General features: G+C 71.9%; 93 protein-coding genes, 2 pseudogenes and 1 riboswitch (2 of these 96 only partly in view). Of the genes and pseudogenes, 48 read left to right on the top strand and 47 right to left on the bottom strand.

Going from position 1 to position 115,343, the window contains the following annotated elements:
- The 6 genes in view from QM779_RS16150 to QM779_RS16125 are tightly spaced (at most 36 nt apart) and all read right to left on the bottom strand, a layout consistent with a single transcriptional unit that may run on beyond the window.
- Nucleotides 1-84: the 5' portion of an SDR family oxidoreductase gene (locus tag QM779_RS16150; protein WP_428537275.1), read on the bottom strand. It extends 609 nt beyond the left edge of the window; only the first 84 of its 693 coding nucleotides appear in the window; it begins with the start codon at nucleotides 82-84; its stop codon lies off the left edge, out of view.
- A gap of 9 nt (nucleotides 85-93) precedes the next feature.
- Nucleotides 94-852: a triose-phosphate isomerase gene (locus QM779_RS16145; protein WP_428537272.1), complete on the bottom strand. Its 759-nt coding sequence runs from the start codon at nucleotides 850-852 to the stop codon at nucleotides 94-96.
- Nucleotides 852-1,310 (bottom strand): ribose-5-phosphate isomerase, encoded by a 459-nt coding sequence (locus QM779_RS16140; protein ID WP_428537269.1) that lies wholly within the window; start codon nucleotides 1,308-1,310, stop codon nucleotides 852-854. The genes QM779_RS16145 and QM779_RS16140 overlap by 1 nt, the downstream gene beginning before the upstream one ends.
- A gap of 28 nt (nucleotides 1,311-1,338) precedes the next feature.
- The gene (gene pdxA / locus QM779_RS16135) at nucleotides 1,339-2,346 is read right to left on the bottom strand and encodes a 4-hydroxythreonine-4-phosphate dehydrogenase PdxA (protein ID WP_428537266.1); all 1,008 of its coding nucleotides are present in this window, start codon (nucleotides 2,344-2,346) and stop codon (nucleotides 1,339-1,341) included.
- A 4-nt stretch (nucleotides 2,347-2,350) separates the two neighbouring features.
- Nucleotides 2,351-3,718, bottom strand: a complete 1,368-nt coding sequence (locus tag QM779_RS16130; RefSeq protein ID WP_428537263.1) for a four-carbon acid sugar kinase family protein — start codon at nucleotides 3,716-3,718, stop codon at nucleotides 2,351-2,353.
- 36 nt (nucleotides 3,719-3,754) lie between these two features.
- Complete coding sequence (locus QM779_RS16125) at nucleotides 3,755-5,125, bottom strand: MFS transporter (RefSeq protein WP_428537260.1); 1,371 nt, start codon at nucleotides 5,123-5,125, stop codon at nucleotides 3,755-3,757.
- A gap of 312 nt (nucleotides 5,126-5,437) precedes the next feature.
- Here QM779_RS16125 and QM779_RS16120 point away from each other — a divergent pair, with 312 nt between their 5' ends.
- The 7 genes from QM779_RS16120 (at nucleotide 5,438) to QM779_RS16090 (ending at nucleotide 12,926) form a co-directional block, all read left to right on the top strand.
- A complete protein-coding gene (locus QM779_RS16120; protein WP_428537257.1) occupies nucleotides 5,438-6,289 on the top strand; it encodes a DeoR/GlpR family DNA-binding transcription regulator in 852 nt (283 codons plus the stop codon).
- Nucleotides 6,290-6,503: 214 nt separating this feature from the next.
- Nucleotides 6,504-7,346 (top strand): DeoR/GlpR family DNA-binding transcription regulator, encoded by an 843-nt coding sequence (locus tag QM779_RS16115; RefSeq protein ID WP_428537254.1) that lies wholly within the window; start codon nucleotides 6,504-6,506, stop codon nucleotides 7,344-7,346.
- 21 nt (nucleotides 7,347-7,367) lie between these two features.
- Nucleotides 7,368-8,399 (top strand): alcohol dehydrogenase catalytic domain-containing protein, encoded by a 1,032-nt coding sequence (locus QM779_RS16110; protein WP_428537251.1) that lies wholly within the window; start codon nucleotides 7,368-7,370, stop codon nucleotides 8,397-8,399.
- A 37-nt stretch (nucleotides 8,400-8,436) separates the two neighbouring features.
- A complete protein-coding gene (locus QM779_RS16105) occupies nucleotides 8,437-9,264 on the top strand; it encodes a class I fructose-bisphosphate aldolase (protein WP_428537248.1) in 828 nt (275 codons plus the stop codon).
- A 27-nt stretch (nucleotides 9,265-9,291) separates the two neighbouring features.
- Nucleotides 9,292-10,791, top strand: coding sequence for a xylulokinase (locus tag QM779_RS16100; protein ID WP_428537245.1), 1,500 nt, complete (start codon nucleotides 9,292-9,294; stop codon nucleotides 10,789-10,791).
- Between the two features lie 7 nt (nucleotides 10,792-10,798).
- The gene (locus QM779_RS16095; RefSeq protein ID WP_428537242.1) at nucleotides 10,799-11,779 is read left to right on the top strand and encodes a 2-hydroxyacid dehydrogenase; all 981 of its coding nucleotides are present in this window, start codon (nucleotides 10,799-10,801) and stop codon (nucleotides 11,777-11,779) included.
- Nucleotides 11,780-11,783: 4 nt separating this feature from the next.
- Complete coding sequence (locus tag QM779_RS16090) at nucleotides 11,784-12,926, top strand: glycerate kinase (protein WP_428537239.1); 1,143 nt, start codon at nucleotides 11,784-11,786, stop codon at nucleotides 12,924-12,926.
- A 438-nt stretch (nucleotides 12,927-13,364) separates the two neighbouring features.
- Here the strand turns inward: QM779_RS16090 and QM779_RS16085 are convergent, their stop codons facing one another.
- The 4 genes from QM779_RS16085 to QM779_RS16070 all read right to left on the bottom strand — a co-directional run bounded on the left by QM779_RS16085 (nucleotide 13,365) and on the right by QM779_RS16070 (nucleotide 18,046).
- Nucleotides 13,365-14,015 carry a nucleoside/nucleotide kinase family protein gene (locus QM779_RS16085; RefSeq protein ID WP_428537237.1) on the bottom strand — a complete coding sequence of 217 codons (651 nt, stop codon included), beginning with the start codon at nucleotides 14,013-14,015 and terminating at the stop codon, nucleotides 13,365-13,367.
- Between the two features lie 53 nt (nucleotides 14,016-14,068).
- Nucleotides 14,069-15,157, bottom strand: a complete 1,089-nt coding sequence (locus tag QM779_RS16080) for an ABC transporter ATP-binding protein (RefSeq protein ID WP_428537234.1) — start codon at nucleotides 15,155-15,157, stop codon at nucleotides 14,069-14,071.
- Nucleotides 15,158-15,254: 97 nt separating this feature from the next.
- Nucleotides 15,255-16,865 carry an ABC transporter permease gene (locus tag QM779_RS16075; protein ID WP_428537231.1) on the bottom strand — a complete coding sequence of 537 codons (1,611 nt, stop codon included), beginning with the start codon at nucleotides 16,863-16,865 and terminating at the stop codon, nucleotides 15,255-15,257.
- A 134-nt stretch (nucleotides 16,866-16,999) separates the two neighbouring features.
- Nucleotides 17,000-18,046 carry a thiamine ABC transporter substrate-binding protein gene (locus QM779_RS16070; RefSeq protein ID WP_428537228.1) on the bottom strand — a complete coding sequence of 349 codons (1,047 nt, stop codon included), beginning with the start codon at nucleotides 18,044-18,046 and terminating at the stop codon, nucleotides 17,000-17,002.
- Nucleotides 18,047-18,087: 41 nt separating this feature from the next.
- Nucleotides 18,088-18,192: riboswitch (TPP riboswitch) on the bottom strand.
- 161 nt (nucleotides 18,193-18,353) lie between these two features.
- On the opposite strand from QM779_RS16070, the gene QM779_RS16065 reads away from it, so the two are divergent.
- A complete protein-coding gene (locus QM779_RS16065) occupies nucleotides 18,354-19,964 on the top strand; it encodes a helicase HerA-like domain-containing protein (protein ID WP_428537225.1) in 1,611 nt (536 codons plus the stop codon).
- 96 nt (nucleotides 19,965-20,060) lie between these two features.
- On the opposite strand, the gene QM779_RS16060 is transcribed toward QM779_RS16065, so the two are convergent.
- Genes QM779_RS16060 through QM779_RS16040 form a run of 5 tightly spaced genes read right to left on the bottom strand, consistent with a single transcriptional unit; the run spans nucleotide 20,061 to nucleotide 32,625 of the window.
- Nucleotides 20,061-21,290 (bottom strand): NAD(P)/FAD-dependent oxidoreductase, encoded by a 1,230-nt coding sequence (locus QM779_RS16060; RefSeq protein WP_428537222.1) that lies wholly within the window; start codon nucleotides 21,288-21,290, stop codon nucleotides 20,061-20,063.
- 44 nt (nucleotides 21,291-21,334) lie between these two features.
- Nucleotides 21,335-24,259, bottom strand: a complete 2,925-nt coding sequence (locus tag QM779_RS16055) for an aminotransferase class III-fold pyridoxal phosphate-dependent enzyme (protein WP_428537219.1) — start codon at nucleotides 24,257-24,259, stop codon at nucleotides 21,335-21,337.
- A 16-nt stretch (nucleotides 24,260-24,275) separates the two neighbouring features.
- Nucleotides 24,276-25,280, bottom strand: coding sequence for a dihydroorotate dehydrogenase-like protein (locus QM779_RS16050; RefSeq protein WP_428537216.1), 1,005 nt, complete (start codon nucleotides 25,278-25,280; stop codon nucleotides 24,276-24,278).
- Nucleotides 25,277-29,182: a pyruvate:ferredoxin (flavodoxin) oxidoreductase gene (nifJ, locus tag QM779_RS16045; protein ID WP_428537213.1), complete on the bottom strand. Its 3,906-nt coding sequence runs from the start codon at nucleotides 29,180-29,182 to the stop codon at nucleotides 25,277-25,279. The genes QM779_RS16050 and nifJ overlap by 4 nt, the downstream gene beginning before the upstream one ends.
- 56 nt (nucleotides 29,183-29,238) lie before the next feature.
- A complete protein-coding gene (locus QM779_RS16040; protein ID WP_428537210.1) occupies nucleotides 29,239-32,625 on the bottom strand; it encodes a hypothetical protein in 3,387 nt (1,128 codons plus the stop codon).
- Nucleotides 32,626-32,889: 264 nt separating this feature from the next.
- Between QM779_RS16040 and QM779_RS16035 the strand changes: the two genes are divergently transcribed.
- Complete coding sequence (locus QM779_RS16035; protein ID WP_428537208.1) at nucleotides 32,890-33,531, top strand: DUF4203 domain-containing protein; 642 nt, start codon at nucleotides 32,890-32,892, stop codon at nucleotides 33,529-33,531.
- Between the two features lie 101 nt (nucleotides 33,532-33,632).
- Nucleotides 33,633-34,025 carry a YbjQ family protein gene (locus QM779_RS16030; RefSeq protein ID WP_428537205.1) on the top strand — a complete coding sequence of 131 codons (393 nt, stop codon included), beginning with the start codon at nucleotides 33,633-33,635 and terminating at the stop codon, nucleotides 34,023-34,025.
- An 83-nt stretch (nucleotides 34,026-34,108) separates the two neighbouring features.
- Here the strand turns inward: QM779_RS16030 and QM779_RS16025 are convergent, their stop codons facing one another.
- The 5 genes and pseudogenes from QM779_RS16025 to QM779_RS16005 all read right to left on the bottom strand — a co-directional run bounded on the left by QM779_RS16025 (nucleotide 34,109) and on the right by QM779_RS16005 (nucleotide 40,283).
- On the bottom strand, nucleotides 34,109-34,591 hold the full coding sequence (locus tag QM779_RS16025) for a TetR/AcrR family transcriptional regulator (protein ID WP_428537202.1): 483 nt from the start codon (nucleotides 34,589-34,591) through the stop codon (nucleotides 34,109-34,111).
- Between the two features lie 111 nt (nucleotides 34,592-34,702).
- Nucleotides 34,703-35,065, bottom strand: a complete 363-nt coding sequence (locus tag QM779_RS16020) for a YhgE/Pip family protein (RefSeq protein ID WP_428538477.1) — start codon at nucleotides 35,063-35,065, stop codon at nucleotides 34,703-34,705.
- Nucleotides 35,066-36,611: 1,546 nt separating this feature from the next.
- A pseudogene (locus QM779_RS16015) lies at nucleotides 36,612-38,060 on the bottom strand (YhgE/Pip family protein); the annotation flags it as partial.
- 94 nt (nucleotides 38,061-38,154) lie between these two features.
- Entirely contained in the window at nucleotides 38,155-38,424 is a 270-nt protein-coding gene (locus QM779_RS16010; RefSeq protein WP_428537199.1) for a hypothetical protein, read from the bottom strand.
- A 380-nt stretch (nucleotides 38,425-38,804) separates the two neighbouring features.
- The gene (locus QM779_RS16005) at nucleotides 38,805-40,283 is read right to left on the bottom strand and encodes a carboxylesterase/lipase family protein (protein ID WP_428537196.1); all 1,479 of its coding nucleotides are present in this window, start codon (nucleotides 40,281-40,283) and stop codon (nucleotides 38,805-38,807) included.
- A 55-nt stretch (nucleotides 40,284-40,338) separates the two neighbouring features.
- On the opposite strand from QM779_RS16005, the gene QM779_RS16000 reads away from it, so the two are divergent.
- The 4 genes from QM779_RS16000 (at nucleotide 40,339) to QM779_RS15985 (ending at nucleotide 51,006) form a co-directional block, all read left to right on the top strand.
- A complete protein-coding gene (locus QM779_RS16000; RefSeq protein ID WP_428537193.1) occupies nucleotides 40,339-41,346 on the top strand; it encodes an MDR family oxidoreductase in 1,008 nt (335 codons plus the stop codon).
- A 545-nt stretch (nucleotides 41,347-41,891) separates the two neighbouring features.
- Nucleotides 41,892-43,148 carry an MFS transporter gene (locus QM779_RS15995; protein ID WP_428537191.1) on the top strand — a complete coding sequence of 419 codons (1,257 nt, stop codon included), beginning with the start codon at nucleotides 41,892-41,894 and terminating at the stop codon, nucleotides 43,146-43,148.
- A 158-nt stretch (nucleotides 43,149-43,306) separates the two neighbouring features.
- Nucleotides 43,307-48,280, top strand: coding sequence for a 2-oxoacid:acceptor oxidoreductase family protein (locus QM779_RS15990; RefSeq protein WP_428537188.1), 4,974 nt, complete (start codon nucleotides 43,307-43,309; stop codon nucleotides 48,278-48,280).
- Nucleotides 48,277-51,006 carry a sulfide/dihydroorotate dehydrogenase-like FAD/NAD-binding protein gene (locus tag QM779_RS15985; protein WP_428537185.1) on the top strand — a complete coding sequence of 910 codons (2,730 nt, stop codon included), beginning with the start codon at nucleotides 48,277-48,279 and terminating at the stop codon, nucleotides 51,004-51,006. The genes QM779_RS15990 and QM779_RS15985 overlap by 4 nt, the downstream gene beginning before the upstream one ends.
- A 470-nt stretch (nucleotides 51,007-51,476) precedes the next feature.
- Here the strand turns inward: QM779_RS15985 and QM779_RS15980 are convergent, their stop codons facing one another.
- The 3 genes from QM779_RS15980 to QM779_RS15970 all read right to left on the bottom strand — a co-directional run bounded on the left by QM779_RS15980 (nucleotide 51,477) and on the right by QM779_RS15970 (nucleotide 57,272).
- Nucleotides 51,477-52,376 carry a DUF5134 domain-containing protein gene (locus QM779_RS15980; protein WP_428537182.1) on the bottom strand — a complete coding sequence of 300 codons (900 nt, stop codon included), beginning with the start codon at nucleotides 52,374-52,376 and terminating at the stop codon, nucleotides 51,477-51,479.
- 646 nt (nucleotides 52,377-53,022) lie between these two features.
- Complete coding sequence (locus tag QM779_RS15975) at nucleotides 53,023-55,275, bottom strand: heavy metal translocating P-type ATPase (protein ID WP_428537180.1); 2,253 nt, start codon at nucleotides 55,273-55,275, stop codon at nucleotides 53,023-53,025.
- Nucleotides 55,272-57,272, bottom strand: coding sequence for a cytochrome c oxidase assembly protein (locus tag QM779_RS15970; RefSeq protein WP_428537177.1), 2,001 nt, complete (start codon nucleotides 57,270-57,272; stop codon nucleotides 55,272-55,274). The genes QM779_RS15975 and QM779_RS15970 overlap by 4 nt, the downstream gene beginning before the upstream one ends.
- Before the next feature lie 439 nt (nucleotides 57,273-57,711).
- On the opposite strand from QM779_RS15970, the gene QM779_RS15965 reads away from it, so the two are divergent.
- Genes QM779_RS15965 through cobA form a run of 5 tightly spaced genes read left to right on the top strand, consistent with a single transcriptional unit; the run spans nucleotide 57,712 to nucleotide 62,142 of the window.
- The gene (locus QM779_RS15965; protein ID WP_428538474.1) at nucleotides 57,712-58,110 is read left to right on the top strand and encodes an ArsR/SmtB family transcription factor; all 399 of its coding nucleotides are present in this window, start codon (nucleotides 57,712-57,714) and stop codon (nucleotides 58,108-58,110) included.
- Nucleotides 58,107-59,027 (top strand): cation diffusion facilitator family transporter, encoded by a 921-nt coding sequence (locus tag QM779_RS15960; protein ID WP_428537174.1) that lies wholly within the window; start codon nucleotides 58,107-58,109, stop codon nucleotides 59,025-59,027. The genes QM779_RS15965 and QM779_RS15960 overlap by 4 nt, the downstream gene beginning before the upstream one ends.
- 53 nt (nucleotides 59,028-59,080) lie before the next feature.
- Nucleotides 59,081-59,467, top strand: coding sequence for an ArsR/SmtB family transcription factor (locus QM779_RS15955; protein ID WP_428537171.1), 387 nt, complete (start codon nucleotides 59,081-59,083; stop codon nucleotides 59,465-59,467).
- Nucleotides 59,464-61,344 carry a heavy metal translocating P-type ATPase gene (locus QM779_RS15950; protein WP_428537168.1) on the top strand — a complete coding sequence of 627 codons (1,881 nt, stop codon included), beginning with the start codon at nucleotides 59,464-59,466 and terminating at the stop codon, nucleotides 61,342-61,344. Before QM779_RS15955 ends, QM779_RS15950 begins: the two co-directional genes overlap by 4 nt.
- Nucleotides 61,345-61,404: 60 nt before the next feature.
- On the top strand, nucleotides 61,405-62,142 hold the full coding sequence (cobA, locus tag QM779_RS15945; RefSeq protein ID WP_428537165.1) for a uroporphyrinogen-III C-methyltransferase: 738 nt from the start codon (nucleotides 61,405-61,407) through the stop codon (nucleotides 62,140-62,142).
- Between the two features lie 6 nt (nucleotides 62,143-62,148).
- On the opposite strand, the gene QM779_RS15940 is transcribed toward cobA, so the two are convergent.
- Together QM779_RS15940 and ddaH are read right to left on the bottom strand one after the other, a co-directional pair.
- Nucleotides 62,149-63,306 (bottom strand): acyl-CoA dehydrogenase family protein, encoded by a 1,158-nt coding sequence (locus QM779_RS15940; protein WP_428537162.1) that lies wholly within the window; start codon nucleotides 63,304-63,306, stop codon nucleotides 62,149-62,151.
- 122 nt (nucleotides 63,307-63,428) lie between these two features.
- Nucleotides 63,429-64,292 (bottom strand): dimethylargininase, encoded by an 864-nt coding sequence (ddaH, locus tag QM779_RS15935; protein ID WP_428537159.1) that lies wholly within the window; start codon nucleotides 64,290-64,292, stop codon nucleotides 63,429-63,431.
- Between the two features lie 104 nt (nucleotides 64,293-64,396).
- On the opposite strand from ddaH, the gene QM779_RS15930 reads away from it, so the two are divergent.
- From QM779_RS15930 to QM779_RS15890, 9 genes and pseudogenes are all read left to right on the top strand, one after another.
- Nucleotides 64,397-64,831, top strand: a complete 435-nt coding sequence (locus QM779_RS15930; RefSeq protein ID WP_428537156.1) for an Lrp/AsnC family transcriptional regulator — start codon at nucleotides 64,397-64,399, stop codon at nucleotides 64,829-64,831.
- 197 nt (nucleotides 64,832-65,028) lie between these two features.
- Nucleotides 65,029-66,033, top strand: a complete 1,005-nt coding sequence (locus QM779_RS15925) for a LacI family DNA-binding transcriptional regulator (RefSeq protein WP_428537153.1) — start codon at nucleotides 65,029-65,031, stop codon at nucleotides 66,031-66,033.
- Nucleotides 66,034-66,142: 109 nt separating this feature from the next.
- Complete coding sequence (locus QM779_RS15920; RefSeq protein WP_428537150.1) at nucleotides 66,143-66,571, top strand: hypothetical protein; 429 nt, start codon at nucleotides 66,143-66,145, stop codon at nucleotides 66,569-66,571.
- An 82-nt stretch (nucleotides 66,572-66,653) separates the two neighbouring features.
- A complete protein-coding gene (locus QM779_RS15915) occupies nucleotides 66,654-67,667 on the top strand; it encodes a zinc-dependent alcohol dehydrogenase family protein (RefSeq protein ID WP_428537147.1) in 1,014 nt (337 codons plus the stop codon).
- 13 nt (nucleotides 67,668-67,680) lie between these two features.
- Nucleotides 67,681-68,571, top strand: coding sequence for a helix-turn-helix transcriptional regulator (locus tag QM779_RS15910; protein ID WP_428537144.1), 891 nt, complete (start codon nucleotides 67,681-67,683; stop codon nucleotides 68,569-68,571).
- Between the two features lie 38 nt (nucleotides 68,572-68,609).
- Nucleotides 68,610-69,029, top strand: a complete 420-nt coding sequence (locus tag QM779_RS15905) for a cupin domain-containing protein (protein ID WP_428537141.1) — start codon at nucleotides 68,610-68,612, stop codon at nucleotides 69,027-69,029.
- A gap of 3 nt (nucleotides 69,030-69,032) precedes the next feature.
- Nucleotides 69,033-70,001: an aldo/keto reductase gene (locus QM779_RS15900; protein WP_428537138.1), complete on the top strand. Its 969-nt coding sequence runs from the start codon at nucleotides 69,033-69,035 to the stop codon at nucleotides 69,999-70,001.
- A gap of 47 nt (nucleotides 70,002-70,048) precedes the next feature.
- Nucleotides 70,049-70,393, top strand: a pseudogene (locus QM779_RS15895) (MFS transporter); the annotation flags it as partial.
- Nucleotides 70,394-70,469: 76 nt separating this feature from the next.
- Nucleotides 70,470-71,648 carry an MFS transporter gene (locus QM779_RS15890; RefSeq protein ID WP_428537135.1) on the top strand — a complete coding sequence of 393 codons (1,179 nt, stop codon included), beginning with the start codon at nucleotides 70,470-70,472 and terminating at the stop codon, nucleotides 71,646-71,648.
- Between the two features lie 16 nt (nucleotides 71,649-71,664).
- Here QM779_RS15890 and QM779_RS15885 read toward each other — a convergent pair whose 3' ends face one another.
- Nucleotides 71,665-72,444 carry a siderophore-interacting protein gene (locus QM779_RS15885; protein WP_428537132.1) on the bottom strand — a complete coding sequence of 260 codons (780 nt, stop codon included), beginning with the start codon at nucleotides 72,442-72,444 and terminating at the stop codon, nucleotides 71,665-71,667.
- Nucleotides 72,445-72,537: 93 nt separating this feature from the next.
- Between QM779_RS15885 and QM779_RS15880 the strand changes: the two genes are divergently transcribed.
- From QM779_RS15880 to QM779_RS15865, 4 genes are all read left to right on the top strand, one after another.
- Nucleotides 72,538-73,647 (top strand): FecCD family ABC transporter permease, encoded by a 1,110-nt coding sequence (locus QM779_RS15880; protein WP_428537129.1) that lies wholly within the window; start codon nucleotides 72,538-72,540, stop codon nucleotides 73,645-73,647.
- Nucleotides 73,648-73,694: 47 nt separating this feature from the next.
- On the top strand, nucleotides 73,695-74,756 hold the full coding sequence (locus QM779_RS15875) for a FecCD family ABC transporter permease (RefSeq protein ID WP_428537126.1): 1,062 nt from the start codon (nucleotides 73,695-73,697) through the stop codon (nucleotides 74,754-74,756).
- Nucleotides 74,753-75,574, top strand: coding sequence for an ABC transporter ATP-binding protein (locus QM779_RS15870; protein ID WP_428537123.1), 822 nt, complete (start codon nucleotides 74,753-74,755; stop codon nucleotides 75,572-75,574). Before QM779_RS15875 ends, QM779_RS15870 begins: the two co-directional genes overlap by 4 nt.
- 179 nt (nucleotides 75,575-75,753) lie before the next feature.
- The gene (locus QM779_RS15865) at nucleotides 75,754-76,776 is read left to right on the top strand and encodes an ABC transporter substrate-binding protein (RefSeq protein WP_428537120.1); all 1,023 of its coding nucleotides are present in this window, start codon (nucleotides 75,754-75,756) and stop codon (nucleotides 76,774-76,776) included.
- A 146-nt stretch (nucleotides 76,777-76,922) separates the two neighbouring features.
- Here the strand turns inward: QM779_RS15865 and QM779_RS15860 are convergent, their stop codons facing one another.
- From QM779_RS15860 to QM779_RS15835, 6 genes are all read right to left on the bottom strand, one after another.
- The gene (locus QM779_RS15860) at nucleotides 76,923-77,543 is read right to left on the bottom strand and encodes a hypothetical protein (protein ID WP_428537117.1); all 621 of its coding nucleotides are present in this window, start codon (nucleotides 77,541-77,543) and stop codon (nucleotides 76,923-76,925) included.
- Between the two features lie 135 nt (nucleotides 77,544-77,678).
- Nucleotides 77,679-80,027, bottom strand: a complete 2,349-nt coding sequence (locus tag QM779_RS15855; RefSeq protein ID WP_428537114.1) for an ATP-binding cassette domain-containing protein — start codon at nucleotides 80,025-80,027, stop codon at nucleotides 77,679-77,681.
- A gap of 127 nt (nucleotides 80,028-80,154) precedes the next feature.
- Nucleotides 80,155-83,163 carry a glycoside hydrolase family 2 TIM barrel-domain containing protein gene (locus QM779_RS15850; protein WP_428537111.1) on the bottom strand — a complete coding sequence of 1,003 codons (3,009 nt, stop codon included), beginning with the start codon at nucleotides 83,161-83,163 and terminating at the stop codon, nucleotides 80,155-80,157.
- Entirely contained in the window at nucleotides 83,160-83,972 is an 813-nt protein-coding gene (locus QM779_RS15845; RefSeq protein WP_428537108.1) for a carbohydrate ABC transporter permease, read from the bottom strand. The genes QM779_RS15850 and QM779_RS15845 overlap by 4 nt, the downstream gene beginning before the upstream one ends.
- Nucleotides 83,965-84,939, bottom strand: coding sequence for a carbohydrate ABC transporter permease (locus QM779_RS15840; RefSeq protein WP_428537105.1), 975 nt, complete (start codon nucleotides 84,937-84,939; stop codon nucleotides 83,965-83,967). The genes QM779_RS15845 and QM779_RS15840 overlap by 8 nt, the downstream gene beginning before the upstream one ends.
- A gap of 90 nt (nucleotides 84,940-85,029) precedes the next feature.
- Nucleotides 85,030-86,349, bottom strand: coding sequence for an ABC transporter substrate-binding protein (locus tag QM779_RS15835; RefSeq protein WP_428537102.1), 1,320 nt, complete (start codon nucleotides 86,347-86,349; stop codon nucleotides 85,030-85,032).
- A gap of 235 nt (nucleotides 86,350-86,584) precedes the next feature.
- On the opposite strand from QM779_RS15835, the gene QM779_RS15830 reads away from it, so the two are divergent.
- The 5 genes from QM779_RS15830 to QM779_RS15810 all read left to right on the top strand — a co-directional run bounded on the left by QM779_RS15830 (nucleotide 86,585) and on the right by QM779_RS15810 (nucleotide 92,209).
- The gene (locus QM779_RS15830) at nucleotides 86,585-87,616 is read left to right on the top strand and encodes a LacI family DNA-binding transcriptional regulator (RefSeq protein ID WP_428537099.1); all 1,032 of its coding nucleotides are present in this window, start codon (nucleotides 86,585-86,587) and stop codon (nucleotides 87,614-87,616) included.
- Nucleotides 87,617-88,265: 649 nt separating this feature from the next.
- Nucleotides 88,266-89,315, top strand: coding sequence for an iron-siderophore ABC transporter substrate-binding protein (locus QM779_RS15825; RefSeq protein WP_428537096.1), 1,050 nt, complete (start codon nucleotides 88,266-88,268; stop codon nucleotides 89,313-89,315).
- Nucleotides 89,316-89,388: 73 nt separating this feature from the next.
- Nucleotides 89,389-90,360, top strand: a complete 972-nt coding sequence (locus QM779_RS15820) for a FecCD family ABC transporter permease (RefSeq protein WP_428537093.1) — start codon at nucleotides 89,389-89,391, stop codon at nucleotides 90,358-90,360.
- Nucleotides 90,357-91,409, top strand: a complete 1,053-nt coding sequence (locus QM779_RS15815) for a FecCD family ABC transporter permease (protein ID WP_428537090.1) — start codon at nucleotides 90,357-90,359, stop codon at nucleotides 91,407-91,409. Before QM779_RS15820 ends, QM779_RS15815 begins: the two co-directional genes overlap by 4 nt.
- Nucleotides 91,406-92,209, top strand: coding sequence for an ABC transporter ATP-binding protein (locus tag QM779_RS15810; RefSeq protein ID WP_428537087.1), 804 nt, complete (start codon nucleotides 91,406-91,408; stop codon nucleotides 92,207-92,209). Before QM779_RS15815 ends, QM779_RS15810 begins: the two co-directional genes overlap by 4 nt.
- A 162-nt stretch (nucleotides 92,210-92,371) precedes the next feature.
- Here the strand turns inward: QM779_RS15810 and QM779_RS15805 are convergent, their stop codons facing one another.
- On the bottom strand, nucleotides 92,372-93,001 hold the full coding sequence (locus tag QM779_RS15805; protein ID WP_428537084.1) for an alpha/beta hydrolase: 630 nt from the start codon (nucleotides 92,999-93,001) through the stop codon (nucleotides 92,372-92,374).
- Nucleotides 92,998-93,930 (bottom strand): VOC family protein, encoded by a 933-nt coding sequence (locus QM779_RS15800; RefSeq protein ID WP_428537081.1) that lies wholly within the window; start codon nucleotides 93,928-93,930, stop codon nucleotides 92,998-93,000. Before QM779_RS15800 ends, QM779_RS15805 begins: the two co-directional genes overlap by 4 nt.
- A 190-nt stretch (nucleotides 93,931-94,120) precedes the next feature.
- Here QM779_RS15800 and QM779_RS15795 point away from each other — a divergent pair, with 190 nt between their 5' ends.
- A complete protein-coding gene (locus tag QM779_RS15795; RefSeq protein ID WP_428537078.1) occupies nucleotides 94,121-95,152 on the top strand; it encodes an aldo/keto reductase in 1,032 nt (343 codons plus the stop codon).
- A 27-nt stretch (nucleotides 95,153-95,179) separates the two neighbouring features.
- Here QM779_RS15795 and QM779_RS15790 read toward each other — a convergent pair whose 3' ends face one another.
- Complete coding sequence (locus QM779_RS15790; protein ID WP_428537075.1) at nucleotides 95,180-97,066, bottom strand: subtype A tannase; 1,887 nt, start codon at nucleotides 97,064-97,066, stop codon at nucleotides 95,180-95,182.
- A gap of 223 nt (nucleotides 97,067-97,289) precedes the next feature.
- On the opposite strand from QM779_RS15790, the gene QM779_RS15785 reads away from it, so the two are divergent.
- On the top strand, nucleotides 97,290-97,463 hold the full coding sequence (locus QM779_RS15785) for a hypothetical protein (RefSeq protein WP_428537072.1): 174 nt from the start codon (nucleotides 97,290-97,292) through the stop codon (nucleotides 97,461-97,463).
- Nucleotides 97,464-97,504: 41 nt separating this feature from the next.
- Nucleotides 97,505-98,359 carry an SDR family oxidoreductase gene (locus QM779_RS15780; RefSeq protein WP_428537069.1) on the top strand — a complete coding sequence of 285 codons (855 nt, stop codon included), beginning with the start codon at nucleotides 97,505-97,507 and terminating at the stop codon, nucleotides 98,357-98,359.
- Nucleotides 98,360-98,429: 70 nt separating this feature from the next.
- Here the strand turns inward: QM779_RS15780 and QM779_RS15775 are convergent, their stop codons facing one another.
- Nucleotides 98,430-99,095 carry a zf-HC2 domain-containing protein gene (locus QM779_RS15775; RefSeq protein WP_428537066.1) on the bottom strand — a complete coding sequence of 222 codons (666 nt, stop codon included), beginning with the start codon at nucleotides 99,093-99,095 and terminating at the stop codon, nucleotides 98,430-98,432.
- The gene (locus tag QM779_RS15770; protein WP_428537063.1) at nucleotides 99,088-99,654 is read right to left on the bottom strand and encodes an RNA polymerase sigma factor; all 567 of its coding nucleotides are present in this window, start codon (nucleotides 99,652-99,654) and stop codon (nucleotides 99,088-99,090) included. The genes QM779_RS15775 and QM779_RS15770 overlap by 8 nt, the downstream gene beginning before the upstream one ends.
- 111 nt (nucleotides 99,655-99,765) lie before the next feature.
- On the opposite strand from QM779_RS15770, the gene QM779_RS15765 reads away from it, so the two are divergent.
- From QM779_RS15765 to QM779_RS15745, 5 genes are all read left to right on the top strand, one after another.
- Entirely contained in the window at nucleotides 99,766-100,302 is a 537-nt protein-coding gene (locus QM779_RS15765; protein WP_428537060.1) for a COG4315 family predicted lipoprotein, read from the top strand.
- Nucleotides 100,303-100,304: 2 nt separating this feature from the next.
- Nucleotides 100,305-100,736 (top strand): DUF2231 domain-containing protein, encoded by a 432-nt coding sequence (locus QM779_RS15760; protein WP_428537057.1) that lies wholly within the window; start codon nucleotides 100,305-100,307, stop codon nucleotides 100,734-100,736.
- Nucleotides 100,737-100,819: 83 nt separating this feature from the next.
- Nucleotides 100,820-101,470 carry a response regulator gene (locus QM779_RS15755; RefSeq protein ID WP_428537054.1) on the top strand — a complete coding sequence of 217 codons (651 nt, stop codon included), beginning with the start codon at nucleotides 100,820-100,822 and terminating at the stop codon, nucleotides 101,468-101,470.
- 56 nt (nucleotides 101,471-101,526) lie between these two features.
- Nucleotides 101,527-102,678, top strand: a complete 1,152-nt coding sequence (locus QM779_RS15750; RefSeq protein ID WP_428537051.1) for a sensor histidine kinase — start codon at nucleotides 101,527-101,529, stop codon at nucleotides 102,676-102,678.
- Entirely contained in the window at nucleotides 102,666-103,706 is a 1,041-nt protein-coding gene (locus QM779_RS15745; protein ID WP_428537048.1) for a hypothetical protein, read from the top strand. The genes QM779_RS15750 and QM779_RS15745 overlap by 13 nt, the downstream gene beginning before the upstream one ends.
- Nucleotides 103,707-103,752: 46 nt before the next feature.
- Here QM779_RS15745 and QM779_RS15740 read toward each other — a convergent pair whose 3' ends face one another.
- The 5 genes from QM779_RS15740 to QM779_RS15720 form a co-directional block, all read right to left on the bottom strand.
- A complete protein-coding gene (locus QM779_RS15740; protein ID WP_428537045.1) occupies nucleotides 103,753-104,058 on the bottom strand; it encodes a hypothetical protein in 306 nt (101 codons plus the stop codon).
- Between the two features lie 99 nt (nucleotides 104,059-104,157).
- Complete coding sequence (locus QM779_RS15735; protein WP_428537040.1) at nucleotides 104,158-105,669, bottom strand: sigma-70 family RNA polymerase sigma factor; 1,512 nt, start codon at nucleotides 105,667-105,669, stop codon at nucleotides 104,158-104,160.
- Nucleotides 105,670-106,219: 550 nt separating this feature from the next.
- Complete coding sequence (locus QM779_RS15730; protein ID WP_428537037.1) at nucleotides 106,220-106,579, bottom strand: DMP19 family protein; 360 nt, start codon at nucleotides 106,577-106,579, stop codon at nucleotides 106,220-106,222.
- 85 nt (nucleotides 106,580-106,664) lie between these two features.
- On the bottom strand, nucleotides 106,665-107,366 hold the full coding sequence (locus QM779_RS15725) for a class E sortase (protein WP_428537034.1): 702 nt from the start codon (nucleotides 107,364-107,366) through the stop codon (nucleotides 106,665-106,667).
- Between the two features lie 60 nt (nucleotides 107,367-107,426).
- Entirely contained in the window at nucleotides 107,427-109,163 is a 1,737-nt protein-coding gene (locus QM779_RS15720) for a hypothetical protein (RefSeq protein WP_428537031.1), read from the bottom strand.
- Between the two features lie 315 nt (nucleotides 109,164-109,478).
- Between QM779_RS15720 and QM779_RS15715 the strand changes: the two genes are divergently transcribed.
- The 3 genes from QM779_RS15715 (at nucleotide 109,479) to QM779_RS15705 (ending at nucleotide 112,049) form a co-directional block, all read left to right on the top strand.
- A complete protein-coding gene (locus QM779_RS15715) occupies nucleotides 109,479-109,646 on the top strand; it encodes a hypothetical protein (RefSeq protein WP_428537028.1) in 168 nt (55 codons plus the stop codon).
- 108 nt (nucleotides 109,647-109,754) lie between these two features.
- Nucleotides 109,755-110,144, top strand: coding sequence for a hypothetical protein (locus QM779_RS15710; RefSeq protein ID WP_428537025.1), 390 nt, complete (start codon nucleotides 109,755-109,757; stop codon nucleotides 110,142-110,144).
- Nucleotides 110,145-110,240: 96 nt separating this feature from the next.
- The gene (locus QM779_RS15705; protein ID WP_428537022.1) at nucleotides 110,241-112,049 is read left to right on the top strand and encodes an oleate hydratase; all 1,809 of its coding nucleotides are present in this window, start codon (nucleotides 110,241-110,243) and stop codon (nucleotides 112,047-112,049) included.
- Nucleotides 112,050-112,073: 24 nt separating this feature from the next.
- On the opposite strand, the gene QM779_RS15700 is transcribed toward QM779_RS15705, so the two are convergent.
- The 5 genes from QM779_RS15700 to QM779_RS15680 form a co-directional block, all read right to left on the bottom strand.
- Nucleotides 112,074-112,925 (bottom strand): aldo/keto reductase, encoded by an 852-nt coding sequence (locus tag QM779_RS15700; protein WP_428537019.1) that lies wholly within the window; start codon nucleotides 112,923-112,925, stop codon nucleotides 112,074-112,076.
- Nucleotides 112,926-112,977: 52 nt separating this feature from the next.
- Complete coding sequence (locus QM779_RS15695) at nucleotides 112,978-113,634, bottom strand: TetR/AcrR family transcriptional regulator (RefSeq protein ID WP_428537016.1); 657 nt, start codon at nucleotides 113,632-113,634, stop codon at nucleotides 112,978-112,980.
- 91 nt (nucleotides 113,635-113,725) lie between these two features.
- Nucleotides 113,726-114,580: an SDR family oxidoreductase gene (locus QM779_RS15690; protein ID WP_428537013.1), complete on the bottom strand. Its 855-nt coding sequence runs from the start codon at nucleotides 114,578-114,580 to the stop codon at nucleotides 113,726-113,728.
- A gap of 129 nt (nucleotides 114,581-114,709) precedes the next feature.
- Nucleotides 114,710-115,279, bottom strand: a complete 570-nt coding sequence (locus QM779_RS15685) for a YbhB/YbcL family Raf kinase inhibitor-like protein (RefSeq protein ID WP_428537010.1) — start codon at nucleotides 115,277-115,279, stop codon at nucleotides 114,710-114,712.
- 13 nt (nucleotides 115,280-115,292) lie between these two features.
- Nucleotides 115,293-115,343, bottom strand: partial view of a MarR family transcriptional regulator gene (locus tag QM779_RS15680; protein ID WP_428537007.1) — the end only. It continues 369 nt past the right edge of the window; 51 of the gene's 420 nt are visible here — the last part of the coding sequence; its start codon lies beyond the right edge, outside the window; its stop codon occupies nucleotides 115,293-115,295.

The raw sequence follows: 115,343 nt of genomic DNA, 5'->3' as shown, positions 1-115,343 counted from the left end.
GAGGTCGTCGCCCCGCGCCGCGAGGAGTTCTGCGACGGCGGCTCCGATGCCGGAGCCCGCGCCGGTGATCAGGTGCGAGGCCATGGCCTCACGCTACCTGCCGGGGACGGGGGCGAGCCCGGCGGCGATTCGGAGGAGCTCGAGGTAGCCCTCGACCTGCCAGGCCGACCGGCCGACGAACAGTCCACCGACACCCGGCACAGCGAGGGTCTCGGCGGCGTTGCGCTGGTTCACCGAGCCGCCGTAGAGCAGCGCGGTGACCTGGTCGCCGTACTCGGCGGCCAGGGCGGCGAACACGTCGGTGAGGTCCTCCGGATGCGCCTCGCGCCCGTGCTCGCCGATCGCCCAGATCGGCTCGTAGGCGATCAGCACCCGACCGGCGTCCCCGACCCCGGCCAGCGCGGCGGCCACCTGCCCGAGCACGTGGTCCACGCTGCCCCCGGCGTCGAACACCGCACCCGGCTCCCCCACGCACAGCAGCGGACGCAACCCGTGCCCCAGCGTGGCCCGCACCTTCCGGTTCACCGTCTCGTCCGTCTCCGCGAAGAACTCACGACGCTCCGAATGGCCGATCTCGACCAGCGCCGCGCCCGCGTCCGCGGCCTGCGCGACCGAGATCTCCCCCGTCCACGCACCGGCGTCCGCCCAGTGCGCGTTCTGGGCACCGAGCAACACCGGCGAACCATCGCCGAGGACGTCGTGGACGGCAGCCAGCGCCGTGGCCGGAGGGATGATGAACGGCTGCACGCCCGCCGGGGCGCCGTCCGCGAGCGCGTCCCGCAGCCGAGACGCGTAGTCCCGGGCGGACGCGAGCGTCCCGTTCATCTTCCAGCTGGTGCCGACCCACAGCATCAGGAAGCCTCGTAGGAGCAGATCGCCTCGACCTTGGACGCCGACGCCGAGGTGGCGTCGAACGTGTAGTCGAAGAACTCCCGCGCCAACCGCCGGGCCAACTCCACCCCGATCACGCGGGCGCCCAGGCACAACACCTGGCCGTTGTTGGACAGCACCAGCCGCTCCACCGAGAAGCTGTCATGCGCCGTACTCGCCCGCACGCCGGCCACCTTGTTCGCCGAGATCGCCATGCCCATCCCGGTCCCGCAGACCAGGATCCCCCGATCCGCCTCCCCCGAAGCGACCTGCCGGGCCACCGCCACCCCGACGTGCGCATACGCCGTGTCGTCGTCCGTGCTGCCCACCCCGAGATCGACCACCCGGTCGATCCGCGGATCGGCGGCCAGGTCAGCCTTGATCCGGTTCTTGTACTCGACGCCGGCGTTGTCCGCGCCGACCGCCACCACGTAACCCATCGTCCTGCTCCTTCTCGTCGGCGCCGGATCAGGCCGGGACGGCCTGGCGGTGCTCGATCGACATCCGCGCGTACTCAGCGGCCACCCGGGTGGACTCGACCATGCTGCCGCCGTTGGCGATTCCCTTGCCTGCGATGTCGAACGCGGTGCCGTGGTCGACGGAACTGCGCATGAACGGCAGGCCGAGGGTGATCGTGACCGCCTTCTCGAAGTCCAGCGTCTTGCAGGCGATGTGGCCCTGGTCGTGGTACAGCGACAGGATGCAGTCGTGGTGCCCGTCGAGGGCGAACGCGAAGATCGAGTCGGCAGGCAGCGGTCCGCGCGCGTTGATGCCGAGCGCCTTGGCGTCCTCGACGGCGGGGATCAGGTGCTCGATCTCCTCGGTGCCGAACATGCCGCCCTCACCGCCGTGGGGGTTGAGCGCGGCCACGGCGATCGACGGATTCTCGAACCCGAGCGCCCGCAGTTCGCGGTCGATGTCCTTCAGGTAGGTGAGGGTGCGCTCGCGGGTGATCAGGTCACAGGCCTCGCGCACCGACACGTGCCGGGTGAGGAAGAACACGCGCAGCTTGTGCACGTTGAACATCGTCAGCCCGTAGGTCGAGTTGGTGAGCGCCTGGAAGATCTCGGTGTGCCCGATGAACGGGACGCCGGCCGCCTTCAGCGCCGCCTTGTTGATCGGGGCCGTGGAGACCGCGTCCACGCGTCCGGCCAGGCCCAGCTCGATGGACTTCTCCAGGTACGAGTACGCGCGCAGCGCGGCGTCCGCCTGCACCTCGCCGTAGACGATCTGCGCGCCGGGAGCGGCGCCGGTGTCCAGCAGGTCGATCGTGCCGAACTCGAACTTCGCCTCCTCGGGTTCGCTGATCTCGTTGACCTGGATGGTCACGCCCTTCAGCTGCGCGGCCTGCTCGAGGTGTTCGCGCGCACCGATCACGAACGGCTTGCAGACGTCGTAGATCATCGGGGTCAGGACCGTCTCGAGGACGATCTCGGGGCCGACACCGGCGGGGTCACCGATCGTGATCGCGGTCACGGGCCTAAGCGTGGGCTGGTTCATGTTCCTTCACCTTTTCGTCGAAGATTCGATTCACACACTGGACGGCGGTGAGCTCCGTGCCCGTCATGCCGCCCTTGCAGACCACGGGGACGCCGGCGTGGGGACCGCCCACGAGCACGCCCTGGTCGGCCTGCGGGATCACGTAGTCGACCAGCTTGATGCCGTCGGCCTCCATGGCCCGGCAGCTGGCCACCATCACGTCGCCGCCGGTGAGGTACATCCCGGTCAGGGACGCCCCCAGTTCATCGGCCACGAGCCGGGCGAGTTCGCCCAGCCTCGCCGGCACGAGCGCGGCGGCGACACCGGGGGCCAGCGCCACCGTCCGCTCGAGCTCGTCGAAGTCGACCAACCGTCCGGTCAGGGACGACTCCAGGCCGAGCAGCAGCACGCGGGTCCCGCCCAGGCCGGCGAGCCTGCCGACCTCGGCGATGATCCGGTCCACCTCGCCGCGGAACACCGGCCCGTCGGCGACCAGGTGCTCGATGCGCACGTCGATCACCGCGGTGCCGGGGACCTCCCGCAGCTTGTTCAGCTGGGTGTGGGTGACGCTCATCGCGCTGCCGGCCACCACCAGGACGGTGCCACGATCGGACGCGGCCGGCTCGGTCCGCGTGCCACGCTCGACCACGGGCGTGGTCTCCACGACGCCGCTGCGGATCGCCATCCGCTCGGTGAACGGACCCGGGTCGACGCAGACGACCGGCCAGCCGAGGCCGACCAGCGCGTCGGCGATCGCGTCGATGTCGTCCAGCGACGTCGCATCGACGAGGATCGCCCGGACGCCGGCCACCCGCTCGGCGGCCAGTGCCGCCCGCAACTGGTCGGGCCCCGCGAGCACCGCGTCCATCGCCACGTGGCCGACGGCACCGGTGAACTGCCCGCCGAGGAGGGTCGGCAGGTGCGACTCGGTGACCGGGGTCCGGACGTCCGAGGCGACGGCCGTCCGGGCCAGCAGCACCGAGTCGATCAGCGAGTAGCCACCGACGACGATCCGCCGGGACTGCGGCATGGCCGGCACCACGATCGCGATGTGGTCCTCACCGAGGGCTTCCAGCATGCCCTCGACCTCGGGGCCGATCCCGCCGCGACAGGTGGTGTCGATCCGCTTGGCGAACAGTTCGGCGCCGCGCTGGCGGAGCTTCTCCGTGGCCTTGCGCACCCGCTTGCGGGCCTTCTTGGCCGGCAGCGACCGGGAGTTGCTGCTCACGATCAGCGCCTCGTGCTCCTCCACCGTCTCGATGAAGGACGGGTCGAAGAGCACTGCGGTGTCGACCCCGACCCTGGCCAGCAGGGCACCCACGGTCGTGGCGCCGGTCAGGTCGTCGGCGACGATTCCCAGCTTCGGCATCTCTTCACCACCTCTCGGTCTGGCGTCCGGTCCGGGTCACTTGGCGGCGAGCGCCGACTCGGCGGCCTTCGGCTTGGCCTCGACCAGGGTGAAGATCACCACGAAGGCGAGCAGCAGCACGACCACGAAGTAGCTGAAGGCGAAGCCGTAGTTGCTGCCCGTCGCGTCCAGCAGTGCACCGACGATCATCGGGGCGAAGAAGCCGCCGAGGTTGCCACCGGAGTTGATCACGCTGATCGCGAAGGGGTAGGTCTTGTTGTTGGTCAGGCCCATCGGGTAGGCGGTGAACATCGGCCAGCCGATGTTCAGGAAGAAGCCGGTCGCCATCAGGCTGGCCACGATCAGCGCCGTGTTCTGCGGGGCGTTGATGACAGTCACCATCATCACCGCGGCGAAGAACGCGGTGATCAGCATGGTGGGCTTGCGACGGCCCTGGAACACCCGGTCGGAGACGAAACCGCCGGTCATCGCGCCGAGCAGGCCGCCGACCGCGGGGGCGGCCGCAATGAAGCCGGTGCTGGTGAAGTCGAAGTGCCGGGCCTGGACGAGGTACAGCGGCACCCAGGTGAGCAGGCCGTAGTTGACGTTGTTCATGAAGAAGTAGGCCAGCGTGTCGCCCCACACGTTCCAGGACCTCAGGACCTGGCCGTTGGTCTCCAGCTTGTCGACGTCCTTGAGCCGGATCAGCTTGTCCAGCCAGCCCATGGGCCGGAACTCGACCTTCTTGGCCTCGACGGTCGTGTCGTAGATGTGGGCGACCTCGGCCGCGTTCACCCGCGGGTGCTGCTCGGGACGGTTGCGGACGATGAAGTACCACACGGCGGCCATCAGGACGCCGGGGATGGCGAACCAGAAGAACACCGTGCGCCAGCCGAAGGCGGAGGCGATCGCGATCGCGATGGCCGGGACGATGATCGGGGCGAACTGGGTGGACGCGATGTACAGGCCGGTCGCGGTGCCCTTCTCCCGCGGCGGGAACCAGGCGTTGACGGTCGAGGTCATGCCGACCGGAACCGGGCCCTCCGCGAGCCCGAGGAACAGGCGCAGCACGAGCAGGCCGACGGCGGCGGCAGTGAAGCCCATCAGGAAGGTCACGATGGAGAACGCGAGGATCGCCAGCGAGACGATCGTCCGGGTGCCCTTCTTGCCGATCAGCAGCCCGGCGGGGATCTGCGAGACCGCATAGCCCAGGAAGAAGAAGCTCGAGATCGCACCGGAGGTGAAGTTGTCGATGTGGAACTCGGCCTTCACGAACGGCAGCACCGCACCGATGTTGGAGCGGTCGGCCATGCAGATGACATAGCCGGCGAAGATCGTGGCCATGACCACCCAGCGGTACCGGGTGGCCTTTTCAGATGCGGCTGTCCCCTTCGACAGCTCCGGGCTCGCGCCCATCGAGAGCGACATGTGGTCTCCAATTCTCGTCGTTTCCTGCGGAGCCGGGGCGGTTCCTCCGTGAAGCTGTCCGGCACCTGAGCGATCTGGCGAGTGCGACATCCTTGCCGTTTGCTCGCTTCAATCACTCTTGACAGAGATTATGATCGAACAGCGCACTATCGCTGTCAAGAGTCTGGGCAAAGTCGCGCAAGATCGCCCTGTTCCACGCCGAAACTTGCCCGAAGCGAGCATTATTGAGCCAGGCGCGCGTCGACGACACCGACGCCACCGCGCCGCGGTCGGAAGGCGCGCCGCGCCGGGGACCCGGGAAGGAGTACGGTCATGCCGATGACCAGCCAGACCACCGACGAGGCGGGCAAGGGCCCCGCGCGCGCGGGCCACGGGAGCAAGGGCCACCGGCGCAGGCAACGCATCCTCGCCATGCTCACCTCCGAGCCGGAGGAGAACCTCTCCGTGACCGGGCTGTCGGAGACGTTCGGAGTGTCGGTGGCCACCATCCGCCGCGACCTCTCCCACCTCCAGGACCAGCGGCTGGTCACGCGCACCTACGGTGGCGCCGCGCTGCAGCACCACCCCAAGGCCGAGCTGACGATGGTCGAGCGGGGCGCCACCCACGTCGAGGCGAAGACGGCCATCGGGCGGGCCGGCGCGGCGCTCGTCGAGGACGGTGACCTGCTGATCCTCGACTCGGGCTCCACGACCGAGCAGCTGGCCATCGCCCTCGGCGACCGTCCGGTGTCGGTGATCACCAACGGGCTGCGCATCGTGCACCAGCTGGTGGCCTGCGAGCGGGTCCGGGTGACCGTCCTCGGCGGATCGTTGCGCGGCTTCAACGAGACCATCTTCGGCGCGGACGCGGAGGAGATGCTCGGCCGGGTCTGCGCGACCATCGCCTTCATCGGCACGGACGCCATCGACCCCGTCCGCGGGATCACGTCCCGCACGTACGAGCAGGCCCGGCTCAAGTCGGCCATGGTGAGGCAGGCCGAGCAGGTCTACTTCGTGGCGGACGCGTCCAAGCTCGGCGAGCACCCGCCGTTCCAGTACTGGTCGAAGCTGCCGGCCGAGTGGGGCCTGATCACCGATGACGGTGCCGACCCCGCCGCCCTGGCCGAACTCCGGCAGGTCGGGGCCACCTCGATCATCGTCGCTCCCACCACGACCGTCGGCTGAGCCGGCGGGTCGCGCTCGCGCGATCGCACCGATCCCCCAGGATGACTGGTTCGCGCATTCCGTGATCCTCTTTGGCTCAATCTGGCCCGAACCCGCCCCTGTTGACAAGCCTGATGCTCGGTGCAATCATCTTGTTCCATCAGATGCGCGAATCGCGCATTTCTGGAGCGAGTGAGGCGGCCCCCCAGCCGCCCGCGACGAGAGGCCCGGCATCATGCAGCACCGCGACGGAGCACCGGCACCGGCCGGTGTCGACCCTGCGGGTGTCACCGGGCCGCGCACGCGCCGGGACATCAAGGGCGACCGCCGGCGTGCCGAGATCATGGAACTGCTGGGCGGCGACGACGCGAGCAACATCACCGTCGGCGACCTCGCGGCGGGCTTCGGTGTCTCCGAGGCCACGATCCGCAGGGACCTCTCGCACCTCGAGGACCGCCGGCTGGTCACCCGCACCTACGGGGGCGCCGCGATCTCCCACCCGCGCGCCGAGCTGAGCATGCCGCAGCGCGAGACCACCCATGCCGCGGCGAAGCGGGCGATCGGCCGGGCCGCCGCGGCGCTGGTCGACGACGGGGACCTGGTCATTCTGGACGCCGGCTCGACCACCGAGCGGGTCGCCGTGGCCCTCGGCAACCGCCCGGTCACCGTCGTGACCAACGGCCTGCGGGTGATCAACCGCCTCGCCCAGCACGACCGCACCAGCGTGCTCGTGCTGGGCGGCGCCCTGCGCGGGTTCAACGAGACCATCTCCGGTCCCGACGCCGAGGCCATGCTCTCCCGCGTGTATGCGCGGTTCGCCTTCATCGGTGGCGACGGCGTGGACCCGCGCCGCGGCGTCGCGTCCCGCACCTACGAGCAGTCCCGGATCAAGTCGCTGATGATGGAGCGGGCCGCCAGGGTCTTCGTGGTCGCCGACGCGTCCAAGCTCGGCGACGAGACCTTCCCCTACTGGTCCGCCCTTCCCGACGAGTGGGGCCTGATCACCGACCACGACGCCGACCGCGCCGCGCTGGCGGCGCTGCGGTCCGCCGGCGCCACCGACATCATCACCACCTGAACCGGAGTTGCCATGCCCCAGATGAAGCAAGCCGTCCTCCTCCAGCCCAACGACCTCCGCGTGGTCGAACGCGACGTCCCCGCACTCGCCGAGGGCGAGGTGCTGGTCAAGGTCACCGCCGCCCTGCTGTGCGGCACCGACCTCCGCATCTACACCGGCCGCAAGACGAAGAACGTGACCCTCCCCTCCGTCCTCGGCCACGAGACCGCCGGCGTCGTCGTCGACGCCAACGGACCGCTGCCGGACGGTGTCGCGCTCGGAAACCAGGTGTGCATCTACCCGCTGGTGCCGTGCGGCGAGTGCGTCGCGTGCCGCAAGGGCCACCCCAACATCTGCCGCAACCGGGTGGCGTTCGGCTACCAGCTGGACGGGGGCCTGTCGCAGTACGTCCGCGTGCCGGCCAACGCACGGCAGAACATCGTCCCGCTGCCGGGCGTGAGCGCCGCCGAGGCCGCGCTCGTCGAGCCGCTGGCCTGCGCGCTGAACGGCCAGAACCTCGCGAAGGTCAAGGGCGCGGACGCGATCCTCGTCGTCGGCTGCGGACCGCTCGGGCTGATGCACATCCGGCTGGCCAAGGCCCAGGGCGTCCCCACCGTGATCGCGGTCGACCCGAACGAGGCCCGCCACGAGATCGCCCGCGCCTCGGGCGCGGACCTCGTGCTCGTCCCCGGCGACGACACGCCCGCGCAGGTCCTCGCCGCCACGGACGGCGGCGTCGACGTGGTCATCCTCGCCATCGGCAGGGTGGAGGCGCTGACCCCCTACCTCGGCATCCTCGCCCCCGGCGCACGGATCTCCGCGTTCGCCGGGTTCAACAGCGGCGACGTCCTGAGCATCGTGGCCAACGACATCCACTACAACGAGTACGAGGTCGTCGGCGCGTCCAGCTGCCGGCTGGAGAACTTCCACGCCGTGGCCGACCTCGTGACCGCAGGCAAGCTGCACGTCGCCGACCTCGTCGGCACCCAGCTGCCCCTCGACCGGGTGCACGACGCGCTCGACCTGGTCGCGTCCGGCAAGGACCTCCGGGTCGGCGTCGACCCCTGGCTCTGAACTCCCCACGACCCATCCGAAACCGAAAGAGAGAACCATGAGCATCTTCGAACTGAACCCCGTCGGCACGACCTCCGCGCTCGGTCGCGAGATCCGGCTGCGCCGGATCATGGGCACCGACGGCCGGCTGATGACCGTGGCGCTCGACCAGGCCGTCCCCCGCGGCGTGGCGCCGCGGCTCGCCGACCTGAAGAGCGTCTTCGACAAGATCGTGGAGGGCGAGCCGGACGCGTTCACCGTGTTCAAGGGCGTCGCCGGCCACCTGCTGGCCGGACGGGCGAAGCAGGTGCCGCTGATCATCAAGGGGTCCACCTTCTGCGTCGACTTCCACCCCACCTACGACGCGACCGTCGGCCAGGTGGCCGACTGCCTGCGGCTCGGCGCGGACGCGATCGCGGTCGGCATCTCGGCCGGCTCGCAGCACCAGGTCGCCATGCTGGAGATGCTCAGCGCGGTCACGCAGGAGGCCCATCAGTGGGGGCTGCCGGTGGTCTGCCACGCCTACCCCAGCGGTGAACTGTGGGGCGACCGCAAGGGCAGCACCGAATCGGTCATGTACGCGGCGCGGGCCGCGGCCGAGTGCGGCACCGACATCGTCAAGACCTGGTACACCGGCTCGGCGGAGGAGTTCCGCAAGGTCGTCGACGCCACCCCGACCATCGTGGTCGCCGCGGGCGGGGCGCCGGCGAACTCCCCGATCGACGTCCTGAACCAGGCCGCAGCCGTGATGGACGCGGGCGGCGCGGGCATGACCGCCGGCCGCAACATCTGGGGTGCCGACGATCCCGCCGGCATGGTCCGCGCGCTGAAGGCCGTCATCCACGACGGCGCCAACCCGGGCGACGCGCTGAAGCTGATCGGCTGATCCGGCCACGACTCCGGGAGCTCAACGATGAGTACCTTCCTCGGCCTCGACCTCGGCACGTCCGCCACCAAGGGGGTCATCCTCGCCGATGACGGCACCGTGGTCGCCCGCGCCCGCGCTCCGCACCCCGACTCGCGTCGGGGGCGGCCGGGCCGGGCCGACCCGGCGGCGTGGGAGCAGTCGATCGTCGCGGTCTGCCTGCAGCTCGCCCCCGAACTCGCACAGGTGGACGGGATCGGCATCGACACCCACTGCCCCACCGTGGTGCCACTCGGGGCGGACCGGCGTCCGGTCAGCCTGGGCGTCACCTGGGACAACCCTGCACTCGGCCCGCTGTTCCAGCGCTGGAGCGAGCGCCGCAGCCCCACCGACATCCGGGCCACCGGCAACCACCCTTCGCAGTCGACCTTCGCGGTGATCGCCCACCACTACCTCCGCGAGACCGAGCCGGACGCGTTCTCCCGGCTGGTCACGCTGGGGTTCGCCGGCACCTGGCTCGGCGCGCTGCTCACCGGGGAGCTCGGCATCGACCCGACGCAGGCGTCCTATTCGGGGGTCTTCGACACGATCGGCGACCAGCCGCGCTGGCTCGAGAGCGCCCTCACCGACCTGTGCATCGACCCGGCCGTTCTGCCGCCGGTGCGCGAACCGCTCGACGTCCTCGGCGCAACGTCCACCACGTTCGCAGAGCTGGCCGGCATCCCGCTCGGCATCCCGGTGCTGGTCGGGTGCGCGGACACGCCTGCGGCGTCCTACGCGCTGGGCACGACGCCAGGGACGAACCCGTTCCTGATCATGGGCACGACCCACGTCGTGAACAGCTGCCTGCCCTCCCCCGACCTGCGCGCCCGTGCGCTGCAGCGGCGCGGGCTCCGTCCGGGCGAGTGGCTCATCAACGGCGTGACCAACGGCGGCGACGCCCTGGCCGCCGCATCCTCGGCGTTCGGGTTCGGCGACCGCGATTCGGCCGTGGCTGAGCTCGTCCGGCTAGCTGCGGGGGTGTCCGGGGAGAGCGCGCTGGGCGCGCCCTTCTTCGTGCCCCACGTGATGCCCGAGCGCGGCCCGTTCTGGTTTGAGGAGCCCTGTTCGGGGCTGACCGGCATGACCCGCTCGACGACCCGCGAGCAGCTCGCCCGCGGAACGCTGGACGGGGTGATCCTCGCCGACCGGATGGTGCTCGAGGCCACGATCCCGCCCGGCGACGAGGTGGTCTACCTCACCGGAGCGTTCGGCGAGGACCCCGTCCTGCCGCAGTTGCTCGCCGACGCGACCGGACGCAGCTTCGACGTCGCCCTCGAGCCGGACCTGCCCGCCATCGGCGCGGCGGCCATGTGCGCCGAGGTCGTCCGCGGCCCGGTCGCGTGCCGCCTCGCCACCAGCCGGGTCGCCCCGCGTCCCGACAACGCCGCACTGGCCGAGCGGCGCTGGGCGGCCTTCCGCGAGCAGTGGTCCGTCCTCACCGGCCGCGACCCGCTGCCCGCCCTCGCCACGACCTCCCCGTCCCCTCTCGTCCCCACAAGGAGCTGAACCCGGAATGCCCCAGCCACACCTCTACGTCGCCCGCACCCTCACCCCTGCCGTGATGGCCGAACTCGACGACCTCGGCCTGCCCGTCGTCGCGGGTGAGGAGGCGCCTCCCGCGCGGGATCGCCTGCTCGCCGGCATCGCGGGCGCCGCGGCAGCCATCGTGACCCTCACCGAGCGGGTGGACGCCGAGCTGCTCGACGCGGCCGGCCCCCAACTGCGGGTTGTCGCCAACGTCGCGGTCGGCTACGACAACATCGACCTCGAGGCCGCCGCTGAGCGCGGCGTGGTGGTGTGCAACACCCCCGGCGTCCTCGACGACGCCACCGCGGACCACACGTTCGCGATGCTCCTGGCCACCACCCGCCGGGTGGTCGAGGCCGACCGGTTCGCCCGCACGGGCCGGCCGTGGATCTGGGGTCCGAACATGCTGGTGGGGCTGGACATCAGCGCCGACGCGACCCTCGGCATCGTGGGCTTCGGACGGATCGGGCGGGCGGTGGCCCGGCGCGCCCACGCCTTCGGCATGCGGGTCATCACCAGCGACCCCGGCCTGAACGTGGGTGACGCCGTCGACGGCGTCACCGTGGTCGGCTTCGAGGAGCTGCTGGCGACGGCCGACGTCGTGTCGCTGCACGTGCCGCTACTCCCGTCCACCCGGCACCTGATCGACGCCTCCGCACTGGCGAGGATGCGGCCCCGCTCCTACCTGGTGAATGCCGCTCGCGGCGGCGTCGTCGACGAGAGCGCGCTGATCGACGCCCTCCGCTCCGGCCACCTCGCCGGCGCTGCGCTGGACACCTTCGAGGGCGAGCCGAGGATCAACCCGGAGTTCGCCGGCCTCGAGAACGTCGTCCTTCAGCCGCACATCGCCAGCGCGGGCGACCGGACCAGGGACGCCATGTGCCGGCTGGCCGTGCGCAACGTGACCAGGGTGCTCGCCGGGGAGCCGGCCGAGACGCCCGTCCGGACGCCCGTGGCCACGGCCTGAAGCCATGGCCCTCACCGTCGTCTGCGCACCCGACTCGTTCAAGGAGTCGATGAGCGCGCGCACCGCCGCGGAGGCTCTGGCCGAGGGCGTCCATCGCGTGGTGCCGGACGCGGAGTGCCGGCTGGTCCCGATGGCCGACGGCGGCGAGGGCACCACCAGGACCGTCGTGGACGCGTTGGGTGGCGAGGTGGTCACCGTCCCCTGCGTGGACGCGCTCGGGAGGCCCGCGACGGCCGAGTACGGCTGGGTGGCTGAGACCGGGCTCGCCGTCATCGAGGTCGCCTCCGCCTGCGGGCTGGCCCAGATCACACCGCCCGACCGGGACGTCCGGGTGGCCACCAGCCGGGGCGTGGGGCAGCTCGTGCGGCAGGCGCTCGACAGGGGAGCGAGACGACTACTGATCGGGCTGGGCGGCTCCGCGACCAACGATGCGGGCACGGGGATGCTGGCCGAACTCGGCGTGAGGTTCCTCGACGCGGACGACGCCGACCTGCCGGCGGGCGGCGCAGCGCTCTCCCGCCTGGCCGGGGTCGACGTCGGCGGGCTCGACCCCCGACTGGCCGACTGCGAGATCGACCTCGCGTGTGACGTGGACAACCCGTTGTGCGGCGCGTCCGGGGCCAGCCACGTGTTCGGCCCGCAGAAGGGCGCGGACCCGGACGACGTGCTCGCGCTGGACGCCGCGCTGACCCGCTGGGCGGATGTCGTGGAACCGGCCCTCGGCCGGACCGTGCGCGACCTGCCGGGAGCGGGGGCCGCCGGCGGTCTCGGCGCGGCGTTCCTCGGCGTCCTCGACGCCAGGCCGGCGCCCGGCGTGGAGCTGGTGGCGGACGTGGTTGGGCTCGCGTCCGCCGTTGTCGGAGCGGACTGGGTGTTGTCGGGCGAGGGCCGCATCGACGCCCAGACCCGGCACGGCAAGACGCCGTGGGGCGTGACGCTGGTGGCCCGGGCCGCCGGTGTGCCGGTGGTGCTGTTCGGCGGCCGGGTGGATCCCTCGGCCGAGGACCTGTTGGACCTGGTTGAGCGACTCGTCGCGATCTCCGTGGACGCTCCCAGCCTCACCGACGCCCTCACCCGCGCACCCGAGTACCTCGCGGACGCCGCCGAGCGCGTGGTGCGCGACCTCCTGGCGGCGCGCCGCAGCTGAGTCGGGCCGACGCGGCTGAACCGGGCCGGCGTTGCTGAACCGGGCCGAGTTCGCACTCCGCGTGCCGGGGTACTCGCCGTTCGCCGCGGTGCTCGTGGCCACCCAGTTCCTGGCCAGTGCTGGGAGGAATCGGCCCCCGGGATCGCTCCTCCGCCGCGCTATCGAGGGTGTCGACGCGATCCGGGGTGGCGAATCCTCCCAGCCGCCTGCCTGCGGAACTGCGCGCCAGTTGCCGCCAGCGCCCCCGAAATGCCTCCGCCAGCCCATCCAGCGCGCAGATCCGCAGGGTGGCGCGGATGTCCCTCACCAGCGCGCGACCAACTCCCGCCGCCACCTCAGCACTGCCCGGCCTGCGATATTGCCCTCCAGGCACCGCTGGCGAGACCAGAGCCCCTCAGCCCTCCCAACCAGCGCGCAGATCCGCAGGGGGCCCGAAGCTCACCAGTGCGGCCAGCGCAGGACCAGGTCCGCCCTTTCGCGATGGCCGGACACCAGCCGGGCGTTCGCCTCGTCGGAGCCGAGGGCGTGGCGGCGCGCGTGCGCGGCCGACTTGCCGAAGCGCTCGTGGCGCGCGATCAGCCGCTCGACGCGCAACTCGTCGCTGGGCGCCTCCAGGAACCAGACCTCGTCGATCGACGCGCGGGCCGCACGCCATGGGGGGTCCGGGTGCAGCAGGTAGTTGCCCTCGGTGACGACCACCGCCGCAGACCGCGGTATCGCGATCGCGCCCGCCACGGGGTCCTCGATCTCCCTGCGGTACTCCGGCGCGTAGACCATCGGCTCCGTGTTCGCCCGGAGCCGCCGCAGCAGCGCGGCGTAGCCGTCCGGGTCGAACGTGTCCGGCGCGCCCCGGCGGCCGGCTCGGTCGTCGACCGCGATCACCGATTTCGCGAGGTGGAACCCGTCCATCGGCACCACCACCGCCGACCCGGACGCGTCCGCGTTGAGCCGGGCGACGAGCTCAGCCGCGAGCGTCGACTTGCCCGCCCCGGGAGCCCCGCACACTCCGACGACCACCCGCGGTCGCCCCGCGGCCAGCGTCCGCACCCGCCCGGCGAGCGCGCCCAGGTCCACGTCCACGGTGTCCACCCGCTCATCCTCCCGGGCTGCCAGAGGCTCGCGCGAGCATGGTTCCGTGAGTCTCACAGTTCCGTCGGGGCGGCGATCGGGACCGCCGCGCACGCCTCCGGGTCGAGCCGGACGCCGAGCGTCGCCGGCGGGTGCGCGTGGGACGCGATCGCCGGGGTCCGGACGTGGGCCTGCTGGCCGGACGGCAGCCGGACGGTGAGTTCGCTCCCGCCGCGCCGTGCCTGCGCCTGCTCCACCGGCACCTCCACTCCGTCGTCGGTGACGACGAGACCCTCCGGGCCGACACCGACGAGCGGCGGGGCGTCCGGCCAGCCCAGGGTGGCCGCCTCGGCGGCGGAGAGGAACGGCCCGTAGCCGAGGAACTCCGCGACCTCACGGGACGCCGGCGCGCGCCACAGCGTGTCCGGGTCGGCCAGCTGCAGGACCGTGCCGCGGGCCAGCACCCCGACCCGGTCGGCGATCGCGAACGCCTCGTCCTGGTCGTGGGTGACGTACAGGGCGGGGACGCCGGTGGCCCGCAGGGTCTCGTCGAGCACGCCCACCAGGTGCTCGCGCAGGCCCCGGTCGAGCGCGGAGAGCGGTTCGTCGAGCAGGAGCAGCCGCGGGTCGGCGGCCAGGGACCGGGCCAGCGCCACCCGCTGGGCCTCGCCGCCCGACAGCGCGGTGACCGGACGCGGCCCGTACCCGGCGAGCCCGACCAACTCCAGCAGCTCGGCCACCCGTCGCTCGCGCTGCGTCCGCGGCGTGCGGGCCAGCGCGTAGCCGACGTTGCCCGCCACCGAAAGGTGCGGGAACAGCTGGCCGTCCTGGAACATGACCACGAAGCCGCGCTTGTGGACGGGCACCCCGGCCAGGTCGTCGCCGTTCCAGCTCACCGTGCCGCCGACCAGCGGCTCGAGGCCGGCGACCGCGCGGAGCAGCGACGACTTGCCCGACCCCGACGGGCCGAGCAGCGCGACCACCTCACCGGGAGCGACCGACAGCGACACGCCATCGACGGCCGTGACCGGCCCGTAGCGCACGACCGCGTCGCGCACCTCGAGCCCGCCCGTCGCGGCATCGAGGCTCTCGGGACCGTTGGTCTCGGCGCCACGTTTGTCACGCCCGCCCGCCGCGCCGCCCATGTCGTGCCCGCCCGTCACTGCTCCCGCACCTCGCGTCCGCCCCTCACCATGGCATGCACCTCGAGCCCGCCCGTCTCGGGATCGCCGGTCCCGGCGCGACTCGTCCCACGCCCGCTCACCACGGGTTCACCTCCTTCGGGCCGACCCATTCCGCCAGTCCCATCGCGAGGGCGGCGAACGCGGCCAGCACCACGGATGCTGCCATGGCCGCACCGAAGTTCTCCGCGCCGGGCCGTCCGATCAGCTGGAAGATCACCACCGGCAGGGTCGGACGGTCGGGCCGCGCGAGGAAGGACGTGGCCCCGAACTCGCCCAGGCTGGTCGCGAACGCGAAGCCGAGCGCCAGCCCGAGCCCGCGCAGCGCGAACGGCGCGTCGATGGTGGCGACGATGCGGCGCGGCGTCGCACCGAGGGTGGCTGCGGCCTCGTGCAGGCGGGGGTCGATCGCCCGGAGCGTGGGCAGCAGCGTCCGCACGACCAGGGGTAACGCCACCAGCGCCTGCGCGATCGGGATCAGCAGCCAGCTCGAGCGCAGGTCCAGCGGCGGCCGGTTCAGCGTGATCAGGAACCCGAAGCCGACCGTCACCGCCGACACGCCCAGCGGCAGCATGAACACCGCGTCCACGGCCCGCATCACCCGCCGGCCGGGGGCGGACGCGGGCCGCCGCGACAGCACGTAGCTCACCAGCAGGCCGAGCACGACCGCGATCGCCGTGGCGACCAGCGCGGTGCCGAGCGAGTTCAGCAGCGACTGCCACACGCTCACTGTCAGCGACCCGGCCGTGCCGGCGAGCGCACGGTAGTTCGCCAGGCCCCACCCGTCCGCGGTGACGAACGAGCGCCACACCAGCGAGCCCATCGGGAGGACCAGCAGGCCCAACACCACGACTCCGGTGAGCGCCGCCGCCGGCGCGTCGGACGCCCGCAGCGGCGCGTCCACCGGGTTGCCCGAGAGGCGCAGCGCCCGCTCCTGCCGGGCGCGCGCGGCCCCCGCGACGATCAGGGACGCGCTCACCACCAGCAACTGGAGGATCGACAGCGCGGCGGCCGCGGGCAGGTCGAGCAGCTGGGTGGTCTGGTACCAGATCTCGGTCTCGATGGTGCCGTAGCTCTCCCCGCCCAGCACGAGCACCACCCCGAACGCGGACGCGCAGAACAGGAACACCAGGGCAGCCCCGGACGCGATCGCGGGCGCCAGCGCAGGCAGGGTGACGGTGGCCAGCACGCGCAGCCGCCCCGCGCCCAGCGAACGGGCGGCCTCCGCCGCGCGGGGGTCGAGACGGCTCCACAGTGCGCCCACCGTCCGGACGACGACCGAGTAGTTGAAGAAGACCAGCGCGGCGACGATCCCGGCCAGCGACTCCTGCAGGCCGAGGAACCCCAGCAGACCGGTCGGAGCGAGCAGCGAGGAGAACGCGACACCGACCACCACGGTCGGCAGCACGAACGGGACGCTCACGACCGCGCGGACGAGCCGGCGTCCGGGGAAGCGGCAGCGGTAGAGCACGTGCGCGCCGGGGACGCCCAGCAGCACGGCCACCAGCGTGCCGAGCACCGCCTGGGTGAAGGTCTGGCCGAGGATCCGCCAGGTGCGCGGCGCGGCGAGGACCTCCTGGACGCCGGCGAGCGTGACCACCCCGTCCACCACGAACCCCCGGGCGACCAGGGCGGCCACCGGCCAGGCGAAGAAGACCGCGAGGAACGCCAGAGGCGGGAGCGCCGCCACCGCCCACACCCACGGGTTCCCGCCGACGCCCCCGCTGCTCAGACCGCGCAGACGCTCCCGAAACTCGTCCCCGCTCCCGAAATTTCGGGAGCTTCTGCGCGTTTCGGGCGCGTCGGTGGCCGGCGCGGACGCGGTCAGCCGATGACCGTCGCCGTCCACGCCTTGATCCATGCCTCGCGGTTCGCGCCGAGGTCGGCGGCGGAGACCTCAATCGGGTGGTCGACGACCGCCGCGTACTTCTTCCAGTCGGCGGGCAGCTCGACCGACGAGTCGACCGGGTCCATGTACATCTGCTCGGGGATCTCGGCCTGAACCTCGGCCGACAGCAGGAAGTCGATGAACTTCCGGGCGCCGACCTCGTTCTGCGCGCCGGCGAGGACGCCCGCGTACTCGACCTGCCGGAAGCAGGTCTGGGTGAGCGCCTGGGTGCCGTGCTCGTAGGCGGGAGAGCTGGAGTACGACACGACCAGCGGGTAGGCGCCCTTGCCCGACGACCCGGAGAACTGGACGGTGTAGGCCTCCGTCCACCCCTTCACGACCTTCACGCCGTTGGCCTTGAGCGCCTTCCAGTAGTCGAGGTAGCCGTCGGCCCCCTTCGCTCCGACCGTGGCGGCGAGGAAGGCCATTCCGGGCGAGGAGGACGCCGGGTTCTCCACGACGAGGAGGTTCGCGTACTCGGGCTTGAGCAGGTCGTCGAGGGTCTGCGGGACGGCGAGGCCCTTGGCCTCGAACCATGCGGTGTCGGCGTTCAGGCAGACGTCGCCGTAGTCGATCGGGGTGAGCGAGTGGGTGTCGTCGGCGGCGTACGCGTCCGCCCCCTCGGGCAGGTCGGCGGACGTGTACGGGCTGAGGATGCCGGCGGAGACGGCGCGTCCGGCGAAGGTGTTGTCGATGCCGAAGACCACGTCTCCGAGCGGCGCGTCCTTGGTGAGGATGAGCTGGTTCACCACCGTGCCGACGTCGCCGGGGGCCACGTAGCTCACGTCGTAGCCGGTCTCGGCCTTGAACGTCGCCAGCGCCTCCTTGGACAGCGCGAACGAGTCGTGGGTGATCACGGTGAGGGTGGTGCTCTCGGTGGGCGCCTCCGGGGTGGCCGGGTCGGACGTGGCCGCGGACGGGCCCGCGCACCCGGCGAGCAGGACGGCGGCCGCTGCGGCGGCCGCCCAGTGACGCATGGACATGATGACTCCTCCAAGTACTCGGAGGGCCCGGGTTCGGCCCCGGGGAGAAAATCCCGACTCCCTACGCCGGTGCGAACCGGATCAGGTTCGAGGGTCTGCGGCTGCCCGCACTCTCAGCGCCCCGCGGCGCTCCCCTGTCGGTCCCCCACGCTACCAGCACCGTCGTCCCGCCGCCGTCCGGCGCGAAACCACAACCGTCCCCACTTACTGACCGCCGCCGTGCGTTGTGCCAGTCTTGGGCCATGAGCACCCCACGAAGTTCTTCTCCTCCGCTACGCTCCCCCGAACAACTCCGAGGGGACCCCGCATGACTGCGCAGTCCGATGCCATCGAGACGATCAAGGCCGGCTACACCTTCGACAACCCGTCCATCGACCTGGGCGTGCTGATGGTGGACGGGGACCCCGACCCGGACGTCCGGATCCGGCTCTCGATGTCGATGCTGAACCGGCACGGCCTGGTCGCCGGCGCGACCGGCACCGGCAAGACGCGGACGCTGCAGCTGCTGGCCGAGCAGATCTCCGCGGCGGGCGTGAGCGTGTTCGCCGCCGACATCAAGGGTGATCTGTCCGGGATCGCGATCCCCGGCACGCCCAGCGACAAGCTCACCGCGCGGACGCAGAAGATCGGCCAGAACTGGGTGCCGGCCGGCTGCCCGACCGAGTTCTACGCGCTGGGCGGTCAGGGCACCGGCGTGCCGCTGCGCGCCACCGTCTCCTCGTTCGGCCCGATCCTGCTGAGCAAGGTGCTGGGGCTGAACGAGACGCAGGAGTCGAGCCTAGGGCTGGTCTTCCACTACGCCGACACCCAAGGCCTCCCGCTGCTCGACCTCGCCGACCTCAAGGAGGTGCTGCAGTACCTCACCTCCGACGACGGCAAGGCCGAGCTGAAGGAGATCGGGGGGCTGAGCGCGGCCACCGCCGGCGTGATCCTGCGCAGCCTGGTCACCCTGCAGACCCAGGGCGCGGACGAGTTCTTCGGCGAGCCCGAGTTCGACACCAAGGACCTGATCCGGCAGGCCGGCGGCAAGGGCGTGATCTCGCTGCTCGAGCTGCCGAACCTGCAGGACCGTCCGGCCATCTTCTCCACCTTCCTGATGTGGGTGCTGGCCGACCTGTTCCACGACCTGCCCGAGATCGGGGACGTGGACGTGCCGAAGCTCGTCTTCTTCTTCGACGAGGCGCACCTGCTGTTCGACGGCGCGTCCAAGGCGTTCCTCGACGCGATCGCGCAGACCGTCCGGCTGATCCGCTCCAAGGGCGTCGGCATCTTCTTCGTCACCCAGTCGCCCACCGACGTCCCCGACAACGTGCTCGCGCAGCTCGGCTCGCGCGTGCAGCACCAGTTGCGTGCGCACACGCCGAACGACGCGAAGGCGCTGAAGGCGACCGTCCAGACCTACCCGACCAGCCAGTACGACCTGGCCGAGACGCTGCAGGGGCTCGGCATCGGTGAGGCGATCGTCACCGTGCTGAACCCCGACGGCGCCCCCACCCCGGTGGCGTGGACGCGGATGCTGGCCCCGCAGGCGTCGATGACGACGATGCCGGCCGAATGGATGACCCAGGGCGTCGCGGCATCCTCGATGCAGGCGAAGTACGGGCAGGCCGTCGACCGCGACTCCGCCTACGAGATGCTCGCCCGCAAGCTCCAGGCCGGGATCGATGCGGCAGCGGCGGAGAAGCAGGCCGCCGAGGACGCGAAGGCACAGGCAGCCGAGGCGAAGGCGCAGGCCGCGCAGGACAAGGCGGAGGCGGCGCAGGCGCGGGCGCAGTCGCGTCCCCGGTCGTCGGGCTCGTCCCGTCCGGCCCCCAAGTCGGGCGTGGAGAAGGTGCTCAGCTCCCCGACCTTCTGGAACCAGGTGATGCGCGTGGGCGGCGACGTCGTCCGCACGATGTGGGGAACCGCGAAGAAGTAGGCGCACTCCGGTCCGAGGGGACGGTTCCCTCGGACCCGGTACGAAAGAACCGTCCCCTCGGACCCGGTACGAAAGAACCGTCCCCTCGTACCGCGGTCAGCCGGCGAGCTCGTCGAGGGTGGCGGACGGGTCGGCGAGAGCCTCCTTCGTGAGCACGGCGCGGCGGCGGATCAGGGCCTGGACGGCGTCCATCGTGTCCCACGTGTTGACGTGCATGCCGGCGAGCAGGCGGACGCCGGAGCCCTCCGGCACCACCCAGAACGCCATGAACTCGTTCGCCCGCGGGTCGCCCCGCACGACGAGTTCCGCGCCCGCGTCCGGGGCGACGTAACCCGCGTACTCGAGGCCGGCGTCGAACTGGTCGGAGAAGAAGAACGGCACCGGGTCGTAGATCACGTCCGCGCCCGCCATCGAGCGGCCGGCGGCCAACCCGCCGTCGAGCGCGTTCGCCCAGTGCTCGACCCGCAGCCGGCGTCCGAACAGCGTGCTGTCCCAGCGGGCCACGTCGCCGGCCGCCCACAGCCCGTCCACGCTCGTGCGCAGCCGGGCGTCGGTGAGGACACCGTCCTCCACCTGCGCACCGGCGGACGCGGCGAGGTCCGTCCGCGGCCGGATCCCGACGCCGACCACGACGACGTCGGCGGGGATCGTCACGTCCCCCTCGGTCACGACACCGTTCACCTGACCGTTCCCCGTGAACGCGACCACGCCCGTCCCCAGCCGCAGCTGGACGCCGTGCGAATCGTGCAGCTGCGCGAACCACGCCCCCAGGGTCGGGCCGACCACACCCTCCAGCGGGGCGGCCTGCGGCTCGATCAGCGTCACGCGGCAGTCGTGCGCGCGGGCGGCGGCCGCCACCTCCAGGCCGATCCAGCCACCACCGACCACCACGACGTCACCGCCCTCCCTGAGCCGCGCCCGCAGGGCCAGCGACTCGTCGAGCGTGCGCAGGTAGTGGATGCCCGGCAGGTCGGCGCCGGGGATGCCCAGCCGGCGCACCTGCGATCCGGTGGCCACCAGCGCGCGGTCCCACGGCAGCAGCCCGCCCCCGCGCAGCGTGGCCGTCCGTCCGACCGGGTCGATGGACGCGACGGGGTCGCCGAGGACGAGCGTGACGCCCTGCTCGGCGTACCAGCCCCGGGGGTGAGGGAACACGGACTCGACGCCGGCCTTCCCCTGCAGCACGTCCTTCGACAGCGGCGGACGCTCGTAGGGCAGGTGCTCCTCCTCCGTGACCAGCCGGATGTCGCCCTCCCGGTCGTGTTCACGGATGCCCTCGACGGCCTTCGCGGCGGCCAGCCCGCCGCCGATGATCAGGTATCGCACGGGACTCCTTTACCCAGCCACCCGCCCATTCTCGCGCGGCGCCGCTACCCCGCCCAGCCCCGGAGGAGGTCGTCCAGCGCGTCGGCGAACCAGTCCACATCGCGCGTGGTCAGCACCATCGGAGGCTTCACCTTCAGCACGTTCTGCCGCTCGGACGTGGCCTGGTCGATGATCCCGCGGTAGCGCAGCGCCTCGCACAGCAGCGCGGTCTCCCGCGCGGCGGGGGCGAGGGTGTCCCGGTCGGTGACCAGCTCGACGCCCTGGTAGAGGCCGCGGCCGTGGACGGCGCCGATCAGCGGGTGCCGCGCGGCGAGGTCGCCCACCCGGTCGCGCAGGTGGGTGCCCACGGCGCGGGCGTGGGCCATCAGGTCCTCGCGTTCCATCACGTCCAGCACCGCGATCCCCGCCGCGCAGGCGGCCGGCGACCCGGCGGTCGTGGAGAAGAACAGGCCCTCCCTGCCGAGCGCGCCGCTGATCTCGCCGCGGGTGATCACCGCCCCGATCGGGAACCCGTTCCCCATCGCCTTCGCGCAGACGATGATGTCCGGGAGCGCCCCCTCCGCCTCGGCCGCCCAGAAGCTGTCGCCGGTACGTCCGAACCCGACCTGGACCTCGTCGGCGATCGCCACCCCTCCGGCGGCGTGGACGCGGTCCACCAGCCCGGCGAGGTAGCCGGCCGGCGGTAACACCCCGCCGGCGTTGCCGAGGATGCTCTCCATCACCACCGCGGCAGGGGGACGGTCGTCGGCGCGCAGGCCCGCGATGAGCGCGTCCACGTCCGCCAGGTAGCCGGACGCCGCGTCCGCGCCGCGGTGCGTCCCGCGGTAGGGGTTGGGGGACGCCGCGATGCTGACCCAGTCCGGGCGGCTTTCCGCGGCGTGCGGGTTGTCGTAGGCGGAGGTGGTGATCGCGTCCGTGGCGGCCGACCAGCCGTGGTAGCCCTCGCGGTGCGTGACCACCTGGCGGCGTCCGGTGGCGACCTTCGCCATCCGCAGCGCGAGGTCCATCGCCTCGGTCCCGCTGTTCACCAGCAGGACGCTGTCGTACGCGCCGCCCCAGGTCGTGGCCAGCAGCCGCTCGGAGTAGTCCGCCAGCAGCCGGTAGAGGAACCGGGAGTTGGTGTTCAGCCGTGCCAGCGCGCGGTCGACGGCCTCGCGCACGGCCGGGTGGGAGTGCCCGACCGCCGCCACGTTGTTGACCAGGTCGAGGTGGACGCGCCCCTGCGCGTCGACCAGGTACGCGCCCCAGCCACGGACGAACTCGGGCGGATCGGCGAAGTAGCGCTCGGTGTTGGCCGGCAGGAAGCGGTCCCTGCGCGCCTGCTCGGCCCTGGCCCCCGCCTCCGGGGCGGCCGCGGGCGGCTCCGCGACGCCGAGGGCGGAGTTCGTGCCCCGCACCAGCGGCGCCCACCCGGGAGCCACGTCAACGGCGCAGAACGCCGGGACCGGGATGTCCCCGGCCACGAGCTGCACCTGCGCGCGGGCCAGACCGGCGACGACGGGGACGACCGCCCACACCTGCCCCGGCTCGACCACAGAGCCAGGGCCGATGCCCTCGGCAGGGACGGCGCCCCGCAGACGCAGGGCGCGGCCGCCCTCGAGCGTCGCGGCCAGCCTGTCCTCCCCGACCTCCTCCACGACCAGCCGGGCGCTGGCCTCGATCGAGAACCCGTGTCGTGCGACCAGCTCGGCGACCAGCGCGTGGGTGGCGAGCCGGGCCGGGTGGTCGGACGGGATGCTGCGGGTGAGCCGGTACTCCCCCTGCGGCACGACCAGCACGCCGTCGCGACCGGCGACCGCAGCGGCGAGCACGCGCTCCTCCGCGTCCGGTTCCGTCCACGCCCCGTCGTCGAGGACGCGCGCGTCCGCGGCGAGGCTCAGCACGGGGAGCTCGGGCTGGCCCGGCACGGCGAGGAGCCGCGCTCCCTCGTTGCCGTCCCGCGCGCGACCGAGTCCGGCGAGGAACAGGTTCGCCATCACGACGCCCGGCAGCCGTGCCGCCGCGTCGAAGCAGGCCTGCTCACCGGCCATCCGGGTTCGCGCGTACTCGTTGCCCGGGTCGACGGCCAGCTGCTGCCAGCCCGACACGACCAGCACCGCGCAGCGCAACTGGACCAGCGGCCACAGCGCGCGTAGTTCATCGTCGGACAGCGTGGCCTCGGCGTCGAAGGCCGCGACCATGTCCGCCAGGACGCCGAGGTCGTCGACGTCGTGGTGGAGCATCGACGACAGCGCCACGGCGAGCTCGCCCACCCGCCAGCTGCGGGCCAGGTCCCCGAAGTCGATCACGCCGGACACCTCGGCGTCCGGCCCCTCGGCCACGACGACGTTGTCGTCGGTGATGTCGCCGTGGATCGGCTGCAGCGGCAGCCCTGCGGCCAGCGCGTCGACCTCCGCCCACGCCCGCTCCGCGAGGCCGGTGACCTCCGCCCTGTGGTCCTCGGGGACGGCGCCGGCCAGCGCGCGCACGACCTCGATCGCGCGCCGCAGGTCCCACTGGGACGCGTGTTCGCCACCCAGCCGCAGCGGGGCGAGCGCCGCGCTGACGCGTCCGGCCAGCCGCGCGAGCGAGCGGGCGACCGGACGCGAGAGGTGGCCGTCGTCGACGAGCTGGCGGCCGGGGACGAAGGTGAGGAGCACCGCGAGGTGCCCGGCCCCGTCCGCGCCCTCGACGTGCGGGACGAGCGCGCGGTCGGCGCCGGGCAGCGGACGCGGGACGGCGATCCCCGCGGCCGCGACGGCGGTCAGGGCGGCGAGCTGGTCGGCGACGCGGACGGCATCGGTGGCGGCGTGGAACACCTTCAGCACCCGGGGGCCGGCCGGGGTGTCGACGGCGTAGTTGCGGTCCTGCTGGCTGCCCAGCTCTCGCACGGATCCGTCAATGCCGTAGTGCGCGCGGAGCAACGCCGCTGCGGCGGCAGCGTCCACCGCGGGACGGCCCGTGCCGTACGTCGCCGCCAGACCGGTCACCGGTGGGTGGCCGGGGTCAGGCGTAGTTGCCGGAGTGCAGGACGGCGGCGTACTGCGCGCGCTCGTACGCGGAGGTGTCAGGGACGGAGGCCGCGCTCATCGACCCGCGCAGCTGGGCGATGCTCTCGTACTCGTGGACGGTCAGCCAGGCCTCCACCTCGGCCAGCATCAGCGTGATCGCCTCCGGACCGCGGCGCAGGATCGCCGACGCCGTGCAGGCCACGTCCGCCCCGACCAGCAGGGCCTTCAGCACCTCCGCGCCGGAATGGACGCCGGACGTGCACGCGAGGCTGGTCTCCGGGAGCTGGCCGCGGAGGATGCCGAGCCAGCGCAGCACGATCCGCTGGTCGTCGGGCTCGGACAGGTCGGCCCTGGCCAGCAGCGCGAGCCGCTCGAGGTCGATGTCGGGCGCGTAGAACCGGTTGAACAGCACCAGCCCGTCGGCGCCGGCGTCCACCGCCTGCGCGCAGAACGTCGACATCGCCGCGTAGTACGGGGACAGCTTCACCGACAGCGGGATGTCGACGGCGATCTTGACCGCCTCGATCGCCGCCAGGTGGGCGAGCTCGAGGTCGGAGGAGGAGACGCCCGGGTCGGTGGACATCGTGTACAGGTTCAGCTCGAGCGCGTCCGCGCCCGCGTCGGCCAGCTCGGCGGCGTAGCGCTGCCACGAGCCGGGACGGGTCGCGTTGAGGCTGGCGATCACCGGGATCCGCAGCTGCTGCTTGGCCTTGCGCAGCAGGCCGACGAAGCGGCCGGCGCCGAGGTCGGGCTGGTCCATGTCGGGCAGCGGCGCACCGCTGAACTCGACGAAGTCGTCCCCGGTGCCGAGCAGGTCGGCGAGCCGGCCCTCCTCGGCGAGCACCTCCTCCTCGAACAGGCTCGGCAGGACGACGGCGGACGCGCCCGCGGCCTCCAGCTCCAGCAGTGCGTCGAGGCGTCCGGTCAGCGGACAGGCCGAGGCGATCACGGGACCGGACAGCGGCAGCCCGAGGTAGGTGGTGGCCAGTTGGGGCCTCATGGTTCCTCCTTGACCGCCGGCAGTGCCCGTTCCACACCGGCCAGTTGCGAGTAATAGTGCCAGCGTTCGTCGGCGTCCGCTTGGGCCAACGCCGCCAATTCCTCTGCGCGGGCGGGATTCGCCCTCGCCAGCATGGCGAACCGGGCCTCGCCGAGCATGAAGTCGCGCACGGGCGTGCTCGGCGGACGGCTGTCCAGGTGCAGCGGGTGGCCGTCCCCGCCGGGACGGAACCGGTACAGCGGCCAGTAGCCGCTGCTGACCGCCTCGGTCTGGTGGCTCATCGACGTGGCCATGTCGATGCCGTGCGCAATGCAGGTCGAGTACGCGATCAGCAGGGACGGCCCCGGCCACGCCTGTGCCTCCAGCATCGCCCGGACGGTCTGCTGGTGGTTCGCCCCGATCGCCAGTTGCGCGACGTACACGTTGCCGTAGGCCTGGGCGAGCATCCCGAGGTCCTTCTTCGGGGTGGACTTGCCCGCGGTCGCGAACTTGGCCGTCGCGCCCCGGGGGCTCGCCTTCGACGCCTGCCCTCCGGTGTTGGAGTACACCTCCGTGTCCAGCACGAGGATGTTCACGTTCCGTCCGGAGCCGAGCACGTGGTCCAGCCCGCCGTAGCCGATGTCGTAGGCCCAGCCGTCGCCGCCGACGATCCAGACGGACTTCTCGACGAGCTCGTCGGCCAGGGACAGCAGCCGGGCGGCCGCCTGCGCCGTGTTCCTCGTGATCCCGGACGCGTCGGCGTCGGCGGCCCTTCGTGACGCTCGCTGCGCTCGCTCCTCAGGGACCGTGGGGACAACGCCCCCTGCGGCTCGCTCCTCAGGGACCGTGAACGAAACGCTCCCTGAGGAGCCGGCTCCCGAGCTTGCGAGGGAGCCGGCGTCACGAAGGGCGTCCGTCACACCCACATCACCAGCGCTTCGTGACGCTCGCTGCGCCCGCTCCTCAGGGACCGGGGACACGTGGGTGGCGAGCGCGCGCTTCAGGTCGGCGACGCGGGCGCGCTGGGCGGCGAGGCCCGCCTCGTCGGACTGGTCGGCGGACAGGATCGCGTCCGCCAGGTCGTGGCCGACCTCGTTGCGCAACTCCTCCAGCAGGCGGACGGCCTCGGTGTGCTGGTGCTCCCACGCGATCCGCATGCCGAGGCCGAACTCCGCGTTGTCCTCGAACAGCGAGTTCGACCAGGCGGGGCCGCGTCCCTCGGGGTTGGTCGTGTACGGGGTGGTCGGCAGGTTGCCGCCGAAGATGGACGAGCAGCCGGTCGCGTTCGCGATGACCATCCGGTCGCCGAACAGCTGGGTGAGCGTCTTGATGTACGGCGTCTCGCCGCACCCCGAGCAGGCCAGCGAGAACTCGAACAGCGGCTGCAGCTGGGCCACGCCCTTCACCTGGTCGAGCCGCACCTGCGTCCGGTCGACCTCCGGCAGGCCGAGGAAGAAGTCGAAGTTCGCCCGCTCGGCCTCGCGATGCTCGCGCGCGGGCAGCATGTCCAGCGACTTGTGCTTGAACTCGCTCTTGTCGCGGGCGGGGCAGATGTCGGAGCAGATCCCGCAGCCCGTGCAGTCGTCCGGCGCGACCTGGACGACCAGCCGCCGGCCGGGGTTCGCCCTGTCCTTGAACTCCTTGTCGCGGAACCCTTCGGGTGCTCCGGTCAGGTCGGCGGGGTCGGCGAGCTTGATCCGGATCGCCGCGTGCGGGCAGACCACCGCGCACTTGCCGCAGTCGATGCACAGGGACGGGTCCCAGACCGGCAACTCCGCCGCGATCCCTCGTTTCTCCCACTTCGACGTCCCGGTCGGCCACGTCCCGTCCACCGGCACCGCACTCACCGGCAGCAAGTCGCCCTGGCCGTGCAGCATCGCGCCGGTGACCCGCTTCACGAAGTCGCCGGCCGCGTCCGGCAGCGCGGGCAGCCGGTGGGTGTGGCTGGACGGACGCAGGCCCGCCGGCAGCGGCCGCAGCGCGGCGATCGCCGCGTCGATGGCGGCGAAGTTCCGCTCGACGACCGTGCGTCCGCGCAGCCCGTAGGTCTTCTCGACCGACGCCTTGATCGCGGCGACGGCCTCGTCGGCCGGCAGCACGCCGGAGAGGTAGAAGAAGCACGGCTGCATGACGGTGTTGATCCGCTTGCCCAGCCCTGCGGCCTTCGCGACCGCCTCGGCGTCGATCACCCAGGTGCGCAGGCGCTTGGCCGCGATCTCGGCCTGCACCTCCACCGGCAGGTGCTCCCAGGTGTCCTCGCCGTAGGGGGAGTTGAGCAGCAGCGTCGCGCCGGGACGCGCCACGTCGACGGTCTTCATCGACGCCAGCAGCCCGAACTGGTGGACGCCGACGAAGTCCGCCGCGCCAACCAGGTAGGTCGACCGGATCGGCGCGTTGCCGAAGCGCAGGTGCGAGACCGTGACCGCCCCCGACTTGCGCGAGTCGTAGACGAAGTAGCCCTGCGCGTACGCGTCCGGGCGGGCACCGATGATCTTCACCGAGTTCTTGGCCGCGCCCACCGTGCCGTCCGAGCCGAGCCCGTAGAAGACCGCCGACACCGCGTCCTCGGGGACGGCGAAGCCGGCGTCGGGGGTGAGCGAGAGGTGCGTGACGTCGTCGACGATGCCGACGGTGAAGCGGGGCTTCGGGGCGTCCTTCGCGAGTTCGTCGAAGACGGCCTTCGCCATCGGCGGCGTGAACTCCTTGGACGACAGCCCGTAGCGGCCACCGATCACACTGACGGCGGCCCTTCGTGACGCAGCCTCGTTCCTCGGCTGCTCCTCAGGGACCGTTGAGTCGACGCTCCCTGAGGAGCGAGCGAAGCGAGCGTCACGAAGGGCGGCGCCGGCCAGGGCGACCAGGACGTCGGCGTGCAGCGGCTCGGCGGGGGCGCCGACCTCCTTCGTGCGATCCAGCACGGCGATCGAGCGGACGCTCGGCGGCAGCGCGGCAAGGAACGCCTCGACCGGGAACGGACGGTACAGCCGGATCGTGACCAGGCCCACCTTCTCGCCGCGCCGGACGAGCTCGTCGACGGTCTCGGCCAGGCAGCCGGCGGCCGAGCCCATCGCCACGACCACCCGCTCGGCGTCGGGCGCACCGTGGTAGTCGACCAGCGAGTAGCGGCGTCCGGTGCGTCCGGCCAGCTCGTCGAACACCTCCGCGACGGCCTCGGGCACCGCGAAGTGGAACGGGTTCGCCGCCTCCGCCGCCTGGAAGAAGGTGTCCGGGTTCTCCGCCACGCCGCGCACCACCGGGGCGTCCGGGGTGAGGCCGCGGGACCGGTGGGCGAGCACGTCCTCCTCCCGCACCAGGGCGCGCAGGTCGGCGTCGGCCAGCAGGTCGATCGTGTTCACCTCGTGGCTGGTCCGGAAGCCGTCGAAGAAGTGCACGAACGGGACGCGGGTGCGCAGCGTGGCCGCGTGGGCGACCAGCGCGAAGTCGTGCGCCTCCTGCACGCTGGACGCGCACAGCATCGCCCATCCCGTGGTGCGCGCGGCCATCACGTCGGAGTGGTCACCGAAGATGCTCAGCGCGTGCGTGGCGACCGTCCGCGCCGCGACGTGGATCACCGCGGGGGTGAGCTCGCCGGCGATCTTGTACATGTTCGGCAGCATCAGCAGCAGGCCCTGGGACGCGGTGAACGTCGCGCCGAGGACGCCCTTCGTCACCGCGCCGTGCAGCGCGCCGGCCGCACCCGCCTCGGACTGCAGCTCGACGACCTCGGGGACCGAGCCCCACAGGTTGGTCCTGCCGGCGGCCGACCACGCGTCCGCCGACTCCCCCATCGCCGAGGACGGCGTGATCGGGTAGATCGCGAGCACCTCGCTCAGCGCGTGCGCGACCCGCGCCGCCGCCTCATTGCCGTCGAGGGTGGCGCGCGCGGGACCGCCCGCCGTGGTGCCCTCCGGGTCGTTCCTCACCGGAGTGCTTCCCAGGGACGGTTGCGCAGACAGACTCACCCGCCCATTCTCGCGTCTCACAAGGGCTGGCGGCCCACCGTCCCGACGATCCCTGCGCGGTAGGCGTCGCTGCTGAACTTGTCGTACTCGGCCTGGGCCGCCGCGATCCGTCGCGGCACGTCGAGGCGCTCGGACGGCTCCTCGTTGCCCGGCGTGGAGATGAACTTCTCCAGCGCCTTCAGGCCGGCGTCGGCGCGGGTGACCGCCGCGGCCTGCTTGGCGTCCAGGCGCGCGGCGTACCAGTCGGACGCGACGATCGACTCCCTGCTGAACAGCGCCCGGAACTCCGGGGTGCCCAGCGTCCAGCCCTCGGCGGAGGCGCCGTGGGCCATGATCTCCAGCAGCGCCTTCAGCGGCGGGATGGCCAGGCTGATCGTGCCGTCGTCGAAGTAGGACTGGGCGACCCGCTGGTGGGTGGCGACGATCACGTCCACCGACTCGGCGAAGATGTCGGCGTCCTGGAGTTCGGGACGCAGCATCTCCGGGGTGAACACCGCGTGCGGGTGCAGGAAGATCCGGCCGAAGTACTTGCGGGCGAACGCCTGCGTCATCCGGTAGCCGAGCCGGCTCGCGAGCACGGTGCGTCCGTCGTGCTCGAAGTCGGGGATCGGCTCGAGCGCGCCCTCGGCGATCAGGTTCGCCGCCCTGCGCTCGGTCGGCGTCATCCGGCTGAACACCTCGGGCACGAGCATCGAGATGTCGTGGTCGACCCGGACCTGCGGGCCGACGAAGCCCGCGCAGGACACCCAGCCGTCGTCGCGGGTGAGCGCGAACGACAGCAGCGCGGCGTTGAGGTCGAGCACGGCGGGCATCGCGTTGAACGGGCCCTTGGTCATCGCGCCCTCGGAGCCCGCGCCCGTGGTGGACGGGGACTTGCCGGTCATCGAGGAGATGAACTCGGCGAACAGCTCCGGCAGCTCCATGTAGTGCAGCGGGTTGTACGAGCACAGCGGCGGGACGGGGCCGTCCGGCGGGTTGTTCCTCCGGCCGGCCGCGACCACGTCCACCGGCAGCGGCAGCGGCGCGTCCGCCGGCAGCTTGCGGACGAGGTGGGACGCCAGGTCCGAGGTGGCCGTGGCGACGGCGTTCGTGCGGTCGGGACGCTTCTGCAGGTAGCGCGGGTTCTTGCTCGGCTTGCCGTCCACGAGCCGCGGGTTCGCAGACGACACGAAGTACGCGGGCGAGGAGCCGGGGTCGGAGTCGGCGAAGTCGCTGATCAGCTTCTGCATCGGCTCGGTGAACTGGCTGAACGCCACCGCGTCGTCCCGCATCGCGACCGCGTCCGCGTGGGTCAGCGGCTCGAAGTTCGACAGGAATGTGTCGGGCTGCGTCAGGTCGCGTTCGGTCTGCTTGTCGTAGCCGCGGTGGATCGCGTCGTCGGGCCGCTGGAACAGCAGGTTCTCGCAGTTCTCGACCAGCTTGTAGGAGCGGTCGGAGTCCTGCCCAACCATGCGTCCGCTGATCACGACCGAGGCGGTGATGTCGTCCTCGGTCTGCACCTTCACGGCGGGGTTGAAGTCGTGCCGCAGGCCGAACAGCCGCCAGGAGCCGTCGGTCTCGAAGCCGACGCGCAGCATGTTCACCATGATCTTCTCGCCGTCCAGGCGCAGCTGCACGCCGCGGCGGCCGTTGATGATGCCGACGGTGAAGTGGCTGCGCCAGTCGGTGCCCCACTCGGGACGGTAGAACCGCTTGACGACGTAGACCAGCTCGGAGATGTGCTGCGGGATGGACTCCAGCCAGGCGTTGTACTCGTCGGTGTACTCCGCTCCGGGGGTGAGCAGCTTGATCACGCTGCCGATGGAGCGGTTGTCGGCGAGCAGCCGCCGCTGGTCGGTGCCGCACAGCGCCGGGTCGGCGAACCGGTCGGAGAAGTCACGGTCGAGGATCGCGGCGACCGCGTCCATGTCGGCGTCGAAGTCCGGGGAGTAGGCGTTGCCGAAGATGAAGGCGTCGGTGATCGCCTTGGAGATCTCCGACTTGCCGCCGCCGGACACGGTGGCCGGCTTGTGGCAGCTGGTCGCGGTCGCCACCGTGCCGCGCAGGCTCCACTGGGTGCGGTCGGCCGCCTGCTGGAGCATCTCCACCTGGTAGCCGTCCGGCGTCAGGTACGACTTGTCCGCGCGCAGCCTGATCGAGCTCTCGCTGCCGTTGGGGTTCGTCCAGGTGACGGCCTGCGTCCGCAGCGAGAAGTGGGCGTCCATCGGGACCAGCACGATGTGGGGCTGCTCGGAGTCGACGGCGTGCCCCTCCGGCTGCAGGTGGAACCGCTCGGGGTCACGCTCGAGCACATCGGCGAGGGTGTAGACCTCGTCGTTGCGCGCGCTGACCGTGTACTCCTGGCCGAGGTTGTAGGACGGGAAGACCAGCGCGCCGCCGGCGTGCTCCTCCTCCGCGTTGCCGAACAGGTTCGCCGAGTAGGAGATCTGGGTCTTGACCTCCTTCTTGCAGTAGCCGAAGTAGTTGTCGGCGATCACGGTCACGATCACGCCGCGCTCGTCCCGCGCACACGCCTTGAACGCCTGCCCGCCGTTGTAGCACTCGTCCTCGGACTCCCAGCACATGCCGTCGCGCTTCTGCCGCGCGGTCGCCTCGCTCACGTGCGGCAGTCCGAGGGACTTCTTCGTCACCTTCGTCAGGTGCGGGGCGAGGATCACCGCGCCGGTGTGGCCCGTCCACGTCTCCGGGGCGAGGGACGCGTCGTTCTCCGGCAGGTACGGGTCGCCCCCGTTGCCGAAGATGCCCTCGACGAAGTCGAGGTTCGCGACCAGGCCACCCGGGACGATGAACCGGGTCTCCATCCGCTTCTCCCGCACCCAGCCCGGCACCTCGGGGGCGACCAGCGGACGCAGCTGCAACGACACGAAGCACGCCGCCGGCTGGGCCTGGTTGGCGGTGTACGGCAGGACGAGGTCGACCTCCGGCGGCTGGAACGCGAGTTCCAGCAGCTTGGCGTAGACGGCCTTCGGGACGGCGAGCTTGTCGTCGGGGATGGGCAGGCCACCCTCGGCGATGTGGAACACTCCGGCCGTGGTGCGCCGGTCGTTCGCGGGGTTGTGCAGGACGCCGTTCGCCAGTCGGTAGCTGCTCAGCAGCGGGGAGGAGAACTCGTCGGCGTCCAGGGGCAGCGAGAGCGCCCTGGCCAGGCCCGGCTCGTCCAGCACGAAGGTGCGGCGCGGCAGGTGCGGGGTGGTGCCGGTGTCGGCGAGGAAGTCGTCCAGCCAGTTCTGGATGCGCTGGTCGGCCGCGCACAGGCGGTCGGAGAGGCGCCGGCTGAGCTCGCGCTGTCGCGCGATGATCGGCGCGACGAGCTTCGCCGTCGCGGAGTCCTGGATGTCCTCGGGCATCGGCAGGCCCAGCTGGGCGAGGCGGAAGTAGATGGCAGCGGGTTCGATGGGAGCCATGCCCCCATTGTCGTTGGCCGTGGGACCGAGCCGGACGGGTCTCGCTGGGGGGACCGCGACGTCGGACGAACGTGCAGCCGCGGCGGCGGCGTCCCCCCGTTCGGCCAACCGTGGCGCCGAGCACGTCGGCGCGCGATCCGCCAGCCCCCCAATGGGGGACACCAAAGGCCCATTCCGTACGATTCCGGGGACGAATGTCGTGGCCGGACGAGAAAGTTCAGCGACCGAGTGTGATTCGGCCGGGCCAGCGGGTACTCTCACCGCATGGTTCTGGCAATGGACCCGGTCTGGGTGGGGGTGGCCGAAATCGTCCTGGGCCTGGTTTTCTGCTTCCTGGGATACCCCGCGGCCAGGGTGGTCCTCGCGCTGTGGGGCGCGCTCGTGGGCTTCGGCGCGGGCCTTGTGCTGCACGCCTCCCTGCTGCAGTCGCTCGGCGACAGCGTGCTCAGCCAGGTGCCCTGGTGGGTGTTCGCGCTGGTGCTGGCGTTGGTCGTCGCGTGGCTGGCTTTCGCCTTCTACGCCGTCGCGGTGCTGATCTCGATGGGAGCGGTCGGCTGGGGGCTCGGCCAGGTAGTTTCATCGGCCCTGCACACTCCCGGCTGGATCGCGTTCTCGATGGGACTGGTGGTGGCGGCAGGCCTGGTCATGGTCGGCTGGGCGCTGAACCTGCCGAAGGTCCTCCTGATCGTCCTCACCGCTCTGGTCGGCGCGGGAACGGTCCTCGACGGCGTGCAGGCAGTCCTCGGCAACCGGCTGGACTGGTTCAACCAGGACCTGTGGCGCACGGACTTCACCGCCCACTTCGCATGGACGATCGGCTTCGTGGTGCTGGCCATCCTGGGAATGGTGGCGCAATTCCGGCAGCGCTCGGACGACAACCTCAGGGACGCCTACAAGCGCGACTGAGCCAATCCGTCCGACACTTGCGGGAAATCGCCGAACAGGCGACCCTGCATTGTTTGCGGCGATTTCATCACGCCCTATTGGGGCACGCCTAGGATTGCCCCATGTTGATCGTCACCAGTAACGACATCCCGGGCTACCGGATCGAGGCCGTGCTCGGCGAGGTCATGGGAATGACCGTGCGCAGCGCCAACATCGGCGCCAACTTCGTGGCCAGCTTCCGTGCCATCGGCGGCGGCGAGGTCGACGAGTACACGCGTCTCGTCTACGAGAGCCGCCAGCAGGTGATGCAGCGGATGTGGCAGGACGCGGTCGCCCGCGGCGCCAACGGCATCGTGGGCATGCGCTTCGACACCGGCTCGATCGGCCAGGCGTTCACCGAGGTCTGCGCCTACGGCACGGCCGTCGTGGTCGAGCCGATCGCCGACGGCCAGCCCGGCGCGACGAAACAGTCCGCCGGCGTCGCCGCCCAGCAGGCCCAGCCCCCGCTGCGCTGAGGTGGCACGTTAGGAACCGTCCCCAACGATCCCCCGGCACGATGGGGACGGTTCCTATCGTGCCGCGCAGTGCGTGTTGCCGCTCAGCGGCTGAGTGCGGCGAGGACGGCGGACGCGACCTCGGCGTGCGTGCGCTCGGGATGGAAGACCAGCCACTCCAGGCCGGCGGTCAGGCTCGCGCCGACCACGGCGGCCGCCCGGAGCGACGCCTCCGCGGGGTCTGCTCCCGAGGCGACCAAGTCGTCGGCCAGCGGGGCGAGGGCGGTGTCCCGCCAGGCCTTGATCGATTCCGCCCACGAGCGCTCCTCACGGAACAGCTCGCTCACCATCACCCGCACGGACGCGGTGTGCTCGGCCACCATCGCCAGGAGGGCCCGCACCACCGAGGCCTGGCGGTCGGCTCCCGTGCGTCCGTCCGACGCCTCGGCGAGGCGGGTGACCAGCTGCTCACGGCTGCGGGCCATGATCGCCTCGACCAGCCCGGCCTTGGAGTCGAAGTTGTAGTAGATCGACCCCTTCGCGATCCCCGCGGACGCGGCGATGTCGTCGATCGACGTGGACGTCACGCCGCGTGCGGCGAACAGCTCCGTGGCCGCGTCCATGATCGCCTCGCGCGTGCCCGTGCGCCGCGCGACGCGTCCGTCGAGCTTCTCCTGCGTGGCCTCCACGTCCGCCTCCTAGATGCTCAGCGCCGGGTGCAGCCGCGACATCGTCCACATCCGCTTGCGGGCGGACGCGATCGAGGTGGCGGCCAGCGACACCACGAAGATAGCCGCCAGCACGGCGACGCTCGTCCAGAACCGGGTCTCGATGCCGCCGGTGATCGCCTCGCGCAACCCGTTCACCGCGTAGGTCATCGGCATGTACGGGCTGATCGCCTGCAGGAACGACGGCGTGGTCTGGATCGGGTAGGTGCCGCCCGCGGACGCCAGCTGCACCATCAGCAGCACGATGATCACCACCTTGCCCACGGCCGAGCCGAGCGTGACCTGGAAGAACTGCTGGAGGGCGAAGAACGCCGCCGCGGTCAGCATCGCCATCGCGAACGTGGCCAGCACGCTGGTCGGGTCGAGGCCGATCGCGAAGTGCATCACCGACGAGCATGATCGTGACCTGGCCGAGCGCGAGCAGCAGCGCGGAGTTCAGCGACCCCCACGCCATCCGGAAGCCGTTCACCGACGTCATCAGCGCCCGCGTCTGCAGCGGACGCAGCAGCAGCCAGGTGATCAGGGCGCCCACCCACAGCGCGAGCGAGATGAAGAACGGCGCGAAACCCTCGCCCCAGGAGGCGGCCTCGTGCACGTGGCTGGACGAGAGGGTCACCGGTGTGGACACCGCCTTCGCCCGGTCGTGCCGCAGGCTGGTGCCGTCGGACGGGATCTGGTCGGCCGCGTCCGCAAGCTTCACTCCGAGCCTCCCCGCCCCGTTCTCGGCCTTGTCGAGGCCGGACGCGAGCGTCGGCGTGTTCGCAGCGATCTCCCCCGACCCGGTACTGAGCTTCGTGGCCCCGCTGTCTGCGGAGGCCAGCCCGTCCGCGAGGGTGCCAGCCCCCGAGCGCAGCGCCTTCGCCCCGCTGACCAGGCCCTGTTCGGGGTCAGCGGCGTCGAAGCCGGCGACCAGCTGGGCGAGGCCGGACTGCAGCGCCGGAATCCCGGTCGTGCTGTCGGACGCGGCCGCGCTCATCGTGGTCAGGCCGGTGGCCAGCGTGTCCGCGCCGGACTGCAGCTGCGCCACCTCGGCCAGCGTGGCGGGGTCGGCGAGCTGGGCAGCGCCGGTCGTCAGGCCGGACGCGCCGGTCGCCAGCTGCTCCTGCGCGGCGTCCAGCTTCGTCAGGCCGACGCCGAGCGAGCCGTCCGAGGCGAGCACGGCGTGCACGCCGGCCCAGCCGGCCTGGACGGCGGAGGCGCCGCTGGCCAGCTCGGTGGCCCCGGAATGGACGGACGCGATCCCGCCCTGCACCTGCGCGGCCCCGGTGGCCAAGTCCTTGGCGCCGCCGTGCGCGGCGCTGGTCGCCTTCCGGGCTGCGCTCAGGTAGGCGGCGGCCGAGGTCGTGTCACCGTCGGCGAGCGCCTCCTGGGCCTTGTCGAGCAGCCCGTCGACACTGTCCAGGCCGTCCGCGAGGTCACCGGCACCCTTGGTGACCGCCGCCGCGCCCTGGCCGAGCGTCGAGCCGGACGCGGTCGCGTCGGCGAGGTCGGAGGCGCCCGAGGCGAGCTTCTTCGTGCCGGTGGCGAGTTGGCCGTCGGGCGCGGTGGCCGCGGAGGCACCGGCGAGCCACTGGTCGGCTCCGGCGGTCCAGTTCGCGGCACCATCGGCGAACTGGGTGGCGCCTTCGGCGTAGCTGGTGGCACCGTTCGCGAGGGTGGTGACGCCGGAGGCGAGCGTGTCGACGCCCGCAGCGAGAGCGGGGGCGCCGGTGGTCGGATCGGCGGCGGTCGCCAGGCCCTGCTGCAGGGCGGAGAGGTGGGCCGCGCCGGCGTTCAACCGCTCGGCACCCTCGGCCGCGGCGGTGACGCCGGCGACGTAGTCACCCAGCTTGCTGTGCAGGGTCTTCGCGCCGGTGCTGAGGTCGTCGGTGCCCGCAGCGAGTTGCGCCGCGCCGTCGGCCAGCTGCTGGGCGCCGACGTTGAGGGTGTCGGCGCCGTCGGCCGCGTCCGCCAGGCCCGTGGCGAGGGTGAACGCACCGTCGGAGGCCTTCGCGAACCCGTCCCTGGCGTCCCCCACCCCGACCAGCAGGGTGTTGACGGCCTGCTTGCTGACCTTCTTCACGACCGCGTCGCGGACCTCCGTCATCGCCGTCCTGCCCAGGGTGGAGGCGAGGAAGGAGTTGCTGTCGTCGTAGCTGACCATGATCCTCGCGGCGGTCGGGTCGTCCTCGCCGAGGGAGAGGATGTCGGAGGTGAAGTCGGCAGGGATCGTCACCGCGAAGTAGTAGGTCCCTGCGTTCACGCCGGCGGCGGCCGCGTCCGCGTCCACCACCCTCCAGCCGACCGAGCCGTCGTCGAGCAGTTCGTCGACCACGTCCTGGCCGTAGTGCTGCAGTGTCCCGTCGTCATCCCTGGCTGCGACGTCGGCGTTCACCAGCGCGACCGGCAGTTCGTCCATCCGCGTGGTCGGGTCCCAGAAGGCCCACACGTACATGGCGCCGTAGAGCAGGGGGATGAGCAGCATCACGGCGATCGCTGCGCGGGTGATCGGCTGGCGGGCGAACCGCTTCAGCTCCGTGCCGTGGGAGGTCCAGGCGAACATGGCTTCTTCTTCTGTGCAGGGTGTGTGGTGGTGGGGTGGGGACGGTTCCGTCCCGGTCAGGCGGGGGAGAGGGACGTGGTGGGCCGGGGTGCCGCTGCTCAGGTGGGCCAGGTCGGCCGCGCTCGATGCGGACGCGATCACGGTCACGCCGGACGCCGCGAGCGCCTGCAGCGACGCCCCCACGCGGCGGCGGCTGTCGGTGTCGCGGAGGGCGTCGATGTCGTCGACCACGACCAGCTCGGGCGCCCCGAGCAGTGCGAGCGCCAGCCGGAACCGCAGGTTGGCCGCCTCATCGAGCTCGTGGACGAGCTGCCGGGCCCGCGGCACCGGGTCGTCGCCGAACACCGGAGCACAGACCCCGGCGACCCGGTCGTCGTCAGGCGTGCGGACGATCCGGAACCACGGCGCCAGCCAGGCCTCCCGCTCCCTGAGGGCGGCGCCGACCGTCACCTCCTCGTCCAGGTCGTCGAGGCCGTGGACGCCGACCGCGGCGGTGCGCCGCTGGACGTACGGCGCCCTGGCGGGCAGGCGGCGGCCGAGGACGGTGAGGTCGGAGCCGCGGCTCGGCTTCAGCCGCCCCACCAGCGTGAGGAGGAGCGACGTGCGGCCCGAGCCGGCGCGTCCGGTGACCAGGGTCAGCGATCCGGGGGCGATGTCGAGGTCGACCGGCCCGTAGATCCGGCCGCGGCGTCCGTCGAGCTGCAGGCCGGACGCGCGGACGGCGGGTGCGTCCGTCGTGGTCGGTGTTGCGGCTGCCGGTTCGGGCCGACTGGTGGTGGCGCTCATGTGTTCTGCCCTCTCGTCAGGAACGAGAGTAGTTGAACTGACCGGTCATTCCAAATATCTAGAGATGATGCGCTCCGAGTCGGGAAGGGTGGGGTCAGGCCGGGTCGTCCGGCTTCTTCGGCTTCGATTCGGAGGACCCGGGACGGATCACCGTGGTCGACGTCGGCTTCGCCTGGTCACGGCGGAGGTCGTAGAAGCCCTTACCGCCGCGGTAGATCGCGACGACGCCCATGGCGAGGATCCCCCAGTCGAGCAGCACGTAGGTGCCCGCCTGGCTCTCGGTCGACAGGAAGTAGATCGCGGCGACGATCGCCACCACTCCGGCGACGAGGTACATCCAGGCCTGGCGTTTCGGATCCTCCACGCCCAGAAGCCTAACCGCTCGGCGAGGAAGCCTCCCGAGACGGGGCCCAGTCGCCGGCGCCCCGGACGCAGCAGGCACCACGCGAACGGGAGATCCCCGAGTCACAGCGAGCTTCCCTCCGCCATCCCGGCGAAAGCCGGGATCCCCGGAAACAGCAGGAACCCACCCGAACCGGAGATCCCGGGTCAAGCCCGGGATGACAGCGAGGGCGGAAACGTCATCCCGGCGAAAGCCGGGATCTGGGGCACAGCAGGGAGCCGGGACGCGGAAATCCCCCGGCCAAACCCGGGACGACAGGGGAACTCACTCCTGTCATCCCGGCGAAAGCCGGGATCTCGGGCACAGCAGGGAGTCGGGACGCGGGCCTCCGCTCGGACGTCTCAGCCGCCGAGCGCGCCGGCGAGGAGCCTCGTCGCGGCGTAGGTGTCGGCCTGGGCGGCGCCGAGGACGCGGGGGTTGTGGCCGTCCCACTCGTCCCAGCCGGGGTCGCCGGACGCGATGAACCGCACCCACGCCGCGTGCATCTCGTCGGCCAGGGCCTGCGGCGGCTGCGGGCCCGCGGACGCAGCCACGCCCTCCGCGTCCAGCAGGTCCCACGCGAACGGCAGGTCGAGGCAGTGGAACGACAGCCCGAGCACCGGCGACGGCCAGCGGAAGTCGTAGACCCAGGTGCCCGCGCCGCGCGCGTCCGCCGAGGCGAGGGTGGGGATCCGGAAGCTCAGGTCGGTGGCCAGTTGGCCGAGCTGGAACGCGGGCGTGGTCAACTCGGGGTGCGCGGCGACGTACCCGGCGGCGACCCCGGCCGACAACCCGCCCTCGGTGAGCGCGCGGACGGGGTCGGCGTCCGCCCACGCCTGGGCGAACTCGCCGGTGACCATCGTGAACTCGTGCGCCACCGTCCCGGCCAGCAGCGCCACCTCCGCGCCCACGCCGGACGCGATCGCCTCGTCGATGCCGGTCGGCAGGACGTCGTCCCCGGTCAACGGCACGAACGGCAGCCCCACCCCGCGGCTGGCGAGCGTGGTCGCGACGTACTCAGCGGGCGTGGCCGGCGGCGGACCGGATGGGGCCATGAAGGCCGCCTGCGCGTCCAGCACCTCGTCCTCGCTGAGGGAGGACCAGCCCGCGCGGGTGGGCGCGACGCCTGTACGCTCGGCGAACGCGCGTCCGATCTCCTCCGCCCGGGCGAGCGGCTGGGAGAGGCCGGCGCCGGAGTGCGCGATCACCCCGCCGAACAGGCCCTGTGCGGCGGGGCAGGCCAGCAGCGCCATCACCGCCGACCCGCCGGCGGACTGGCCGGAGATCGTGACCCGGCCCGGGTCGCCGCCGAACGCGGCGATGTTGTCGCGCACCCACTCCAGTCCGAGCAGCAGGTCGCGGACGCCGCGGTTGGTGGGCGCGTCCGCGATCCAGCCGAAGCCGTCGAAGCCGAGCCGGTAGGACAGCGAGACCGTCACGACGCCGTCCCTGTTGTAGGCCCGGCCGTCGTACCAGGGACTGGACGGTGAGCCGGCGAAGAAGCCGCCACCGTGGATCCAGACGAGCACGGGCAACCCCGCGCCCTCTCCCGGAGCGGGGGTGAACACGTTCACGTTCAGCGTGGCGTCCCCGGGGATAGACGGCTCGGGGATCGTCGTGACCGCGCCGAAGGGGCGACGTTGCGGCGTCGGTCCCGGCTCGGACGCGTCCCGCACCCCGGCCCAGGGCAGGGCGGCGACGGGCGCGGCGAACCGCAGGTCCCCCACCGGCGGTTGCGCGAACGGTACGCCGAGGAAGGCGGCGGACGGGCCTCGCCACACGCCGCGCACCGCGCCGGAGGTGGTCTGGACGACGGGACGATCGGTGACTGCGGTGCTCATGCGCCCACTCTGCCCGACGCGGCCCTGCCGCGGGGCGGTGCGGGAGGATGGGGGCATGGGAAGAGCGATCGTGATCAGGAAGAACGAGTCCGGTGAGGCCGGTGCGCCGGTCAACACCGCCGCGCTGGACGAGGTCGGGCCGCCCCCGGCCACGGACGGTCCCGTGCTGGTCGACGTCGCGTACTCCGGGATCAACTACAAGGACGGGCTCGCGCTGACCGGGCGCCCGGGCGTGGTCCGCAGCACACCGCTGATCGGCGGGATCGACCTGGTCGGCACCGTGCGGGAGAGCGAGGACGGGCGTTGGCGTCCCGGCGACGAGGTGATCCTGAACGGGACCGGGCTCTCCGAGACGCACAACGGGGCGTTCGCCACGCAGGCGCGCGTCTCCGGCGAGCTGCTCGTGAAGCGCCCGGCGTCGATCAGTGCCGCCCGCGCCGCAGCGATCGGGACCGCCGGCTACACCGCGGCGCTGTGCGTCCTGCGCCTGGAACGCGAGCACGTGAACTCGACGGCGGAGCAGCCGATCCTCGTCACGGGAGCGACCGGCGGGGTCGGCTCGATCGCCGTCCTGCTGCTGGCCGCGGCCGGCCACCACGTCGCGGCGCTCACCGGACGTGTGGAGGCGTACGGCGACTACCTGCGCGGCCTCGGCGCCGAGGTGGTCGTCCCGCGCGCGGACCTGCTCGGCGCGGGGCGTCCGCTCCAGTCGCAGCGCTGGTCGGGCGTCGTCGACACCGTCGGCGGCGAGGTGCTCGCCAATGCCATCTCCCAGACCCGATACGGCAGCACCGTCACGGCGTGCGGCCTGGCCGGGTCCGCGTCCCTGCCCGCCAGCGTGGTGCCCTTCATCCTGCGCGCCGTCACGCTGGCCGGGGTCGACTCCGTCGTCGCTCCCCTGGCCGACCGCGAGGCGGCGTGGACGCGGCTGGCCCGCGACCTCGACCTCGACGTCCTCGACGGCCTGACCGAGACCGTCCCGCTCGCCGGTGCGATCGACGCCGCCGCCCGCCTCCTCGCCGGCGAGGCCCACGGCCGCATCGCCGTCGACGTCCGCGCCTGACCCCGTCCGCTCACGCAGCCCCGTTGACGCGATCCTGCCGTTCGCTGCGTCCCACTCGTCCCACCCGTCACGCCACGCGTCCAGAGCGGCAGAATCCCGTCACCCCCTGGACCGGACCGGACGGGGCCGGTCGCTTGCGAGGGTGGCAGACCGTCGCCAGCTCGGCGGCGTCCGTCCCCGACGCCCGCCCTCGATCACGGGACACTACGCAGGCGGGCCGTGACGCGATCCCGCCACGATCGGGCGCAGGCGTCACGGGTGGGACGAAAGGGACGACCAGAGCGGCGAGATCGCGTCAGCGTCGCCCACGCGCTCCCTTGGCAGGCTCACGGCGCGGCGACCCGGCCCCGCTTGCTCCCGAAAGGCGGCCTTGCTCCCGGAATTCGGGGAGCAAGGCCGCCTTTCGGGAGCAAACGCAACGGGTGGGACGCGGGGGACGAGGACGGGGTCGGCAACGGAATCGAGGGACAGGGACGGCGCCGAGAGGAGAGGAGAAGCCCCGCCACGATTTCGGCGGCGCGGGTGCCTCGTGAGAGACTGATCCAATGCGCGCGTACCAGGACATCCTCCGGATTCCGGGTGCGTTGAGGTTCTCCTCTGCGGGTCTTCTGGCCCGTTCCGGCGGCGCGATGATGGGGCTCGGCATCGTCCTGATGGTGTCCTCGCTGTACGGCAGCTACGGGCTGGCCGGCGCGCTCGTCGCGGCGAACTCCGTCGCCTGGGCGCTCGGGACGGCCGTGCTGTCCAACCTCGTCGACCGCTACGGGCAGCGCAGGGTGATGTATCCGGCCACGATCGTCTCCGCGACGATGCTGGCCGTCACCGTCGTGTTCGCCGTCCTCCAGCTCCCGGCGTGGACGCTGGTCGCCCCGGTCGTGATCAGCGGCGCCACCGGCGGCTCGCCGGGCGCCCTCGTCCGCGCGCGCTGGACCAACGTCACCTCCGACCCGCACCAGCTGCACGCCGCGTTCTCGCTGGAGTCCACGCTGGACGAGGTCACCTTCGTCGTCGGACCGGTGCTGGCCACCGCACTGTCCACCGGCATCCACCCCGCCGCAGGCCTGGTCGCCCCGGTCGTGCTGTCCCTGATCGGTGCCCAGCTGTTCTACTCCCAGCGTTCCACCGAGCCGCCGGTCGCGCCGCGTCCGCCCGCCGGCACCGAGCGTCCGGCCGCCCTGCGCCAGTTCATCCTGCTCACCCCCGGCGTCGCCGCCGTGGTCGCCGTGAACCTCCTGATCGGTTGCGTGTTCGGCAGCATCGACGTCAGCGTCGTCGCCGCCGCGACCAGCTGGGACGTCCGGTCGGCCTCCGGCGTCGTGCTGGCCGTGTTCTCGGCCGCGTCCGGTCTCGCCGGCCTGCTCTACGGGACGCGGCACTGGCGCTCCTCCCTCCCGGGACGCTTCGTCGTCGGCGTGCTCGCGCTCTTCGTCGCCACCCTCGGGCTGTTCCTCGCCAACTCGGTGCTGATCCTGGCCGCGGTCGGCGTCCTGGTCGGCGTCACGGTCGCCCCGACCCTGATCAACGGCAACACCCTGATCGGACGCCTTGTGCTGCGCGAGCGGCTCACCGAGGGCCTGGCCTGGATGGGGACGGGGATCGGCATCGGCGCCGCCGTCGGCTCCAGCGTCGCGGGCGGCGTCATCGACGGCTTCGGCCACCACGAGGGCTTCCTCGTCGTGATCGGCTTCTCGACCCTCGCCGCCGTGATCGCCGCCGCGTCCTGGCGCACCCTGAACCGCGCCGAGCGGCTCGTCACGGAGGTCGACGACGCGGACGGCCAGCGCGAGACCGTCTTCGAGTAGCCCCCGTCCTTCGCGCAGCCCGCGTCACCCGATTCGCGGCGTTTCCTTCCCACGACTTGGCTCGTGGGAGCAGAATGCAGACATCCACGCCTGGTGGTAAAGCTGCTCATTGACGAGCGCATCCGTCCGGCGAGGTCACAACTCGAGGAAGAGTCAGCATGACCGCCAATATGTCCCGCTACCCCGGCGTGCCCGACGTCATCAACGGCAACGGAGCCGTCGCCCACGTGATGAAGCACGTCTGCGGGGGTGTCATCGGCTACCCGATCACCCCGTCCACCGAGATCTCGGAGAACTTCGAGGCGGCGCGCGCCGACGGCCAGCTCAACGTCTGGGGCCGGCACCCCTTCTTCGTCGAGACCGAGGGCGAGCACTCCGCGCAGAGCGGCGCGCTCGGCGCGGCGCTGGTCGGCGGCAACTTCATCTCCAACGCGTCCTCCAGCCAGGGCATCCTGTACGGGCTGGAGTCGCACTACGTCACGGTCGGCAAGAAGATCGGCGGCTTCGTCCTGCAGGTCGCCGCCCGGGTGGTCACCCGGCACTCGCTCAACGTGATGGCCGGCCACGACGACGTGTACGCCCTCCTCCCCACCGGCTACACGATCCTTTTCGGCTCCAATCCGCAGGAGGCCGCCGACCTCGCCGCGATCTCGTACCGGGCCTCTTCGCTGTCACTGATCCCCGTCGCGAACGCGATGGACGGGTTCGCCACCAGCCACGTGATGAGCGAGGTGCTCCTCCCCGAGCCCGAGCTGCTCCGCGACTACCTCGGCGACCCGGCCGGACGCATCCCCTGCCCCACCGTCGCCCAGGAACTCCTGTTCGGCGCCAAGGGACGGGTCTTCCAGCTCAACCGCTGGCTCGACCGGCACAGCGACGACTTCTCCGCCCCCGACCTGGCCGCCCTGCGCACCTGGCTCGGCGCCCGCGCGCCGCGGGTCGAGGCCGACAACGACGGCTACCTCGTCGAGGAGACGATCGAGCGCGTCCCCGCACCCCTGCAGGCACAGTGGCGCCGGCAGTGGCTGGGCGCCTGGCCGGCCGGCACACGCCAGCTCGTCCCCGCCCTCGTCGACCCCCACAACCCCGGGCTGACCGGGCCCGTCCAGAACCAGCCCGACTTCCAGGCCGGCTCGGCCGACCACCGCACCCACTTCGCGTCCGCCGTGCCCGCGCTCGTGCGCAGGGCGATGAGCGAGTACACCGAGCTCACCGGACGCGAGTACGCCCCCGTGATGGCCTACGACTGCGCCGACGCCGACCTCGTCATGGTCGGCATGGGTTCGATCACCGACGACGTCCGCGCCGTGCTGCCGTACCTGCGCAGCCAGGGGCTCAAGGTGGGCGTCGTCTCGGTCAAGCTGCTCCAGCCGTTCCCCGAGGCCGAGCTGATCGCCGCCATCGGCGGGGCGAGGGCTGTCACCGTCCTCGAGCGCTCCGACGACACCGCGCTCACCCGCATGGTCACCCAGGCGCTGTTCCACGCCCGCGCCAACGCCGAGGCGGACGCCGCCGCGCCGTACCCGTCCATCCCGGCCCTGGCCCGGATCCCCCGCCTGACCACGGCGATCTTCGGCCTCGGCGGCCACGACCTCCAGCCGCGGCACCTGGTCGCCGCCTTCGAGAACATGGCGAAGGACGCGCCCGCGCCGCTGGTCTACCTGGGCTCGCAGTTCTTCACCGCCCACCCGACGCCCGCCGTCGCCGCCGTCCAGGACCGGCTCCGCGAGGCGTACCCGGAGACCGAGCTGATGGCGCTGGAGACCGTGCCGAACCCGGCGATCCTGCCCGAGGGGACGCTGCGGATCCGCTTCCACTCCGTCGGCGGCTACGGGACGGTGGCGACCGGCAAGCTGCTCACCGACGTGCTGTCCTCGCTGCTGGGGATGCACTCGAAGTCGGCCCCCAAGTACGGCTCGGAGAAGTCCGGCGCGGCGACCAACTACTACATCACGCTGTCGCCGCAGCCCGTCCTCGTCACCAACGCAGAGCTCGAGGACGTCGAGCTGGTCGTCTGCCCCGACCACCAGGTGTTCTCCCACACCAACCCGCTGAAGGGGCTCGTCGCCGGCGGCACCCTGATCATGCAGTCCGACCAGGCCCCGCTCGAGGTGTGGCGTTCGCTGCCCGCGTTCGCGCGCCGGGTGATCCGCGAGCGCGGGATCCGCTTCCTCGTCCTGGACGCGTTCGCCGTCGCCCGCGCGCACGCCCCCAACCCGCAGCTCGAGACCCGGATGATGGGCATCGCGTTCATCGGCGCAATCCTGGGCTCCGTCGGGATCAACGGCTCGCAGGCCGACATCGAGGCCGAGGTGCGCGCCGAGCTCGCCAAGAAGTTCGGACGCCGCGGCGAGACCGTCATCGAGGCGAACCTCGCGGCCGTCCGCGACGGGATGGGCGCGGTCCTCGTCGACCACACCGACCCCGCCTTCGCCGCCGTCGAGGCCGAGACCGTCGGGAAGGGCGCGCGCCCGGCGCTGTCGCTGGCGATGACCCCGTCCGTCGGCGCCGAGCGGACGAGCGGGCTGTTCGACCCTGGCTACTACGAGGAGATCATGGCCCGGCCGTTCCGCGAGGGCACGATCGACGAGGCGCCGGTGCTGCCGGGGACCGGCCTGTTCATGCCGGTCGGCACGGGCGCGGCCAAGAACAAGGGCATCTTCCGCCGCACGGTGCCGGTGTTCGACCCGACCGCGTGCACGGCCTGCATGGAGTGCGCGCTGGCCTGCCCCGACAACGCGATCCCCAACACCGCCCACGAGCTCGGCGACCTGCTGTGCGCTGCCGTCGACGCCGCCGGCATGGCCGAGGGCGAGCGCGCGGTCTGGTACGGCATCGTCCCCGCGTGGGCGGACGGCGTCCGCCACGGTTACCTCGCCGACCCGGCCGCCACGGACCTGGCCGTCGTGGCCCGGTCGGCCGCCGCTGACCTGGCTGACCTGCCGGCCGATCGGCTGGACGGCGTGATCGCCGCCCTGGCCGCCTACCCGGTCGCCAGGACGCGTCCGCTGTTCGACGCGGCCGAGAAGACCGCCGCCGGCAGCGGCGTCCTGTTCTCCGCGGTGGTCGACCCGTGGAAGTGCACGGGCTGCCTGCAGTGCATCGAGGTCTGCGGGCCGGACGCGCTCGCCTCCGCCGAGCAGGACGACAGCCTGCTCGCCATGCTGGAGACCCGCTTCGAGCGGCTCACCAAGCTGCCCGACACCCCGGCCAGGATCACCGTGGACGCGACCGCGCCCGGCGGGGACATCAAGCGCGTGCTGCTGGCCCGCAGCGACTACTACTCGATGACCGGCGGCCACGGCGCCTGCCGGGGCTGCGGCGAGGTGACCGCGATCCACCTGCTGAACTCGCTCAGCCACCGGATCGGCACCGACCGGCGCACCGCGCACCTGCGCGAGCTCGACACCACGCTCGACGCGCTGGCCACCCTGGCCGCGCGGCTCCCCGACGGCGCCCGCAGAGACCGGGTCGCCGCCACGGCTGCGGAGCTGGAGCGCCGGCTCTACCTGTACGAGTCCGGCCCGACCGGCGACGGCCCGTCCTCGACGGTGATGGCGAACTCGACCGGCTGCTCGAGCGTGTACGCGTCGACCGTCCCCTTCTCCCCCTACCTCGACCCGTGGGTCAACGGCCTGTTCCAAGACGCGCAGCCGCTCGCCGTCGGCATCTACGAGGGCCTCGTCTCCGGGCTGGTCGGCGAGGTGCGGGCGCTGCGCACGGCAGCGCTGGAGCTCTCCGGAGAGTATGACGCTGAACTACACGACAGCCAGCTGGCGACGCTGTCCTGGCGCGACTTCACCCCGGAGGAGCGCGCGCTCGTCCCGGTCGTGCTGACGATCAGCGGCGACGGCGCGGCGTTCGACATCGGCTTCGGCGCGATGTCGCGGGTGTTCGCCGGCGGGACGCCGATCAAGTCGCTGGTGCTCGACACCGGCGGCTACTCCAACACCGGCGGGCAGGCGTCGACCGCGTCCTTCGCCGGCCAGGACGCCGACCTCGCCCGGTACGGCAGCGCGCACGGCGGCAAGCAGGAGTCCCGCAAGGAGCTCGGCCTGCTGGCGATGTTCCACCCCGGCGTGTACGTGTGCTCGACCGCCGCGGCGTTCCACGGCCACTTCCTGCGGGCGTCCGCCGACCTGATCGGCTACACCGACGGGGCGGGGCTGATGATCGCCTACGCGCCGTGCGACACCGAGAACGGCATGGCCGAGGACCTCGCCAACGCCCGGTCCCGGCTGGCCGTGGAGAGCCGGATGCACCCGCTGTTCGTCCACGACCCCCGGCGCGGGACGAGCATCGCCGACCGGCTGAGCCTCGACGGCAACCCCGAGCCCGAGGGGCTGTGGGCGCAGACGTCCCTCACCTACCGCGACGACCGCGGCCAGCTACAGGTGCTGACGATGCCGCTGACCCCTGCCGAGTTCGCGATCGGCGAGGTGCGCTTCGCCAAGCAGTTCCGCTGGCTGGCCACGCACGAGGAGGCGGGCGCCGTCCCGATCGCCGAGTACGTCGACCTGCCCGCGCACCAGCGCACCGGCCGCACCCCCTACGTCCTGACCACCGACCGCAAGCGGCACCTGGTGAAGATGGCCTGCTCGCCGAGCATCGTGGCGCTGGTCGAGGACCGCAGGAGCAACTGGCAGCTGCTCCAGTTCCTGGCCGGGCAGGCCGAGGTGGTCCTCGCCGCCCGGCACCGGGTCGAGCTGGGCGAGTGGACGTCCCGCTACGGCGAGGCGATCGACGCCAGGGAGTCCGCGCTCGACGAGATCGCCAAGGCGATGGCCGACCTCGCCACCGCGTCCGGCGCCCCCGCGGGCGGGGCGCTGCGGCTGGGCCTGTTCGGTGCGCCGATGGCCAGCCCGGCCGCGGACGCGCCGCCGGCGGCGACCGCCGTGGCTGACCGTCCGATCTGGCTCGACCCCGAGGACCTGCCGCGCTGCAACGACTGCGCGACCTGCTACCAGGAGCTGCCCGCGCTGTTCGAGAAGGCGACGATCGTCGTGGACGGCGGTCCGCGGACGGTGGGCCGGATGCGTCCGGACGCCCTCGACGGGCTGGAGCTGACCAGCGAGCTGCAGGCCCGGATCACCCGGGTCCGGGCCACGTGCGACGCGGAGATCATCCAGTGAGCGCGCCGTCGTTCGCCAACCAGCTCGGCCTGCTCGAGCGGCGGCTGGTCGCCGACCCGCGCGCGTTCCGCGAGCTGTTCACCGCCGACGGCATGGAGGCCGTCGCCTGGGAGTTCCGGCAGCCGGAGCTCGGGGCGAAGTTCACCCGGCAGCTGTGGGAGGCACTGAGCAGGGACGACGACGCGAGCAAGCTGCTGATGCGGTTCCTGTGGCAGCTGCCGGTCGGCAAGAAGCGGATGTTCATCCGGGCGCTCGACGAGCACCTGTCCGGGCGCTACCCGATGTTCGCGGGGCTGAGCGAGAACTGGCCGGCGGGCAACGCGATCCCGCCGTACATCCGCAAGCCGAGGGAGCGCTCGGAGGACTTCGAGCTGGTCAACAAGGGGTTCCTCGGCTACATGGACCTCGGCTACACCCGGCGCGACGTCGAGCTGTTCGTGTGGCTGGAGGCGCTGCGCGACAAGCAGTGCGCGGAGGCGCCGTGCGAGTTGGGCGTCCTGCTGGCCGGGCACCGGGAGCCGCAGGGCGGCTGCCCCGTCCAGATCCACATCCCGCAGATGTTCGAGCTGATCGGCACCGGGCACTTCCGGGAGGCGCTGGAGATGCTCGAGTCGTGCAACCCGCTGCCGAACGTCACCGGACGGGTGTGCCCGCAGGAGCTGCAGTGCCAGGGCATGTGCATCCACAAGCAGTCGATGACGATCGGCCAGCTGGAGTGGTTCCTGCCCGAGTGGGCGAAGCTGGCCGACCCGGAGGGCAGCGCCTCGCGGTACGGCGGCGTCCGGGACCCGTGGGCTGCGGCGCTGCGTCCGCCGATCGCGGTGGTCGGCTCCGGCCCGTCCGGGCTGATCACGGCGTACCTGCTGGCGGCCGAGGGCTTCCCGGTCACCGTGTTCGAGGCCTTCCACGAACTCGGCGGGGTGCTGCGCTACGGCATCCCCGAGTTCCGGCTACCGAACGAGTTGATCGACGACGTCGCGACGAAGATCCGCGCCCTCGGCGGGCGGTTCGTGACCAACTTCGTCGTCGGGAAGACGGCCACGCTCGAGCAGCTGCGCGACGCCGGGTTCGCCCGGGCGTTCGTGGGCAGCGGCGCCGGCCTGCCCCGGTTCCTGAACGTGCCGGGCGAGCACCTGCTGAACGTGATGAGCGCCAACGAGTTCCTGACCCGGGTCAACCTCATGCAGGCGCACCGGGCCGACCACGAGACGCCGCTGCCGCTGGTGGCGGGCAAGCAGGTGCTGATCATCGGCGGCGGGAACACCGCGATGGACGCCGCGCGCACGGCCCGGCGCCTGGGCGGCGTCGTCACGATCGTCTACCGGCGGACGCGGGCGGAGATGCCGGCGAGGGTCGAGGAACTCGAGCACGCGCTGGAGGAGGGCATCGAGCTGGCCGTCCTGCGGTCCCCGGTCGAGTTCGCGGGCGACGAGCGCGGCTTCGTCACGTCCGCCACGGTCGAGATCATGGGGCTGGGCGAGCCGGACGCGTCCGGGCGCCGGCGTCCGGTGGCGACCGGGCGGACCACCGAGATGCCCGCCGACCTGGTGATCATGGCGCTCGGCAACTCGGCGAACCCAATCATCAAGGACTCCGAGCCGCGGCTGTCGGTCTCGCCGTTCGGCACGATCCAGCAGGTGGCGGAGGGCTCGAAGGAGACCTCGGTGGCCGGCGTCTACACCGGCGGGGACGCCGCCCGCGGCGGGTCGACCGCGATCCGCGCGGCCGGCGACGGGCAGTCCGCGGCCAGGGAGATCCTCGGCACGATCGGCCACCTCGACCCGGCGGAGGTCACGGCCAGGGTGGCCAGGGCGCTGGCGTACACAGAGCTCGCCGGCGAGGTGCCGGCGATCGTCGCCAAGCAGCACCTGAGCGTGGGCATCGAGGAGTTCACCGTCCGTGCGCCGGTGATCGCCCGGACGGCGCGGCCAGGGCAGTTCGTGCGCGTCCTGCCCAGCCCGGACGGGGAGCTGATCCCGCTCACGCTGGCCGACTGGGACGCCAAGGCCGGCACGATCACGCTGGTCGTGCAGAGCATGGGCACCTCGACGATCCAGGTCAACGCGATGCGGGTCGGGCAGGCGCTGGCCGGCGTCGCGGGGCCGCTCGGGCGGGCCAGCGACCTGCACACCTACGACGCCGGCTCGACGGTGGTTTTCACCGCGGGAGGGCTGGGGCTGCCGCCGGTGTACCCGATCATGCGCGAGCACCTGCGGCGGGGGAACCACGTCACGCTGATCTCGGGGTTCCGCAGCGCCGACCTGATGTTCTGGGATGGGCCGGACGAGCGCGTCGGGCGCCTCCAGGCAGAGTTCGGCGACCAGCTGGACGTCATCTATGCCACGAACGACGGCTCGGTCGGCGTGCAGGGGTTCGTCACGACGCCGCTGGAGGCGATGCTGAAGGCCAACCAGCAGGGCGAGGGGCGTCCGATCGCTGAGGTGGTGGCGATCGGCCCGCCGATGATGATGCGGGCGGTCTGCGACCTCACCCGGGGCTACGGGGTGCCGACGGTGGCGAGCCTGAACTCGATCATGGTGGATGCGACCGGCATGTGCGGCGCGTGCATGGTCCCGGTCACGGAGGACGGCCGGCTGGTGCGCAAGCACGCGTGCATCGACGGCCCCGAGATCGACGGCCACGCCATCGACTGGGACAAGTTCCTGCCGAGGTTCGGCCTCTTCCGCGCCCAGGAGCAGGAGAGCCGCGCCCGCCACGGCCTCTGAGCCCGGCGTCCGCGGCTTTCGGCACGGAATGCGGCCGCCCGGCCCCGCGGTCTGAGCAACCCGCGACTTTCGGCCCCGTCCTCACTCAGCCAGAGCGAGCTGGCCGGGGCCGAAAGCCGCGGATCGCGGGGACGGCCATCGCCACACTCGCCATTCGGTGCCGAAAGTCGCGCATCGCGCGACCAGCAGTCCAGACGGGAACGGGCCGGCCGGCCGGTGGGAATCGTGTTTGCTCCCGAAAGGCGGCCTTGCTCCCCGAGTTTGGGGAGCAAGGCCGCCTTTCGGGAGCAAACCGACGGGCGGGACGTGGCGGACCTGGCTCCGCGGCGGCCGGGGTGGCGGCAGCTGCCCCGATTGCAGGCGCTCCCGAAACGCGCAGAAGCTCCCGAAATTTCGGGAGCGTTTGCGCGTTTCGGGAGCGTTTGTGGCGAACGCCGGGGTCGGCGGCGTCCCGGGGCTGCGCGGGTCCGTCAGAAGGCCAGGGCCGCCAGGAACGGGAGGACGGGGACGAGCAGGCCGGTGCTCATCCAGAACATGCCAGCGTTCATGGCGAGGTCGGACGCGGCCGCGAGGCGGTACTTCACCGAGCCGGCGGGACGCTCCTCGTGGCAGCTGTGCGCCATCACCACCGGGGCGGCAGCACGGACGGGGGTCGGCGCGCCGGCGAGGACCAGTTCGCGTTCGGGCTGCTCGAGCGCCGCATGGCTGGCGCTGCACGCGCAGTCGGGGCCGCAGGTGCAGCCCGTCCCGCACGCGCACGCGTCATTCACCGCGGCCCGCGGACGGGCCAGGTCGCGCACAGCGACGACCGAGGCCCACAACAGGTAGGCCATCAGCGGCAGCCCGACCAGGGCGAAGACCCACAGCACGCCGCCGGGACCGCTCGCCGCGGCCATCCATGCCTCCATGTCCATCGGCGCAGCCGCGCCGCCGGACCCGTGGCCCATGTCCATGCCGCCCATGCCCCCGTCGGACGCGCCCATGCCCGCACTCATGCCCGCCGACATCGACGCCATCGCTGCGAGGTGCCAGGTCATGGCGGCGAACATCGCGGCGTGGCCCGTGAAGTGCCAACCGCCACGGCGGTCCACCGAGGTGAACACGTCGAACGCCAGCCATGCGAACCAGGCCGTGGACAGCGCGAACAGCCCGACCAGCACCGGCGTGGGCGCGAAGGCGGTGAGTACCTGCCAGGTCGGTCCCGCCACCATCAGCAGCATGACGAGCGCCATCACCAGGTGCAGCGCGTTGGAGATCCGCTGCCGCACGTCCTGCGGCCGGGTCAACTCGTACGCGCACCAGACCGTGCACCAGGCGAACAGCACCAGCAACCCCACGAACTTCCAGGGGGTGTCGGTGAAGCTGAACATGGCGTCCTTCCGTCGGCGGTTCCGCCGGACAACTGTCGCACCTCCCGCCGCGCCGATGAAGCCGCGACCGCCCCACAGCGCTCGGCTGCGCAAACCTGCGTAGGCACGAAGGGACCGTCCCCCGGTGCCACCTGCCGCGGGAGGTGGCCGGGACGGGCCGCCGCGGGCAGTCGCCGAGGGCCCTCGCTCCTGAGCGACAGCCCCCGTTCACGTCGAGGGCCCTTGTCCGGACAGAGGCCCTCGACGCGAACGGTGGTCCTCGGCGATGACGCGTGGCCCTCGCCGTCCGGCGCGAAACACGGGACGGTTCTACTTTCGCGCCACCCCTCACCGAGCGTGAAGGTTGGCGCGGAAGGAGAACCGTCCCCGATTACGCGCCAACCCCAGCGGGGCGGACGCCGAGAGCCCTCCTTCCTGCGCGAGGGCCACCGCTCACGTCGAGGGCCCTTGTCCGGACAGAGGCCCTCGACGCGAACGGTGGTCCTCGGCGATAGCCCGAGGCCCTCGCCGTCCGGCGCGAAAGCGGGGACGGTTCCTGTTACGCGCCAAACTTCCGATGGCGCGGAAGTAGAACCGTCCCCGATTACGCGCCAACCCAGGTGGCGCACGCCGAGGGACCGTCCCCCGCGGCCCGGCCGCGGGCCGGCTAGCGGGACGGGTCGAAGCGGCGCAGGCGCATCGAGTTGGTCACGACGAAGACGCTGGACAGCGACATCGCCAGGCCGGCGATCAGCGGGTTCAGCATGCCGAGCGCTGCCAGCGGGACCGCCGCCACGTTGTACACGAACGCCCAGACCAGGTTGCCGCGGATCGTGCCCAGCGTTCGGCGGGCGAGCCGGATCGCGTCCGGGACGACGTCCAGGCTGCGCCGGACGAGGATGATGTCGGCCGACTTCATCGCCACGTCCGTGCCGCTCACCACCGCCATGCCGAGGTTCGCGGTGGCCAGCGCCGCCGCGTCGTTGATCCCGTCGCCGACCATCGCGACCCGACGCCCGTCCGCTTGGAACCGCTCGACCACCCGCGCCTTGTCGGCCGGGAGCACCCCCGCGACCACCTCGTCCACGCCGACCTGGCGTCCGATGTCGTCGGCCGGGCCCTGCCGATCGCCGGTGAGCAGGACGGTGCGCAGGCCCAGCCCGCGCAGCCGCGCCACCGCCGCGGCGGCCGACGGCTTCAGCTCGTCGGCGACCTCGAACGCCGCCGACACGACCCCGTCCACCGCCAGCAGGACGGCGGTGCGCCCCGCGTCCGCCGCAGCCTCCACGACCACACCCGCAGCCTCGGGTACCTCGAAGCCGCGCTCGGCCATCAGTTCGCCGGTGCCGAGCACCACCTCCCGGCCGCCCACCACGCCGCGGATGCCGTGTCCCGGCAGCGCGGTGACCTCGGACCCCGCCGCGCGCTCCACCCCGGCCGCCTCGGCGCCGGCGACCAGCGCCCGGCCGACCGGGTGCTCGGAGTAGCCCTCCACGCCCGCGGCCAGCGCGAGCAGTTCGGCGTCCGCTCCGGCCACGAACGAGTGCGTGGCGACCAGCGCCATCGTGCCGGTGGTGAGCGTGCCCGTCTTGTCCAGCACGACGGTGTCGATGACACCGGACGCCTCCAGCGCGTCCGGCCCCTTGATCAGGATGCCGAGCTGGCCGCCGCGTCCCACCCCGACGAGCAGGGCGGTCGGCGTGGCCAGCCCGAGCGCGCACGGGCAGGCGATGATCAGCACCGACATCGCGGCGCTAAACGCGGACCGGACGCCGCCGCCGATCGCCAGCCATGTGAGCAGCGTGACCAGCGCGATGCCCAGCACGGACGGGACGAACCACGCGACGACCTTGTCCACCAGCGTCTGCACGGACGCCTTGCGCGCCTGCGCCTGTTCCGCCATCACCGCCAGCTGCGCGAGCTGGGTGTGCGCGCCGACCTTCTCCGCCTCCACGACCAGCGCCCCGACGGTGTTCGTCGTCCCGCCGAGCACACGATCGCCGACGCCCACCTCCAGCGGCGCGGGCTCGCCGGTCATCGCGGATGTGTCGACCGCGGACGCGCCAACCAGGATGCGGCCGTCGGTGGCGATCCGCTCACCGGGACGCACGACGAACCGCTCTCCGACGGCCAGCGTGCCGATCGGGACGACCTGCTCGACGCCGTCGCGGACCACGCGGACGGTCGTCGGTGCGAGCCTGCCGATCGCGGCAAGGACGCCGCGCGCCGACCGCTTCGAGCGGGCCTCCACGTACCGCCCGGCGAGCAGGAACGTGGTGACGGCCGCCGCCGCCTCGAGGTAGAGGCTGTCGGCGCCGGCCGGGGCCGGGCCGTAACCCACCCAGTAGGTGTTGCCCGCGGGCGTGCCGAGGATCGTCGTGACCACCGACCACGTGAACGCGGCGAGGACGCCGAGCGAGACGAGGGTGTCCATGCTCGTGCCGCCGTGCCGCAGGTTGCGCCAGGCCGCCTTGTGGAACGGCCACGCGCACCAGAACACGACCGGGATGGCGCCAACGATCAGCGCCCACTCCCAGCCGGGGAACCGCAGCTGCGGAGCCAGTGCCAGCACGATCGCCGCGTCCCCGAGCGGGATCGTGATCAGCGCGGCGACGATCAACCGCACCTGCAGCATCCGCACGCGGTCGCTGTAGCCGTCGGGCTCGGCGCCCTCGACCACCGGCTTCGCGTCGTAGCCGGCCGCCTGCACGGCCGTGACGAGGTCGCCGGCCCGGTCGGGGGCCACGCCGAGCACCATCGCGCGCTCCGTGGCGTAGTTCACCGTGGCACGGACGCCGTCGAGCTTGTTCAGCTTCTTCTCGATCCGGTTCGCGCACGCCGCGCAGGTCATGCCGGAGATGTCCAGCTCCACCCGCTGCTCGATGCCCGCCTCCAGGGACGCCACGTCGGTGCCGCTCACCGCGCGCCGCCCGTCCGGCCCTGCTCGCGGTCGCGCTCGGCGAGCTGGGCGAGCATGTCGTTGTACGCGCCGAGTTCGTCCTCGCCCTCACCGGTGTCGGCCCTGCGGTCGGCCGCGGCCGCTTCGCGGGAGTCGCTGCGGAACCACTGCGCGGCCAGCACGATCACCGCGATAAACGCCGGCACCTCCCCGGTGAACCACGTGATCTGGCCGGCGATGTTCTGGTCGGCCAGCAGGTCACCGACCCAGCTCACCGAGATCGTCTTGTAGAACTCCTCGCCGATCACCGTGCGGGCCATCATGATGCCGACGGCGAAGATCGCGTGGAACGGCATCACGCTGATCAGCAGCGCGAACCGGACGAGGTACGGCAGCTGCCAGGGGTGCCGGTCGGGCCCGATCAGCAGGCCGAAGAACAGGTAGCCGGCCAGCATGAAGTGCAGCAGCATCACCTGGTGCGCCCAGTGGTAGCGCATCAGCCACGGGAACAGCGGGGTGAAGTAGACCACGAACAGCGACGCCACGTAGTTCACCCACACGACCGGCGGGCTGAGCAGGAACCGGACGAACCGGTTCGCCGCGAGGCCGGCCAGCACCTCGCGCGGGCCGGGCAGGGACGCGTCCGCCCGTTCGCGGGACGCGGCCTCCAGCAGCGTGAACGGCGCGCCGAGGACGCACAGCACGGGGACCATCATGTTGACGGTCATGTGCAGCAGCATGTGCCAGCTGAACACGGCGGTCGAGTACATCCACAGCCCGCTGGTGGCGAGGTAGAGCACCAGCAGCCAGCCGCCGAGCCAGGGCAGCAGGCGCGAGACCGGCCAGCGTCCGCCTGCACGATGGACGCGGACGACGCCCCACGCGTAGGCGCCGATCGCGGTGAGCGCCAGCAGCACCCAGAGCAGGTTGGGCCGGCCCGGGCCGGCCACGAGGGCGGCCGTCGCCGGCACGTCCACCTCGTAGCCGAGGTAGTTCACCTGGCTCGACTGCGGGACGAGGAAGCGCGGGGGCGGCAGGTGGGTGGCCGCGCCCAGTGCGGCGACGCCGAGCACCAGCAGCGCCACGTCGATCGCCACGGCGCTCACGAGACTCCCCGCGTCGGAGCGGGTCGGACGGAGGCGGTTCGCGACCAGCAGCACGACCAGCACCACTCCCGCCACGACCGGCGCGCCGGCGGCCACGGCGAACGGGGACTCACCGGCCAGCTGCTGCCACGCCACCACTGCGCAGCCGGCGGCGGCGAGGCCCAGCAACGGCAGGCTCACCCTCCGGTAGCGGACCGCGGCCCGCGTCCCCCCGACCCCGGCGAGAGCGGACGCCACGACGCCGACCGCACCGCTGGCGAGGACGACGCCGGCGAGGGTGGCGACGCCCGCGGCGTCGGTGGCCCAGTCGTGGTCGAGCCCGACCGAGACGTTGCCGGTGACGGCGATGAACACCATGGCCAGGGCACCGGCGAGCCAGCACACCGCGAACGCGGACGCGCTCCTGGCGCGGTACGCGACCACGGCTGTGACGAGCGCGACGACCGCCGAGACCAGCCACGCCAGCGAACTCGGGGTGCTGCCGAGGAAGTCCGCCCAGATGTCCGGACGCATCGTGTAGCCCAGCGGGATCCCGGTCACGAACGCCGGGTTGGCGAACGTCATCAGCAGTGAGGCGACGAACCACAGCTGCGCGGCGCGTCCGGCCCAGCCGGCGATGCGCTGCGCGGGCGGCGCCAACTGACCGTCCGGACCCGGGGGGACGAACGCGACGACCGCGGCCAGGAGACCCAGCGCCGCCATCGCGGCCAGCCGTCCGACCACGTCACCGACGCTGGAGACCAGCCCGGTGAGGGCGTCGGCCTCGAGCCGACCGGGCAAGGGCGGCAGGGTGGGCAGCACGAGCCCGACGAACACCGCGCACGCGAGCGCGAGCCCCGCCGAGACCCAGATCGCGCCGGTCGCCACCAGCGACGGCCGGCTGGACGCGTGGGCGCCCGCCGCTTCGGACATCCGGCCATCACCCCGCGTTCACAAGTCGGCACCGAGTGGCGTGAGTCTATCGCCGCCGTCCGACGCCCCGTCCCGCCCGTCGCCTCCCGTGGTGGACGACCCGTGGTGGACGACCCTCGGCCCGACCGGACGCGGGAGTGGCCCCCGGTGCGACACGCCGCGGATGGCGCGCCAGGAATAGGTGTCGGGACGGAATGTCCGATAACGTTCCACACGGTGTACTCCGGGCCGGGGTGACCCCCTCCCCTCGGGGTCCCCCTGCCCTCCCCCTGCTCGGCAGGGACGACACCGCGCGGACCGAGGCCCCGCCCCAGAGGCCGTCGGACGCCCAATTCGCGGCACCCCTTCCCACCCCCCGCGAACGGCACCCTCACGCAGCACGTCCGGCCCCTCACCGTTGACAAACATCGCCCCAAGACGATGTCATCGTTCCGTGACGATGAATCGGTGGGGCGAACGGGACGACGCGGACGCCCAGGCGGCGGGCCAGACGAGGGAGCGGCTGTTCCGGGCCCTGGCCGAGCCCGCGCGGCTTGCGATCCTCACCCACCTCGTGCTCGGCGAGCACCGGGTCGCCGACCTCACCGAGCACACCGGGCTCGCGCAGTCGACCACGTCCGCCCACCTGGCCGTCCTGAGGGAGTGCGGCCTGGTCACGCTGCGGACCGACGGGCGCTCGTCGATGTACTCCCTCAGCGCCCCCGCCGAACTGGCCGCCCTGCTGGCGGCGGCCGATGCGGTGTCGGTGGCGACCGGCGCCTTGCCCGGGCCGGTCGCGCGCGTCCCTTCCGAGTCGCCGGGGAGGCGGCCCGCAACTCTGGCCGGAGACCCCCGATGAGCCACGACCACGACCACGCGCACGGCCTCACCGCAACCGGGCAGCACCGGCGACGACTGGTCGCGGTCGTCGCGATCACGGCCACCGTCTTCGTCGCCGAGGTGGTCGGCGGCCTCCTGTCCGGGTCCCTGTCGCTGCTCGCCGACGCCGGCCACATGCTGTCGGACTCGGCCGGCCTGGTGATCGCGCTGATCGCCTCGCACCTGGCCACCAGGCCGGCGACGAAGGCCCGCACGTTCGGCCTGCAGCGGGCGGAGGTCCTGGCCGCGCTGGTCAACGGGGTGCTGCTGGTCGCGATCGCCACGTCCGTCCTGATCGGGGCGATTCTGCGCTGGGAGTCGCCCACCGAGGTCGAGGGCGGCCTGATGCTGTGGGTGGCGCTCGCCGGCGTGGTCGCCAACGTCGCCGGCCTGCTCATCCTCCGCGGCGGACGCGAGGCGAGCCTCAACCTGCGCGGTGCCTACCTGGAGGTGCTCGGCGACCTGATCGGCTCGCTGGCCGTGATCGCCGCGGCGCTGGTGATCACCACCACGGGCTTCACGCGCGCGGACTCGATCGCCGCGCTGCTCATCTTCGTCCTGATCGTGCCGCGGGCGGTCTCGCTGCTGCGCGAGGTCGTGAACGTTCTGCTGGAGGCGACCCCGTCCGGGATCGACCTCGACGAGGTCCGCACCCACCTGCTCGAGGCGCCCGGCGTCACGGCCGTCCACGACCTGCACGCGTGGACGATCACCAGCGGCTCGCCCGTCCTCACCGCGCACATCGTCGTGGACGCCGAGTGCCTGGCCGACGACCGCACCGGCGAGGTGCTGGACACCCTGTCGGAGTGCCTCGACCACCACTTCGACCTCAGCCACTGCACCCTCCAGCTCGAACCGGAGGCGCACCGCGAGCACGAACACCCCGTCCACGAGTAGCGCCGCCCACCGGACGGGATGCAGGCCCGGCTCGGTTCTGCCATTATCTGCGCATGGACGCAGCTATGCAGGCAAGCAGCCTTCCCGCGGACGCACTGTCCCCCGACAGCGAGTACGTCGACCTCGCCGCGGAGGTGTTCTCGCTCCTGTCCGATCCGACCCGGATCCGGCTGATCCTCGCCCTCGAGGACGGCGAGCTGCCGGTCGGCGAGCTGGCCGAACGGGTGGGCAAGGCGCCGACCGCGGTCTCCCAGCACCTCGCGAAGCTGCGCTGGGCGAAGGTCGTGCAGACCCGCCAGGAGGGCACCCGCGTCTACTACAGCCTGATCGACGAGCACGCGCGCGAGCTCGTCCACCAGGCCGTGTTCCAGGCCGAGCACGTGATCGACTTCTGGCCGCGGCACCACCGTCCCGACACCGCGCCGTCGGCCGCGCAGTGAGCGCCCCGTCCACCACTCCCGCGGCCACGGACGAGCTGGCCCCCGAGTCCGCGCTCTCCCTGTGGCAGCGGGTCGACCGCGACGACCTGGTCCGGTTGGCGGTCGTGGCCGCGCTCGCCGTGGCGGCCGCGGTGGCGTCCGGGCTGGGCGCGCCGTGGTGGGTCTCCGCGGCCCTCGCCGGCGCGGGCCTGGTCACCGGCTGCTGGCCGATCGTCGCCGAAGCGGTCGAGGACGTCCGCGAACACCGGATGAGCATGGAGCTGTCGATGCTCCTGGCGATCGTCGCGGCCGCGCTGATCGGCGAGTGGCTGACCGCGCTGGTGATCACCGCGTTCGTGCTGGCCGCCGAGATCCTCGAGGACCTGTCGATGGACCGCGGTCGCGAGGCGCTGACCGAGCTGATCAGCTTCCTGCCCTCGCGGGTGCGGGTGCGCGCCGGCGGCGACCTGGTCGAGGTCGAACTCGACGAGGTGGTGGTCGGCGACGAAGTGCTCGTGGCCCCCGGCGGACGCGTGCCCGTCGACGGCACGGTGGTCGAGGGGGCGTCCAGCGTGGACGCGTCCCGCATCACCGGTGAGCCGCTGCCGGTGGACGTCGCGGTGGGCGCGTCCGTCTGGGCGGGTTCGGTGAACCAGACCGGCGCCATCGTCGTCCGCAGCGAGAAGGTCGGCGCCGAGTCGTCCTACGGGCAGATCGTCGAGGCCGTGCGGGCCGCGCAGTCGTCGGAGGCGCCCGTCCAGCGCCTCGCCGACCGGCTGGCCGGCTGGCTGGTGTACGTCGCGCTCGCCGGGGCGGCGCTGACCTGGGTGTTCACGCGGGACGCGACCGCCACCATCTCCGTGGTCATCGTCGCCGGTGCCTGCGGGGTGGCAGCGGGGACGCCGCTGGCCGTGCTCGCCGCGATCGCCCGCACCGCCCGCAGCGGGGCGTTCATCAAGGACGGGACGCACCTGGAGGAGCTCTCCGCCGTCGACGTCGTCGTCTTCGACAAGACCGGCACGCTCACCCATGGGCAGCCGGTCGTCTCCGGCGTGGACGTGGCACCGGGGGTGCCGCAGGATCGGCTGCTCGCCCTCGTCGCGGCCGCCGAGGTGTACTCCGAGCACCCGATCGGGCAGACGATCGTCGCGCACGCCCGCGCCGCCGGCATCGAGATCGCCGCGCCCGAGGAGTTCGCGTCCCAGCCGGGGCTGGGAGTATCGGCAACCGTTTCCGGACGCCGCGTGACCGCGGGCAACGCCGGCCTCGTCCACGGCGCCACCGACCGCCCCGGCCGGGCGGGAACCGCCGTGCACGTGGCGATCGACGGCACGTGGGCGGGCACGATCCTGCTCAGCGACACGGTCCGCGACTCCGCGTCCGGCTGTGTGGAACGGCTGGAAGCCCTCGGGGTGCGCGTGGTGATGATGACCGGCGACGGCGCGTCCGCCGCGCGCGAGGTCGCGGCCCGGGTCGGCATCGAGGAGGTGCACGCCGGACTGCTGCCGACCGACAAGGTGGCGCTCGTCAGCGGGCTGCGGGAGGCGGGCAGCCGCGTCGCGATGGTGGGGGACGGCGTCAACGACGCGCCCGCTCTGGCGGCGGCGAACGTCGGGATCGCGATGGGCAACGGCACCCACGTGGCGATCGAGAGCGCGGACGTCGTCCTGATCAGCTCCGACCTCGCCGACCTCACCCGGGCGCTCGAGACCGCCCGCAGGGCGCGGCGGATCGTCCTGACCAACTTCGCCGGCACGATCGTCGTCGACCTGGTCGGGATGGCGCTGGCCGCCGTCGGCGTGCTCGGGCCGCTGCTGGCCGCGATCGTCCACGTGGGGAGCGAGTCGGCGTTCATCCTGAACTCCGCCCGGCTGATCCCGCGTCGGCGGCGGTCGTGACCCTGCGATGATGGACGGGCTGTCGCGGCGCGGCGGCACGAGTGACGAAGGAGACGTGGAATGGGTGTCGGCGAGGTCGTCCTGGTCGGCGGCGGGCCCGGGGACCCCGACCTGCTGACGGTCGGAGGGCTGAAGGCGCTGCGGGCCGCCGACGTCGTCCTCTATGACCACCTCGCCCCGCTCGCGTGCCTGGCGGAGACGAAGCCGGGCGCGACGCTCGTCGACGTGGGCAAGATCCCGCGCGGCCACCACACCCCGCAGGCCGACATCAACGCGCTGCTCGTCGAGCACGCGCGGACCGGCGCGCTGGTGGTCCGGTTCAAGGGCGGCGACCCGTTCGTGCTGGGGCGCGGGTCGGAGGAGTGGCAGGCGTGCGCGGAGGCGGGCATCCCCGTCCGCGTGATCCCCGGGGTGTCGTCGGCGATCGCGGGCCCCGCGCTGGCCGGCATCCCGCTCACCCACCGCGGGCTCACCCAGAACTTCTCTGTGGTGTCGGGCCACGTCGGCCCCGACCACCCCGGCTCCACGGTGAACTGGGACGCGCTGGCGACCAGTTCGGGCACGATCGTGATCCTGATGGGCGTGAAGTACCTGACCGAGATCTGCACGGGCCTGGTCGCGCGCGGGATGGCGGCCGACACCCCCGCCGCGATCGTCGCGCACGCGGCGAGCCCCGAGCAGCGCGTGCTCCGCGGCACGGTCGGGACGCTGCCGGACCTGGCCGCGTCCGCCGGTGTCGAGCCGCCCGCCCTCACCGTGATCGGTGCCGTCGTCGGCCTCGACCTCACCGGCGCGTAATCGGGATCAGGGCTCCAGCGGGCCCAGCCAGGCGGACGCGACCGTCGCGTGCGCGGACTCGGGGTCGGACGGGTGGAACAGGCCGGCGAGGACGTCGCGGTACAGCCGGCTGAGTTCGGCGGACGCGAAGTAGGCCGAGCCACCGCAGACCAGCACCGCGTCGTCCACGACCGCCTTCGCCGTCGTCACCGCACGGTGCTTGACGCCGGAGAGCAGCGAGAACCACCGGGGACCGTGGTCGACGAGCGCGTCCACGTCCCTGCACAGGCCCTCGACCTGCGGCGGCAACGCGTCGTACGCCAGGGCCATGTCGGCGACCCGCCAGCGGATGTCGGGGTCCTGGCCGTACGCCCTGCCCGACTTCTTCGAGCGCCGGCGCCCGACCGTCTCGACGGCGACGTCGAGCGCCCGCCGCGCGATGCCGGTGTACACCGAGGCCAGGAGCAGCTCGAACGTGCTGAAGATGCCGAACACGATCGGGTCGGGGTTGGGGCCCGGGTCGACCCTGCGCACCACCCGGTCGGCGGGCGCGACCGCTCCGTGCAGCTCGGTCGTGCGGGACTGCGTGCCCCTCATGCCGAGGGTGTCCCAGTCGTCGCGCGTGACCACCGCGTCCGTCCGCGGCACGAAGGCGTAGACCAGCTTCGGCCCGTCGGGGCTGGTGGTGTCCAGCCCGTGCAGGCCCAGTTGCGTCCACACGGGCGCCAGCGAGGTGAAGATCTTCGTGCCGGTGAAGGCGTACCCGCCGTCCGCCAGCGGCTCGGCGACGGTGTCGCTGCCGAACAGGACGAGGTCGTTGCCGGCCTCGCTGATCCCGAACGCGAACACCTCCCCCGCCACGGCCCCCTCCTGGACGAACCGCAGCCCGTCGACGCCCCGGTCGCCGAGCACCTTCGCCACGCCCGTCCAGACCAGGTGCATGTTCACGGCCAGCGCCGTGGCCGGAGCGGCGGACGCGAGCCGCTGCTGCAGGACCGACGCCTCGGCCAGCCCGAGCCCCGCACCGCCGAGCTCTCGCGGCACGAGGATCGCCAGGTAGCCGGACGCCTTCAGCTCGGCCAGGTCGTCGTCGGGGAAGGTGTTCTCCCTGTCGTGCATGGCCGCCCGCTCACGGAAGCGGGCGAGCAGGTCGTCGGGCAGCAGGACGGACGGATCGAATGCCATGCCCCGATCCTCGCACCGGGAGGACCGTTGCGTCCTGCCCGCACGCTCCGTCCGGCACCCCTGGGCCGGACGGAGCGGGGCACCCCTCCCGGTGGATCAGAGCGCCGAGCGACGAATCGCGATCACAGGCGCAGTTCGAGCGTGCAGCACTTCACGCCGCCGCCCCCGCGCAGGAGCTCGGACAGGTCGACGCCGTGCGGCACGTAGCCGCGGTCGGCGAGGTCGCGCCCGAAGGTCGTCGCCCTGCTCGCGATCACGACGTTGCGTCCGTCGCTGAAGCAGTTCAGGCCGAGGACGGCCGCGTCCGCCCTGGTCGCGAGCACGGCGTCGGGGAACCGGCGCTCCAGTTCGCGCCGGCTGGCCTGGTCGAACGCGTCCGGCAGGTACGCGACGGACGCCGGCCCGCCGTCGGAGTCGAGCACGGCGAACGCGGTGTCGAGGTGGTAGTAGCTCGGGTCGACGAGGCGCAGCGGCACGACCTCCCGGTCGAAGACCCGGGACAGTTCGCGGTGGCTGGACGGGGCGCTGCGGAACCCGGTGCCGGCGAAGATCGTCTCCCCGACCGGCAGGAAGTCGCCCTCCCCCTCGTTCACGTGCCGCGCGTGGGCGACCCGCAGGCCGCGCTGCTCGAACCACGCCGCGTAGGCGGGGCCCTCGGGAGCCCGCTCCTCGAACCGGAACCGGGCCGAGTAGGCCGTCCCGTCGATGACGAACCCGCCGTTGGCCGCGTACACCATGTCGGGCAGCCCCGGCAGCGGGTCGATCAACTCGACCGTGATCCCCAGCCGCAGGTAGGTGTCGTACAGCTCCTGCCACTGGCGCAGCGCGAGCGCGGTGTCGGTGGGCACCGCGGGATGCATCCAGGGGTTGATCCGGTAGCTCACCGTGAAGTGCTCCGGACGGCACATCAGCACCCGACGGGCCCTGCCCAGCCGGGGACGCGCCCCGGCGCGCGCGTCCACCATCGGCTCATCGATCAGCGTCATGACCCCATGATCACAACGGTTCCGGTACGAATGCCCTCGATCCCGCGCACGATCCTTGCGCAATGACGGGGTCCAGCGGCGATCTGTTGCGCTAGCGTGCCCCCATGGACCAGGTCGACCGCGCCATCATCGAGTCCCTCAAGGCGAACGCCCGCGCACCGTACGGGGACATCGGCGCCGAGGTCGGCCTGTCCGCGTCCGCGGTGAAACGTCGCATCGACAAGCTCGTCGAGGACGGCACGATCCGCGGGTTCACGATCCTGCTCGACCCCGCGGCGGAGGGCCGCTCGACCGAGGCGTACGTCGAGCTGTTCTGCCGCGGCAACGTCACCCCCGACAACCTGCGCCGCATGCTGACCGCCGTCCCCGAGGTCGTCGGCGCCGTGACGGTCACCGGCGAGGCGGACGCGCTCGCGCACATCCGCTCCGCCGACATGCCGTCGCTGGAGCGCGCGCTGGAACGTGTCCGCCACACCGCGATGGTCGACCACACCCGCTCGGCGATCGTGCTCAGCCGCCTGATCGACCGCGGCGCCTGACCGCGGCACGATAGGAACCGTCCCCATCGTGCCGGAGGATCGTTGGGGACGGTTCCTATCGTGCCGCGCGGGACGCGCCGGCCTGCGGATCTGCACCGTCGATCCTCCGGCGCGGTCCGCGGGCGCCGAATCCGGCATCGAGAGCGCAGATCCGCAGGGCACCACGGCTAGGCTGCAGCCGATCGGAGGTGACGGCGATGGCGACCCGCGATGACGTGGCCCGCCTAGCGGGCGTCTCCTCCAGCACGGTCTCCTACGCGATCAGCGGCCGACGCCGGATCTCCGAGGAGACCAGGGACCGGGTCTTCGCCGCGATGCGCGAGCTCGACTACACCCCGAACGCGTTCGCGCAGGGGCTGGCCGGCTCCCGCAAGGGGATCCTCGCCCTGAACTACCCCCTGAAGGACGCCGGCTGGACGCCGATGGAGGTGCGCTACTTCGAGACCGCCACCACCGCGGCGCACGAGTTGGGCTTCCACCTGCTGCTGTGGCCCAACGCCGCCCACGACCTCAGCACGTTGAGCGCCCTGGTCGCCCAGCAACTGGTCGACGGGGTGATCGTGATGGAGGTCGAGTGGGACGACCCCCGCGTGGCCCTGTTCACCGAGCGTGGCGTCCGCTTCGTCCTGCTGGGGCGCACCGCGGACCCGTCCGGCCTCGCCTACGTGGACACCGACTTCGGCGCGGCGGCGCGGACGGCGCTGGAGTACCTGGTCGATCGGGGCCACCGTGACGTCCTGTTCGTCGCCGAGGACCGCGTCGCCCAGGGCCACGGCCCGATGGTCCGCACGGCGGACGAACTGGAGGCCACCGCGCGCCGGTTCGGGATCACCCTGACCACCTTCACCGGCCCCCGCTCGCACGCCACCGGTCGCGCCGCCTATCGCGCGCTGGTCGCGTCCGGTGCTCCCACCACTGCGGCCGTCGTCTTCAACGAGCCGGCGACCATCGGGCTGGTCCATGCCGCCCAGCTGGACGGACGCTCGATCCCCGGCGACCTCTCGTTGGTCTCCATCGGCATGGGTGAGGACGCGGCGGAACTCGACCCCCCGCTGACCACGATCACGCCGCCGGTGTCCGCCCTCACCGACGCGGCGGTCCGGATGCTCGTCGCCATGGTGGAGGACCATCCGCTGCCCGGCACGGCGGTCCTGCTCGATGCGCCGATCATCGAGCGCGGCAGCGTCCGCACCCTTCGCTGAGGAGACCTGCTCCCACCCTTGTGGTCGCCGCGCGCGTGTGACACCATTCTGTCGACGCGATTTGTCGACGCGCGTCGATCAGGGCAGATCGACCTCAGAGGAGACGTCGGTGACGACCATCACGACCGTTCGGGCAGCACTCCGCGTGATCGTGACCGTGGGGTGGACGCCCCGCAGCCTCTACCAGCTCGGTGCGGCGATGGGCCCGGCCACCCTCTACCTGCTCTGCTCCGGCTCCCCCGAGGCCGACGCCGCCGGCGACCCCGTCCCGGTCCAGGACGACCAGGGCCGGCTGCTCGCCTACACCACCCCGCGGCTGCCCCTCACGCGCGGCGAGGACCGGCCGCCCCTGCGGCACAGCGAGCTGACCGGCGCGGCGCTGCTCCGGCTGGCCGTCGGCGCGGGGTGCGGGCTCGTCCTCGAGCCCGGGTGCTCGCTCGAACGCACCATCACCGCCCGGACCGTCCTCTCGCTGCAGGTGGCCGCCGGCCACACCGAGTCCCTCGCGGCCGCGACCGGCGGCCGCCTCGCGTCCTGACCCGCACCTCTCGGACGACCCCTGCGGAGAGGGGTGTTCGCAGGGCCTCCCATCACGGGCCAACCTGTGGTGGGCTGGTGCCATGTTCGGAGCCGTGATCCATGCCCCAGGGGACGTCCGCTACGAGGAGCGTCCCGACCCCACCATCCTCGAACCGACGGACGCCGTCGTCCGCACCGTGGCCGCATGCGTGTGCGGCTCCGACCTGTGGCGCTACCGCGGGATCGCGCCGGTCGCCCAGCCCACCCCGATCGGCCACGAGTTCTGCGGCGTCGTCACCGAGGTCGGTGCGGACGTCACGACCGTGAAGCCGGGCGACTTCGTCGTGGGCGGGTTCAACCCGTCCGACAACACCTGCCCGGTGTGCCGCAAGGGCGCCACGGCGAACTGCCAGCACGGCTCCCACTACGACGGCGCGCAGGCGCAGCAGATCCGGATCCCGTGGGCCGACGGCACGCTCGTCGCGACGCCCGCGCCGCCGGCCGACGACCTGGTCCCGAGCCTGCTGGCCCTCTCGGACGTGATGTGCACCGGCTGGCACGCCGCCGTCAGCGCGGGTGTCGGCCCCGGCAAGAGCGTCGCCGTGGTCGGCGACGGGGCGGTCGGGCTGTGCGGGGTGCTGGCGGCCGTCCAGCTCGGCGCCGACACGGTGATCGCGATGAGCCGGCATGAGGCCCGCCAGCAGGTGGCCCGCAGCTTCGGCGCGACCCACATCGTCGAGGAGCGGGACGACGCGGGCATCGCGAGGGTGAAGGAGCTCACCGACGGCATCGGCGCCGACTGCGTGCTGGAGTGCGTGGGCACCGAGGGCGCCCGGCTCCAGGCCGTCGGGGCCGTCCGTGACGGGGGGAACATCGGGCTCGTGGGCGTGCCGCACGGCGACCTGCCCGTCAACGAGCTGTTCTGGCGCAACGTCGGCATCAAGGGCGGCCCCGCCCACTGCCGCGCCTACCTGCCCCACCTGATGGAGCTGGTCTGGAACCGGACGATCAACCCCGGGCTCGTCTTCGACCTGGAGCTGCCGCTGGCCGAGGTCGCCGAGGCGTACGCCGCCATGGACGAGCGCCGCGCCATCAAGTCGCTGCTGCGTCCCTGAGCGGGCGGCGGCCATGGAGATCAGGCAGGAGGTCCGGGAGTTCCTCGTCACGAGGCGCGCCCGGCTCACCCCCCAGCAGGCCGGGCTGCCGTTCGCGGGGACGAACCGCCGGGTGGCCGGGCTGCGGCGCGAGGAGGTCGCGCTCCTGGCCGGGGTGAGCATCGACTACTACGTGCGGCTCGAGCGCGGGAACCTCGCCGGGGTGTCGGACGCGGTGCTGGACGCCGTGGCCCGCGCCCTCCAGCTCGACGACGCCGAACGCGCGCACCTGTTCGACCTGGCCAGGGTCGCGTCCACCCGGCCGGGCCGCTCGTCCGGCTCCCGGCCGGGGGTGCGGACGGAGGTGCAGTGGCTCGTGGACGCGATGACCGACTCGCCCGTCTACGTCCGCGACAACCGGATGGACGTGCTCGCAGCCAACGCGATGGGCCGGGCGGTGTTCGCGCCGGTGTTCGCCATGCAGCGCCCGAACATGATCCGGTTCACGTTCCTCGAGCCCGCCGCGACGGAGTTCTTCGTCGAGTGGGAGCGGGTGGCCGCCGACTCGGCGGCGACGCTGCGCATGCTGGCCGCGGAGTTCCCCTACGACCAGGGGATCAGCGCGCTCGTCGGCGAGCTGAGCACCCGCAGCCGCCTGTTCGCCCGGTTGTGGGCCGAGCACAACGTGCGCCAGCACCGCGCGGGGACCAAGCGGATCAACCACCCGGTGGTCGGACTCCTCGACCTGCGCTACGAGTCGATGGCGCTGCCGGCCGAACCCAACCTCCGGCTGAACGCCTACGTCGCCGAGCCGAACTCGGAGACGGCCGAGCGCCTCGCGCTGCTCGCCAGCTGGGCCGCGACACCCGCCGCGTCCGGGGACGCCACGCAGGAGACGAACCCGTCGAGCCGGGCCCACGGGTGAGGGACGAACCCAGCTCCACCACAACGAAGGAACGAGACATGCAGCAATTCCCCGACGCCCCGACCGGCAAGGGACCGGCGGAGCGCTTCACCGGCGACGTGTACGTCGACATGGTGGTGCCCGGCGGTGAGCAGGGCTTCAGCGTCGGCCGCGTCCACTTCACCCCGGGAGCGCACACCGCGTGGCACTCGCACGCCGCGGGCCAGGTGCTGCACTGCACCGAGGGTCTCGGGCTGGTCGTCACGGCAGACGCGGTGATCCTGCTGCGTCCCGGGTCGACGGTGTGGACGCCGCCGGACGTCCGGCACTGGCACGGCGCCCTCCCCGACCACCTGATGAGCCACCTCGCGATGAGCGGCGTGGTCGAACTGGCCGAGGCCAGGGACGCGGTGACGTGGCAGGAACACGTCAGCGACGACGACTACGCAACCGCCGCGGCCGCGGCGCAGGAGGCGTGAGCGATGGAGTACACCCGGCTCGGCTCGTCCGGGCTCAAGGTCAGCCGGATCGCGCTCGGCTGCATGAGCTTCGGCGACACGTCGTCCGGCTTCAACACGTGGTCGCTGAACGAGGCGGACGCGCAGCCGTTCTTCGCGAAGGCCGTCGAGCTCGGCATCACGTTCTGGGACACCGCGAACGTCTACAACCTCGGCAGCTCCGAGGAGATCGTCGGCCGCGCCATCACGACCTACTCCCGGCGCGAGGACGTCGTGCTCGCCACCAAGGTGCACTTCAGGATGCACGACGGCCCGGGCGGCCAGGGGCTGAGCCGCAAGGCGATCATGGAGAACATCGACGCGTCCCTGAGGCGGCTGGGCACCGACTACGTCGACCTCTACCAGATCCACCGGTTCGACCCGAACACCCCGGTCGAGGAGACCATGGAGGCGCTCCACGACGTGGTCAAGGCCGGGAAGGCCCGCTACCTCGGCGCGTCCGCGATGTGGGCGTGGCAGTTCTCCAAGATGCAGTACACGGCCACGGTGCACGGCTGGACGCGGTTCGTCTCGATGCAGGACGAGTACAACCTGATCATGCGCGAGGAGGAGCGGGAGATGTTCGGCCTGCTCGCCGACCAGGGAGTGGGCTCGATCCCGTTCTCGCCGCTGGCCAAGGGACGCGTCTGCCGCCCCTGGGGTGAGCGGACGGCGCGGATGGACGCCGACCCGGTCGGCCGCCGCTACGACCAGGACGCCGACGCGCCGATCGTGGACGCCGTGGCGAAGATCGCCGAGGACCGCGGCATCCCGATGGCGCAGGTCGCGCTGGCGTGGGTGCTGTCGAAGCCGGTGGTCAGCGCGCCGATCGTCGGCCCGACGAAGCTGGCACACCTCACCGACGCCGCCGCGGCCCTCGACGTCCACCTGACCGAGGCCGAGGTCGCCGCGCTGGAGGAGCACTACGCCCCGCACATCCCGCGCTCCTTCTGACGGTCCCGGTCCGTGCGGGCGCACGGCGGAGCGGGCAGGATGTGCGCATGAGTGAGGACGCGGCACCCGAACGGGTCGGTGCGCTCGCGCCGTTCGAGAACCGGACGTTCGGCGTGCTGTGGGTGGGCGTGGTGCTGAGCAGCATCGGCGCGTGGGCGCAGACCGTCGGCGCACAGTGGCTGTTCATCAACGACCCGAACGCCGCCACCATCGTGTCGCTCGTCCAGACCGCCGCGACCCTGCCGATGGTGCTGTTCTCGCTCGCCGCGGGCGTCCTGTCGGACGCCTTCGACCGCCGCCGGATGCTGCTGTGGGTGCAGGTGTACTTCCTCGTCGTGGCCGGGCTGCTGGCCGCGCTGACGGCGCTCGGCAAGATGCCGCCGCTGCTGCTGCTCGCCTTCACGTTCGCCATCGGGGTGGGGAACGCGGTGATGGTGTCCAGCCTGGCAGCCGCTGATCACCGAGCTGGTGCCGCGCACCCACCTTGCCGCGGCCATCCGCCTCGACATGGTCAGCGTGAACGTCGCCCGCGCGATCGGGCCGGCGATCGCCGGCCTGGTGATCGCGGCGTGGGGCGTCCCACCGGTGTTCGCCATCAACGCCGCGCTCACGCTGTTCCTGATCGTCGCCCTCGTCGGACGGAAGGCGCCGCGGCGTCCGGCGACGACCTCGTCGCGCGAACGCTTCCTGCCCGCCCTGCGCACCGGCGGACGCTACGTCCGTCACGAGCCGCACGTCCGCCGAATCCTGTTCCGCCTGGCGCTCTTCGTGGCCCCGGCCACGGCCATGTGGACGCTGCTGCCGCTGATCGCGAACCGGCAGCTCGGCCTCGGCGCAGACGGCTACGGCCTCCTGTTCGGCGCCCTCGGCGTCGGGGCGATCACCGGGGCGTTCACGGTCGGGCGCCTCGGCCGCCACCTGTCCGCCAACACCATGCTGGCCGTGATGGGGATCGTCTTCGGCGCGGCCTTCGCCCTCACCATGGTGGTGCCCGGGCTGTGGGCGGCGATGCCGCTGCTGGTCGTGCTCGGCTACGCGTGGACGGCGACCGCCGCCACACTGAACGCCGACCTGCAGCTGTTCCTCCCCGGGTGGGTGCGCGCCCGCGCCGTCGCCGTCTACATGATGACGTTCACCGGCGCGCAGGCGCTCGCTTCCCCGGTGTGGGGCCTGGTCGCCCAGCACGTGAGCCTCGCCGCCGCGGTCTGGGTGGCAGCCGGGCTGGTCGCTGCCGGCGGGATCGCGGGGTTCGCCTGGCACTTCCCGGAGAGCGAGGGCCTCGACCGGGCGCCGCTGGCCTACTGGGGCGAGGCGCAACTCCTGTTCGACCCCGAGCCGGACGCCGGCCCCGTCCAGGTACAGGTCACCTACCTGGTCGCCCCCGAGAAATACGCCGGCTGGCGGGACGCGATGGACGCGATGCGCCGCTCACGGCTGCGCAGCGGCGCGTCCCGCTGGGACCTCTACCGCGCGGGCGAGCGTCCGGACACCTACCTGGAGGTGTTCACGGTGCCGTCGTGGGCCGAGCACGTGCACCAGCACCAGGCGCGGCTGACCGCGGAGGACCAGGCCATCGAGGAGCACGCCTTCTCGTTCCTCAGCGCCCCCGCCAGCACCGTCCACCTGCTCCCGACGGAGGACGAGTGACGCCCTCGACGGGCGGTCAGGCCTTCCAGTAGCCGGTGAAGCTGATCCGGGACGCGGCCAGGCCGGCCTTCTTCAGCGCCTTGCGGCCACCGGTGGCCAGTGAGGACTCCCCGACGACGAACGCGTACGCGTCCGGACGCGGCGCGACCTGCTGGAGCTCGGCCAGGGCGAACTGACCGGCGGGCCGGCCGCTGCCGTTGCGCACCAGCCACTCCACGCGGACGCCGTCGGGCGCGGCGATCGCGCCCGCGTCCTCCTCCGACGGCACCTCGAGGAACGCCCGCCCGACCGCGTCCGCGGGCAGGTCGCGCAGGATGCCGCGCACGGCCGGCAGGCCGGTCTCGTCACAGGCGACGTAGATCTCTGCGGCGTCCTCGGGCGGGTCGAAGATCACGCCCTGGTCGAGGAAGCCGACCGGGCTGCCCACCTGCGCACCGACCGCCCACTTCGCGACCGCGCCACCGAGCTCGCCGTCGTGCCAGTGCAGGACGACGTCGATGTCGAGCTCGCCACCGTCGGCCGCCGGCCGGAACGCCGCGACCGTGTAGTTGCTGCAGTGCGGACGCTCCGCCGCGGGGATCAGCAGGTACGACCGGTACCACGCCCGCCCCTTCACGCTCGGCAGCCGCAGCGCCGCACCCGGCTCCGGCGGCAGGAACAGCCGGAACCAGTGGTCGCGTCCCAGCCACTCGAACTCCGCCAGCTCTGGGCCGGCGATCGTGACGCGTTGGAACGACGGCGAGACGGTCTCGGTGTGGACGACGGACGCCTGGAACAGGCGCGGATCGCTGGGCATGAGGCGCGGGTAGCGGGACATCGAGCCGTCCGTTCAGTGGTCGGAATCCATTTAGGTTAGGCTCACCTTACCTAATAGGACTACGCTCTTCCCATGCCGTCCGCCCTGCTCCGTCGCCCCGCGCCCGGCGCAGGGAACGATGGGGACGGTTCCTCTCGTGCCGCCCGCGCGGACGACCACGCGGCCCGGGCAGGAACGCACCCCTCAGCGCACGGACGCGGAACCGCCGCCGCCTTCAGCCTCCTGCTCGCCGGCGTGCTGGTCGTCATCGTCGCCAGCCTGTTCCTCGGCAGCAACCCCGTCCCTCCGGCCACCGTCCTGCAGGGGTTGCTCGACCCGTCCACCGACACCCAGTCGATCGTGTGGGGCTCACGCGTCCCGCGGACGCTGCTGGGCCTGCTGGTCGGGAGCGCGCTGGGCATCGCCGGGGCGGTCATGCAGGGCCAGACCGGCAACCCGCTCGCCGACCCCGGCCTGTTCGGCGTCTCTGCCGGCGCCAGTCTCGCCGTCGTGCTGGGCGTCTACGTCCTCGGGGTGAACTCGATGCTGCTCACCCTGGGCCTCTCGCTGGCCGGAGCGGTCGTCGCCAGCGTGGTGGTGTTCGGCGTCGCGGCGCTCGGACGCGGCCTGGCCAGCCCCGTCCCGCTCGCGATCGCGGGCACGGCGGTGTCCGCGCTGCTGGGCGCGGTGACCTCCTTCCTGGTCCTGCGCGACCCGGAGAGCCTGGAGGCCTACCGGATCTGGGTGGTCGGGTCGCTCTCGGGCCGGACGCTCGACGGCCTCGGCTGGGTGCTGGGCTTCTACGTCCTCGGGCTCCTCTGTGCGCTGGGGAACGTCCGCTCCCTCAACAACCTCGCACTCGGCACTGACATGGCCCGCGGCCTCGGCGAGAGCCTGTGGCGCGCGCGGCTGGTCGGGCTGGGCGCGATCACCTTCCTGTCCGCCGGAGCGGTCGCGCTCGCCGGGCCGATCGGGTTCATCGGCCTGACCGCGCCGCACGTCGCCCGGGCGCTGGTCGGCGGCAACCACTACCGGCTGCTGCCCGCGTCCGGGCTGGTCGGGATCGTCGCCCTGCTGGCCTGCGACGTGGTCGGACGCCTGATCGGCGGCCAGGCGGAGGTCTCCGTCGGCGTCGTGCTCGCCACCCTCGGTGGCGTCGCGTTCATCGCCATCGTGCGCCGCGCGAAGCTGGTGGCGCTGTGACCGCCCCCGCACCGCGCACCGTTGCTGACCGAGTTCGGTCGGAAACGGTGCAGCCCACCCGGACGGGGGTGCGGATCGGGCCGCTGGGGCTACCGTGGCGGCTCCGCGTCCTGCTCGCCACGCTGGCCTGCCTGCTCGCCGTCGTGGTCGCGTTCGTGATCGCGATCGCCGCCGGGTCGTCCACCATGACTGTCACCGACGTGCTGCGGACGCTGGCCGGCGCGGGCACGAAGCCGCAGCAGTTCATCGTCTTCGAGCTGCGGCTGCCGCGCGCGGCCGCCGGCGTCGCTGTCGGCCTGTGCCTGGGCCTGGCCGGCGCGCTCACCCAGACGTTCTCCCGCAACCCGCTGGCCACCCCCGACATCCTCGGCGTCACGTCCGGGGCGTCCGCCGGCGCGGTGACCGCGATCGTGATCGGCGGCGGCGGGTACTCGGTCGGCTCGTCGCTGCTCGGCTTCGGCATCCCGGTCGTGGCCACGGTCGGCGGCCTCGTCGCCGCCGCGGTCGTCTACGGCCTGTCCTGGCGCGGCGGCGTGGACAGCTACCGGATCATCCTGATCGGCATCGGCGTCACCGCCAGCCTCGGCGGCCTGACCAGCTACCTGCTCGTCCGCGCCCAGATCACCCAGGCGACCGCGGCCACCCAGTGGCTGGTCGGGAGCCTGTCGGGGGTGTCGTGGGCGAGCGTGTGGCCGATGGTGGTCGCGCTGGTCGTGGTGCTGCCGATCGCCCTTGCCCAGTCGGCGCCGCTGGGGATCACCCAGCTCGGCGACGAGTTCTCCACCAGCCTGGGCGTGCCCCTGCAGCGGCACCGGCTGCTGGTGATCGCGGCCGCCGTCCTGCTGACCGCGATGGCCGTGTCCGCGGCCGGACCGGTCGAGTTCGTCGCGTTCGTCGCCCCGCAGGTCGCCCGGCGGATCGCGGGGACGGGCCGGCCGCCGCTGTGGGCGTCCGCCCTGGTCGGCGCGACGCTGGTGGCCGTGGCGGACGTCGTTGCGCGCACCGCGTTCCCCGGCGAACTGCCGGTCGGCATCCTCACCGCGATCATCGGCGCGCCCTACCTGATCTGGCTCCTCACCCGCCGCAACCGCAAGGAAGTGATGGCATGACCATGGCCCTGCAGGCCGAGGGACTCACCCTCGGCTACGACCAGGTGACGGTCTTCTCCGACCTCGACCTGTCCATCGAGGAGGGGTCGATCACGACCCTGATCGGTGCGAACGGCAGCGGCAAGTCCACCCTGCTGAAGGCGTTCGGGCGCCTGCTCGCGCCGAGCCACGGCACCGTCCGGCTGGAGGGGACGCCGATCCGGCACCTCTCCGCCCGCCAGGTGGCCCGCCGGCTGGCCGTGCTGCCGCAGAAGCCGCTCACGCCCGCGGCCACGTCCGTCCGCGACCTCGTGATGCGCGGACGTCACCCGCACCAGGGACTGCTGCGTCCCTGGACCCACGAGGACCAGGAGCTGGTCGCCGAGGCGATGGCCGCGACCGGCGTCGACGACGTGGCCGACCGGGACGTGGCCGCGCTGTCCGGTGGGCAGCTCCAGCGGGCGTGGATCGCGCTCGTCCTCGCGCAGGCGACGCCGACGATCCTGCTGGACGAGCCGACGACCTTCCTCGACCTCGCCCACCAGCTCGACGTGCTGCGGCTCGTCCGCCGGATCAACGCCGAGCGGGGCAGCACGATCGTGATGGTGCTGCACGACCTCAGCCTCGCCGCCCGCTACTCCGACCGCCTGGTCGTGCTGCACGACGGGGGCGTCCTCGCCGACGGCGACCCCTGGTCGGTGCTCACCCCGCAGGTTCTGTCGACCGCGTTCGGCCTGGCCGCCGACGTCATCCCCGACCCGAGCTCCGGCACGCCGCTGGTCGTCCCGCTCGAACCCGAGGACGCCGAGTCGCTGACCCTGGTCGAGGCCGCCGGCTGAGAGACGACGAGATCCCGGGTCAAGCCCGGGATGACACCCCCCACCCCGTCATCCCGGCGAAAGCCGGGACCCCCGCGACGACCAGCCGACACGACTCAGACGCTGCGGGCCGGCGACCACCAGCGTCCGCCCCACAAGCTGAAATGCGAATTAGCTAAGGTTAGGCTAACCTAAATCTCATGCCTCTCCTCGCGTCAACGAAACGCGCGCTCCGCGTCGCTCTCGTCCCCGCCGTCGCCCTCCTGCTCGCCCTGGGCGGATGCGCCAGCTCCACCACTCCCGAGGCGGCTCCGGCCAGCTCGGCGAGCGCGTCCGGCTGGACGTACACCGACGACCTGGGCCACACCTTCAGCCTCGACCACGTCCCCAGCCGGATCGTCGGCTTCGCCGACCAGGCGCTGTCGCTGATGAGCTACGGCGTGCAGCCGGTCGGCGTCTTCGGCCGCATGGACGTCGCCAGCGACCCGCGGTTCTCCGGGTACGACATGAGCAACGTGACCATCCTGGGCAACACCTACGGCGAGATCGACCTCGAGGCACTGGCCGCCCTGCAGCCCGACCTGATCGTGACCGCGCAGTACCCGTCCGACCGGGAGGGCACGATCGACCCCAAGGAGCCGTTCTACGGCCTGAAGGACCTCGAGCAGCAGAAGAAGCTGGAGGCGATCGCCCCGATCCTGACCATCAAGGTCGGCGGCGCCGGCCTGGACGTGATCGAGTCGAACACCAAGCTCGCGCTGTCGCTCGGCGCAGACCAGGCGAAGGTGGACGCCGACAAGCAGGCCTACGAGACGTCCGCGGCGAACCTGAGCAAGGTCGCCAAGGAGAAGAACCTGCTCGTGGCCGCGATGTACGCCGACGCGGACGGCGTCTACCTGGTCAAGACCGCGGACGAGCCGGAGACGCAGCTCTACGCGAGCCTCGGCGTGAACTACCTCGACCCGAACCCGGACGGCGACTACTACTGGGACATCTACAGCTGGGAGAACGCCGGCAAGGTCAAGAACGTCGACGTGATCCTGATCTCCAGCGAGGGCTTCCAGAAGGACGACCTGCTCAAGCAGGCCACTTTCGCCGACTCGCCCGCGCTGGTCGCCGGCCAGATCTACGAGCGCAGCCAGTCGATCCTCAGCTACGGGCAGCAGGCGAAGAACATCGACGTCCTGGCCGGTCAGCTGGAGAAGTCCAACAAGGTCACGTAGCAGTCCGCGCGCCGCCGGCAGATGCCGGCACGAGAACCGTCCCCGTGTGCCCGGCACGCGGGGACGGTTCTTTCGTGCCGGGTCCGCGGGGACGGTTCCTGTTACGCGCCACCCTTGGCGCGGCGCGAAAGGAGAACCGTCCCCGATTACGCGCCAGACAGACCCGCGGGGAGCGGGAGTTCCCGGGCCGGGTGGATGTCGTAGTCGGCCATGAAGTCGAAGACACCCCGCAGGGCGACCCGCTCGGGGTCGTGGTAGTACGGCCGCTGCGCCTCGGCGAAGTCCGGCCACTCCCCGTCGAAGGCGAAGGCCCAGGTGAACATGTTCTCCGGCTGGTCGGCGACGGCGAACTGGCAGTCGAAGCCGTACCTCTCGCGGACGGACACCACCCGGCGCCAGATCGCGAGGAACCGCGTCCACTCCCCGACGATCGAGTAGCGGCGCATCACCACGGTGCGTCCCGGATCGCCGGGCGGGTTCAGCACCTCCACCCGGACGGGGCGCACCTTCACGTTGCCGAACACGTGCCCGGCCTTGCGGGCGTCCAGCTCGGCCGCCCTCGGGTCAGCGCGGACGCCGGCCTCACCGGCCGCGGGATCGGGGTGCGAGTAGAGCCAGGTGAGCTTCGGCTCCGCGTCCGTCTCGACGAAGGCACGGTGCATCTGGAAGCCGTGGTCCGTCCGCACCGCGACCTCCTGCTCCCACACCGGCAGGTAGGCGTCGAGGTGGTGCGGCTTGACGCTGAACCGGTGCAGCAGGGTGGTCACGGGCCCACCCTAGGCCGGACGCGCCGGCGTCGGCGGCACGCCAGGAACCGTCCCCATCGTGCCGGGCACGAAGGAACCGTCCCCCCGTACCCGGTACGAAGGAACCGTCCCCGCGTACCCTGCCCTGTCCGGCGCTCAGGCGCCGACGTGGGCGGCCAGGTACTGGCCGGTCAGGGTCTGGCGGGACGCGACGAGCTCGGCCGGCGTACCGGTGAAGACCACCGTGCCGCCGTCGTGGCCGGCGCCGGGGCCGAGGTCGATGATCCAGTCGGCGTGGGCCATCACCGCGAGGTTGTGCTCGACGACCACCACCGACTTGCCCGCGTCCACCAGCCGGTCGAGCAGGCCGAGCAACTGCTCGACGTCGGCCAGGTGCAGCCCGGCCGTCGGCTCGTCCAGGACGTAGACCCCGCCCTTCTCGCCGAGGTGCGTGGCCAGCTTGATCCGCTGCCGCTCGCCGCCCGACAGCGTCGTCAGCGGCTGGCCGAGCGTGAGGTAGCCAAGGCCCACGTCCACGAGCCGGGCCAGGATCGCCACCGCGGCCGGCGTCCGCGCCTCTCCCTCGCCGAAGAACCCGAGCGCGTCGGACGCGGACATCGCCAGCACCTCGCTGATGTCGCGGCCGCCCAAACTGTAGGCCAGCACGGACGAATCGAATCGCCTGCCCTCGCAGACCTCGCAGGTGACCGCGACGCTGGCCATGACGCCGAGGTCGGTGTACGTCACCCCCGCCCCGTTGCAGGCCGGGCACGCCCCCTCCGAGTTCGAGCTGAACAGCGCCGGCTTCACGCCGTTCGCCTTCGCGAACGCCTTGCGGATCGGCTCCAGCAGCCCCGTGTACGTCGCCGGGTTGCTCCGCCGCGAACCCCGGATCGGCGCCTGGTCGATCGTCACCACCCCTTCGCGGCCCGACACCGACCCCGCGATCAGCGAGCTCTTCCCCGAGCCCGCCACCCCGGTCACCGCGACCAGCACACCGAGCGGGACGTCGACGTCCACGTCGCGCAGGTTGTGCGTGCGGGCGCCCCGGATTTCCAACGCCTCCCGCCATACCCGCGCGGACGGTTTCAGGGACGCGGCGTCGTCCAGATGCCGGCCCGTGATCGTCCCGGACGCCCGCAGCCCGGCCACGTCGCCGGCATAGCAGATCGTCCCTCCCGCCGCGCCCGCCCCCGGCCCGAGGTCGACCACGTGGTCGGCAATCTCGATCACCGCCGGCTTGTGCTCGACCACCAGGACGGTGTTGCCGGCGTCGCGCAGCTGGAGCAGCAGCCCGTTCATCCGCTGGACGTCGTGCGGGTGCAGGCCCGCTGTCGGCTCGTCGAACACGTAGGTGACGTCGGTGAGGGCCGAGCCGAGGTGCCGGATCATCTTCGTCCGCTGCGCCTCGCCGCCGGACAGCGTCCCGGCCGGCCGGTCGAGCGAGAGGTAACCCAGGCCGATGTCGGTGAACGCGTCGAGGTGGTGGCGCAGCTTCTCCAGCAGCGGTTCGACGGACGCGTCCTCGATGCCCCGCGCCCATTCGGCGAGGTCGGAGATCTGCAGCGCGCTGGCCTCCGCGATGTTGAGCCCGGCAACCTTCGCCGAGCGGGCGAGCTCGGTGAGCCGGGTGCCGCCGCACTCGGGGCACGTCCCGAACGTGGTCGCCCGCTCGACGAACGCGCGGATGTGCGGCTGGAGCGAGTCGGGGTCCTTGCTGAGCATCGACTTCGTGATCCGCGGGATCAGGCCCTCGTAGGTGACGTTGATCCCCTCGACCTTGATCCGCTTCGGCTCGGCGTACAGCAGCGCGTCCAGCTCCCGCTTCGTGAAGTCGCGGACCGGCTTGTCGGGGTCGAACGACCCGGAGTTGGTGAAGATCCGCCCGTACCAGCCGTCCACGCTGTAGCCCGGGACGAGCAGCGCACCCTCCCGGATCGAGAGGGACGCGTCGTAAAGCGCGGTGAGGTCGAAGTCGGACACCTCGCCGCGCCCCTCGCAGCGCGGGCACATGCCGCCGACGACCTCGAAGTCGCGCCGCTCCTTCACCGTCCGCCCGCCCCGCTGGACGCTGACCGCGCCCGCCCCGCTGATCGAGGCGACGTTGAAGGAGAACGCCTGCGCGGAGCCGACGTGGGGCCGCCCGATCCGGCTGTACAGGACGCGGAGCAGCGCGTAGGCGTCGGTCGCGGTGCCGACGGTCGAGCGGACGTCGCCGCCCATCCGCTCCTGGTCGACGACGATCGCGGTGGTCAGGCCGTCGAGCACGTCCACGTCCGGGCGCGGCAGGGACGGCATGAACCCCTGCACGAACGTCGAGTAGGTCTCGTTGATCAGCCGCTGGGACTCCGCGGCGATGGTGGCGAAGACCAGCGAACTCTTGCCGGAGCCGGAGACGCCGGTGAACACCGTCAGCCGCCGCTTGGGCAGTTCCACGCTCACGTCGGCCAGGTTGTGCTCGCGGGCACCGACGACACGGATCAGGTCATGGCTGTCAGCGCGCATCGTCCGATCGTGCCATCTCCGGAGCGCCGCGGCCAGCCTTCCGACGACCGCCGCGCCGGGCCGGTGTGAGGGGAGACACCGGCCCGGCGGTTCCCGGCGGGCGGGACGGACGCCACGGCGCCCGCGATCAGCGGCGGACCCCCTGGAACCCGAACCGGAACTCCAGGGGCCCCGAAGGCACCCGGTACTCCGGATGGGTCATCGCCCCCCACGCGTGGTCGCCAGCGACGCCGCGCCGCATCAGGGCGGGACGCAGCACGGTGCGGTGCACGGGCGGCAGTTCGTTGGGGTGCAGGGCGTTCTCGATCTCGAACGGCGTCCACGGCAGCGCGGAGAACTCCATCGGGACCTCCGCGTCGAAGCGCAGGCCCGCGCCGCGGTCGTCGGTCACCTCGGCCCAGCGGACGCCGGTGTGGCTGCCCGCCTCCTGCGGCCGGACGTAGCGCGTGAACTGGGTCCGCACGTCGCCGGTGTGGACGTCCACCCGGACGCCGTTCCTGCGGTCGACGTAGGACTCCTGGGGCCCCTCGCCGTACCAGCGCAGGTGCCGCAGGGACGCGTCCGCGGTGAGCAGCAGCCCGAACTCCGGCACGTCCGGCAGCCCCTCGCCGGGACGCAGCGCCATCGTCACCACGATGTGGCCGTCGCCGTCCACGCGGTAGGTGACGTCGCACTCGCTGCCGGGCGTCGTCGGCAGCACGTGGGTGAACCCCACCTCCACCGCCCCGTCCACGACCTCGAGCGTGGGGACGATCGGGGGACGCTGTGCGTAGCGGCTGGCGAGCAGCCACGGGCCGTCGCGGAACGGCATGTCCCAGCCCCGCTCGTTGGACGTCGGGGCGTGCCAGAAGTTCGGTCGCGGGATGCTCGTCAACAGCTCGCGCCCGCCGTCGTGGGTCAGGCCGTACCGGTAGGAGATCAGCCCGCCGTGGACGCCGGAGAACAGCGCGAGGAAGTGCTCGCCGCGCACGCCGATGTTGTGGATGCCGGTCACGACCTCCGGCGTCCGCGCAGCCCTCGTCGGACGCGACGGTGCCGCCACCGTGAACACGCCCTGCTGGTAGCCGACCTCGTGGCCGGCCTGCGCCCAGGCGGTGCCCGCGCGGAGCCGGAAGGACACGTCGACCGTGTACTCCCCCGGCTCCGGGGGCAGCGCGAAGGGCAGCGGGTGGCTGCCGCGCTCCCCCGGCGCCACGTCGGTCGTGACGACCGCCGCGGCCAGCGTCCGGCCCTCGCGGCGCAGTGTGACCACGCACTCGTAGGCGGAGGTCGAGGTGAACAGGTGCCGGTTCTCCACCTCGAAGGAGTCCCTGCCGACGACCGTCCGGAAGCCCTGGTACAGGTACTTCATCTCCTGCAGGAACGGCTTGGGGGTGTGGTCGGCGAACAGGATGCCGTTCGCGCTGAAGTCGCCGTCGTGCGGCGCCTCGCCGCAGTCGCCGCCGTAGCCGAAGTAGTCCTCGCCGAACCGGTCGACCAGCGCGATCGCCTGGTCGGCGAAGTCCCAGATGAACCCGCCCTGGAACAGCGGGTCACGGTGGGCCAGGTCGACGTACCGGTCGACCGCCCCGAACGAGTTGCCCATCGCGTGCGCGTACTCGCACAGGATGTAGGGCTTGTCGCGGTGGGTGGCCAGGTACTCCTCGATCTCCGTGCTCGGCGGGTACATCCGGCTGACCACGTCGGACGTCTCGGGGTACCGCGGGTCCCAGTACACGCCCTCGTAGTGCACCGGACGGGTGTCGTGGGCGCGGAACCAGTCGCCGACGGCGAGGATGTTCGTCCCGCCGAAGGACTCGTTGCCGCACGACCACATCACCACGCAGGCGTGGTTCTTGTCCCGCTCGAGGACGTTCGCTGCCCGGTCCAGCAGCACGTCGCGCCACTCGGGGCGGTCGCCGGGGACCAGTTCCTCCAGCGTGGTGAGGCCGCGTCCGTGCTGGTCCCACAAGCCGTGCGACTCGAGGTTCATCTCGTCGATCACGTACAGGCCGTAGGTGTCGCACAGCTCGTAGAAGAAGGAGTTGTTCGGGTAGTGGCTGGTCCGGACGGCGTTGATGTTGTTCGCCTTCATCAGCCGGATGTCGGCCTCGGTCTGCTCGCGGCTCATCACGCGTCCGGCCAACCCGAACTCGTGCCGGTTCACGCCGTTGAACACGACCCGGCTGCCGTTGATCCGCAGCAGGCCGTCCTCGATCCCGAAGCGACGGACGCCGACCCGCTGCGGCACGACCTCGGTGACCGTGCCGGAGCTGTCGGTGACCTCGACCAGCAGGTCGTACAGGAACGGGTCCTCCGCGCTCCACAGCCGGGGGGACGCCACGCTCAGCGACAGCGTCCCGTCCTCGGCGGCGGCGAGTTCGCCCACCCCGGCCAGGGTCGCCCGGACGCGACCGTCCCCTGCCAGCGCGACCCGCAGCGACACCGTCGCCTCGGCGAGGTCGTCCGACACGTCGGTGGTGACCCGGAGGTCCTCGACGTGGACGGCCGGACGCCGGTACAGCACGACGTCACGGAACAGGCCGGAGAACCGGTAGAAGTCCTGGTCCTCGATCCACGAGCCGGCCGTCCACTTGATCACCTGCGCGGCGAGCTTGTTGTCCCCGTCGACCAGGGCGTCGGTGAGGTCGAACTCCGACGGGGTGAACGAATCGGCGCCGTAGCCGATGTACGTCCCGTTCAGCCACACCGCGACCGCGCTCTCCGCGCCCTTGAACGACACGCTGAGCCGCTCGCCCGCGGCCAGCGGGTGGTCGAGGGTGAAGCTGGTCACGTAGCTGCCGACCGGGTTGTAGCGCTGCGGCACCTGCCCGGGGACCACGTTCTCGTGCCCGTCCCACGGGTACTGCACGTTGGTGTACTGCGGACGGTCGTAGCCCTGCAGCTGGATGTGGGCGGGGACGGGGATGTCGTCCCAGTCCGAGCAGTCGAAGTCCGGCGCCTCGAACCCCGGCACGGTGGACGCGGGGTTCTTGGCGTAGTGGAACTTCCACAGGCCGTTGAGGCACTGCTCGAAGCTGCTCTCGCCCCGTCCGGCCTCGTCCGCGCCGGCGAACCAGCGGTGGTCGGAGTGGGCGGGCAGGCGGGACTCGCCGAACCAGGTCGGATCGGCGATGCGGTCGAAATCGAAAGTCACTTGATTGCTCCTGTGATGCCCTGGGCGAAGCTGCGCTGCAGGACGAGGAAGATCACCATCGTCGGCAGCGAGGCCAGCAGGACCGCCAGCATCAGCATTCCGTAGTCGGTCACGTAGCCCGCGCGGAGGTTCGAGATCAGCATGGGCATGGTCTGGTAGGCGCTGTTGATGAGGATCACCTTCGGCCAGAGGAAGTTGTTCCACGCCGCCATGAAGGTGATCACCGCAGCCGCGGCGTAGGTCGACTTCATGGTCGGGAGGAAGATCCGGAAGAAGATGTTCAGCTCGCCGAGTCCGTCGATGCGCGCCGCCTCGAGGATCTCGTGCGGGAACGACCGGGACGCCTGCCGGAACAGCAGCACCAGGAACGGCGTCGCGATCGCGGGCAGGATGACCGCGAAGGTGGTGTTGGTCAGCCCGAAGGTGGCGAACATCCGGAACAGCGGGATCATCGTCGCGGCGAACGGGATCATCATCGCCAGCAGCAGGACGCTCATCAGCCGGTCCTTGCCCCGGGAGTGGAACACCTCGAAGCCGTAGCCGGCGATCGAGCACACGACCAGCGCCAGCACGGTCGTCGCGACGGCGTTGACCGTCGAGTTCCACATGGCCGCGGCCACGTCCTGCTGGGAGACCAGGGTGGCGAAGTTCTCGGCGAGCGCCGAGCCGGGCAGCAGCCGCGAGCTCAGCACGTCCTGGCTGGTGTTCGTGGCCGAGACCACCATGAAGTAGAGCGGGAAGACCGAGAGGATCGCCGAGAGCGCGAGGAACGCGTAGCTCGGCACCCGGCGCAGCGCGGACCTAGTCACGCTTGTCACCCACCTTCATCTGGATCCAGGCCAGGATCGCGACCATGATCAGGATCACGTAGGAGATCGCCGAGCCGTAGCCGACGTTGGAGCTCTTCTGGAACGACAGCTCGTACAGGTAGTGCGACATCGTCATGGACGTGTACGCCGGCCCGCCCTGGGTCAGGTTCCACGACTCGTCGAACAGCTGGATGGTGCCGTTGGTCGACATGATCGCGGTGAGCAGGATCATCGGACGCAGCTGCGGGATGGTCACGTACCAGAACGTCCGCCACGACCCGGCACCGTCGATCCGGGCCGCCTCCAGCGTGGAGTAGTCGAGGTTCTGCAGCGCGGCGAGGTAGAAGACCATGTTGTAGCCGGTCCAGCGCCACAGCAGGCCGAGGATGATCACCAGCCGTGCCGTGCCGGTCTGGCCGAGCCAGTTGATCGGCGAGTCGATGAAGTGCAGCCCCATCAGCGCGTCGTTGACGATGCCATCGGTGGCGAACATCGTCCGGAAGACCAGGGAGTACGAGACCAGCGAGACCGCGCACGGCAGGAAGATCGCGGTGCGCCACAGGCCCTTGAACCGCAGGTTCGGGTCGTTCAGCAGGTTGGCCAGCACCAGCGCCAGCACCAGCATGATCGGCACCTGGACGATCAGGTAGATGAAGGTGTTCTGGACGGTCATCTTGAAGATGTCGTCGTCGAACAGGCGCGCGTAGTTGTACCAGAGCGGGTCCGCCCAGGTCAGGCGGCTGCCGCGGCCGGTCTGCAGGGAGAGCAGGAACGCCTGGAACATCGGCCAGAAGTTCATCCAGAGGATCAGGACCGCTGCGGGGATCAGGAACAGCCAGCCGGTGACGTTGCGGCGCTGTTCGAGGCCCCTGCGCCGGCTTCGTCCGCCGTCCTCGGAGGGGGTGTCGGCCTTCCTGCGGACGCGGGAGGGCCGGTCCGGCAGCACTGCCGGTGCGGGTTGGGTCACGGGAGTTCCACCTTTTCACGCCGGGTGGGGCCGGCGTCCACCGGCCCCACCCATCTGCATCGGGCGAGAAGGATCACATCACGGATGGGATCACTTCATCGCGAATTCGACCGTCTTCTGCGCCTCCTCCAGAGCGGTTGCCGGATCCGTGCCGTTCATGATCTTGGTGATCGCAGCGCTGACCGCGTCGCGTCCCTCGTAGTAGTAGGCACCGGTGTTGTTCTTGGGCACCTGCTTGGAGAACTCGACCACCTTGGAGAACACCGGCTGGTCGCTGAAGAACTTCTGCGGCTCGGCGTAGACGGTGCTGTCGGCCATCGGCAGCCAGTTGGCCAGCGCGCCGGAGGAGGGCAGGATCGTCTCGTACAGCTCCTTGGAGCCGGCGAAGGTCTTGTTCAGGAAGTCGGACGCGAGCTCGTAGTTCGCGTTCGAGGTGATCGCCCACGAGGACCCGCCGTTGGCGGAGTAGTTCGTGGCACCGGCGACGCCGTCCAGCTTCGGCAGGTTGGTGATCGCCCACTTGCCGGACTGGTCCTTGGCCGACTGGATCGAGCCGAGGATCCACACGCCGTTGATGGTGCCGGCGACGTTGGAGTTCACGAAGCTGCCGACGTACTCGTCCCAGCTGTTGACCTCGACGAGGATGCCGTCCTTGACCAGCTTCTGGTAGACGTCAATGGCCTTGAGCAGCGCGTCGTTGTTGGTGATCGTCGGGTTGCCCTGATCGTCGAACAGGCTGGCGCCGGCGCTCTGCAGGATCATCGTGATCAGGTCGGACGAGCCCGCCTGGCCGGACAGCAGCGGCTTGCCGGTCTTCTCCTTGACCTGCTTGCCGAGGGTGATGAACTGGTCCCACGTGATGTCGGTGAAGTCATCGACGGTCAGCCCGGCCTCCTTGAGCACGTCCGTGCGCAGGGCGGTGATGGCGGTGCCGTTGTCGAACGGGAGGCCGTAGTTCATGTTGTCGATCACCGAATAGGCGACGACACCCTCGGGGAACTGGCTGAAGTCGACGCCGGACTTGCTGAAGTCGGCGAACAGGTCCGGGTAGTTGATGACGTTCTTCTGGAACGCGTTGTTCTGGACCAGGACGATGTCGGGCAGTTCCTTGGTCTCGTTGGACTGGCCGAGGGTGGTCAGCTTGGTCTGCACGTCGTCCCAGGGGGTCTCCACGACGTTCACCTTCACGTCGGGGTTGTCCTTCTGGTAAATCTTCGCGGCCTCGTTCATCGCGTAGATGTTGAAGGTCGGGTCCCAGCACCAGACGGTGAGGGTGCCGGTCTTCGGGCCGGCGGCCGCGGTCGTCTCCGCGGTCGTGGCGGGGGCGGCGGATCCGCCGCTGCAGGCTGCGAGCGCAACGCTCAGCGGCACGACCAGTGCCAGCGCAGCAACCTTCTTGAAGATGTTCATGAAGTGGGTGTTCCTTCTGTTGTCGATGCTCCACCGAGGTGCGGGTCGGTGCTGTCCCGGAAGGCTCCCTCGCCTCCACTCGTCCCTGAGTCGTCCATGAATGTTTACGTTAACGTAGCGCCTTCGCGCGGTCCCTGTCAGGCGAATCTCGGTTACAGAACGATAACGATGGCCGTCACAGGGGTTCCCAATGTTGACGTCCCCATTTTGCAGGTCCACGCGATAGCATCGGCGCATGCCCAGCACGACTGGTCGCGGTCGGCGCAAGACCGGACCCTCGATCGAGGATGTCGCGCGCCTGGCCGGGGTCTCGGCCCAGACGGTGTCGCGGGTGTCCACCGGATCGCAAGCCGTCCGCGAGGAGACCAGGGCGCGAGTGCTCGGGGCGATGGACCAGTTGGGGTACTCGCCCAACCGCGCCGCCCGGGCGCTGCGGAACGGGTCGTTCGGCACGATCGGACTGCTCGCCTACCGGTTCGAGCGGACGGGAGAGGCGCTGACGACGGAGGCCGTCGTGCGCGCCGCGGAGGAGCAGGGCTACTCGGTCACGCTGCTCAGCGTCCAGCAGCCCGTGGCCGACGAGTGGGAGCACGCCGCGCACCGGCTCTCCCACCAGGCGATCGACGCGCTGGTGATCATCCGGGCCGAACAGGCCACGCCGGAGTCGCTGGCGCTGCCGGCCGGCATGGCCGTGGCGGTCTCGGACTCGCGGCTGGTCGGCCACTACCCTTCCGTCGTCGCCGACCAGGTGCAGGGCAGCGAGGACGCGACGCGCCACCTGCTCGACCTCGGGCACCGGCAGGTGCACCACATCGCCGGCCCGGACGACTCCGAGCCCGCCTACGTCCGCTTCGCCACCTGGCAGCGCTGCCTGACCGAGGTCGGCATCCGTCCGCCGGAGCCCTGGCGGGGCGACTGGACGGCCCGGTCGGGCTACGAGGCGGGTCTGCGGATCGCGGAGAACCGCGACGTGACCGCCGTGTACTGCGCGAACGACGAGATGGCCTTCGGGCTGATCCGGGCCCTCCACGAGCACGGCCTGCGCGTCCCCGAGGACATCTCGGTGGTGGGCTTCGACGACATCGCGCTCAGCGGCTTCTCCTCGCCGCCCCTGACGACGGTGAAGCAGGACTTCCGCCGGATCGGCCAGGAGCTGGTCAGCCTCGCCCTCGACCAGCTCGGCACCCGCGGCCCGCGCCACCACGGCCGCACGGTGATCCCCACCGAACTCGTCGTCCGCAGCACCACCGCCCCGCCCTCCCGCTGACGGGCGCGGCACCGGTCATCCCGGGCGTGACCCGGGACGACGTCGTTTCCTCTCCCTGTCCTCCCGGGCTTGACCCGGGATCTCCGAGTCGGTGGTGGCGGGCACGTCGTCGAGATCCCGGCCTGCGCCGGGATGACAGGGAAGGGGCCGGGTCGCGTCGAGGGCCCCTGTGCGGACGGAGGCTCTGGACGCGAACAGTGGCCCTCGGCGATTGGGCTCGCGCACCTGTCATCCCGGGCTTGACCCGGGATCTCCGAGTCGGTGGCGACGGGCACGTCCTCGAGATCCCGGCTTTCGCCGGGATGACAGGGAAGGGAAGCCGAGTCGCGTCGAGGGCCAGCGCTCGTGCACGAGCGCCACCGTTCGCGTCGAGGGCCCTTGTCCGGACGAGGGCTCTGGACGGGAAGGGTGGCCCTCGGCGTCGGGGGCGCACCACGGTTCTTCACTTGCCGCCTCAAGAGGCTCCCCTTCCGCTGAGGAGCCGCGTCGTCGGCACGATAGGAACCGTCCCCATCGTTCCCCCGGCACGCTGGGGACGGTTCCTGGCGTGCCGCCAGAGCCGTCCCTCCCCGGCCGACACGGGCGTCCAACCCCGGCCCGATTTAGGCTAGGTTAGCCTTACCTAAATCTCATCCAGGAGGAACGCCCCGTGCCAGGAACCACCCGCCGACGACTGCTTGCCTCGATCGCAGGACTCGGACTCGCCGCGAGCCTCGCCGCGTGCACCAGCCCCGCGTCCGAGACCGCGTCCACCCCGGCGGCGTCGGCGTCGGCGAGCGCCGCGGCCTTCCCCGTGACGATCACCTCCGCCCTTGGGGACGCGGTGATCGAGAGCAAGCCGGAGCGCGTCGCCACGTGGGGCTGGTCCAGCCAGGACGCCGTGCTCGCGCTCGGCATCGTCCCTGTCGCGATGCCCGCCTACACCTACGGCGGCACCGACGGCGTGCTGCCGTGGGACGCGGACGCGATCAAGGCCCTCGGCGGCACCACCCCGACCCTGCTCAAGGGCGGCGAGAACGGCGAGGTGAACGTCGAGGAGTTCGTCGCGGCGAAGCCCGACGTCATCCTCGCGCCGTATTCCGGCCTGACTCAGGAGGAGTTCGACTCCCTCAGCAAGATCGCCCCCGTCGTGGCCTACCCCGACCAGCCGTGGGCGACCAGCTGGCAGGACCAGGCCACCATCGTCGGCAAGGCCCTCGGCCTGGAGGCCGAGGCGGAGCAGCTGGTCTCCGACGCCAACGACAAGGTCGCAGCGCTCGCGTCCGCGCACCCGGAGCTGAAGGGCAAGACCTTCGTCTACGGGGCGAACAACGAGGCCGAGGTGTTCAACATCTACCGGGCGAGCGACCCGCGCGTGCAGCTGCTGGTCGAGCTCGGCATGGAGGTCGCCCCGAGTGTGGCCGAGCTCGACCCCAAGCCGGCGGACGAGACCTACTTCTACGGGCTGAGCTTCGAGAAGCTGTCGAAGCTCGACTCCGACGTGCTGGTCGCCTACTTCGGCAGCCAGGACGAGGCGGACGCGTTCGCCAAGGACCCGCTGGTCGCGGCGATGCCGCAGGTCAAGGAGGGACGCTTCGCCCCGATCGTCGGCGAGTCGTTCGTGATGGCGTCCAGCGCGCCGACCGTCCTTTCGATCCCGTGGATGCTGGACGCGTACGTGCCCCAGCTGGCTGCCGCGGCGGCCAAGAGTGACGGCTGAGACCGAACCTCTGCAGCGCCGGGCGGACCGCACACCGCGGACCCGCCCGGCGCGTCGGCGTCTCCTCGGGGCCGTGCTGCTGCTGGCCGCAGTCGTCGTTGTCGCGGTGGCGAGCCTCGCGATCGGGGCCGCCGACATCAGCTGGCCGACCGTCCTGGACGCGCTGTTCCACTACGACGCCGCCAACCCCGAGCACATCGCCGTCGTCGAGAAGCGGCTCCCCCGCACGGTCATCGGGCTGGTCTGCGGCGCCGCCCTCGGCCTGTCTGGCGCGGTCGCGCAGGGCGTCACCCGCAACCCGCTGGCCGACCCCGGCATCCTCGGTGTGAACGAGGGCGCCGCGCTCTCGGTCGTGATCGGCATCTGGGTGTTCGGCGCGAGCTCCCCCACCCAGTACCTGTGGTTCGCCTTCGCCGGCGCCGCGGTGGCCGCCGTGCTGGTCTGGCTCATCGCCGGCAGGGGACGCGACGGCGCCACGCCGGTGAAGCTGGCGCTGGCCGGCTCCGCGATCTCGGCCGCCTTCCTCTCCCTCGTCTCCGGCATCCTGATCGCCAGCCAGGAGTCGCTGGACCGGATGCGGTTCTGGCAGGTCGGGTCGGTCGCGGGACGCGGCTACGACGTCCTGCTCCCCGCGCTGCCCGCCCTGCTGGTCGGCATCGTGGCCGCCCTGTGCTGCGGCCGGCTGCTCAACCTGCTCGCGCTGGGCGACGACACCGCCGCCGGTCTGGGCCTGCCGGTCAACCGCGCGCGCCTGTTCGCCGGCGCCGTGGTCGTCGTTCTCGCCGGCGCGACGACGGCGGTGTGCGGGCCGATCGCCTTCCTCGGCCTGATCGTGCCGCACCTCGTCCGGATGCTCACCGGGCCGGACTACCGCTGGGTGGTGGCCTACTCCGCGCCGGCTGCGGCCGTGGTGCTGGTCGCCGCCGACGTGGCCGGACGCGTCCTCGCCCGTCCCGGTGAGGTGCAGGTCGGCATCGTGCTCGCCGGCATCGGCGCCCCCGTGTTCATCGCGCTCGTCCGCCGCGGCTGGTCGGTGACGCTGTGAGCACCACGACCACCCACGGGGCCGTCACCAGGGCGTGGCGCACCGGGCTGCGTCGCCGCACGGTCGCCGTCTCCGCCGTCCTTCTGGCCGTGATGCTGGCCCTGTTCGTGCTGGCCCTGCTGCTCGGGGCCGCCGGTCTGACCCCCGCCGAGGTGTGGTCGGGTTTCACGGGGACGGCCAGCCGCAGCGTCCGCTTCGTGGTGCTCGACCTGCGCCTGCCCCGGGCCCTGGCCGCGGTGCTGGTGGGGGTCTGCCTGGGGCTGGCGGGGGCGGTCTTCCAGTCCGTGCTGCGCAACCCGCTGGCCAGCCCGGACGTGCTGGGCGTCACCGGCAGCGCCGGGGCGGCCGGTGTGTGGGGCGTTCTGGCGCTGAACCTCTCCGGCCTGAGGCTCTCGCTGCTGGCGATCGCCGGCGGCGTGGTGGGCGCGCTCCTGATCGCCGCGCTGACCTGGCGCCGAGGGATCTCCGGGTTGCGCCTGGTCCTGGTCGGCGTGGGTGTGGCCGCGTTCGCCGGCGCGCTCACGTCCTACCTGCTGACCACCTCCGACCTACGGGACGCCGCGAGCGCCTACACCTGGCTGGTGGGCAGCCTGAACGGCACCGGCTGGCCGGTGGTCGCTGTGACCGCGGGGCTCGCCGCGCTGGCGTCCGTCGCGCTCGTCCCGCAACTGCGCGGGCTGCGGGCGCTCGAGCTGGGCGACGAGACCGCGACCGCGCTGGGGATCCGTCCCGACCGGACGCGGGCGCTGGTGCTGCTGACCGGCGTGGTGCTCGCCGCGGTGGCCGTCGGCGCCGCAGGTCCGCTGGCCTTCGTCGCGCTGATGGCGCCGCAGGTGGCGCGGCGGCTGGTCGGACGGACGTCGCTGTCGCTCGTCGCGTCCGCGGCGATCGGCGGCGCGCTGGTGACCGGCTCCGACCTGATCGCGCAGCACGCCATCCCGTCCGTCACGCTGCCCGCGGGTGTGGTGACCGGGGTGATCGGCGCCCCGTACCTGGCGTGGGTGCTGGCCCGCAACGACTCCGTCCGCAGACCGGGAGGTTCCTCATGACGACCACGCACACGCTGGAGGCGGTCGACCTGACGCTCGGCTACGACGATGTGGCCATCGTCGAGGGGCTCACCCTGCAGGTGCCGCCGGGCCGGACCACGGTGATCGTCGGGGCGAACGCGTGCGGCAAGTCGACCCTGCTGCGGGGGCTGGCGCGGCTGCTGGCGCCGCGGGCCGGCACGGTGCTGCTGGACGGAACGGACATCCACCGGCTGCCGACCACCGAGGTCGCGCGCCGGCTGGGGCTGCTGCCGCAGGCACCGCTGGCCCCCGAGGCGATCACGGTCGCCGACCTCGTCTCGCGCGGACGCTACCCGCACCAGGGCTGGCTGCGCCGCAGCTCGCCCACCGACGACGAGATTGTGGACGCGTCGATGGCGGCCGCGGGGGTGCTGGACCTCGCCGAGCGCCGGGTGGACGCCCTGTCGGGCGGCCAGCGGCAGCGGGTGTGGATCGCGATGGCGCTCGCGCAGCAGGCGGACCTGCTGCTGCTCGACGAGCCGACGACCTACCTGGACATCAGCCATCAGATCGACGTCCTCGACCTGCTGGCCGACCTGAACGTCCAGCGCGGCACGACGATCGTGATGGTGCTGCACGAGCTGTCGTTGGCCTGCCGCTACGCCGACCACCTGATCGCGATGCGCGGCGGCGAGGTGATCGCCGCCGGCGCCCCCGCCGACGTGGTGGACGCGGCGCTCGTCCGCGAGGTGTTCGGCATCGAGGCGCTCGTCGTCCCCGACCCGGCGACAGGCACCCCCTCGGTCTCCCCGTTCAGCCGCCACCACCCGCGCCCCTGACCCCGGTACGAGGGGACGGTTCTTTCGTGCCGGGTACGAAAGAACCGTCCCCGCGGAACCGGCACGCGGGGACGGACCTCCTCCAAAAGCGGCACGCCAAGAACCGTCCCCATCGATCCCCCGGCTCGCTGGGGACGGTTCCCAACGTGCCGCCCTGCGCGATCAGGCGCGGACGGACGCGACCTGCGCGACGAACGTGAGGACGTCGGCGGCCTCGGCGGCGTTGATGCCGTGGGCGAGGCCGGGATAGGTCCGGGCCTGGAGCGTCGTGTGGGCGGACAGCCACGCCGCCGTGCGGGCGACCGCGTCCGGCGTGATCACAGCGTCGAGCTCGCCGCGTCCCCAGAAGACGGGCGGACGGGTCTCCGCGAGCAGCGCGTCGGCCGGCTGGCCGGCGCCGAGCACGAAGCCGCCCAGCACAACCGTGCCCGCCACCCGCTCCGGACGCGTCCGCAGCAGCTGGGTCGCCATCAGCCCGCCCTGCGAGAAGCCGATCGGCAGCACGGCCGCCGCCTCGGGCAGGTTCGTGTCCACCCACTCCCAGATTGCGTCGGTGGCCGCGACGACCGGCTCGGGCGCCGGGTCACCGGGCGTGCTGATCTCGAACCACGCGTGGCTGGACGGCCCCAGCGTGATCGGCGCACGCAGGGACGCCCACGGCAGGCCGGGTGCAACGAAGGGTGCCAACCCCGGCAGGTCGTCCTCGTTCGAGCCGAACCCGTGCAGGAACAGGACGGCGACCGGCGCGTCCCCGGCCGCACCGACGGCCTCCGACAGGCGGGCGGAGATCACCGGGCCAGCACCTCGTCCACGGACGCGCCGGGCAGCGACAGGGTCACCTTCGTGCCCCACGGGTCGTCCACGGTGAGCGAGCGGCCGTCGTCGGCGAACGCCAGCCTGCGCTCGTTCAGGCGCGCGGCGACGGCGTCCAGGTCGGCACGTCCGGGGACGGTGATCGCGACCTCGCCGAGACCGAGGCTGGCGGCCCGCGGCCCGGCGCCCGCGCTGTTCCACGTGTTCATCGCGATGTGGTGGTGGTACCCGCCCGCCGACACGAACAGCGCGCCGCGGTACTCGGTCATCGTCCTGTCGAAGCCGAGCGTGTCCGCGTAGAACTCCCCCGCCGCGTCGAGGTCGCCGACCTGCAGGTGGACGTGGCCGACCCTGCCGGCCAGCGCGGGACCCGCGTCCAGCACGTCCTGGCTCAGGTTCGCCTTCAGGTAGGCGTTGGGGTCGAGGTAGGTGGTGGTCATGAAGATCTGGCCGCGCTGGTAGTCCCACCGCTCGCGGGGACGGTCGGTGTACAGCTCGACGCCGTTGCCCTCCGGGTCGGTGAAGTAGAACGCCTCGCTGACCGTGTGGTCGCTGGACCCGACGAACCGGCTGCGCCCGTCCGTCGCCGCCCGGTAGACGGTCGCCGCCAGCGCCGCCGCGTCGTCGAAGAGGAACGCGGTGTGGAACAGGCCGGCCTGCCGCGGGTCGACCTCGGGCAGGTCAGGGGTGTGGATCAGCCGCACCATCGGCGTGGCGCCGCGGCCGAGCACCCGGTGCACCTCGGTGCCGTGGGCGCGCTCCTCCAGCGGTTCCATCGCGAACGCGTCGGCGTAGTAGGAGCTCATCCCCTCCAGGTCACCGACCCGGAGCGTGACCGCGTCCATCGCCGTGTCCGCGTTGATCGAGCGCTCGCCGATCGTGAACGGTGTCCTGGTCGTGGTGTCCACGGGTCCTCCTCGCCGGCGTCCGCCGGAATCGTTGCGTCTTCAACCAAGCATAGGACGGATTGGTTGACGGTTCAACTACCCGCTCAGGGGTACCGGGCGTACCCCGTCCAGCCCTTCCCTTCCCGCCCCTTCCCGGCTGGGATGGACGGGACGGACGGCGCGGCGCCGTCCCGATCGGGAGGAACACGCGATGGAGTACCGCAGCCTGGGTGATACCGGGGTCGAGGTCAGCAACCTGTGCCTCGGCACGATGATGTTCGGCGGGGTGAACAACGCCGACCACGACGACTGCGTCCGGATCATCCACGCCGCGCTCGACGCCGGCATCAACTTCGTCGACACGGCGGACGTGTACTCCGCGGGCGAGTCGGAGGAGATCGTCGGCAAGGCGTTGCGCGGACGCAGGGACGACGTCATCCTCGCCACGAAGTTCCAGGGCGCGATGGGCGACGACCGCAACCGGCGCGGCGCGTCCCGGCGGTGGATCGTTGCCGAGGTCGAGAACTCGCTGCGCCGGCTCGGCACCGACCACATCGACCTCTACCAGCTGCACCGGCCCAACCCGGGGACGAACATCGAGGAGACGCTGTCCGCCCTGACCGACCTCGTCCACCAGGGCAAGGTGCTCTACGTCGGCCACTCGGCGTTCCAGGCGAGCCAGCTCGTCGAGGCGCAGTGGACGGCGCGCGAGCGCCTGCTGGTGCGGCCGGTGTGCGAGCAGCTGTCCTACTCGCTGCTCGTCCGCAGCCCCGAGGTGGACGTGCTGCCGACCGCGCTGCGACACCGGATGAGCGTGATCTGCTACTCCCCGCTCGCCGGCGGCTGGCTCAGCGGCAAGTGGCGCAAGGACGCGGCCGCGCCGACCCCCTCGGCCGGGCGCGGCGCGAACGGGATGTTCCGGCAGCGCTACGACCACGACGACCCGGCGAACGCCGGCAAGCTCGAGGCCGCGGACGCGCTCGCGTCCCTCGCCGACGAGCAGGGGCTGACGCTGGTCGAACTCGCGATCGCGTTCGTCGTGAACCACCCCGCGGTCACCAGCGCGATCATCGGCCCGCGCACGATGGAGCAGCTGACCACCCAGTTGCCCGCCGCCGACATCCACCTGTCCGCGGACGTCCTGGACCGGATCGACGCGATCGTCACCCCCGGCACGACGGCCAACCCCTTCGACTCCGCGTACGTGAACCCGGCGTTGGACGCGGCGGCCCGCCGCCGCTGACCCGACCTGCGCGCGGGGCGCCGCGGTTCAGGCCACGGCCTCCTTCACCCACGCGATGAAGTTGGTGCTCGCGTCGCCGGTGCGTTCGGCCATCGTGTGGCCCATCCCCCAGACGGTGGCGAAGTCGACGTGGTCGACGCCGTGCGCAGCGAGGGCGAGGGCGAGGTTGATCTCGGTCGTGTTCGCCGTGTCGCCCTGCATGATCCCGGTGCGGATCCGCCAGTGCGGGGCCACGGTCGAACTCGCGCTGCCGTCGTAGTGGTCGGACAGGTAGTAGAGCGGGTTGTACATGTCGGTGCGATAGGCGACGTCCTTGCCCACGCTGTCGGTCTTGGCGAAGTCGGACGTGTACTGGCTGGCCGCGTAGTCGTCGGACCAGTCGGTCAGCTTCGCGTAGGCGTCCTCGTTGGCCGCGATCACGTCCTTCGACACCTGCGCGAAGTGCAGCCCGGCGGTGTTCAGGCCCATCACCACGTTCTCGGTGGCGCTGCGATCGGGGGCGTCGAAGGCCCCCACGCCCTTGGACGGGTTCTTCTGGCTGGTCACGAACCCCGCCAGCCCGGTCACCGTCGCGGTATGGGACGCCGCGTCGTAGACGACCCAGGTCGAGTCGCTGTTCAGGTGGTCGATGTAGTCGTCCACGGTGTCGTAGGTGACCGACTCGGTCGAGGACTCCGAACCTCCCGCGCCCCCCGACGGCATCGCGCCGCCACTGGGAGCACCGCTGGGCATCGCACCACCGCTGGGCATCGCACCACCGCTGGGCATCGCACCGCCGGAGGGCATGTCACCGGACGGGGCACCACCCGAGCCGGCCGGCGCGCCACCGCCCATGCCGGCCATGAAGCTGTTGGACGGCGTGTAGGGGAAGGTCGTGTCGGAGAGGAAGTTGTTCAGAGAGGTCTCGATGACGCTCATCACGTGCTCGTAGTAGGAGCCCGCGAGGTAGCTGCCCTGGTCCGACTTCGCCAGGACGAGCTTCTTCCCGGACGCGGTCAGGCCCAGGTCGTTGATGTAGCCGGCGAACGCCGCCGAGAGGTCGTCGGAGTACGCCTTTGTCCACGTGCCGGCAGCGCGCGTCCCCGACGTGGAGAACTGGCCCATGTTCCACTCGTAGGCGGCGTTGGCCCAGTCGAGGTTGGTGATCGGGCACCAGCACATCGCCCCTGCGATGGCGTCGCTCAGGGCGGCGCCGGACGCGTCCTTCGTGGCCGCGCCGATCGCCTCCAGGTAGGGGGTGTACAGCTCGCTGTCGCCGGAGGAGCCCATCACCGCGCTCTGCGCGCCGCCGCCGGAGTGGCCGAAGACGAACATCGCGTCCTTGTCGCCGGGGATGAGGTCGGCGTTGTACCGCAGGTACCGGACGGCGGCCTTGAGGTCGGTCACGCCCCACGGGGCGTTGCCGGAGTAGGAGTCGGTGTTGCTGTCCTTGCCGCGCAGGCCGGCGGCGACGTAGACGAACCCCTCCTTCAGGTAGGCCGACACGTCGTCGTAGGAGTAGCTGGACGGGGGCTTCTGCGCGGCGTAGCCCGGCGTGTTCACCGGGAACACGATCGGGGCGGTCGCCGCGGTGTAGTCGCCCACGCTCCCGGACGCGTTCACGGTGGCGGAATACGTGCCGTCGCTGTTCTTCGTCGCGGTCAGGTACTTCCCGGGCACGTAGACGCCGAGGGTCTCGTAGTCGGACGCCTGTGGCTTCGCGACGTAGAAGCGACCCAGTTGGTAGTAGACGTCGTTGGTCTCGTCGTAGCTCCAGGTCGCGCCGTCGAAGGACAGCGTGGCGGTGGCGGCCGAGGCCGTACCGGTCGCCGAGGACGAGGTCGAGGCCGTGCAGCCGACCAGGCCGACGGCGGCGATGCCGGCGGCGGCTCCGCCGACACCGATCAGGAAGTTGCGCCGGGTGAACGCGTTCATGGGGGATTCTCCGTCCTGGAACTCTGGGGTCGCCACCATGCAAACAGCCGCCACTGTGCCGACGGCCGGCCGGTCCTGTGCGGTGGCTGTGCGTCCTGTAAGCCGGGTGGGCTCCCGAACGGCGGCGCACCACCATTCGGGCCGACTTGCCGAGTTGATCGATAAAGTGTAACGTTGCCTTTATCGATCAACTCATGATCGGCAGGCCGTAGGAGCAGTAGTCATGATCGTTCAGTTCGCCCACCAGATCGCACTCTCGGAGCGCACCCTCAGCGACGCACGCCCGGCCACCGACGTCACCCCCGCGTCCCACCGCCCCGCCCGCATGGTCCGCTCCGCCGCGCGCCGTGGCCAGCGCTCCGCCCGGCGCCTCCTTCCCGCGCTGCGCAGCGCCTGAGACCCGACCTCGGCCCCGCCTCGCTCCCCCAGACTGGAGCGGTGAGCGGGGTCTTTGTCACCGGTCCGACGGGCACGGTTGGATCCGCCGTCGTGGCCGAACTGCTGGAGCGCGGCGAGCGGGTCCTCGCCGGCGTCCGGGACCCGGCCGGAGCACCAGACCTGCCTCCCGCCGCGGAGCGGCGCGCATTCCGGTTCGGCGACCCGCCCGAGCGACTCGCTCAGGCCCTCGCCGGCTCCGACCGCCTTTTCCTGATGCGTCCACCGGCCATCGCCGACGTCCGGACGTTCCTGTTCCCCGTGATCGAGGTGGCCGCGTCCCAGGGGATCAGGCAGGTGGTTTTCCTCTCACTCCAGGGGGTGCAGGCGAACCGTGCCACCCCACACCACGCGGTCGAGGCGCGGCTGCGCGAGCGGGACGCGCCGTACACCTTTCTTCGCCCCAACTTCTTCATGCAGAACCTGTCCGGGCCCCCGGCCGGTCCGATCCGGGAGCGGGACGAGATCGTCGTCCCGGCCGGACGCGCACGGACCGCGTTCATCGACGCGCGCGACATCGGACGCGTGGCCGCCGCCGTCCTCACCGAGCCCGGGCATCTCCGGCGCGCGTACACGCTCTCCGGGGAGGAGAGCCTCGGCTACGAGGCCGTCGCCCGCACGATGACCGCCGAACTCGGTCGGCGGATCACCTACACGCGACCCAGCGAACGCGAGTACCTGGACCTGCTGGCCCGAGAGGGCTGGCCACAGGACTACCTCGACGTGCAGCGGATGATCTACCGGGTCGTCCGGCTCAACGTCTCGGCGCTGCCGAACCACAGCGTCCGACGCCTCACCGGTCACCCGGCGACGTCGCTCGCCCAGTTCGTCCGCGACCACAGCGACGTCTGGACCTGAGCGGTCCGCGCTGCGTGCTCCGGACGGCGCTCGACAACGAACGCCGGCCCTCGACGACCGCTGACCTCGGCTACAGGCTCGCGCGCGCCCAGACCCCGCCCGACGGGCCCACGAGTTCGACGCTCACCGGCGGGTCGCCGGCCAGCGGCACCAGCCAGGAGCCGGACGCCGTCCCGGTGCCGTACTCGTCGTTCAGCGCCCATGCCCCGCCGCTGGTGCGGGTGCCGTCGGCGCCCACCAGGATGCACTCGTAGCGCACGTCGGGCTTGCCCGAAGTGACGTTGAGCAGGACGTAGGTGCGCCCCGACAGGGTCGCCAGGCCCACCGAGCCGACAGCGTCCCCCGCGTCCGTGACGAGGGACGCCGCCACCGGGGCACGACCGGCGGCGGCTGGCGGACGCGAGAACCACGCCGTCGCCGCAAGGGTCCCACCGACGCCGGCCAGCAGTCCGAGCAGGACGGCCGCGACGAGGAGCAGCGGCGTTCGCCGCCGGGGCCGGAGGGCCGGTTCGTCCGTGACCATGCCGGCGAGGACGCGTCCGGAGAACCCGGCCGGAGGGGCGACCGCCGGGGTGGCGGCGAGCGCCTGCTGCACGCCGTCGGAGACCTCCGCGTAGGCGTCCCTGCACGCGGGGCAGCCGGCGAGGTGGGCGACCAGCCGCTGCTCGTCGTCGGGGGCGACATCGGCGAGCGCCAGGGCGACCAGCTGGTCGGGATCGGGATGCCAGTCAGTCACGTTCCGCCTCCATGGCAAGCCGCATGCGGTGCAGGCCGCTGCGGATCCTCGTCTTCGCCGTGCCGAGCGGGATGCCCTCGTACGCGGCCACCTCCGCGGCCGTTCGTCCGCCCACGACGGCCAGCACCACCGCCCGGGCCTGCTCGGCGGGGAGCCGGGCGAGCCGCTCCGCCGCAGCGATCGACTCGACCCGGCCCCCGGTGCCGTCGGGCGGCTGGCCGGCGAGGGTGGTGGAGAGCAGCTGTTCGAGCTGCCCCGCCTCGACCGGCGCGCTGCGCCTTGCCCGGATGGCGTCGATCGCGAGGTTGCGGGTGATCGTGAGCAGCCAGGTCAGCACGGAACCCCGCCGGATGTCGTAGCTGGACGCCGCGCGCCACGCGCGCAGGAACGCCTCCTGGGCCACGTCCTCCGCCAGCGCGGGATCGCGGGTCACCGACAGCGCCAGCCCGTACACCGGACCCTGGAAGCGCCGGACGAACGCGACCGCGGCGGGCTCGTCGTTCAGGGCCAGCGCGGCGACCAGCGCGGCGTCGGACGCCCGGTCGGCGAGCGAGAACACGGTCACATCAGGGGATACGGACGAACGCCCCGAACGGATTGCGCGCGGACGCAATCCGGAACGCGAGTTGAGCCGTATCACCTGCAGACCACCCGACACGAGGAGGACTCCATGCTCGCACGACGTATCGCCATGGCCGCAGGCCCCGCCCTGTGCCTCGTCCTGCTCGGCGCCTGTTCCGGCGCGCCGAGCCCCACCGCCTCCGTGGCCACCGCTGCCGCAAGCCCTGCGTCCGCCCCCGGCTCGGCGTCAGCGTCCGCGTCTGCGTCCGCAACGGCCGCGGCGAGCCAGGCGGACGCGGCAACGCTGGCGCTCACGCTGGCCGACACGAGCCTCGGCTCGATCCTCGTCGACGGCAAGGGCATGACCCTGTACATGTTCACCAAGGACAGCGCCGGCACGAGCGCCTGCAGCGGCCAGTGCCTCGTCGCCTGGCCGCCGCTGCTGGGCAGCCCGACCGCAGGCAGCGGGGTGGACGACTCGAAGCTCGGATCGTTCACGCGGACGGACGGCACCACCCAGGCCACCTACAACGGCTGGCCGCTCTACTACTGGCAGAGCGACACGAAGCCGGGCGACGTGTCCGGCCAGAACGTCAACAGCGTCTGGTTCGTGCTCGACCGCGACGGCGATCCGGTCAAGAAGTAGCCATGGAGATCGGAGGACTGCCCCTGCACCCACTGGTCGTGCACGGGGCTGTGGTGCTGGTGCCACTGTCGGCGTTGGGGGCGCTGGCCGTCATCCTCTGGGGAAGGGCCAGGGAGCACTTCGGCTGGCTCACCGTGGCGTTCGCCGTTGCCGCAGCGGCATTCGCGGTAGCGGCACGGCTCTCGGGTGAGGCGCTGGCGGACGCCCTCGGCGCCGGGCCGCTCGTCGTCACGCACCGGATGTGGGGCCAGTTGGTGCCGTTCCCCACCGTCGCCCTGGCGATCGCGCTGCCGGCGGCCCTGCTGCTCCGCACCCGCTCGAGGGCGGGCTGGTGGGTGGCCGCGTCGCTCACGGTCGTGGCCGCGGTGGCGGGGCTCGCGCTGGTCGTCGTCACCGGTGACAGCGGTGCCCGCGCCGTCTGGGGCTCGTCGTAGTGGCACGCAGCCTCGGGCCACCCCCGCCGCCGAAGCCGCGCCAGCGCGTTCCCCGGATCCCCCGCCACTGATAGCGTTCGATCGTGGCTCGCGAGGGCAGGAAGCTGAGGATCGGCATCGTCGATGACCATCCGGCGATCATCCTTGGCACCACCGCGATGTTGAACTCCCAGCCGGACATGTACGTCATCGCCTCCGCCCAGACGCCGCTCGAGCTCCTCACCTGGCGGCAGCGTCTGGACGTGATCCTCCTCGACCTCGTCCTCGAGGACGGGTCGTCTCCCGAGGCCAACATCACGATGCTCGCCCCGCTCGGGGCCAGCGTGATCGCGTTCACGTCCGGCGACCGGGCCGACCTCATCCGCCGGGCCTCCCGGGCAGGCGCAGCAGGCATGATCCGCAAGACCGAGTCGGCGTCCCGGATCGCGGAGATCATCCGTACGGTCGCGCGGGGCGAGGTCGCGGCCACCCCCGACTGGGCGGACGCGCTGGACTCCGACCAGGAGTTCGTCACGGCGAACCTGACCAAGCGCGAGGCCGAGGTGCTGGCGCTGTATGCCTCGGGCGAGACCGCAGAGCGCGTGGCCGCCATCCTCGTCGTCAGCCGCGAGACCGTCTACGACCACATTCGCCGGATTCGTGCCAAGTACGCGGCCGCCGACAGGGCCGCGCCGACCAAGGTGGACCTGTTCCGACGTGCCGTCGAGGACGGGATCGTCCCGAACGACGCGTGAGCCCGACCCGCAGCAGGTCGCTGCCCGCACGCGCCCGGTGGGGCTGTAATTGCGTCGTGACACTGCTGCGCTGGGCGAGGACGCGACCGACGCCGGTCGATCCCCTGGTCGGCTGGTTGGCGTCGATGCTGGGGCTGGTCCTGCTCGCCGGTGGTGTCGGCGGGTTCCAGGAGAGCCACGCTTCGCTGGCCGTGTGGTGGAACGTTGCAGGGCTCGCCGTCGCCGCGCTCATCGTGATGACGGCGGCCACGAGTTGGACGCTCCCGACCCGGACGCTGCGATGGATCTGGACCGTCGCCCCGCTGCTGCAACTCACCCTCCTCGCCACCTGGGCGTTCGCCTACACCGGGTCGCCCGACGCGGTCCGCGGGCTGTGGGCGTGGCGCTTCGAGACCGCCGTGATGTGCTACCTCGTGCTGATCGTCCGCCCCGGTGTCGCGCTCGCAGGACAGGTGGCGTCGGGGTTGCTGCCGGTTCTGTCGGCGTGGCTCGCCTTCGGCACTGTCCCTGCGGCGATCGCCGGTCAAGCGGCGACGCACGTCGGCAACGTCGGGATCCTCGCCATCTTCCTGGGTGTCCGGGCCCTGCTGGCCAACGTCGCCGACGTCGAACGAGACGCCCGCCGTCATCAGAGGGAGACGGTCGTCGCCCGCGCCCGGACCGCACAGCACGCCGAGTTCGCCCGCGTCGTGCACGACGAGGTGCTGGCCACCCTCACCGCGGCGATGCGGCTCGAGGGCGAACCGCCACCCGAACTGCGTCAGGAGGCGCGCCACGCCATCGGGGTGATCGACGGCGCCCGCGTCGGCCGGGACACCCCCCGGGTGGCTGTCGCCGAGGCCGTCGAGAACCTCGTCCGGGCGATCCGCGACGCCGCCCCCGACACGGAGATCGTCGTCACGTCCGATCCGGGCGAGCTCCCCGTCCGCGCTGTCGAGACGATCCGGCTCGCCGCCTCCGAGGCGGCCCGCAACACCGTCAGACACGCCGGCGCCGCGGCACGGTGGGCCGAGATCGAGGCGGGCCCGAAGCGGTTGCGGGTCGCCGTCTGCGACGCGGGGCCCGGTTTCGACAGCGAGCGGCTGCCTGAGGGACGACTCGGTGTGCGGGAGAGCATTCTCGCGAGGATGGAGGCGCTCCCCGGCGGCGACTGTGTGCTCGAATCCGGGCGCACCGGGACGATGGTGGACCTGTCATGGCGCGGCTGAACTTCGCCCTGTCGGGCGGCGCCGGCCTGACCGAACCGGTCGCGCGGGTGGCGATGGTGCTGATGTGGGCCGCAGGGTGCGTGGGCGAGGCGGTGATCACCGAACGTTTCGCCGTCTCGGGCTGGCTGGGCGTCATCGCCTACCTGCTCCCCCTGGGCGCCGCGATCACGATCACGGCACCCCACGTGCCGTTGCGTCGCACCGAGCTGGTCGTCGTGCTCGTCTGCACCATCGTCCCGATAGCCCTCGCTGTGGCGCAGATGACGAGGGCCGAGGACCACGGCCTGGTGAACATCTGCTGCTACTACCTCGTCCTGCTGATGCCGCGCGGCCACCCGGTCGTCGGCGGCGCGGGTGGCGGCGCGGTGATCGCGGGCATGTTGACCTGGGGTGCCGTGACCGGCAGGCCACCCGCCGACCTCTTCGAGCTCCTGCTGATGCCGGTCACCGCGCTCGTCGCCGCGTCCGCCTGCTCGGTCCTGCTCGCCTCCATCGTCCGTCGGGTGCGGCGTGCGATCGGGACGGCCGACGCCGCGCAGCTGGAGGTGGAGGCCGCCTCGGTCGCGGAGGTCGAGTACCGCCGACGCATGGCCGAGCTCGCCGACCAGGTGCGTCCGGTCCTCACCCAACTCGCCGACGGCGAGCCGTTGACCCCCGACCTTCACCGCCACCTCGCCGTCGTCGAGGGGGACGTGCGCGACCGCCTTCGCGCCGCGGAGCTCCGCCACCCCGCCCTCGCCGCAGCAGTGGCGCGCTCGCGAGCACGCGGCGTCTCCGTGCTGCTCCTGGGCCGCCGCGGGGAACTGCCTGCCGAACCACTCGCGGACGGGGTGGTCCGACACCTCATCGATGCGCTCGATCAGCCGGACCTGCGGAGCGCGACGATTCGCGCGGTGCCGCCGGGCCGCCCCGGAGTCGTGACGGCGGTGCTCGAGACCGCACGCGGGGTCGAGCGAGTGGAACTCGACGCCCAGGGCCGTCCGTTGGCGTCGCCGCCGGGGCCCGCCGAGCCCTCAGCCCGTGCTTGAGCCGCCCGGGGTGTCTCCGCGGACGGCCCGCGTCGGGCGTGAGGCCTCAGGCCACCACCAGCGACAACACGGCGGCCGTCTGCTCCTTGGCGCATCGTCGGCACTCCCGTGAGCGGTAACGGCCGGCACCGCTCGCCGCGGACCAGGGTGCCCAGTCGTGGCCGCCCGGCTCGCGTTCGCAGCGGTGTTCGTCCGCGCAACTGATGCACAGGTCGCTGCCGTCCGCGGTCTCCCAGCCGTCTGCCCGCGCGTGGGCAAGGCTCGGGTAGTAGTCGGCCTCGCGTTCGCTGGACGTGCGGGTCCCGCAACTGTCGCAGGTCAGGACGATGCAACGGACGGGCGTGCGGCTCATCGGTGGCCCCCCTTCCCGGAGGTCGGCTGCGGCTTCATTCCCACGACGATTCCGCTCCTGGCTGCGGGAGGTCCCCCGCGAGGGGCCGGCGTGTGGACGTCACCGTCCGGCCGGCGTCGACGTGGGCGACGGACGACCAGGGCCGACGCCCGGCCACGGCGGACGGCCCGTCGAGGGCGGCCCTGCGGGCGTCCCCGTCGAGGGCGTCCCTGTGGGAACCGGAGCCGGCTCGGGGTCGTCCGCGGGCGACGGCGAGGGCTTCGGTGAGCCCGCCGGCTCCGGGTCACCGGGGGGCGAGGGGATCGGAATGTTCCGGGGTGGCTCCGTGGGCGCGACGGGAGTGCGGGACGGGGTTGGAGCGGACGGGGTCGGCGTCGGATCGGCAGGGGTGGTGACGCGCGGGGTCGCCTTCTTCCTGACCCTCTGGGTCGTTGTCGACTCCACGCGGGGAGTCGGGGTCGTCCTGGCCGTGGGCGTGGGCGTCGTGGTCGGGGACCTGGTGGGTTCGGGGGTCGGTGGCGTCGTCGTGGCCGGCGCGCTGGCCGGACGGGCCGGGGTCGTGGCGGCCACGACGGCCGCCTGTGCCGAGCCGGCCGGCTGCTGTTCCGACGCGGAGGCAATCCCGACGGCGCCCGCGACGAGGGCGACCGCTGCAACGGCCCCGCCTGCGACCTGCACGGCACCCGTCTGGAGCAGCCCCGTGGCGGTGGCCTTCCAGGCGGGAAGTGCCTTCGTCCATGCACCGACGATGTTGACGCTCAGGGGTGCCCCGCTCGCTGTCACCGTGGCCGTCGCACCGGCCGCGCCCAGCGCAGCCTTCGCTGCGAGCGCAGCCCCCGCCGTCCCCGCGAAGAGGGTCGAGACCTTGAGAGCGCCGGCGACGACGGCCAGCCGACCGCGGGTGGACCGGCAGTCCGCACACTCCGCCAGGTGTGCGTCCACGCGATCGCGCTGGGCGGCGGGGAGCCGGCCGCGCTGGAACGTGCCGAGCCGTTCGAGCGTCCAGGTGCACTCCTCGCTCCGGCCGGCCCGCTGCACGTGGCCCTGCAACCAGGCCACCTTCAGCCCTTCCCGCGCGCGCAGGCACAGGGCGGACGCCGCGTTGGCGGACAAACCGTTGCGACGAGCGAAGTCCTGGACCGGGACGTCGTCGATGTCGACCGCCTGGAGGGCTGCGCGCCAGCGGGGTGGAAGGCCGTCGAAGGCCTGCTGGATGCGCTCCGCCTCCGCGATGCCGGTCGAGGTGGCGTCGATGACCTCGACCTCTGGGAGCATCACGGGGTCGGTCGGGACGTCCCTCGCGCCGCGGCACATGTTCAGGGCGACGTTTCGGACCGCCGCGGCCAGATACGGGCGGAACACACGCTCGGGACCGCGGCCCCTGGACACCGCCGACCACACCCGTGCGAAGGCCTCGGCCGCCACGTCATCGGCGTCGACGTCCCGCGAGGTCCGGGTCGCAATCCTCACCGCCAGGGCGCGATAGCGCACGAACAGCTCCGCGAACGCCGTGGCGTCACCGCCCCGGCTGCGCTGGAGCAGCTCGGAATCGTCCAGGCCTGCGACGTCGTCGACGTCGTCGGCGCGAAAAGCGTCCGCCGCCAGGCTCATCGTCCTGCAACTCCCCTCGATCGTTCGCGGCACGAACACCGCACCGCGTGCCGTGGCGCGCACGTGCGCTCACCACCGCCGGACGGAGAGGACGACGCCCCCCGCGTGAGTCCTCTCCGTCCAGTGGATGCGGGCGGCCTTCCGGCGAGGACACGCGCGTCCTCACCAGAGACACCGCACGGAAGGGCGATCTGACGCGGGAACACAGCGAATTCTCCCGTTCCCGGGCGAGCGCGGCCTGAGGCGCCGGAGGGGGTCTTCACCGGCGCCCCAGGATCCTTGCTGAGACCTCCGCACGGGGGTACGGAGATCGTCGCCGCACCGGCTGGGGGCCGTCGCGGCGCTTGCCCCCCGCCAGGGAGGGTCGGGTGGGGCCTGCTCACCCATTGCTGATCGCATGTCAACAAGCTGATCGGATCACAGGGAGGCCCGGCCCGAAAGCCTCGAGCTGCGCTTCCCCCGCTTGTGGTGGGGCGTCTGGGGGTGTGATCCCCCAATTCCGGGGGTGTCGGCGACTGAACAGTCAGGCGAGCGTGCCGGCCGGTCGGTGTCACAGGCTCAGGAGGCGCCACAGCAGCGTCTCATCCTCCAGGGTCGGAGTCCCGTGCAGGTACTCGACGCTCAACACGTGCAATCGGTCCCGCAGCCCTTCGCCGGCGGGTGCGTTCCAGTCCGACATGAACGCGAAGTACCCGTCGAGATCGGCGAGCGCGAGGCGCACGGCGTCCACGAAGTACTTCCGCGCGCGGTCCGCCCCCACCGCCGCGAGGGTCTCTTCCAGCTCCGGGAGACCCTCGCCGTAGGCGTTGAAGAGCAACTGCGCGAACCCGCCCCTGAGGACGTCCTGACCGAACGCGTCCAGCCGGCTGCGGTGGGCCTCCGTCCCGATGGAGTCGCCCGTGGCGCTCATAGCGACCTCTCCTCCGTGGCCGTGGGGGTGGCGGCCGCTCCGCGTCCGGTGCCGACCGGACGCCCGTGGCTGGTCGTGGTGCATGTCAGCCGGTTGTCCCGAGGACGGCGGCGGGGACGCCGTCGGCGTGCGGGTAGGTCGCCTCCAGGACGGCGTGGACCACGTACCGCTGCCTGGCGCTGAACTCGGGATGACAACTCGTCATCGTCAACGTCGCCTCGCTCGCCACCACACCCGGCTCATTCGGCACCGGCAACAACACCGACACCTGCGTGGGCGCCACGATCTCATGCCCCGTCACCCGGTACACGAACCACGACTCACCGGTCTCCACCAGGACCACGTCGCCCTTCTTCAGCTCCGCGATCCGGTTGAACGGCTTCCCATACGTGGTCCGGTGCCCCGCCATCGCGAAATTGCCCACCTCGCCCGGCAACGCCGTGCCGACGTAGTGGCCCACACCCCGATCCAGCACCGCCGCCGTCGTCCCCTCATACAGGGGCCGCGCATACGAGGCGCCGAACCGCGGGATCCGGACGATCGCGTACGCATCCCCCACCTTCACCTGCTTCGGCTGCACCCAGCCCGGGCTGTCGAACCCGGCCTGCAGAGAGTCCACCACCTGCGCCGCGTCCGCATCCGAAGTCACATCCGTCCACCACAACTGCCAACCCACGAACAACAACAACACCGCACCCAGCGTGACCAACAGCTCACCGAGGAGACCAGCCACACCACGGAACACCCGCCCTCTGCGCATGCGCCCCGTGGCGAGGGCTCCCCTCACCACGGCTCCTCACCACGGGGCAGCACCACCGCGGGCGTCCACCCGTGGTGCGCGGCACGATCAGTCACGGCGACGCCAGAACAGCATCCCGCCACCGGCGGCCATCAGGGTGGCCGCCAGACCCACGAGGGGCAGCACCTCGGCCCCGGTGTAGGCCAGTTCGTCGTCATCGTCATCCGACGCCGCCGTCGTCGTCGAGGGCGCGCTCGGGCTCTCGCTGGTCGACGTGGTCGCAGTCGGCTCGGTCGTCGTCGGAGTCTGCGATGGTGACACAGACTCCGACGGCGACTCACTGGGGGTGGGCTCGGTCGGCGTTGCGGTCGGCTCGGTTGGCGTCGACGTGGGCTCGGTCGGCGTCACCGTCGGCTCCGTCGGCGTCGCCGTCGGCTCCGTCGGCGTGGTCGTCGGCTCGGTCGGCGTGGTCGTCGGCTCCGTCGGCGTCGCCGTCGGCTCCGTCGGCGTGGTCGTCGGCTCCGTCGGCGTGGTCGTCGGCTCCGTCGGCGTGGTCGTCGGCTCCGTCGGCGTGGTCGTCGGCTCCGTCGGCGTGGTCGTCGGCTCCGTCGGCGTCGCCGTCGGCTCCGTCGGCGTGGTCGTCGGCTCCGTCGGCGTGGTCGTCGGCTCCGTCGGCGTCGCGGTCGGCTCGGTCGGCGTCGCCGTGGGCTCGGTCGGCGTGGTCGTCGGCTCAGTCGGCGTCGCGGTCGGCTCGGTCGGCGTCGCGGTCGGCTCCGTCGGCGTCGCGGTCGGCTCGGTCGGCGTCGCGGTCGGCTCCGTCGGCGTCGCGGTCGGCTCTGGAGCCGCTTCGAAGGACACGGCGACCGCCCCGCTGACGGTCACGGGCGCCTCGGTCTCGAAGGTGGCGAAGACCTGGCAGGGGGTAGCCAGTGTCGACTCCGACTGCACCCAGCTGATCGAGTCGCCCGCGATCGCGTCCGCGGTGGCGGAGATCGACGCCGTCCCCACGGCCCCGGAGGTCAGGCACAGCGTCGCGGTCGTCCCACTGTTGAGGGTGAGCGTGGATCCACTGAGCAGGGCGTCCCCGCCGCACAGTGTCACCGACCCGCCCGTCACCGTGAGCGTGATCGGCTGACCGATGATGTTGGTGGTGACGGTGACCTCGACACTGTCCCCGACGTCCGCCGCGGTCGCCGCGCTGGTCAGCGCCAACTGGGTCACCGCACTCGCCAGGGCGAGGAGCGTCGCCTGCCTGGACGCACTCATGTTGGCCGCGCAGTAGCCGGTGACGACCATGGCACTCGGGTCGGAGATGCACCACACCAGCAGCTGGCGGGCCGTGCGGGTAGCGCTCGTGGCGTTCGAGGCGGTCGTCACCGTCTGGGAGCCCACAGCGCTCACCGACAGGTCGTGCCGGATGATGTAGGAGATCAGGCGCAGCTGGTCCTGGGTCAGGCCGGAGTTGGCGGGCACCTGCTCCAGGCTGCCGGCGTCGACCAACGAGCCGTCGGCCTCGGTCGTGGCGCAGGGACGAGCGTCATGGTCGGTGCAGTACATCCACTCCGAGACCGGCCCGACGCCCTCCACGTAGCGCACGCCGCACGACGGGACGCCGCCGTTGGTGCCGGAACTGCTGTACAGGTGCACGACCTTCCCGGCGTTGTAGTCGACCAGGCGCTGGCCGAACACGCGACGCAGGTTGGTGACAGCACCCGAGGCGGACGCAGGGTTGCTTGTCGTGGTGCCCTCGCACAGCGGCGCGATGAACTCCGTCGCCGACGGGTCGGGCACCGCCGCCTGGGCGGTGCCGGACGCCGGCGCGAACAGGGCTGCGACGGCAGCCATAAGCACCGCCAGGGCCAACAGACATCGGCGAACAGACGTGAACATCAGAACGGATCCCCTCCACCCGCGGCGCGCCCGCGGTCCTCCAGAAGACCATCTCGGGCACCCCGATCTGACGTCGTCGGCCGGGAGTCCCCCGAAACTGGGGGTGCGGACCCGGCCCCCGATCCCCCACCCTCCGGGGCCAGACCAGTGCCGGGGGACAAGGGCCACAGCGTCGGGTCCTGACCAGCTGGCGGCTGGTCAGGACCCGAGACGGCTCCCATGACGGCGGGCTCATCGCTGCCCCCGTGTCGATGGCCCCCACGGCCGGAGGTGGCGAGAACCGCGAACAACACCAGGAACCCGGTCACCGACGTCGCCGCCGTGGCCGAGCCGGTCCGGGACGAGATCAGCGCGGTCGCCCCCAGTGCGGCCGTCCCCCCGACGACCGGCCGCACCAGCCCGCTCCAGCCCGCCATCCGTTCCACCCGGTCCCCCTGAGTTCGTGGTGGGCGACGCGCCCCGGAGGGATGACCCGCGGCCGGGCCGGAATGTGACGTCGCCCGGGCCGGCGTCGGATCGGTCGCCCTCGGGTGTCTCCAGAGGACCATGGCCATCCACAGCTCTCCACTCACCGGCTACACGCCCGCCCGGGTCGCGCCGGGCAGGACGGTCTTCCGGCCCCGGACGCACGCCCCGTCCAGGCTGGCCACGGAAGCGCGGCGGCGTCCGGCCGTGGCCGACGTCGTGGCCGCGGTCGGTGTCGTGGCCTTTCCCGCGCTCCTCGGCCACGTCGTCGCACAGGTCGCGCTCGGCGCGGGCGGGTGGTGGGCAGCAGCGGTGGTGGGCGGGTGGGCCGTCCCCGAGGCGATCGACATTCTGGTGGACGGCTTCCACCCGCGCACGGAGCTTCCGACGGCGGCGACGCCCCCCGAACTGATCGCCCGTCCCGTTCCGGTCCCGGCGCCCTCGGCCCTCCAGGTGTCTGGCGGCGCCTGAGGGCGGGTAGTAGCGTCGAGAGCGACCCGTGCTGGTCGAGAGCTCGCACCCACCCCGTTCCGCGACGCCCGCCCGAGGGCGAAGGAAGGCCCGGCGATGTACTACAGCAGTGGCAATTACGAGGCGTTCGCCCGTCCCCGCAAGCCCGAGGGCGTCGACGACAAGACCGCATGGTTCGTCGGAGCCGGCCTGGGCAACATGGCCTGCGCGATCTTCATGATCCGCGACGGGCAGCTGCCGGGCGACCGGATCACAATCCTCGAGGAACTGAAGCTGCCCGGCGGCGCCCTGGACGGGATCAAGTACCCGAAGAAGGGGTTCGTGATCCGCGGTGGCCGCGAGATGGAGGACCACATGGAGTGCCTGTGGGACCTGTTCCGCTCGGTGCCGTCGCTGGAGGTCGAGGGCGCCAGCGTCCTCGACGAGTTCTACTGGCTGAACAAGGACGACCCGAACTCCTCGCTGTGCCGGGTGACGGAGAAGCAGGGGCAGGACGCGCACAGCAACAAGCTCTTCACGCTCAGCGAGAAGGCCCAGAAGGACATCGTCAAGGTGATCATGGCGACGCGGGAGGAGATGGAGGACAAACGGATCGACGAGGTGTTCGGCGAGGACTTCTTCGCGTCCAACTTCTGGCTGTACTGGCGCACGATGTTCGCGTTCGAGAGCTGGCACTCGGCGCTGGAGATGAAGCTGTACCTGCACCGGTTCATGCACCACATCTCGGGCCTGCCGGACCTGTCGGCGCTGAAGTTCACCAAGTACAACCAGTACGAGTCGCTGGTGCTGCCGATGTACCGCTGGCTGCTCGACCAGGGCGTCACGTTCCGGTTCGAGCACGAGGTCACCGACGTCCGCTTCGAGATCACGCCGGAACAGACCAGGGCGACGCGGATCGAGTGGGTGACGCCGGACGGGCCGGGCGGGGTCGACCTGACCGCCGACGACCTGTGCCTGGTCACGATCGGCTCGCTGACGGAGAACTCCGACGACGGCGACCAGCACACCGCAGCGGTGATCAAGGACGGTCCGGCGCCGGCGTGGGACCTGTGGAAGAAGATCGCGGCGTACTCGCCGGACTTCGGCCGTCCCGAGGTGTTCTGTGGCGACATCGCCAAGACCAAGTGGGAATCGGCGACCGTGACGACGGTGGACGAGCGGATCCCCGCCTACATCGAGAAGATCTGCCAGCGGGACCCGTTCTCCGGCAGGGTCGTCACCGGCGGCATCGTGACGGCGAAGGACTCCGCGTGGCTGATGAGCTGGACGGTGAACCGCCAGCCGCACTTCAAGGCGCAGAAGCCCAACGAGATCGTGGTGTGGGTGTACGGGTTGTTCGTCGAGACGCCCGGTGACTACGTCAGGAAGCCGATGCAGGACTGCACGGGCGAGGAGATCACCGCAGAGTGGCTGTACCACCTGGGTGTGCCCGAGGCCGAGATCGCCGAGCTGGCCGCGTCCGGGGCGAAGTGCGTGCCGGTGATGATGCCGTACGTCACGTCCTTCTTCATGCCGCGCAAGGCGGGCGACCGCCCGCAGGTGGTGCCGCCGAACAGCGTCAACTTCGCGTTCATCGGCCAGTTCGCCGAGACCACGCGCGACACGATCTTCACCACCGAGTACTCGGTGCGCACGGCGATGGAGGCCGCGTACCAGCTGCTCGGCATCGATCGCGGCGTGCCAGAGGTGTTCAACTCGACGTACGACATCCGCTACCTGCTGAAGGCCACCTCCCGGCTGCGGGACGGGGCCGCGGTCGACCTGCCCGGCCCGAACTTCCTGAAGGGCCGGCTCTACGATCGCCTCGACAACACCCAGATGGGCGAGCTCCTCACCGACTTCGGCCTGATCCCCGAGCACGGCGCGACGGTGGCGCGCCCACGCCTCGACGACGCCGTGGAGTGACGTCGCGCAGCGATCCCCCGCCGGTCAGGACCAGCGGAACTCCATGGCCTCGGCGTGCTTCTCCGTGTCGCGCATCGCGTCCAGGGTGGCCAGGTCGGCGGCGCTGATCTCGAAGTCCAGATCGGCGTTCTGCCGGATGTGGTCGCGCGAGGTGGCCTTGGGCAGGACGACCGCGCCCTTCTGGAGGAGGTAGCGGATGCACAGTTGCGGGGCGGACACCCCGTAGCCGGCGGCGATGTCGCCGATCTCGGGGTGGTTGACGATCCGTCCGTGGGCGAACGGCGAGTACGCCTCGACAACGATGTCGTGCTCGGCGCAGGCCGCGACGGTGTCGGAGGCGTCCAGTCCCACGTACCACTGGATCTGGTCCACTACCGGGAGGGTCGTGCAGGCAGGGAGCAGGCTGTCCAGGTCGGAGCGGGTGAAGTTCGACACGCCGATCGCACGGACGCGGCCGGACGCGAGGAACTCCTCCATCGCCTTCCAGACGATCCTGTTCTCCTCCCGGCAGTCCTTGCCCATCTCGTCCCACGGCCACGGGGCGTGCACGAGATAGAGGTCGAGGTAGTCCAGGCCGATCTGGTCCATCGTGATCTCGAACTCGGCCACGGCCGCCTCGTGGCTCTTCGCCTCGGCGGGCAACTTGGACGTGACGAACAGCTGCTCCCGCGGAATCCCCGCGTCACGCACGGCACGTCCCACGGACGCCTCGTTGTGGTAGGCCCGGGCGGTGTCGATGTGCCGATAGCCGAGGTCCAGGGCGTCGCTCACCGCCCGGTAGCACTCCTCACCCTCCTTCAACAGCCAGGTGCCGAACCCGATCCGCGGGATCGGGGTGCCGTTGGCGAGCCGGGTGGTGTCAGACGCGGTGGTCATCATGGGTTCCTTCGGGAGGTCGGGTGGGAGAAACGGGAAGTGGACGGACCGGTCAGGTGGACAGGCGGACGGAGTTGCTGGTCACCGCCTGGGTCTGGTCGTCATCGAGGGCCGCCACCGGCAGCGCGGTCAGCGCGTGGTCGGCGCGCAGCCCGTCGAGGACGATCGACAGGTACCGCCGGTACAGGTCCGGCTCGATTCCCCGGCTGAAATCCATCAGCGCGTGCAGGGCGAGCTGGGCCACGATCACGTCGCTGGCTGTCACGTCCGGCCGCAGGGCCCCTGCCCGCTGGGCGCGGGCCACGATCTCCGCGACCAGCGGCGACACCGTGCGCCGGGACAGCTCCAGCCGATCGCCGCCCAACGAGGGATGGTTGAGGACGTCCTTCAGCCCGCGATCCTGGGCCTGCATCCGCAGCGAGCCCTCCAGGAACCGGACGAACCCGGCCCACGCGTCCGGATCGGCCAGGCACTCCTGCGCCAGCGCGACGACGGCGGCGAGCCGCTCGTCGAACAGGGCGTCGATGACCTCGGTCTTGTTGGCGAACTTCCGGTAGGCCGTCCCCACCCCCACGCCGGCGTGGTGGGCGATGTCGTTCAGCGTGACGCCCACGCCGCGTTCGGCGATCAGCTCGCTGGCCGCGTCCAGCAGCCGCTGCCGGTTGGCGCGCGCATCACTGCGTTCGACGCGACCGGCGGGACTGGGCATGTGCCCACTCTAGCACCAAACGGATAGACGGTATCCGATTCGGGCGCACGAGATCGCAGGAGCACGCCTTCACAGGGCACGGCAGGACGCGTCACGGCCGAGCTGCGAGCAACAGGTCGCTCAGGCTGAGAGGCGCGGCGCCGGTGAGGTTGCGGACCGCGTCCGTGACGGCGGAGAGCTCGCCGTTCGCGATCGCGGTGTAGGTCGACACCCACGCGTCCACCTGCCAGGCGGGCGCTCCGTAGTGCGCGCGGGAGGCATACGCCTCCTCGACGGTCTCCTCCGCGTACGAGGTCGGCCGTCCGGTCACGCGGGTCACGACGGCGGCGACGTCCGCGAGGCTGAGCGCTTCGGGCCCGGTCAGGTCGTAGGTCGCCCCGGCATGACGGGCGGGGTCGCCGAGGACGGTCGCCGCCACCCGCGCGACGTCGGCGCGGGCGACCGCTCCGACCCTGCCGGTGCCGGCCGGTCCGCGGATCACGCCATCATCCCCGGCCATCGTCGGCAGGAAGTCGAGGTAGAACGAGTCGCGCAGCAATGTCGGAGCCATTCCGGACCCGCGCAGGTGCTCCTCGGTGGCCCAGTGGTCCCTGGCCAGGGTGAAGGTCGCGTCCGGGCCGGCGCCCAGGAACGACGTGTACACGACCTGGCGGACGCCGGCCGCCGCTGCGGCGTCGATCAGCCCGAAGTGCTGGGCGAGCCGGTCCTCGCTCTCGCTGGCCGACACCATGAACAGGACGTCGACGTCGGCCAGTGCCGCGCGGGTCTCGGCCGAGTCGGCGTACGTGGCGCGGACCACCTCCGTCCCACCGGTCCTTCCTGCCGGAAGTCGACCCGGGTCACGGACGACGAGCCGCAACCGCGTCCCCTTCGCGGCGAGCTGGTCCGCGACCAGGCCGCCCACGTGGCCGGTCGCACCGGTCACAGCGATCAGCGGTTGACTCATCGACGCCCTCCCGGGGAGCGGGTGTTCGCGTCCCCGGGGTCAGCGGGGGACGGGATGCCCCACGGTAACTCCGGAGTTCCCCTCGCCACCATGCCGGACCGTGCGGGATCCACCCACGATGCGGGGGCGTCAGGTCTCGCGGGTGCCCGTGATGGTGGCGGAGGCGAGGACGTGCCCCTGGACGGCAGCGAGGAGGGGGCCGACCGCGTCCAGCTGGTCGATGTCGATGCGCCGGTCGAGGGCGCAGAGGTGGAACCGGTAGTGGTGGGGACCGTGGCCCGGCAGCGGGCGCGGCCCGGAGTAGGCGAGCGGCCCGTGCCCATCCCGGAGGAACCGTGCCTGCGACGAGCCGGCGTTGAGCGCGCCGTCGTCGAGCCGCCCCGGTTCGGGCGCGAACGCGGCGACGGCGTGCAACCGGGGGGACTCTCCGGGACTGTCCAGGTCCTCCATCACGAGCAGGAGGTCGGCGGTGGCGGCAGGAAGGTTCGTCCAGCTGAGCGCGGGCGAGAGGTTGTCGCCGATGAGGCGTCCGCAGTAGCGGGCGGGGATCTCCTGACCGTCGCCGAACCGCGGCGAGCCGAAGCCGAGCGAGGACGTGGTGGCCAGTTCGGGGCGATGCGAGATGCTCCGGGCCTCGTCGGCGTGGCGGCCGCGGAACAGCCTTCCCAGCGGGAGCAGCAGTGCTTCGAGAGGGTGCAAGGTGTGCTCCAGTTCAGGAATCGGCCATTCGGATCAACAGCGGCGCGACGCGTGCGACCGCTGC

Source organism: Propionicimonas sp., assembly GCF_049840635.1.
Lineage (GTDB): Bacteria > Actinomycetota > Actinomycetes > Propionibacteriales > Propionibacteriaceae > Propionicimonas.
The sequence above is the reverse complement of the archived record's forward strand: the minus strand, read 5'-3'. Positions and strand labels throughout refer to the sequence as shown.

What these genes read in the sequence shown, in the direction of transcription:
- QM779_RS15710 (WP_428537025.1), top strand. Translation starts at nt 109,755, where the DNA reads ATGGCCATCCACAGCTCTCCACTCACCGGCTACACGCCCGCCCGGGTC.
- QM779_RS15760 (WP_428537057.1), top strand. Translation starts at nt 100,305, where the DNA reads ATGGAGATCGGAGGACTGCCCCTGCACCCACTGGTCGTGCACGGGGCT.
- QM779_RS16110 (WP_428537251.1), top strand. Translation starts at nt 7,368, where the DNA reads ATGAAGCAAGCCGTCCTCCTCCAGCCCAACGACCTCCGCGTGGTCGAA.
- QM779_RS15790 (WP_428537075.1), bottom strand. Translation starts at nt 97,066, where the DNA reads ATGAACGCGTTCACCCGGCGCAACTTCCTGATCGGTGTCGGCGGAGCC.
- QM779_RS16050 (WP_428537216.1), bottom strand. Translation starts at nt 25,280, where the DNA reads ATGAGGCCCCAACTGGCCACCACCTACCTCGGGCTGCCGCTGTCCGGT.
- QM779_RS15785 (WP_428537072.1), top strand. Translation starts at nt 97,290, where the DNA reads ATGATCGTTCAGTTCGCCCACCAGATCGCACTCTCGGAGCGCACCCTC.
- QM779_RS16100 (WP_428537245.1), top strand. Translation starts at nt 9,292, where the DNA reads ATGAGTACCTTCCTCGGCCTCGACCTCGGCACGTCCGCCACCAAGGGG.
- QM779_RS16095 (WP_428537242.1), top strand. Translation starts at nt 10,799, where the DNA reads ATGCCCCAGCCACACCTCTACGTCGCCCGCACCCTCACCCCTGCCGTG.
- QM779_RS15855 (WP_428537114.1), bottom strand. Translation starts at nt 80,027, where the DNA reads ATGCGCGCTGACAGCCATGACCTGATCCGTGTCGTCGGTGCCCGCGAG.
- QM779_RS15735 (WP_428537040.1), bottom strand. Translation starts at nt 105,669, where the DNA reads ATGAGCCTGGCGGCGGACGCTTTTCGCGCCGACGACGTCGACGACGTC.
- QM779_RS15900 (WP_428537138.1), top strand. Translation starts at nt 69,033, where the DNA reads ATGGAGTACACCCGGCTCGGCTCGTCCGGGCTCAAGGTCAGCCGGATC.
- QM779_RS16040 (WP_428537210.1), bottom strand. Translation starts at nt 32,625, where the DNA reads ATGGCTCCCATCGAACCCGCTGCCATCTACTTCCGCCTCGCCCAGCTG.
- QM779_RS16120 (WP_428537257.1), top strand. Translation starts at nt 5,438, where the DNA reads ATGCCGATGACCAGCCAGACCACCGACGAGGCGGGCAAGGGCCCCGCG.
- QM779_RS15765 (WP_428537060.1), top strand. Translation starts at nt 99,766, where the DNA reads ATGCTCGCACGACGTATCGCCATGGCCGCAGGCCCCGCCCTGTGCCTC.
- QM779_RS16065 (WP_428537225.1), top strand. Translation starts at nt 18,354, where the DNA reads ATGACTGCGCAGTCCGATGCCATCGAGACGATCAAGGCCGGCTACACC.
- QM779_RS15720 (WP_428537031.1), bottom strand. Translation starts at nt 109,163, where the DNA reads ATGGCTGCCGTCGCAGCCCTGTTCGCGCCGGCGTCCGGCACCGCCCAG.
- QM779_RS15830 (WP_428537099.1), top strand. Translation starts at nt 86,585, where the DNA reads ATGCCCAGCACGACTGGTCGCGGTCGGCGCAAGACCGGACCCTCGATC.
- QM779_RS15870 (WP_428537123.1), top strand. Translation starts at nt 74,753, where the DNA reads ATGACCATGGCCCTGCAGGCCGAGGGACTCACCCTCGGCTACGACCAG.
- QM779_RS15980 (WP_428537182.1), bottom strand. Translation starts at nt 52,376, where the DNA reads ATGTTCAGCTTCACCGACACCCCCTGGAAGTTCGTGGGGTTGCTGGTG.
- QM779_RS15865 (WP_428537120.1), top strand. Translation starts at nt 75,754, where the DNA reads ATGCCTCTCCTCGCGTCAACGAAACGCGCGCTCCGCGTCGCTCTCGTC.
- QM779_RS16090 (WP_428537239.1), top strand. Translation starts at nt 11,784, where the DNA reads ATGGCCCTCACCGTCGTCTGCGCACCCGACTCGTTCAAGGAGTCGATG.
- QM779_RS15910 (WP_428537144.1), top strand. Translation starts at nt 67,681, where the DNA reads ATGGAGATCAGGCAGGAGGTCCGGGAGTTCCTCGTCACGAGGCGCGCC.
- QM779_RS15940 (WP_428537162.1), bottom strand. Translation starts at nt 63,306, where the DNA reads ATGGCATTCGATCCGTCCGTCCTGCTGCCCGACGACCTGCTCGCCCGC.
- QM779_RS15730 (WP_428537037.1), bottom strand. Translation starts at nt 106,579, where the DNA reads ATGAGCGCCACGGGCGACTCCATCGGGACGGAGGCCCACCGCAGCCGG.
- QM779_RS15835 (WP_428537102.1), bottom strand. Translation starts at nt 86,349, where the DNA reads ATGAACATCTTCAAGAAGGTTGCTGCGCTGGCACTGGTCGTGCCGCTG.
- QM779_RS16070 (WP_428537228.1), bottom strand. Translation starts at nt 18,046, where the DNA reads ATGTCCATGCGTCACTGGGCGGCCGCCGCAGCGGCCGCCGTCCTGCTC.
- QM779_RS16105 (WP_428537248.1), top strand. Translation starts at nt 8,437, where the DNA reads ATGAGCATCTTCGAACTGAACCCCGTCGGCACGACCTCCGCGCTCGGT.
- QM779_RS16035 (WP_428537208.1), top strand. Translation starts at nt 32,890, where the DNA reads ATGGTTCTGGCAATGGACCCGGTCTGGGTGGGGGTGGCCGAAATCGTC.
- QM779_RS15990 (WP_428537188.1), top strand. Translation starts at nt 43,307, where the DNA reads ATGACCGCCAATATGTCCCGCTACCCCGGCGTGCCCGACGTCATCAAC.
- QM779_RS16125 (WP_428537260.1), bottom strand. Translation starts at nt 5,125, where the DNA reads ATGTCGCTCTCGATGGGCGCGAGCCCGGAGCTGTCGAAGGGGACAGCC.
- QM779_RS16000 (WP_428537193.1), top strand. Translation starts at nt 40,339, where the DNA reads ATGGGAAGAGCGATCGTGATCAGGAAGAACGAGTCCGGTGAGGCCGGT.
- QM779_RS15690 (WP_428537013.1), bottom strand. Translation starts at nt 114,580, where the DNA reads ATGAGTCAACCGCTGATCGCTGTGACCGGTGCGACCGGCCACGTGGGC.
- QM779_RS15915 (WP_428537147.1), top strand. Translation starts at nt 66,654, where the DNA reads ATGTTCGGAGCCGTGATCCATGCCCCAGGGGACGTCCGCTACGAGGAG.
- QM779_RS16030 (WP_428537205.1), top strand. Translation starts at nt 33,633, where the DNA reads ATGTTGATCGTCACCAGTAACGACATCCCGGGCTACCGGATCGAGGCC.
- QM779_RS16140 (WP_428537269.1), bottom strand. Translation starts at nt 1,310, where the DNA reads ATGGGTTACGTGGTGGCGGTCGGCGCGGACAACGCCGGCGTCGAGTAC.
- ddaH (WP_428537159.1), bottom strand. Translation starts at nt 64,292, where the DNA reads ATGACGCTGATCGATGAGCCGATGGTGGACGCGCGCGCCGGGGCGCGT.
- QM779_RS15705 (WP_428537022.1), top strand. Translation starts at nt 110,241, where the DNA reads ATGTACTACAGCAGTGGCAATTACGAGGCGTTCGCCCGTCCCCGCAAG.
- QM779_RS16130 (WP_428537263.1), bottom strand. Translation starts at nt 3,718, where the DNA reads ATGCCGAAGCTGGGAATCGTCGCCGACGACCTGACCGGCGCCACGACC.
- cobA (WP_428537165.1), top strand. Translation starts at nt 61,405, where the DNA reads ATGGGTGTCGGCGAGGTCGTCCTGGTCGGCGGCGGGCCCGGGGACCCC.
- QM779_RS15955 (WP_428537171.1), top strand. Translation starts at nt 59,081, where the DNA reads ATGGACGCAGCTATGCAGGCAAGCAGCCTTCCCGCGGACGCACTGTCC.
- QM779_RS15795 (WP_428537078.1), top strand. Translation starts at nt 94,121, where the DNA reads ATGGAGTACCGCAGCCTGGGTGATACCGGGGTCGAGGTCAGCAACCTG.
- QM779_RS15810 (WP_428537087.1), top strand. Translation starts at nt 91,406, where the DNA reads ATGACGACCACGCACACGCTGGAGGCGGTCGACCTGACGCTCGGCTAC.
- QM779_RS16005 (WP_428537196.1), bottom strand. Translation starts at nt 40,283, where the DNA reads ATGAGCACCGCAGTCACCGATCGTCCCGTCGTCCAGACCACCTCCGGC.
- QM779_RS15745 (WP_428537048.1), top strand. Translation starts at nt 102,666, where the DNA reads ATGGCGCGGCTGAACTTCGCCCTGTCGGGCGGCGCCGGCCTGACCGAA.
- QM779_RS15700 (WP_428537019.1), bottom strand. Translation starts at nt 112,925, where the DNA reads ATGACCACCGCGTCTGACACCACCCGGCTCGCCAACGGCACCCCGATC.
- QM779_RS15925 (WP_428537153.1), top strand. Translation starts at nt 65,029, where the DNA reads ATGGCGACCCGCGATGACGTGGCCCGCCTAGCGGGCGTCTCCTCCAGC.
- QM779_RS15995 (WP_428537191.1), top strand. Translation starts at nt 41,892, where the DNA reads ATGCGCGCGTACCAGGACATCCTCCGGATTCCGGGTGCGTTGAGGTTC.
- QM779_RS15960 (WP_428537174.1), top strand. Translation starts at nt 58,107, where the DNA reads ATGAGCCACGACCACGACCACGCGCACGGCCTCACCGCAACCGGGCAG.
- QM779_RS15970 (WP_428537177.1), bottom strand. Translation starts at nt 57,272, where the DNA reads ATGTCCGAAGCGGCGGGCGCCCACGCGTCCAGCCGGCCGTCGCTGGTG.
- QM779_RS15740 (WP_428537045.1), bottom strand. Translation starts at nt 104,058, where the DNA reads ATGAGCCGCACGCCCGTCCGTTGCATCGTCCTGACCTGCGACAGTTGC.
- QM779_RS16145 (WP_428537272.1), bottom strand. Translation starts at nt 852, where the DNA reads ATGCTGTGGGTCGGCACCAGCTGGAAGATGAACGGGACGCTCGCGTCC.
- QM779_RS15905 (WP_428537141.1), top strand. Translation starts at nt 68,610, where the DNA reads ATGCAGCAATTCCCCGACGCCCCGACCGGCAAGGGACCGGCGGAGCGC.
- QM779_RS15930 (WP_428537156.1), top strand. Translation starts at nt 64,397, where the DNA reads ATGGACCAGGTCGACCGCGCCATCATCGAGTCCCTCAAGGCGAACGCC.
- QM779_RS15965 (WP_428538474.1), top strand. Translation starts at nt 57,712, where the DNA reads ATGAATCGGTGGGGCGAACGGGACGACGCGGACGCCCAGGCGGCGGGC.
- QM779_RS16115 (WP_428537254.1), top strand. Translation starts at nt 6,504, where the DNA reads ATGCAGCACCGCGACGGAGCACCGGCACCGGCCGGTGTCGACCCTGCG.
- QM779_RS16020 (WP_428538477.1), bottom strand. Translation starts at nt 35,065, where the DNA reads ATGGCGATGCTGACCGCGGCGGCGTTCTTCGCCCTCCAGCAGTTCTTC.
- QM779_RS15695 (WP_428537016.1), bottom strand. Translation starts at nt 113,634, where the DNA reads ATGCCCAGTCCCGCCGGTCGCGTCGAACGCAGTGATGCGCGCGCCAAC.
- QM779_RS15880 (WP_428537129.1), top strand. Translation starts at nt 72,538, where the DNA reads ATGCCGTCCGCCCTGCTCCGTCGCCCCGCGCCCGGCGCAGGGAACGAT.
- QM779_RS15885 (WP_428537132.1), bottom strand. Translation starts at nt 72,444, where the DNA reads ATGCCCAGCGATCCGCGCCTGTTCCAGGCGTCCGTCGTCCACACCGAG.